The sequence below is a fragment of the Spirosoma daeguense genome (genome assembly GCF_054776875.1).
In genome coordinates, this window is sequence record NZ_BAAHBF010000004.1 from 576,715 (window position 1) to 692,057 (window position 115,343).

General features: G+C 46.8%; 76 protein-coding genes, 4 tRNA genes and 1 pseudogene (2 of these 81 only partly in view). 29 read left to right on the forward strand and 52 right to left on the reverse strand.

What is annotated here, in order from left to right; genetic code table 11:
• The 3 genes from ACYVD4_RS15245 to ACYVD4_RS15255 all read right to left on the reverse strand — a co-directional run.
• Window positions 1–367, reverse strand: the 5' portion of a protein-coding gene (locus ACYVD4_RS15245; protein WP_460947092.1) for a sugar phosphate isomerase/epimerase family protein. The gene continues 686 nt to the left of window position 1, outside the view; the window shows 367 of its 1,053 coding nt (coding positions 1–367); its start codon is at window positions 365–367; its stop codon lies beyond the left edge, outside the window.
• 57 nt (window positions 368–424) lie between these two features.
• Window positions 425–1,570: a Gfo/Idh/MocA family protein gene (locus ACYVD4_RS15250; RefSeq protein ID WP_460947094.1), complete on the reverse strand. Its 1,146-nt coding sequence runs from the start codon at window positions 1,568–1,570 to the stop codon at window positions 425–427.
• A gap of 124 nt (window positions 1,571–1,694) precedes the next feature.
• Window positions 1,695–2,828, reverse strand: coding sequence for a Gfo/Idh/MocA family protein (locus ACYVD4_RS15255; RefSeq protein ID WP_460947564.1), 1,134 nt, complete (start codon window positions 2,826–2,828; stop codon window positions 1,695–1,697).
• 310 nt (window positions 2,829–3,138) lie between these two features.
• Here ACYVD4_RS15255 and ACYVD4_RS15260 point away from each other — a divergent pair, with 310 nt between their 5' ends.
• Complete coding sequence (locus tag ACYVD4_RS15260; RefSeq protein WP_460947096.1) at window positions 3,139–4,389, forward strand: MFS transporter; 1,251 nt, start codon at window positions 3,139–3,141, stop codon at window positions 4,387–4,389.
• 131 nt (window positions 4,390–4,520) lie between these two features.
• Here ACYVD4_RS15260 and ACYVD4_RS15265 read toward each other — a convergent pair whose 3' ends face one another.
• From ACYVD4_RS15265 to ACYVD4_RS15275, 3 genes are all read right to left on the reverse strand, one after another.
• Window positions 4,521–5,336, reverse strand: coding sequence for a sugar isomerase domain-containing protein (locus ACYVD4_RS15265; protein ID WP_460947098.1), 816 nt, complete (start codon window positions 5,334–5,336; stop codon window positions 4,521–4,523).
• Between the two features lie 138 nt (window positions 5,337–5,474).
• A complete protein-coding gene (locus ACYVD4_RS15270) occupies window positions 5,475–6,362 on the reverse strand; it encodes an ROK family protein (RefSeq protein ID WP_460947101.1) in 888 nt (295 codons plus the stop codon).
• A 182-nt stretch (window positions 6,363–6,544) separates the two neighbouring features.
• Window positions 6,545–7,297 carry an SDR family NAD(P)-dependent oxidoreductase gene (locus ACYVD4_RS15275; protein WP_460947103.1) on the reverse strand — a complete coding sequence of 251 codons (753 nt, stop codon included), beginning with the start codon at window positions 7,295–7,297 and terminating at the stop codon, window positions 6,545–6,547.
• A 227-nt stretch (window positions 7,298–7,524) separates the two neighbouring features.
• On the opposite strand from ACYVD4_RS15275, the gene ACYVD4_RS15280 reads away from it, so the two are divergent.
• The 13 genes from ACYVD4_RS15280 to ACYVD4_RS15340 all read left to right on the forward strand — a co-directional run bounded on the left by ACYVD4_RS15280 (window position 7,525) and on the right by ACYVD4_RS15340 (window position 27,643).
• Window positions 7,525–8,514, forward strand: a complete 990-nt coding sequence (locus ACYVD4_RS15280; protein WP_460947106.1) for a glycosyltransferase family 2 protein — start codon at window positions 7,525–7,527, stop codon at window positions 8,512–8,514.
• A gap of 138 nt (window positions 8,515–8,652) precedes the next feature.
• Window positions 8,653–9,822, forward strand: coding sequence for a 3-dehydroquinate synthase (locus tag ACYVD4_RS15285; protein ID WP_460947108.1), 1,170 nt, complete (start codon window positions 8,653–8,655; stop codon window positions 9,820–9,822).
• Between the two features lie 20 nt (window positions 9,823–9,842).
• Window positions 9,843–11,075 carry a metabolite traffic protein EboE gene (eboE, locus tag ACYVD4_RS15290; RefSeq protein ID WP_460947110.1) on the forward strand — a complete coding sequence of 411 codons (1,233 nt, stop codon included), beginning with the start codon at window positions 9,843–9,845 and terminating at the stop codon, window positions 11,073–11,075.
• Between the two features lie 68 nt (window positions 11,076–11,143).
• On the forward strand, window positions 11,144–12,532 hold the full coding sequence (locus tag ACYVD4_RS15295; protein WP_460947112.1) for an alkaline phosphatase family protein: 1,389 nt from the start codon (window positions 11,144–11,146) through the stop codon (window positions 12,530–12,532).
• Window positions 12,533–12,704: 172 nt separating this feature from the next.
• Window positions 12,705–13,262 (forward strand): hypothetical protein, encoded by a 558-nt coding sequence (locus ACYVD4_RS15300; protein WP_460947114.1) that lies wholly within the window; start codon window positions 12,705–12,707, stop codon window positions 13,260–13,262.
• A 62-nt stretch (window positions 13,263–13,324) separates the two neighbouring features.
• Window positions 13,325–13,873, forward strand: coding sequence for a hypothetical protein (locus ACYVD4_RS15305; protein ID WP_460947116.1), 549 nt, complete (start codon window positions 13,325–13,327; stop codon window positions 13,871–13,873).
• Between the two features lie 161 nt (window positions 13,874–14,034).
• A complete protein-coding gene (locus ACYVD4_RS15310) occupies window positions 14,035–18,114 on the forward strand; it encodes a hybrid sensor histidine kinase/response regulator (RefSeq protein WP_460947118.1) in 4,080 nt (1,359 codons plus the stop codon).
• A 171-nt stretch (window positions 18,115–18,285) separates the two neighbouring features.
• On the forward strand, window positions 18,286–20,952 hold the full coding sequence (locus ACYVD4_RS15315) for a T9SS type A sorting domain-containing protein (RefSeq protein ID WP_460947120.1): 2,667 nt from the start codon (window positions 18,286–18,288) through the stop codon (window positions 20,950–20,952).
• Between the two features lie 140 nt (window positions 20,953–21,092).
• Window positions 21,093–21,563, forward strand: coding sequence for a hypothetical protein (locus tag ACYVD4_RS15320; RefSeq protein WP_460947122.1), 471 nt, complete (start codon window positions 21,093–21,095; stop codon window positions 21,561–21,563).
• Window positions 21,564–21,653: 90 nt separating this feature from the next.
• Entirely contained in the window at window positions 21,654–24,017 is a 2,364-nt protein-coding gene (locus ACYVD4_RS15325; RefSeq protein ID WP_460947124.1) for a penicillin acylase family protein, read from the forward strand.
• A gap of 89 nt (window positions 24,018–24,106) precedes the next feature.
• Window positions 24,107–25,891 carry an arginine--tRNA ligase gene (argS, locus tag ACYVD4_RS15330; protein ID WP_460947126.1) on the forward strand — a complete coding sequence of 595 codons (1,785 nt, stop codon included), beginning with the start codon at window positions 24,107–24,109 and terminating at the stop codon, window positions 25,889–25,891.
• 138 nt (window positions 25,892–26,029) lie between these two features.
• Window positions 26,030–26,647, forward strand: coding sequence for a glutathione peroxidase (locus ACYVD4_RS15335; protein ID WP_460947128.1), 618 nt, complete (start codon window positions 26,030–26,032; stop codon window positions 26,645–26,647).
• A 102-nt stretch (window positions 26,648–26,749) separates the two neighbouring features.
• Window positions 26,750–27,643: a 1,4-dihydroxy-2-naphthoate polyprenyltransferase gene (locus ACYVD4_RS15340; RefSeq protein ID WP_460947130.1), complete on the forward strand. Its 894-nt coding sequence runs from the start codon at window positions 26,750–26,752 to the stop codon at window positions 27,641–27,643.
• A gap of 20 nt (window positions 27,644–27,663) precedes the next feature.
• On the opposite strand, the gene ACYVD4_RS15345 is transcribed toward ACYVD4_RS15340, so the two are convergent.
• The 5 genes from ACYVD4_RS15345 to ileS form a co-directional block, all read right to left on the reverse strand.
• Window positions 27,664–28,443: a DJ-1/PfpI family protein gene (locus tag ACYVD4_RS15345; RefSeq protein WP_460947132.1), complete on the reverse strand. Its 780-nt coding sequence runs from the start codon at window positions 28,441–28,443 to the stop codon at window positions 27,664–27,666.
• 190 nt (window positions 28,444–28,633) lie between these two features.
• On the reverse strand, window positions 28,634–29,284 hold the full coding sequence (locus ACYVD4_RS15350) for an START domain-containing protein (RefSeq protein WP_460947134.1): 651 nt from the start codon (window positions 29,282–29,284) through the stop codon (window positions 28,634–28,636).
• Window positions 29,285–29,331: 47 nt separating this feature from the next.
• Entirely contained in the window at window positions 29,332–32,196 is a 2,865-nt protein-coding gene (locus ACYVD4_RS15355; protein WP_460947136.1) for a metallophosphoesterase, read from the reverse strand.
• 67 nt (window positions 32,197–32,263) lie between these two features.
• Window positions 32,264–32,668 (reverse strand): hypothetical protein, encoded by a 405-nt coding sequence (locus ACYVD4_RS15360; RefSeq protein WP_460947138.1) that lies wholly within the window; start codon window positions 32,666–32,668, stop codon window positions 32,264–32,266.
• Between the two features lie 278 nt (window positions 32,669–32,946).
• Complete coding sequence (gene ileS, locus ACYVD4_RS15365; RefSeq protein ID WP_460947140.1) at window positions 32,947–36,387, reverse strand: isoleucine--tRNA ligase; 3,441 nt, start codon at window positions 36,385–36,387, stop codon at window positions 32,947–32,949.
• A 308-nt stretch (window positions 36,388–36,695) separates the two neighbouring features.
• On the opposite strand from ileS, the gene ACYVD4_RS15370 reads away from it, so the two are divergent.
• Window positions 36,696–37,808, forward strand: coding sequence for a DUF2911 domain-containing protein (locus tag ACYVD4_RS15370; RefSeq protein WP_460947142.1), 1,113 nt, complete (start codon window positions 36,696–36,698; stop codon window positions 37,806–37,808).
• Window positions 37,809–37,879: 71 nt separating this feature from the next.
• On the opposite strand, the gene ACYVD4_RS15375 is transcribed toward ACYVD4_RS15370, so the two are convergent.
• Window positions 37,880–39,127, reverse strand: a complete 1,248-nt coding sequence (locus ACYVD4_RS15375; RefSeq protein ID WP_460947144.1) for a vanadium-dependent haloperoxidase — start codon at window positions 39,125–39,127, stop codon at window positions 37,880–37,882.
• 482 nt (window positions 39,128–39,609) lie between these two features.
• Here ACYVD4_RS15375 and ACYVD4_RS15380 point away from each other — a divergent pair, with 482 nt between their 5' ends.
• The gene (locus tag ACYVD4_RS15380) at window positions 39,610–41,352 is read left to right on the forward strand and encodes a CAP domain-containing protein (RefSeq protein WP_460947146.1); all 1,743 of its coding nucleotides are present in this window, start codon (window positions 39,610–39,612) and stop codon (window positions 41,350–41,352) included.
• Window positions 41,353–41,437: 85 nt separating this feature from the next.
• On the opposite strand, the gene ACYVD4_RS15385 is transcribed toward ACYVD4_RS15380, so the two are convergent.
• Both ACYVD4_RS15385 and ACYVD4_RS15390 read right to left on the reverse strand, forming a co-directional pair.
• Complete coding sequence (locus ACYVD4_RS15385; RefSeq protein WP_460947148.1) at window positions 41,438–42,769, reverse strand: OmpA family protein; 1,332 nt, start codon at window positions 42,767–42,769, stop codon at window positions 41,438–41,440.
• A gap of 220 nt (window positions 42,770–42,989) precedes the next feature.
• Window positions 42,990–45,485, reverse strand: a complete 2,496-nt coding sequence (locus ACYVD4_RS15390; RefSeq protein WP_460947150.1) for a ribonucleoside-diphosphate reductase subunit alpha — start codon at window positions 45,483–45,485, stop codon at window positions 42,990–42,992.
• Between the two features lie 587 nt (window positions 45,486–46,072).
• On the opposite strand from ACYVD4_RS15390, the gene ACYVD4_RS15395 reads away from it, so the two are divergent.
• The 8 genes from ACYVD4_RS15395 (at window position 46,073) to ACYVD4_RS15430 (ending at window position 57,609) form a co-directional block, all read left to right on the forward strand.
• Complete coding sequence (locus ACYVD4_RS15395) at window positions 46,073–46,315, forward strand: type B 50S ribosomal protein L31 (RefSeq protein ID WP_460947152.1); 243 nt, start codon at window positions 46,073–46,075, stop codon at window positions 46,313–46,315.
• Between the two features lie 136 nt (window positions 46,316–46,451).
• Window positions 46,452–47,141: a response regulator transcription factor gene (locus ACYVD4_RS15400; protein ID WP_460947566.1), complete on the forward strand. Its 690-nt coding sequence runs from the start codon at window positions 46,452–46,454 to the stop codon at window positions 47,139–47,141.
• 76 nt (window positions 47,142–47,217) lie between these two features.
• Window positions 47,218–48,585, forward strand: coding sequence for a sensor histidine kinase (locus ACYVD4_RS15405; RefSeq protein ID WP_460947154.1), 1,368 nt, complete (start codon window positions 47,218–47,220; stop codon window positions 48,583–48,585).
• Window positions 48,586–48,768: 183 nt separating this feature from the next.
• Window positions 48,769–50,037: a TolC family protein gene (locus tag ACYVD4_RS15410; protein WP_460947156.1), complete on the forward strand. Its 1,269-nt coding sequence runs from the start codon at window positions 48,769–48,771 to the stop codon at window positions 50,035–50,037.
• Between the two features lie 90 nt (window positions 50,038–50,127).
• Complete coding sequence (locus ACYVD4_RS15415) at window positions 50,128–51,207, forward strand: efflux RND transporter periplasmic adaptor subunit (protein ID WP_460947158.1); 1,080 nt, start codon at window positions 50,128–50,130, stop codon at window positions 51,205–51,207.
• A 95-nt stretch (window positions 51,208–51,302) separates the two neighbouring features.
• A complete protein-coding gene (locus ACYVD4_RS15420; protein ID WP_460947160.1) occupies window positions 51,303–54,449 on the forward strand; it encodes an efflux RND transporter permease subunit in 3,147 nt (1,048 codons plus the stop codon).
• A gap of 1,546 nt (window positions 54,450–55,995) precedes the next feature.
• On the forward strand, window positions 55,996–56,748 hold the full coding sequence (locus ACYVD4_RS15425) for an acyl-[acyl-carrier-protein] thioesterase (RefSeq protein ID WP_460947161.1): 753 nt from the start codon (window positions 55,996–55,998) through the stop codon (window positions 56,746–56,748).
• A gap of 60 nt (window positions 56,749–56,808) precedes the next feature.
• Window positions 56,809–57,609 carry a GntR family transcriptional regulator gene (locus ACYVD4_RS15430; RefSeq protein WP_460947163.1) on the forward strand — a complete coding sequence of 267 codons (801 nt, stop codon included), beginning with the start codon at window positions 56,809–56,811 and terminating at the stop codon, window positions 57,607–57,609.
• Between the two features lie 583 nt (window positions 57,610–58,192).
• Here ACYVD4_RS15430 and ACYVD4_RS15435 read toward each other — a convergent pair.
• From ACYVD4_RS15435 to ACYVD4_RS15450, 4 genes and pseudogenes are all read right to left on the reverse strand, one after another.
• Entirely contained in the window at window positions 58,193–61,573 is a 3,381-nt protein-coding gene (locus ACYVD4_RS15435; protein WP_460947165.1) for a TonB-dependent receptor, read from the reverse strand.
• Window positions 61,574–62,088: 515 nt separating this feature from the next.
• A pseudogene (locus ACYVD4_RS15440) lies at window positions 62,089–62,642 on the reverse strand (NADAR family protein).
• Window positions 62,643–62,661: 19 nt separating this feature from the next.
• Window positions 62,662–64,305: an apiosidase-like domain-containing protein gene (locus tag ACYVD4_RS15445; protein WP_460947167.1), complete on the reverse strand. Its 1,644-nt coding sequence runs from the start codon at window positions 64,303–64,305 to the stop codon at window positions 62,662–62,664.
• Window positions 64,306–64,344: 39 nt separating this feature from the next.
• Window positions 64,345–65,046, reverse strand: a complete 702-nt coding sequence (locus ACYVD4_RS15450) for an SGNH/GDSL hydrolase family protein (protein WP_460947169.1) — start codon at window positions 65,044–65,046, stop codon at window positions 64,345–64,347.
• 63 nt (window positions 65,047–65,109) lie between these two features.
• Here ACYVD4_RS15450 and ACYVD4_RS15455 point away from each other — a divergent pair, with 63 nt between their 5' ends.
• The gene (locus ACYVD4_RS15455) at window positions 65,110–65,511 is read left to right on the forward strand and encodes a GxxExxY protein (RefSeq protein ID WP_460947171.1); all 402 of its coding nucleotides are present in this window, start codon (window positions 65,110–65,112) and stop codon (window positions 65,509–65,511) included.
• Between the two features lie 10 nt (window positions 65,512–65,521).
• Here ACYVD4_RS15455 and ACYVD4_RS15460 read toward each other — a convergent pair whose 3' ends face one another.
• The 9 genes from ACYVD4_RS15460 to ACYVD4_RS15500 all read right to left on the reverse strand — a co-directional run bounded on the left by ACYVD4_RS15460 (window position 65,522) and on the right by ACYVD4_RS15500 (window position 86,169).
• Window positions 65,522–68,332: a glycosyl hydrolase gene (locus tag ACYVD4_RS15460; RefSeq protein ID WP_460947173.1), complete on the reverse strand. Its 2,811-nt coding sequence runs from the start codon at window positions 68,330–68,332 to the stop codon at window positions 65,522–65,524.
• Window positions 68,333–68,346: 14 nt separating this feature from the next.
• A complete protein-coding gene (locus tag ACYVD4_RS15465; RefSeq protein ID WP_460947175.1) occupies window positions 68,347–71,091 on the reverse strand; it encodes a glycosyl hydrolase in 2,745 nt (914 codons plus the stop codon).
• A 22-nt stretch (window positions 71,092–71,113) separates the two neighbouring features.
• A complete protein-coding gene (locus ACYVD4_RS15470; RefSeq protein WP_460947177.1) occupies window positions 71,114–73,654 on the reverse strand; it encodes a hypothetical protein in 2,541 nt (846 codons plus the stop codon).
• Between the two features lie 215 nt (window positions 73,655–73,869).
• The gene (locus tag ACYVD4_RS15475) at window positions 73,870–77,355 is read right to left on the reverse strand and encodes a PVC-type heme-binding CxxCH protein (RefSeq protein ID WP_460947179.1); all 3,486 of its coding nucleotides are present in this window, start codon (window positions 77,353–77,355) and stop codon (window positions 73,870–73,872) included.
• A 9-nt stretch (window positions 77,356–77,364) separates the two neighbouring features.
• The gene (locus ACYVD4_RS15480; protein WP_460947181.1) at window positions 77,365–78,585 is read right to left on the reverse strand and encodes a GDSL-type esterase/lipase family protein; all 1,221 of its coding nucleotides are present in this window, start codon (window positions 78,583–78,585) and stop codon (window positions 77,365–77,367) included.
• Between the two features lie 26 nt (window positions 78,586–78,611).
• Window positions 78,612–80,048, reverse strand: a complete 1,437-nt coding sequence (locus tag ACYVD4_RS15485; RefSeq protein WP_460947183.1) for a RagB/SusD family nutrient uptake outer membrane protein — start codon at window positions 80,046–80,048, stop codon at window positions 78,612–78,614.
• A 27-nt stretch (window positions 80,049–80,075) separates the two neighbouring features.
• Entirely contained in the window at window positions 80,076–83,264 is a 3,189-nt protein-coding gene (locus tag ACYVD4_RS15490; RefSeq protein ID WP_460947185.1) for a SusC/RagA family TonB-linked outer membrane protein, read from the reverse strand.
• A gap of 31 nt (window positions 83,265–83,295) precedes the next feature.
• Window positions 83,296–84,789: an L-fucose/L-arabinose isomerase family protein gene (locus ACYVD4_RS15495; RefSeq protein WP_460947187.1), complete on the reverse strand. Its 1,494-nt coding sequence runs from the start codon at window positions 84,787–84,789 to the stop codon at window positions 83,296–83,298.
• 117 nt (window positions 84,790–84,906) lie between these two features.
• On the reverse strand, window positions 84,907–86,169 hold the full coding sequence (locus tag ACYVD4_RS15500) for an MFS transporter (protein WP_460947189.1): 1,263 nt from the start codon (window positions 86,167–86,169) through the stop codon (window positions 84,907–84,909).
• A gap of 257 nt (window positions 86,170–86,426) precedes the next feature.
• On the opposite strand from ACYVD4_RS15500, the gene ACYVD4_RS15505 reads away from it, so the two are divergent.
• Together ACYVD4_RS15505 and ACYVD4_RS15510 are read left to right on the forward strand one after the other, a co-directional pair.
• Complete coding sequence (locus tag ACYVD4_RS15505; RefSeq protein ID WP_460947191.1) at window positions 86,427–87,344, forward strand: 2-oxoadipate dioxygenase/decarboxylase family protein; 918 nt, start codon at window positions 86,427–86,429, stop codon at window positions 87,342–87,344.
• 88 nt (window positions 87,345–87,432) lie between these two features.
• Window positions 87,433–88,266, forward strand: a complete 834-nt coding sequence (locus ACYVD4_RS15510; protein WP_460947193.1) for a sugar phosphate isomerase/epimerase family protein — start codon at window positions 87,433–87,435, stop codon at window positions 88,264–88,266.
• Window positions 88,267–88,330: 64 nt separating this feature from the next.
• Here the strand turns inward: ACYVD4_RS15510 and ACYVD4_RS15515 are convergent, their stop codons facing one another.
• From ACYVD4_RS15515 to ACYVD4_RS15540, 6 genes are all read right to left on the reverse strand, one after another.
• Complete coding sequence (locus tag ACYVD4_RS15515; RefSeq protein WP_460947195.1) at window positions 88,331–88,801, reverse strand: hypothetical protein; 471 nt, start codon at window positions 88,799–88,801, stop codon at window positions 88,331–88,333.
• 155 nt (window positions 88,802–88,956) lie between these two features.
• Window positions 88,957–90,048: an aminotransferase class I/II-fold pyridoxal phosphate-dependent enzyme gene (locus ACYVD4_RS15520; protein WP_460947197.1), complete on the reverse strand. Its 1,092-nt coding sequence runs from the start codon at window positions 90,046–90,048 to the stop codon at window positions 88,957–88,959.
• A gap of 19 nt (window positions 90,049–90,067) precedes the next feature.
• Window positions 90,068–91,090, reverse strand: coding sequence for a dipeptide epimerase (locus ACYVD4_RS15525; RefSeq protein WP_460947199.1), 1,023 nt, complete (start codon window positions 91,088–91,090; stop codon window positions 90,068–90,070).
• 39 nt (window positions 91,091–91,129) lie between these two features.
• Window positions 91,130–91,777 carry a response regulator gene (locus tag ACYVD4_RS15530; RefSeq protein WP_460947201.1) on the reverse strand — a complete coding sequence of 216 codons (648 nt, stop codon included), beginning with the start codon at window positions 91,775–91,777 and terminating at the stop codon, window positions 91,130–91,132.
• A 66-nt stretch (window positions 91,778–91,843) separates the two neighbouring features.
• Window positions 91,844–92,662: a sensor histidine kinase gene (locus ACYVD4_RS15535; RefSeq protein WP_460947203.1), complete on the reverse strand. Its 819-nt coding sequence runs from the start codon at window positions 92,660–92,662 to the stop codon at window positions 91,844–91,846.
• 655 nt (window positions 92,663–93,317) lie between these two features.
• Entirely contained in the window at window positions 93,318–93,701 is a 384-nt protein-coding gene (locus ACYVD4_RS15540) for a hypothetical protein (RefSeq protein WP_460947205.1), read from the reverse strand.
• A gap of 563 nt (window positions 93,702–94,264) precedes the next feature.
• Here ACYVD4_RS15540 and ACYVD4_RS15545 point away from each other — a divergent pair.
• Window positions 94,265–95,833, forward strand: a complete 1,569-nt coding sequence (locus ACYVD4_RS15545) for a hypothetical protein (RefSeq protein ID WP_460947207.1) — start codon at window positions 94,265–94,267, stop codon at window positions 95,831–95,833.
• A 76-nt stretch (window positions 95,834–95,909) separates the two neighbouring features.
• On the opposite strand, the gene ACYVD4_RS15550 is transcribed toward ACYVD4_RS15545, so the two are convergent.
• The 4 genes from ACYVD4_RS15550 to ACYVD4_RS15565 form a co-directional block, all read right to left on the reverse strand.
• Window positions 95,910–96,794 carry an aldose 1-epimerase family protein gene (locus ACYVD4_RS15550; RefSeq protein ID WP_460947209.1) on the reverse strand — a complete coding sequence of 295 codons (885 nt, stop codon included), beginning with the start codon at window positions 96,792–96,794 and terminating at the stop codon, window positions 95,910–95,912.
• A 90-nt stretch (window positions 96,795–96,884) separates the two neighbouring features.
• A complete protein-coding gene (rpsG, locus tag ACYVD4_RS15555; RefSeq protein ID WP_460947211.1) occupies window positions 96,885–97,352 on the reverse strand; it encodes a 30S ribosomal protein S7 in 468 nt (155 codons plus the stop codon).
• 130 nt (window positions 97,353–97,482) lie between these two features.
• Window positions 97,483–97,905, reverse strand: coding sequence for a 30S ribosomal protein S12 (rpsL, locus tag ACYVD4_RS15560; protein ID WP_460947213.1), 423 nt, complete (start codon window positions 97,903–97,905; stop codon window positions 97,483–97,485).
• Between the two features lie 166 nt (window positions 97,906–98,071).
• The gene (locus ACYVD4_RS15565) at window positions 98,072–98,392 is read right to left on the reverse strand and encodes a DUF3467 domain-containing protein (protein WP_460947215.1); all 321 of its coding nucleotides are present in this window, start codon (window positions 98,390–98,392) and stop codon (window positions 98,072–98,074) included.
• A gap of 166 nt (window positions 98,393–98,558) precedes the next feature.
• Here ACYVD4_RS15565 and ACYVD4_RS15570 point away from each other — a divergent pair, with 166 nt between their 5' ends.
• Complete coding sequence (locus tag ACYVD4_RS15570; protein WP_460947217.1) at window positions 98,559–99,509, forward strand: aldo/keto reductase; 951 nt, start codon at window positions 98,559–98,561, stop codon at window positions 99,507–99,509.
• A gap of 87 nt (window positions 99,510–99,596) precedes the next feature.
• Here ACYVD4_RS15570 and rpoC read toward each other — a convergent pair whose 3' ends face one another.
• The 15 genes from rpoC to ACYVD4_RS15645 all read right to left on the reverse strand — a co-directional run.
• Window positions 99,597–103,946, reverse strand: a complete 4,350-nt coding sequence (rpoC, locus tag ACYVD4_RS15575) for a DNA-directed RNA polymerase subunit beta' (RefSeq protein ID WP_460947219.1) — start codon at window positions 103,944–103,946, stop codon at window positions 99,597–99,599.
• A 103-nt stretch (window positions 103,947–104,049) separates the two neighbouring features.
• Window positions 104,050–107,919, reverse strand: a complete 3,870-nt coding sequence (gene rpoB, locus ACYVD4_RS15580) for a DNA-directed RNA polymerase subunit beta (protein WP_460947221.1) — start codon at window positions 107,917–107,919, stop codon at window positions 104,050–104,052.
• Window positions 107,920–108,231: 312 nt separating this feature from the next.
• Window positions 108,232–108,618, reverse strand: coding sequence for a 50S ribosomal protein L7/L12 (rplL, locus tag ACYVD4_RS15585; protein WP_460947223.1), 387 nt, complete (start codon window positions 108,616–108,618; stop codon window positions 108,232–108,234).
• 120 nt (window positions 108,619–108,738) lie between these two features.
• Window positions 108,739–109,272, reverse strand: a complete 534-nt coding sequence (rplJ, locus tag ACYVD4_RS15590; RefSeq protein WP_460947225.1) for a 50S ribosomal protein L10 — start codon at window positions 109,270–109,272, stop codon at window positions 108,739–108,741.
• Window positions 109,273–109,275: 3 nt separating this feature from the next.
• Complete coding sequence (rplA, locus tag ACYVD4_RS15595; protein ID WP_460947227.1) at window positions 109,276–109,974, reverse strand: 50S ribosomal protein L1; 699 nt, start codon at window positions 109,972–109,974, stop codon at window positions 109,276–109,278.
• 26 nt (window positions 109,975–110,000) lie between these two features.
• Window positions 110,001–110,444 (reverse strand): 50S ribosomal protein L11, encoded by a 444-nt coding sequence (gene rplK / locus ACYVD4_RS15600; RefSeq protein WP_460947229.1) that lies wholly within the window; start codon window positions 110,442–110,444, stop codon window positions 110,001–110,003.
• Window positions 110,445–110,613: 169 nt separating this feature from the next.
• Window positions 110,614–111,174, reverse strand: coding sequence for a transcription termination/antitermination protein NusG (gene nusG / locus ACYVD4_RS15605; protein WP_460947231.1), 561 nt, complete (start codon window positions 111,172–111,174; stop codon window positions 110,614–110,616).
• Between the two features lie 92 nt (window positions 111,175–111,266).
• Entirely contained in the window at window positions 111,267–111,458 is a 192-nt protein-coding gene (gene secE / locus ACYVD4_RS15610) for a preprotein translocase subunit SecE (protein WP_460947233.1), read from the reverse strand.
• 14 nt (window positions 111,459–111,472) lie between these two features.
• Window positions 111,473–111,546 (reverse strand) — tRNA-Trp (locus ACYVD4_RS15615).
• 135 nt (window positions 111,547–111,681) lie between these two features.
• Window positions 111,682–112,869, reverse strand: coding sequence for an elongation factor Tu (gene tuf, locus ACYVD4_RS15620; RefSeq protein WP_460947235.1), 1,188 nt, complete (start codon window positions 112,867–112,869; stop codon window positions 111,682–111,684).
• 156 nt (window positions 112,870–113,025) lie between these two features.
• Window positions 113,026–113,097, reverse strand: a tRNA-Thr gene (locus ACYVD4_RS15625).
• Window positions 113,098–113,187: 90 nt separating this feature from the next.
• Window positions 113,188–113,260: transfer RNA gene (locus ACYVD4_RS15630), tRNA-Gly, on the reverse strand.
• A gap of 103 nt (window positions 113,261–113,363) precedes the next feature.
• Window positions 113,364–113,446, reverse strand: a tRNA-Tyr gene (locus tag ACYVD4_RS15635).
• Between the two features lie 116 nt (window positions 113,447–113,562).
• The gene (locus ACYVD4_RS15640) at window positions 113,563–114,111 is read right to left on the reverse strand and encodes a hypothetical protein (protein WP_460947236.1); all 549 of its coding nucleotides are present in this window, start codon (window positions 114,109–114,111) and stop codon (window positions 113,563–113,565) included.
• Window positions 114,112–114,185: 74 nt separating this feature from the next.
• On the reverse strand, window positions 114,186–115,343 hold the 3' portion of the coding sequence (locus ACYVD4_RS15645; RefSeq protein ID WP_460947238.1) for a M13 family metallopeptidase. It continues 867 nt past the right edge of the window; the window shows 1,158 of its 2,025 coding nt (coding positions 868–2,025); the start codon falls outside the window, past its right edge — the gene reads right to left on this strand; the stop codon is at window positions 114,186–114,188.

Consider the following 115,343-nt stretch of genomic DNA (forward strand, 5'->3'; position numbering starts at 1 on the left):
CTAGTTTAAGCTGATCGACCGCCCAGGCCTGTTGCTCTTTTGGTTTACCTGCCAGTTCAGCCGGACCGAAGCCATCGAACATAGCGCCGTAAGCTGGGTGAACGGCAACCAACTGCCCTTGTAAGTGAGTAGACAGTTCGGTAATTTCTACACCAATATCTGTCAGCTTCCCTTTGAACTCATCGCAATACGTCTGACTTTCGGCAGCCTGCTTCAAGTCGATCATACGAGGGTCCCATGTTGGAATCTGGATACCTTTATAACCTAAATCGGCCATGTATTTGGCTATAGAATCAAGCGAATTAAACGGGGCTTCATCGCCCAAAAACTGGGCAAGAAATATGCCCGGACCTTTCATTGTTTTCATGTAATATTGAGTGAATTAGCGATTAAGTGGTAAAACACTACGTTCGCTCATTGAATATTAAATCTCTACCCACGCCTGTTTGCGGTTCGATTCTAGAATCTTTTCGCAGATGAGCAATTCACGATAACCGTCAGCAAAAGTTGGGAACGTTGGATTTTCGGGTTGTTTTCCGGCAGCAATAGCGTCGTAAACTTCTTTGAACAGTTGCTTCGACGTATCGGGGAACCCTTCATTGTGACCACCGGGGAACGAAATAACCGAACGCGCTTCGGGGTGCGCCAGCGAAGGATCACGCATGAACGATTGGTTGGCTCCATCGCGGTTACCGATCCACATTTCGTTCGGTGCTTCTGAGTTCCAGGCATAGGTTTTTTTCGAACCAGCAATTTCCAGTTTCATCTGGTTTTTACGTCCGGCCGATACCTGCGATACCGTAATTACACCCCGATTACCATTATCGAACTTCAGCAGTACGTTGGCATGGTCTTCGGTATTGATGGCCACATCGGCGTAATCTTCTGGCTGAAGCATCTTGCCTGAATACGTTTCAACAGGCTTGAGTGGCTTCTTACGGAATTTATGAACCGTGTTGAAGTCGGCCATAACAGCAACGGTTTTCAGTCCAGTGATGTATTCAAGGCTATCCATCAGGTGCGAACCAATATCGGCTATCGCCCGTGAATCGCCCGATTTGTCGGGTTCGAGCCGCCAGTTGTAATCGGTATCGTAGAACAGCCAGTCTTGCAGGTACGAGCCGATAATCGAATAAATTTCGCCCAGATCGTTTTGCTCGCGCATCACTTTCATCTGACGAACCAGTGGATAATACCGTAGGTTAAAGTGTACGGCGTTAACCAGACCTGTCTTCTTCGCCAACTCTACCAGCTCTTCTGCTTCGTGCAAATCTTTAGCCAGTGGTTTTTCACATACAACGTGCTTACCCGCTTCTAAAGCCGCTTTCGACTGCGCATAGTGCAGGAAGTTAGGCGTACAGATATGGACAACCTTAATATCATCCATCTTCAGCAGCTCATCGAACGTACAGGCGCGTTCGATACCGAGTTGATCGGCTTTTTGGCGCGCTAGTTCAGTCGTTACTTCGCAGAGTGCCAGAACATTTGTATTCGGTAAGCGACGCAGGGCTTCGATGTGCGCAGGCCCGATGAATCCGGTGCCAACGACACCTACATTGATTTTTTGCATTGATTTAGGGGTAAAAGTTTAGGCCACAGAGATGCACCAAGATGCGCGGAGATACACTGAGAAAAACTTTGTGTATCTCCGCGCATCTTGGTGCATCTCTGTGGCTCAATCCGTGGTTTAGCATTTATTCAACAAACTTCGTCCACTTTTCTGAAGACTGATTCGAAGCGATAACGGTGTCGATGAAAGCGAGGCCGCGCACGCCGTCAGCAACGCTAGGGAAGTCATAAATCGGATCGGCGGGTTTACCATCCATATGTGCTTTCACGGCATAGGCGAAGTTACGGTAGAGGTTGGCAAACGCTTCGAAGAAACCTTCGGGGTGACCGGCTGGCATCCGCCAGTGCGCTTTGGCCGACGCCGATAGATCGCCTACGTTGGGGCGAATGATACGTTGGCCTTCCTGCGTTTTATATTTGAGCGTATTCGGCTCCATCTGATGCCATTCCAAACCGCCCAGTTCGCCATAAACGAAGATTTTCAAGGAGTTTTCTTCGCCATTGGCAATCTGACTGGCATGCAGAACACCCTTCGCTCCGCCTTCGAAATGAAGCAATACGTTACCGTCATCGTCGAGCATACGGCCCGGTACAAACGCGGTAAGGTCGGCGCAGAGTTCGCTGATTTTTAGGCCCGTTACGTATTCAGCCAGATTTTCGGCGTGTGTTCCAATATCGCCCATGCAACCAGCAGCACCTGACTTGGCAGGGTCGGTACGCCAGATCGCCTGTTTATAATCAGTATCTTCTTCTTTCTTCGACAGCCAGCCTTGCGGGTACTCCACAACCACTTTCCGAATTGGTCCCAGTTTGCCGTTACGTACCATGTCGCGGGCTTCTTTCACCATCGGATAGCCCGTATAGTTATGCGTCAGCCCAAACACCAGCCCAGACTTTTCGACAATCTGCGCCAGTTCTTTGGCTTCGGCCAGATTCAGCGTCATTGGCTTATCACAGATCACATGAAACCCGTTTTCAAGCGCCATTTTGGCGGGCGGAAAGTGCATGTGGTTTGGCGTTACTATGGAAACAAAATCCATACGTTCACCTTCCGGCAATTTCTTTTCCTGCTCAATCATCTCCTCGTAAGAAGAATAAACCCGGTTTTCGGGCAGATAGAGCGCATGGCCGGTTGCTTTCGATTTGTCGGGCGATGCGCTGAAGACACCACATACTAGCTCGATTTCGTTGTCGAAACCAGCGGCCCGGCGGTGAACAGCCCCAATGAAGGCATCGAGTCCTCCGCCCACCATACCCATTCGCAATTTTCTGTGCATCGGTAATGAAGTTGATTAGAAACAGACTGGAAAGAGGACAACCGGGCTGGGTTTACTGTTATTCATGCTTTGTTTTGAAGATAAATCCTTATCTATCAAGCCTGAAGCATAGAACCTGAAATGTAGAACGTGTTCCCGGCTACACTCTCTTTATTTTTGAGGGCGGAAATTAGCTGTTTTCTCTTATTTTTCGGAAATTTTGCACAAAAACGACAGTATAACGGGGAGTTTATTGTTCGTTCTGTCTTTGTTTACAATTAAACCTCTAACTTACTAAATCCCTTCTACAGAAATGAATCAAGCTGTTAACCCATCGCGGCTATTCCTGGCTAGCTGCTTTGCCCTTATTACAACGGCCTTCTCGTTTAGTATCCGGGCGGGTATTCTGCCGCAACTGGGCACCGAACTCGGCCTAAGCGCCGAGCAACTCGGCTTTATCAATTCTATGTGGTTCTTTGGTTTCCCGATTGCCATGATTGTTGGTGGTCTGGTTTACTACTCAGTAGGTCCCAAGATCATCATGAATGTGGCTTTTGTTTGCCATACATTAGGTATTTTGTTGACAATTTTTGCGGGAAGTTATTCTACCCTTCTGATTTCTACGCTATTGATCGGTATCGGTAATGGCTGTACGGAAGCAGCTTGTAACCCTTTGATTGCCGACATGTATACGGGTACGCAGATGAATAAAATGCTGAACCGTTTTCACATGTGGTTCCCCGGCGGCATTGTTGTGGGTAGCCTGATTTCTAAATTCATGACCGACGCTGGTGCATCGTGGCAGACGCAGGTTTGGGTCATCATGATTCCAACGCTGATTTACGTATTCCTGTTCTTCGGTCAGGCATTCCCAACATCAAAAGCAGTAAATGCTACGTCGTTAAGCAGCAATTTTCAGGCAATGCTTACCCCACTTTTCCTGTTTATCTTCGTTTGCATGGCTTTCACAGCTATTTCTGAATTCGGCCCTCAGCAATGGGTAGGTCTTATCATGGGTAAAAGTGGTGCTACACCTATGTATATTCTCGCTCTGACAACGGGCTTGATGGCTATCGGCCGTTATTTTGGTGGACCAATCATCCATCGCCTTAACCAAACGGGCGTTCTGCTGGGTGGTGCCGTATTCGCAACAATCGGTATTTACTTATTCAGCACACAAACGGGTTCTATGGCCTACGTAGCAGCTATTTTCTTCGCGATTGGCGTGTGTTATTTCTGGCCAACCATGATTGGTTTTGTTGCCGAGAATATTCCAGCTAGTGGCGCATTGGGCATGTCAATTATCGGTGGTGTGGGTATGTTCTCGACCTCGATCTGGCAACCAATCATTGGCGGCTGGATTGATCAGGCACGGGTTGAAAAAGCAGCTACCGGCATAACCGGTGATGCACTTGAACTGGCCGCCGGTCAGGCAACGCTGGCTAAAATGACCATGTTCCCTATCTTCCTGATTGTAGCTTTTGTTGTTCTGTGGTTCTGGATGCGCAACCGCAAGCCCGGCCATGTAGATGAGAAAATCGTTGCTCAGCAACCTCAGTTGTAAGCTTATAAATTGCAATAAAAAAGGGCTGGTTCACTACGTTGAGCCAGCCCTTTTTTATTGATTGGCACCGACAGCCGGACCCTGTCAGGGCCAAATATTTTCGGCTTATTCGCTACGTGTCCTACTGATTGCTACGTTGGTGTATTCGATTTTTCACTAACATAAGACGGAATGCCAACCCGCTGATAGAGTTTTGCCAATCGATGTGCGTGTTCATCGTAAGCGCCTTCAAACAACGTAACAGCCCGTTCGGCCCCTACTACGTTGGCCGCTGAGAGAACTTTAGGCGGTTGCCCAGCTTCGGTCAGTAATCGAGCTACTTCGGCTTTGATACAATTCACTAGTAACGCTCCACCCACTGTTGAGCCGGGCGCAACGGGCGTATCAAGTCCCGGAACGGTTATCATGGCATCACCAACGGGCGCACCTGTGTCCAGCACTAAATCGGCAAAATCGCTGAGTTTTTTACCGTCTTTTCGCTTACTGGTACTTTTTTCAGCATGTTGTTTTGTAACGAGCGCCACCACTTTTACGCCCCGTTGCTGAAACAGTTCAGCCATTTCAATAGGCACTACGTTACAGCCGCTCGACGAAATTACCAGTGCTGAATCTTGTTCCGACAGATCATAATTACGTAGTATTCGGTCGGCTAGACCCGGTACGTTCTCCAGAAACATTGCCTGCCGCTGTCCGTTAGCACCAACAACCAGATTATGAAATGAAAGCGATAGTTCGACAATGGGGTTGAAACCCGCAAAGGAACCGTAACGAGGCCACATTTCTTCGACCATAATTCGACTATGACCACTGCCGAATAGATGTACCATTCGACCAGCCAGAATTGTCTCGCTAAACCATTTAGCAGCTTGTTCAATAGCCAAAGTCTGTGCTTCAACCGTTGTCAGAATGTCTTGAGTACGTTCCAGATATTGTTTTATAATACTCATAGAGGTATTTACAGATTTGTTTTGGTGAGGTCAGGTTCTCAAACATGACTCATATCGATTTCCCGGAACCCTCCTAGTTAGGTTTTGAGAAACCTTTCTAAGTCAGGTTTGAGAACCTGACTTCACATTAGTAGTTGTTCAGCAGGAAGCGGCTCCGATAGCTCCAGCCCATTCATCGAAATGTGCTTTACAAATGATTGTCTTTTTTCCTGAAGGACGCCACTCAAATACATCCATGAACGTAGCGAGTGGCTCAAATAAGGCATCTCCTGCCTGCGTAATACCTCCGCCAATAATGATCAATTCCGGCGAACACAGATTGGCAACCGAAGCCAGCGCAACCGCCAGTCGACGTAGCGATGTGAGCCAGACCAACGTAGCAAGTGGCTCGCCTTGTCGATACGCGTCGACTAGTTCATACGTAGTTTGGTAACGACCATACGAGCGTCGTCCTACTGTTACGTTGCCAATGGCATCTTCCAGACTGCCGGGTGTGCCTGTTACGTCCAATTGCTCATCATCGGCATCGACTGTGATGTGCCCCACATGACCCGCCATCTGAAAAAAGCCCTGATATAACTGGCCATTGACCAGCATACCACCGCCTACGCCAGTCCCAAGCGTAATCATAACGGCATTCTGAACATCGCGAGCGGCTCCAAAACGGGCCTCGGCCATCAGGGCGGCATGGGCATCATTCAGCACCCGAACGGGTTGTCCCAGCCAATCGGCCCAATTAAAACCTTCTAAGCCCTGCAACCGGCCGGGCATACAGGCAATAGCGGTATTATCGATGGTAGGTAAACCCGGTGCTGCCAGACCAATATGGGTAATTGGGTCGGACGTGTAGGCTTTCAGATCGGCGACAGCCTGAGCAACAGCGATTTTCCAGCCTCCGTGCTCGTTATCGTTCGTGGGAGTCAGTTGTTTATGCAGGACTTCACCAGTAGATGTATCGAGTAAAACGCCCTTAATGCGGGTTCCGCCAAGGTCAATGCCAATTGTTTTCAATGCAATTCCTGACAAAGTTTATGTCCTACAAAGAAGAACAGGGGCATGCTTTACTATTTGGAATTATAAGGAGGGGCTTGAGTTTGATTTTACCACCCCCAACCCCCTCCTAAAACAGGCGGGGGTTGGGGGTGGTAAAATCATAAAGATTATAGCTCGCTCAAAATGGCTATAAACTTCCTAAGCCTCACCAAAGATCATTTCCGATGAATGGTCATCGCAGCAGCCTGCGCACCCGCCAGAATCGTCATGTCGGCAATGGTAACGTGAGCAGGAGCTGTAACAGCATAGACAATAGTATCGGCAATATCTTCGGCAGAGAGAGGAGTGAAACCTTCGTATATTTTTGAGGCTCGCTCTGTATTTCCTTTAAAACGTACTACCGAAAATTCGGTTTCAACCGCGCCCGGAGCAATATTGGTTACTTTAATACCGTGCTGGGTTAAATCGAGACGCATGCCTGCGCTAAGGGCTTCAACGGCAGCTTTGCTGGCACAATACACAGCACCATTGGCATACGTTTCTTTGCCGGCAATTGAGCTAATATTCACAATATGGCCCCGTTTCCGTTCGACCATACCGGGCATAATAGCTTTCGATACGTAAAGTAATCCCTGAACATTGCCATCAATCATCTGATCCCAGTCTGCTACGTCGCCGTCCTGAATGGCCGACATGCCGTGCGCATTTCCAGCGCAATTCACCAGAATATCAACACTTTGCCATTCTTCGGGCAATGTATTGATCGATTCATACACTTCAACCCAGTTCCGCACATCGAAATTGAGTGTCGTTACGGTTGTTTGCTGGCTCAACTGTTCTTCCAGTTCTTCGAGCCGGTCTTGCCGACGGCCACAAAGAATTAAACGGTATTCAAGGTCGGCGAAGGCTTCGGCAGTAGCACGGCCAATGCCCGACGTAGCGCCAGTAATGAGAGCAATACGAGACATATATACAGAAATCGATTAATGGAGCAGTAAAGATACAGGGGTAAGCTGCTCAGCTTTACAACTAAGCTTAAATTCTCAGAATTTTAAACATCAACGTAGTGTTTGGTCAGGTTTTTGTAGTACGCCAGTCATAGAATAAGCAACCTTAATCAATGCAGTAACGTATTGGCTAAGACTACAAAGGTTTAATCCGGTGCGCACTCAACTCAATCACTAGTACCTACTCCATGACACCTGAATTTTCGGTTGTAATTCCGACGTATCAACAACCTGCTTTGTTACTTAAATGCCTTGATGCACTGGGACGGCAACGGCTTCCACGTCATCAGTTTGAAATCATTGTAGTAGACGAAGGCAATTCTCCTGAAACGGAAACGGCGGTCCAGCTTTTCACAAAACAGATCGCGCGCGATGGAGGTCCTATTGAAGTACGTTACCTGAGTCAGCCCGAACGGCGCGGTGTGGCAGCGGCAAGAAATCGTGGGTGGCAGGCGGCTCGTGGTCATATTATAGCGTTTACAGACGAAGACTGCCTTCCCGAACCGAACTGGCTTTCGTCGGCACTGGCCTGTTTCCAGCGGGGAGCGCAGGTGGTCAGTGGTCAGTTACGTGTGCTTCTGCCCGAACAACCAACTCCCCTCGACCGAACGGCTACGCTGCTGAAACGAACCGAATTTATTGCAGCCAATTGCTTCTGCCGGAAATCTATTTTACAGCAGGTCGGTGGTTTCGAAGAAGCTTTCGATACGTCGTGGCGGGAAGATAGCGACCTGATGTTCAAATTTTTACGGGCTGGCGTACTGATCAGCAAGTGCCCCGAAGCACTGGTGGTTTATCACATTCGTCCCTGTCCGTGGTATGGTTTGTTGCAGGATGAACGTAACAACAGCTATGATGCACTGCTCTACAAACGCCATCCCGACTTATTCAAAAAACGCATTCCTGCGTATCGTCGGCAGACAAGGCAGTATTATTCAGCCGTTCTCAGTGCTGCGTTCAGTTTGATTTGCTTGTTAACGGGTCAGATAGCGTTTGCACTAATCGGCTTAAGCATCTGGACCGTTTTTACCGCCGATTTGGTGATACGTCACCTTCCCCGCAACCCATTAAGTTTTACGGATATCAAACACGCTATAGTGACCGCTGTGGCAACGCCCTTTCTATCGATTTACTGGCGACTATACGGAGCCGTTAAATACAAAGTTTTATACTGGTAATTCGTTGAGAGAGCCGATGAAAAACTGATTAATGTCACTCCTTATGGCTATAAATAGAGCCTGTATAAGGAACCATTAACGATTTGATTGTATTTTTGAAGGATAAAGGCTTTCTCGCTAAAGCTGCCTTTATCCACTATGGATCACTTGCAACAGACATTTGCCGTTCGGTTTAGCTATACAGTTTTTTTTACCGAGCATCTTTTCGATACCAGCAATACCCTTTTTGCCGATTACTTCAAACAGCAATCTGCCGATCAGCTTAAAAAGCCAATTCTGTTCGTACTGGATGCTGGCGTTATGGAAACACACCCGGCCTTATCTGCTGACATTAAAACGTATCTGGCTAAATACACGGCTTTTGTTCCGGAAATTTTAACCCTACCGGGTGGCGAAGCGGCTAAAAATGACCCGGCGCTGGTCGAAAAAATAGTTGATGCAGTTGATCGTTACGGTATCGACCGTCATGCCTACGTAGTGGCCATTGGCGGAGGTTCTATTCTCGATTTAGTGGGTTACGCAGCCGCCATTTCACACCGGGGAATTCGGCACATTCGGATTCCAACCACCGTTTTATCGCAAAATGATTCGGGCGTTGGTGTCAAAAACGGCGTCAATTATCGCCATAAGAAAAACTTTCTGGGTACGTTCGCGCCACCTGTAGCGGTTTTTAACGATGGTACGTTCCTGACAACCCTCGATGACCGCGACTGGCGTTCAGGTATTTCTGAAGCCGTAAAAGTGGCGCTTATCAAAGATGCTACGTTCTTCGAGTGGCTCGAAACCAATGCACAGGCACTCGCCAATCGCGACCGTTCGGCAATGGATTATCTGGTCCACCGTTGTGCCCAAATGCACCTTCAGCATATTGCCGGTGGCGATCCTTTCGAAATGGGCTCGTCGCGACCGCTGGATTTTGGCCACTGGAGTGCTCATAAACTCGAACAGCTTACCAATTTCGAAATTCGTCACGGCGAAGCAGTAGCCATTGGCATTGCGCTCGATACGCTCTATTCACACCAGCTTGGCTGGCTCAGCGAAACGGATACCAATCGAGTGCTTACCACACTTCAGACGTTAGGTTTTAGCCTGTATCATCCGATGCTTACAGCCAATGAAAGCGCGGGCTTATTGAAAGGGCTTTCTGAGTTCCGCGAACACCTCGGCGGTCAACTGACAATTATGTTATTGAAAGCAATCGGTCATGGGGTCGAAGTACACGACATGGATAATGAAGGCATTCGTCAGGCCATTGCTACGTTGAAAGAATCGAACGACCAGACCTATAACGTACTGGAAACGCTCTAGCTTCCTGATTTACTTTACTTATGAAAACCTCGCTTGGGCACCTCGGTTACTGTACAAATATTCATGCGGGTGAATCCTGGGATGCGCACTTTGCGGCCATTCAACAGGCTGTTCCAGAACTGAAACAACGTTTATCGCCCGATGCGCCGTTTGGTATCGGTCTACGTCTGTCTAATGAAGCTAGTGAAGCGCTGGAACAACCCGAAAATCTGATTGCGTTTCAGCACTGGCTGGCCGAAAATGATTGCTACGTATATACCATGAATGGTTTCCCGTTTGGCGGGTTTCACAATACCACGGTTAAAGATCATGTGCATACGCCCGACTGGACAACCGAAGCCCGAGTTGAATACACCAAACGATTATTCCGCATTCTGTCGGTCTTGTTGCCAGTCGATGAACTAGGCAATGCTATACAGGGTGGTGTTTCGACTTCGCCCCTCTCCTACCGATACTGGTTCGAGTGGGAACAGCCAGCCGCTCGCGATTATATTTTCTCGCAAACAACGCAGAACGTACTGGAGGTTGTGTCGGAACTGGTGCGACTCCATCGGCAAACCGACCGGCTCATGCACCTCGATCTGGAACCTGAACCCGACGGTGTTATCGAAACAGGCGACGAGTTCATTAGCTGGTTCACAGATTATCTGTTGCCAATGGGTATTGAGCAGTTGAGCGAAGAATTTGGTTTTTCAGATGCCGAAGCCGAAGCTACCATTTGCGAACACATCCGACTCTGCTACGACGTTTGCCATTTTGCGGTCGGCTACGAACGCCCAGACGAAGTGCTCGACAAACTAAAAAAATACGGGCTACGTGTCGGAAAAATACAAATCAGTGCAGCTTTAAAAGCCCAGTTTCCCACCGATTCAAATACGGACCGCGAAACGGTTCGGCAGGCATTTGCCCAATTCAATGAGCCAACGTATCTGCATCAGGTTGTGGCACGTACTAATAGCGATGAGTTGCTACGTTACCGGGATCTACCCGATGCATTGGCCGCTTTCAACACAGACCATACCGAATGGCGTTCGCATTTTCACGTACCGCTATTCGTAGCCGATTATGGTGTTCTTCAATCGACACAGGACGATATTCGGGAGGTGCTACGTTTGCAGCGTGAGCGACGGTTTACCAGCCAGCTCGAAGTAGAAACCTACACCTGGGGCGTTTTACCGGAAGATCTAAAAAAAGACATTGTCGATTCGATTGAACGCGAATTAAACTGGGTTTTACATATAACTAAAGAGTGAAAGAGCGAATGAGTGAGTTTTCGCTACATAGTCACTCATTCGCTCGTTCACTCTTTGTCTCTTCCTCTATGAAAAAGACCGTAGTGCTCGACGTAGTGGGCCTGTCGTATTCGCTGATTGGCGAAAACACGCCTTTTTTGAAACAATGGTTTGCCAGTAAGCATCAGGCAAACATTGAACCCATGTTGCCCGCCCTTACTACGTCGGCGCAATCGACCTACGTAACAGGCAAATGGCCCAGCGAAACCGGCATTGTTGGAAATGGCTGGTATGACCGCACCGACTCGGAGGTGAAGTTCTGGAAACAGTCGAATAAACTGGTGGCTGGGGAAAAGATTTGGGAGCGCGCGAAAAAAATCGACCCGAATTTCACCGTATCGAAGATGTTCTGGTGGTATAATATGTATTCTACTGCCGATTACTCCGCTACGCCCCGTCCGCAGTACCCGTCAGACGGTATGAAAATTCCGGATTGCTATACCCACCCCGGAGACCTGCGCGACAAGCTTCAGAAAGAACTCGGTACGTTCCCACTATTCCAGTTCTGGGGACCTGCTACGACCATAAAAAGCAGCCGTTGGATTGCCGATGCATCGATGCTCGTCGATAAATGGCACAATCCTACGCTTACGCTGATTTATCTGCCGCATCTGGATTATTGCGTTCAGAAATTTGGGCAGGATTTGGTAAAAATTGGAAACGATCTTCGCGAAATCGATGACGTTTGCCGCGACTTGATTCAGTTCTACGAAAAGCAGAATGCCGAAGTAATTGTATTATCAGAATACGGCATCACAAACGTAAACCGACCAATTCACATTAATCGCATCCTTCGCGAAGCGGGTATGATTCGGTATCGGGAAGAGCGCGGTCTGGAAGTATTCGATGCGGGAGCTTCGCCTGCGTTTGCTACGCCCGATCACCAGATTGCTCACGTTTACATCAACGATAAGTCAGTTTATAATAAGGTTCGGTCGTTGCTCGAAAATACGCCCGGCATTGAACTGGTACTCGATAAGGAAGCGCAGAAAAAATACCATATCGATCACGAACGCTCCGGCGATTTTGTAGTCATGGCCGATGCCGATAGCTGGTTTACGTATTACTACTGGCTCGATGATGCTCGTGCGCCGGATTATGCCCGATTGGTGGCGATTCACCAGAAACCCGGCTACGATCCTGTCGAGATGTTCATGGATCAGACAAACCCGCTCATCAAACTCAAAGCAGGTTATAAATTAGGGCGAAAACTGCTCGGATTCCGGTACCTGATGAACGTTATTTCGCTGGATGCTACGTTGGTAAAAGGTTCTCACGGTCGGGTTGGTGTACCAACTGAATATCAGCCAGTTTTTGTAAGCAGCCGGGCTGTTGGCAAAAGTTTATCAGCCACCGATGTGTACGACCAGATTTGGGAAACGATGGCGGTTGAAAGCCCAAACAAACAGAAGGTTTGAGAAGTTGTAAATTTATAAGGCTATATAGTTGTAATGTTATATGGTTGTAGGGTTAGTTGACATCTCCAGTCCGTCGTTAGCCAACTTTACAACTTATAACTCTATAACATTACAACTCTATAACCTTGCAACTCAACTTGTTTATTCGGAGGAAAGGTTTTAATTTAAAACCATGAAAGCCCTCATCGCTATTCTTCTGCTTGCTTCAGCCTGCGCATCGAATCGACCGCCGAGCATTAACGCACCGGCCGATGGAGCAGAGTATTATCAGAATAGTCAGCCGCTCGCTTCATTTCAGCAGCGACTCTATCCTGATCCGCAGGGTGGGCTAGGGCATTCCGAAGACCCGGATATTCGGGTAACAGACATTCGACTAACAGCCAGCTATACCGTGATCTACCTGACGTATGGCAAGAGTCCTAACGATCGCAACAACAATTATTATGGCAGCAGTAGTATTTCGTTTAATCCAAAAGCGTTAATAGCTTCGGCAGATGGAAAGCGAACATTTAAACTACTGAAGACAGAAGGCATTCCGATGACGCCTGATGCGCGAGACATCAAAAACAGCGAAATTGTGCCATTTATCCTTTATTTCGAGCGGTTAGAGCAAGGTATCGAGTCGTTTGATTTATTCGAATGTAAGAGTGATAATTATAATTCCTGCTTCAACGTATCGGGTATGAACGTGCATAATCCTGCCCAACAGACCAGCCAAAATCCCCGCTAATCGTATTTATTTCCCTTCATATATATACCGAATTCAGGTATAAGGCGTTAAAAAGGTAGAGTATGCTTACCTACTTACGCCTGATTATGTCTTTTTTTGCCTCTTTTAAGCGACTACCTCGCCCTGTCTTTATATCGATTTTTGTTGCTCTTAGTCTGTTTATAAGTGTCATTACGTTCGCCCAAATCAATCTAACGTACCGACTTCTGAAAGGTTATATCCTCAACAGCGATGCAACTATAAACAAAGGAAAAACCACCTTATTCATCGCCGAACAAGCCGATACATTCGAGAAGAATTTTAAATTGGATGACGCTACGTCCTTACAGAAGAAACGGACAGATGGGCCAAATTTCAGTAAAGAAACGGCCATCGCCATCGTCCTTCCACCAACTAACAAACCGCCTAAAATTGCCGTTAGCCGGGTGTTTGTACAGGATTCAACGTTGACGATACGGTATGTACGAATGACCGATACCAGTCTTACAAAGAATCCACTTCCAGCAGCCATCCGTCCTACACTTTTGTTCGCTATTCCAAAACAAACCGTGCTGAAAACCCGGCTTATCGAAAACGGAAAGGTTGTGCAGGTTGTAAAAAAAATAGAATGAGAAAAAAGCCGTAAATCGGCCTACTTGTTACGTATTGGTTAGTAAGACAATCTAATTGACAGTCAGTATGTTCAGGTATACCTGCTGGTTAGTTTGCCCGATAATGAGAAATCAGAGAAATCTCTCTTTTTCGTTTTGGCGAGCTAAATCCGTTGCCAGCTATGGTACGTCTTTCTTTGCTTTTGCTTCTGATGATTCCCCAATTGACGGGATTCTCACAGCCCGATCGGGCTGACAAAGCGAACGTAGCTACGCCAGCCAGCAAGCCGATTGTTACCCAGTTTGAGCATCTGTCTGTAAAGGATGGCCTCTCCAATAATTCGGTAAACTGCATTCTTCAGGACCAGGAAGGATTCATGTGGTTTGGCACCAACGACGGGCTGAACAAATACGATGGCTACACATTTACTGTCATCAAATCGAACCCAAACGATCTACAACATAGTTTTCAGAACGATTTACTATCGGGCTTGTGCGAAGACCATGCCAATCGACTATGGGCAGTTACACAGGGCGGCCTGCATGAAATAAATAAGCAGACAGGACAGGTTACCCCGCATCCGATACGCGCCCGTAATGCCGATTTGTGGAACTACCAGCACTCGGTTTTCGAAGATAGTCGGCATGTACTATGGATCAGTTCATTAGGAGGACTGGCTCGTTATGAACCTGATCGGCATCGTTTTACGCTTTTTCCAGTTCCCCAGCCTGAAGCAACGATAAAAAGCGTATTCGAAGATGCGCAGCACCGATTCTGGGTAGGTACTTATCGGGGCTTGTATTTGTTTAACCAAGCAACCGGACAGTATACGCTGGTACCCGCTTCAGTGTCTGCTGGTGAGCTTCAGCCAACGTTTATTGCCTTTCATCTCGACGCCCAGCAGGTTCTCTGGATAAGTACCGCTACAGCGGGCTACGGCTTGTTTCGACTCGATCTTCGCCATCAGCCCTGGCAATTGGAGCCTTACAATCCGAACGGTCAAATCAATCCGTTCACGTTTTTAAATTCGCTACGTAGCGATGCTGACGGTATTTTCTGGATGGCTACCACCACGGGTCTACAACGTATCGATCCAGTACGTCATCAGGTTTTTACGTACCGTCCAGATTCAAACGAGCCTAAAGGAATTAGCAGCAGTACCGCTCAAACGGTCTATATAGACCGTTTGGGCACACTTTGGGTAGGTACTGATAACGGTATTGACCGACAGGCTATGAGTGATAGACCATTCGTTACGTATCAGGTACATCCGAACAAAGGCACGGCCAATTTACCTGAGAACAAAGTGGTTGCGTTGCTACCTGATAAGAACGGTGGCTTCTGGACCAGCAACGGCTACACGGTGTATAAGCCACGTAACAGCCACACATCCGAACCTGTTTCTCCTGCCCTACTGGGCTCTGTTGGTAGGTATAAAAACTACACGCAGGCATTCTTATCTGACGGAGAAAAGGGCATTTGGATTGGCACCTGGTCGGGTTTGTATCATTTCGACGCTGCAACGAATCGCTTCAGTGGTTACCCGGCGGAAGTTCCGGCCGAATACATGAGTAGGGGGCCAACCGGCGATTTATGGATAGGTGGCTATGTCTCCCCCAAGTCGGGAATTGCCTCCTTCAATCCGCAAACGCATCGTTATCGCTACTATAAATTTGACTCGAAAAACCCGAATGGACTACCCGATCAATACGTTCATGGCCTGCTCGCCAGCCGGAATGGCGATGTCTGGATACCTTTTCGGAAACAGGGAATTGCCCGACTGAATCCAAAAACCGGGCGTTTTGTACACTATCTAGCCAACTCGTCGAATGGTTTAACCGACAACGCCATTCTTAGTATTCATGAAGATAGGAATGGCACGATCTGGCTGGGTACTCAGCAGGGCGGTATAAACCGATTTACTACTCAAACGGGCCGTTTCTCAGCCTTTACCATTCGCGATGGTTTACCCAGCAACCGCATTGTTGGCCTTACAAGTGACCAGAACGGAAATCTGTGGGTAAGTACTGACAAAGGACTTTGCCGGTTCAACCCTCGAACCAAACAAGCTCGTAATTACCAGACAACGAATGGGTTACCCAGTAATGATTTTTCACGAAATGCAGTAGTCAATCAAGATAATCGGCTCTATTTCGGGACGTTGAATGGCGTGGTTCATTTCAACCCCGACAGTATCCGCGACGATACCCGAACACTGCCTATACACATTACCGAACTGAAAGTCCATGACCAGTTTCGACCAATCACAGGCCATACTGTTACGTTACAACACGATGAAAATTTTCTGTCGTTCAGTTTTGCTGCTTTAACGTTCACACAGACCGAGCAAAATCAATATGCGTATCAGCTCGTTGGCGTCGATGAAAATTGGGTTCAGAACGGAACCCGTCATTTTGCTAACTACACCAATCTATCGCCCGGCGCTTATACGTTCCGGGTGAAAGCCGCGAATAGCGATGGTACCTGGGCCACAAACGAAGCTACTATTCAGCTCGTTATTCGGCCTCCGTGGTGGGCAACCTGGTGGGCTTATTGTTTGTACGCACTATTGCTAGGTGGCATTGTTTGGGGAGTGATTCGTTTCTACCTGAATCGGCTCAAGCAACAGCAGGAACTGGAACTGAACCGTCGACAAGCCGAACAACTGAAAACGGTGGACGAGCTGAAAACGCGTTTTTTTTCGAACATAACCCACGAATTCCGGACACCGCTTTCCCTTATTATTTCACCAGTTGAGAAACTACTACTTGACAATCGCTTCGATACGTCTACCCAGCAGTTACTGGGCCTGATGAAACGTAATGCCGACCAGTTGCTTCGGCTTATTAACCAACTCCTCGACCTGTCGAAACTGGAGGCCGGGCGCATGGAGATATCACTTATGCGTGGCGAAGTAATTGGCTTTGTCGAATACGTAGTAGAATCGTTCCAGCAAACGGCTGAACAGAAGAACGTAACGTTACTATTCACCACTGAACGTAGCACTCTTGACTGCCTGTTCGATGCCGATAAATGGGAGAAAATTCTGACCAATCTTTTGGCGAATGCCTTGAAGTTTACGGGCAACGGCGGCAACGTAGCACTTTCTTTATCAGCAGTTTCCAGAACTTCAGATACTGAAACCACTGACATTATTATAACCATCAAAGACTCAGGCATCGGCATTTTGCCCGAGAATCTTCCGCATATTTTTGACCGGTTCTACCAAGCCGATACGTCCCGTACACGTGCTTACGAAGGTACGGGCATTGGGCTGGCACTGGTGAAAGAGCTGGTTGAGTTAATTGGTGGTTCGATACACGTAGCAAGTCAGCCCGACAGTGGTACTACGTTCACACTCACCCTACCTGTTAAATCGGTACTCGTTGATCAAGACGTTCCGGTTGTCGTGTTACCTACTCGCGAATCAGATAAAGCTACCCAACTGCCGACTTCACCCCTACTAAATACGTCGAAACCAGCATCTACTGAGAAAACTTCATTGGTGTTAATTGTGGAAGACAATGAGGAACTACGTGAATTTCTGGCTGAAGAACTGGCTGCAACTTACCGCATCCTGCGGGCAGCCGATGGTGAATCGGGCTGGCAACTGACTCAAACCGAACTACCCGACATCGTTATTTCCGACATAATGATGCCTCGAATGGACGGTTATGCATTAACGCACAACATCAAGCATCACCCCGACACGAACCATATTGCCGTGGTGCTGCTCACAGCGAAAGCAGCACACCAAAGTCGGCTCGAAGGATTACAAGAAGGAGCCGATGATTATCTGGCAAAGCCGTTTCATCTGGACGAACTACAATTACGATTGCGAAACCTGCTCTCGCATCGCGAAAAACTACAGCATCAATACCGTCAGCAACTGGCCTTGCCCGATACGTTGCAACCGACTATTACTGTACAGGATGTTTTTCTGGGCCGGGTTTATGCGTTACTCGACAAACACCTGACCGATACGTCTCTGAATGTTGACTGGTTGGCCGATGAGCTGGCTATGAGCCGGAAAACACTTTATCGAAAAATCCACAACCTGATTCAGTTATCACCCAACGAATTGATACGTCAGTATCGGCTTCGTAAAGCCGTTGACCTACTGCAACAGGGATATTCCGTTGCCGAAACAGCCTATCAGGTTGGCTTCCGAACACCCTCTTACTTCTCCATCGTTTTCAAGGAATTTTACCAGAAAACGCCCACCGAATTTATCGCAGCCAGCCCTACCAAAGCGAAATAAATTCGGCGTCTCTTCTCACTCACGTATAACTCTGGGACTATTCCGCTCAATTTGGGGACTCTCATCAATGCTCTCATAAAAAAATGTTTACCAGCGACTTACCTTCGACAAGCCAGCCCGATTAACGGTTGGACTGTTGAGTACACAGCCATTCTTAAATTCTCTAAAACCATGAAAAAAAACTATTTATCAGTAGCAAAAGGCGTCTGGCTGGCCCTACTTGGTTTGGGTCTGCTGGTTGGACAACGAGCGGGAGCACAGGCTATTCCAGATGCCCAGTGGAGCCGAATTGGTAATTCAGTAGCTGTAACATCGGATGGTAATATTGTTGTATCGGACGAAATGGCGCATGTGGTAAAGTACGATTTGCAGGGAAATCAAATCTGGCGTACAGGGCCGCTACCCGGCGCATCCTACATTGCCGGTAAAATCCCTACCAATTGCCCCTGTGTAGGTGGATACGCCGTTGTAACGAATATTGACCTGTTGGCTCCATTACCGAATGGATCAGTTGTGTTGGCGGGGCAAGAATGGGGCGGGGCCGGTATACACAATACCATAAATGCGTCGGGTACAGCTCCCGGAACTTCGCAATACGGGGAAGCTAAGGACGATATGATAAACACGCCCGACGGTGGAACAGTGTATCTGAACACGCTGTCTCCGTCAAGTACCAAAACAATGGTTTCTATCCAGAAAACAGGTGCAACTAGCTGGAGTTGGGCAATTGCCTACCCAACAGCTAACCCTGATCAGAGTGTTACCAAAGGCGAAGCTGTGCTAAACACACCCGACGGCGGGTATCTGGTTGTGGGCTATCATAACACAACTGGCGCACTTACTGATCTGAACAACAGTACGTCATTAGATAATACCGGCTGGATAGCCAAGCTCGACGGGCAGGGAAATGTGATCTGGCAAAAGCTATTGAGCGCGCTCCCGGTTACCAATACCAGTAGCGGCCCGGTTGGGGGTTCTGTCGTTCGAATGCTCACGATCAATGATGTGATTCCGGCCGCCGACGGAAACGGATATGCACTGGTAGGAACGGCCCTTACGCCTAGTTCTCATCAACCTGCAACCGCCGTAACCGCTTTGGTTGAGGTCGACGGAAACGGTGATTTCAAACGTGCCAGAAGCGTCAATCCGCAACCAACCAAAGCATTCATTACGTCCTATACCGATCCAAATGGTCTGAATTACTACGTAGTGGGCAATACGTCCCGCACTAATGGCGCCGATCCACAGGTTACGAAAGTCAGTACGGCCAATGTCGGCACGAGCGATCCGGGATTATTTGCTGTGATTGCGCAACGTACGTTCGATGGCCCATCGGATGGTTTTTTGAAAGGAATTACACGAGCTGGCGATGGTAGTCTGGTCTTGATTAGCAGTAATCTTCAGGTAATCAAACTTCGGGTTGAAACACCGCCGACACTCTATCCACTCCAGATGATTGCGCCATCGTATAACTGCCCAACAGGACAAATTACGTTCAATGTGTCGGGCGGAGACGGTTCGGCTGTTACGTTTATTTCGCCCGGTATCCAGCGAAATTCTCCAACTGATCGATTCGGCACAGTAGAAGCTGGACTACGTAACGACCCTAAAGTGATTACGATTACGGCCATACAAAACGGTGTAAGCGTAAGCGTTGATTTCGATTTGAAAGCCGCCTGTTCTACTACGGGCCTGTTGTCTCCTCGTGCGAGTACTATTCCCGATGCGTCTTTTAAGGTTTGGGAATCGGTTTATATTCCGGTGGGTACGTATTTCTCCGATCCGAACTTCGGCAGTAACCCCAATTATCGGTCTAACTGGAATATTTCTGCCAGCGGATTGCCACCGGGAATGGGACTCTCTGCCAAGATTTCTGAACTTCCGTTCACGCCAGCCGTCGTCCTTGTCGGAACGGCCAGCACCGTAGGAGTCTATAACGTCACCATCTCAGCCTCAACAAGTGGAGGCTCAGTCAGTACTACGTTCAAAATCACAGTTTCAACTACAAACCCGCCACCCCCACCTAGTGGTTCATTTGCGCTGACTCAGCCTACCTACAACTGCCAGACCGGGGCCATTACGTTCAATACCAGTGGTAGCGACGGCTCACCGACCACGTACAGCGCCCCCGGTATCGCCCGCGCTTCAGTCACCGACAACTTTGGGGTGGTAGAGTCAGGATTACGTAATGATCCTAAACCCATTACCATTACGGCCATGCAAAGTGGCAAAACTGCTACGTATACGTTCGACTTTGGCGCGTACTGCACCGGAACACCCCCTCCTCCACCGCCACCACCAACCGGAAGTGCACTGAGCTTACTGGCTCCCACGTATGATTGCGCTACGGGTGCTTTCCGCTTCAACACCAGCGGGGGCGATGGTACGTCAATCGAGTATTTCGCCCCCGGCATTACCGGATGGACCACAAACCCGAACCAGTTCGTGGACAAAGACAGCCGGACAGCCAGCGACGTAGCACCTTTTACGTTAATGGCTCGTCAAAGTGGCGTAACGGTGAACTACGTCTGGAATTTAAAAACTGCCTGCAACCGAGCGCGAGAAGGTGTACAGGAAATCGGCACAAAATTACAGGTACGTGTGCTAGGTAATCCTATAACCGGTTCGGCAGCCGAAGTAGAGATTAATGGCGTATCCGGTCAGGCGGTACGGTTGGCACTGGTAAATCAGCAGGGAAGCATACTGCACCAGCAACTCATCGGTCAGGCGGGAGCACAAGAGCAAGTACAGGTGCCACTTACAGGCAGTAACGGCGTGTTTCTGATACGTGTACAAACAGCTCGTGAGCAGCAAACGGTTCGAGTGATAAAGCCTTAAAAAAATGTAGGGGTGTTGTAATTGTAGAGACAAGGCATGCCTTGTCTCTACAGACAAATCGCAACCAAAAAATACAAAATAATATTTTTATATTTCAATAACACTCGTTAACTTGATTATACAATCAACATACTAAGGCCATGAAAACGACTGTTTTAGTAATTGTCCTATTGTTGAGTGCTATAACGGGCAGTGTTGCCCAGTCAGAAAACGAGGCCATTAAACAAGTGCTGTTTAATGAGACTGAAGGTTTTTTTACCCGCGATAAAGCTAGATGGGCCAACGCCTGGGCTCATACACCCTACGTCAACTTTGCCGCCAATCTCTACGGCGGAGATTTCAGATTGATCAGAGGCTGGACTGAGCTTGAAAAACTATTTGCAAGTCAGTTTAAGAGCAAAAAGCTAACCGACAAGGTTTCGGTGCATAATTCGAACTATACCATTCACCAGAATGGCAACATGGCGTTTGTTACGTATGATCAAACGCTGCTCGATAGCCACGGAAAAACAACGTCCAAGGAATCGCGTGTGGTCGAGAAAATTAACGGCGACTGGAAAATCATCAACGTAACAGCGCTAACGAATCTACAGAATTTCGCGAAGAAATAACGTAGCGTTTATTAACATGAAGGCCTATTGCGATTCGTAACAATAGGCCTTTTTTATTTAACTATCTTACCTGCAAATCGTTTCAACGGTATGCATCGTCTTCTTTTCTTCGTTACGTTCTTCATTCCTTTTTGCTGTACGTCGCAATCGAATCAGACGCTACGTGTGTCAGGGCTTAAGCAACCCGTCGAAATCATCCGCGACAAGTGGGGAGTCAATCATATTTACGCCAAAAACGAGCGCGATTTATTTTTTGCGCAAGGTTATTCAGCCGCCAAAGACCGCCTTTTTCAACTCGAAATCTGGCGTCGGCAAGCTACTGGCACGGTGGCCGAATTGCTGGGGCCGCAGGAGATTAAACGCGATATTGGCACAAGGCTGTTTAAGTTTCGGGGCAATCGAACGCAGGAATTAACCCATTACCATCCGCATGGCCCGCAGATTATTCAGGCGTTTGTCGATGGTATTAATGCCTACATCTCCGAAATTCTGAAAACCCCCGAAAAGCTTCCGTTTGAGTTTGGGGTGCTTCAGACAAAACCGCAACATTGGACAACCGACGTAGTAATCAGTCGCCATCAGGGTCTGATTTACAACGTGCGCGACGAACTGAACTATGGGCGACTGGTCAAACTAATCGGTGCCGATAAACTACGCGAACTAGAATGGTTTCATCCAACCACGAAACCCAGCGAACCCGATCTGACGCTACGTGTAAACGGCGATGAGTTATTTCAGCCTATTCTGGAATTGTATGAAGCATTTCGGCTTCCGTTAAAATTTGGCGGCCAATCGAGCAAAGCCGATGAAGACGCCAGTAATCAGGTAAAACCTTCGACAGATGAATGGTTCAATACCGAAAAACAGTACGTCGGTTCAAACAACTGGGTGATTTCTGGAGCAAAGTCGGCGAGTGGTTATCCGATGATGGCTAACGATCCGCACCGTTCACAAGCAACACCATCACTACGTTATTGGGTACACCTCAATGCGCCGGGCTGGAACGTAGTGGGTGCTGGCGAGCCAACCTTACCGGGCATTTCGATTGGCCATAACGAGTACGGCGCGTGGGGCCTGACTATTTTCGAAACCGACAACGAAGATTTGTACGTCTACCAGACAAATCCGGCAAATCCGAACCAGTACCGCTACAAAGGTGGATGGCTGACAATGAAAACTATAACCGAACGTATCGCGGTGAAGGGTGGACAACCTGTTACGGCTACGTTGAAATACACACATCACGGCCCGGTTGTGTTCGAAGATAAAGAGAACCATAAAGCATACGCCATCCGGGCGGGTTCGCTCGAACGAGGTTGTGCGCCTTATCTGGCTAGTTTACGCATGAATCAGGCTAAAAACTGGACCGAATTTCGACAAGCCTGCACGTTTAGCCGGATACCGGGCGAGAATATGATCTGGGCCGACAAAACCGGAACTATCGGCTGGCAAACGGTTGGCCTCTCACCCATCCGAAAAAATTATAGCGGACTGGTGCCCGTTCCCGGCGATGGTCGGTTCGAGTGGGCGGGTTATCTGCCCATTCCGCAATTGCCCAATAGCTTAAATCCGGCTAATGGCTTTATTGTAACGGCTAATAACAACCTCACTCCGCCTAATTTCCCCTACCGAAATGCTATTGGCTGGACGTGGTCGTCACCTGCCCGAGCGCATCGCATCGAAGAAGTATTGCAGGATGGCAAGCGCAAAAATTTAGGCGATTTCATGGCATTGCAGGCCGATTACCTGTCGATTCCGGCCCGTACGCTTGTGCCTCTGTTACAGAATCTAGCTTCGACCGATAATCAAACCGAACAGGCATTGAGCTATTTGCGCCGGTGGGATTATAAATTGGACCCTACTTCGGTAGCGGCTGCTATCTACGTAGCGTGGGAAGGTCAGTTGAAACGTGCTGTTTATGAGCAAAATGTACCCAAAGTTGCGCGTCCTTATCTCACGTCACTTTCATCGAAGCGCGTTATCGACGCGTTGCTTACGCCTACATCCGGTCGTGATACGTTGTTACTCAACAGTCTTGACAAGGCGGTTGCCGAACTCACCGAACGTCTGGGCGCAGACATGAACGACTGGAATTATGGGCAGCGAAAAAATAAGCACATCATCGTTACGCATCCGCTCAGTGGCATGGTCGATGAAGCGATGCGTCAGAAAATAAACCTTGGCCCGGCCATACGTGGCGGTTACGGCGAAACCGTCAATGCTACGTCGTTTTCCCTAAATCAGACGCACGGTGCCTCCTTTCGAATACTGGTCGATACCGAAAACTGGGATAAAACGCTGGGAATTAATATGCCCGGCCAGTCGGGAGAACCCGATAGCCCGCACTACGCCGATTTGTTTCCACTGTGGGTAGAGAATGGCTATTTCCCGGTATTTTTCTCGAAGGAAAAAATCAAAATCGTTACCGAATCGACTATCCAACTGCAACCTTAACGTAACGACAGCGGTTTAGCCGCGTTGTATCCTGCTATATTTCGTACTTTTGCCCCACCAAACTGCTCATCACGTAGTGTGGTCATCGGATGAATATTCAGGAAGAGTTAAAAGTCGCTATTAAACAGGCCATTACCGATTTATATCAGCAGGAAATCGGCGAGGTTACATTACAGCCTACAAAAAAAGAATTTGACGGGCTATATACATTCGTTACGTTCCCATTGACCAAAATTCTCCGTCAGAATCCCGCGCAAATCGGGCAAGCGATTGGTGCATGGCTGGTTGAGAAAAGTCCCGTTGTTAGTCAGTTCAACGTAGTGCAGGGGTTTCTGAACCTGAGCATTGCCGATGCCGCCTGGGTTACGGTGCTGAACGATATGGCGACCGACAAAAATTTCGGTACGTTGCCTACTAAAAATCAGTCGGTAATGGTCGAGTTTTCGTCGCCAAATACCAACAAACCGCTACATTTAGGCCACCTACGAAACAATTTTCTAGGCGATTCAGTCAGTCGAATTCTGGCCGCCAACGGCTACGACGTAGTGAAAGCCTGTATTGTCAATGACCGGGGCGTTCATATCTGCAAATCGATGCTGGCCTACCAAATGTTCGGTAATGGCGAAACACCCGATTCGGCAGGCATGAAAGGCGATCACCTGATTGGTAAATACTACGTTCTGTTCGATAAGGCTTATAAAGCGCAAATCGAAGAGATGGTAGCGCAGGGAACGCCCAAAGAGGAAGCCGAAAAACAGGCTCCCCTGATGAAAGAAGTTCAGCAGATGCTACGTCTTTGGGAACAGGGAGATGCTGAAACGGTGGCTCTCTGGCGCAAACTGAACGAGTGGGTGTATGAAGGTTTCGACGCTACGTATCAGAAGATAGGCGTCAGTTTCGACAAGACGTATTACGAATCGAATACGTATCTGCTTGGTAAGGAGATCGTTGAAGAAGGCATTCAGAAGGGGGTTTTCTATCAAAAACCTGACAGTTCCGTCTGGATTGACCTCACCGAAGAAGGTCTCGACCAGAAGCTGGTGCTACGTTCCGATGGTACGTCGGTATACATGACGCAGGATTTGGGTACCACCGACCTGAAATATCAGGATTTTCAGAACGACCGTCAGATTTGGGTAGTTGGTAACGAGCAGGATTATCATTTCAACGTATTGTTTGCCATACTACGTCGGTTGGGCCGTCCGTATGCAAATAACCTGTATCACCTTTCCTACGGCATGGTCGATTTGCCAACGGGCAAGATGAAATCGCGCGAGGGAACTGTTGTGGATGCCGACGATCTGATCAAGGAAACAACCGAAGCCGCTTCTACCGCTGCTGACGAAGCAGCCAAGGGAAAACTCGATGAATTTAGCGAGATCGAAAAATCGGCGTTGTTTACTACGTTGGGTTTAGGTGCTCTGAAGTATTATCTGCTCAAAGTTGACCCACAAAAGCGGATGCAGTTTAACCCAGCCGAATCCGTTGATTTACATGGCAATACAGGCCCGTATATCCAATACGTTTTCGCTCGTATTCAATCGGTTTTGCGTAAGGCGACTGAATCAGGACTCCTGTCTGAAAAGTCTGTTGAAGCCATTGAACTCGACGAAATAGAACAGCAACTTGTCTTTTTATTGAGCCAGTATCCACAACGGGTTGAAGAAGCGGGTCAGGATTATGCACCTTCATATCTGGCGCAGTATGCCTACGAATTGGCAAAAACGTTCAACCAGTTTTACGATAAGCTGTCGATACTTAAAGAAACTGATCCGGTAAAGCTGCACACACGTTTAATTCTGGCCAAAGTGATTGGTGAAACTATTCAGAAAGCGATGGGTTTATTGGGAATAGATGTTCCCGAAAAAATGTAGTTAATTTGTTCTGTTCCAGCGGTTAAAAAGCGAGAATTGTCGCTTTATTTCTCATGGAAAATACGAGCTTGCCTGTAAATCTAGTATAGGTCGAATAACGTATCTACTTTTCACAATTAACTTTTGACCAAACCAACCATGAAAAAGAACATTGCGCTTACGCTTACCGGCCTTGCGGTGGCTTTTACATTATCCAGCTTTGTGTTTCCGCTGTCATTGCTCAAAGGCCTTTTATTTACGAAAGCTGCGATTTCGGCCCCTGCTGATGCCAAAGCTCCCACTAAAAGTCTATATGATTTCACTGTGAAATCAATCGACGGAAAGCCAGTTTCACTGAGCGGTTTTAAGGGTAAAAAAGTTGTCATTCTTAACGTAGCGTCGAAATGCGGCTATACTCCTCAGTATGCCGACTGGGAGAAGTTTTACAAAGAGCATGGCAGCAAAATAGTTGTACTGGGTTTCCCGGCGAACAATTTCAAGAGTCAGGAACCCGGTTCGAATGATGAGATTGCTACGTTCTGTCAGAAAAACTACGGTGTTACGTTCCCGATGTTCGAGAAGGTTTCCGTGATGGGCGACGATCAGGCTCCGCTTTACAAATGGCTGACAACGAAAGAATTGAACGGTTGGAACGAACAGGCTCCAAGCTGGAATTTCTGCAAATACGTTGTTAACGAAGAAGGCAAACTGACTAATTTCTTCAATTCAAAAGTGAAGCCTGAAGACGAAGAATTTAAGAAAGCTGTTGGACTTTAATTAGTGAAAGAATGAAAGAGTGAAAGAGCGAATAACCTACCGGGCAATTTTTCACCGGATGGCTTTCGCTCTTTCACTCTTTCATTCTTTCACTCTTTTACTATGAAAAGTTGGATTGCCGCTGCCCGACCACGTACGCTGCCACTCTCGTTGGCCAGCATTATTCTGGGTAGCTTTCTGGCTTCGGCCAGCGGACATTTTAGTTGGCCGATTGCGCTACTGGCCATATTGACCACTATTTTTTTACAGATTCTCTCCAACTTCGCTAACGACTATGGCGATGCCGTTTCGGGGAAAGACACCGAACTTCGCGTTGGCCCCCGCCGGGCCGTAGCTACGGGCGATATCACCAAAGAGGCTATGTTTCGGGGAATCATTGTTACCAGTATTCTCTCGCTTCTTAGCGGTATCGGCTTGTTGTATGTTGCCTTCCAGAATGCTGGTCCTCAACTTTTCTGGTTTTTTCTGATTATCGGTTTGCTCAGTATTGCTGCTGCTATAGGTTATACCAACGGCAAACGTCCGTATGGATACGCAGGTTTTGGCGACATTGCCGTTCTGATTTTCTTTGGCTGGGTCGGCGTAATCGGTACGTATTTCCTGCATACACTGTCGTTCGAACCACTCTTGTTACTTCCAGCCAGTAGCGTCGGGCTGTTTGCTACAGGTGTGCTTAACGTCAACAATATTCGTGATATTGAAACTGATACAATGACAGGCAAAAAATCGATTCCTGCCCGAATCGGTTTGCCGCTGGCGATTCGTTACCATTGGGGCTTACTCATCACGGGCATGTTTTGCGCATTGGCTTATTCGTTCCTGACCTATGCCGCCTGGTTCAGCTATTTATATCTGCTTGCTTTCCCGTTGTTTGTCCTGAACGGGCGTGCTGTTGCCACCCACAAACGCCCGGCCGAGCTAAACGCCCGATTGGGTCAGCTTGCTCTCTCTACCTTATTGTTTGTTATTCTATTTGGCGTTGGGCAACTGTTTTAAGGTGTGCCTCAGTCTACAATCTACTTCTGCTTAATAAGGTTAATCATTTTCTTGGCAACCCATGAGGCATTTTCGGCATATGAGCCAGAGACAATCTGATTGGTGTTGTCAATCAACTCTACACCGTCTCTCTTTTCTTCTGTGGTAAAGGGTAATACTACCGTAGCCCCCCGCTTACGCAATTCGGCTTCCCAATCAATGGGTAGCCATCTGGCTGAAATCGCCTTGGGAAAACAGGTAATCTTTTTATTTTTCACTAAAAAACTAGCATCGCTTAGCCGAATATTGATCAACGATACGGCCCCATGACCTGCCGCACCTACTACCCCACCGTTTTCAAAGATAGTAGCCGCAATTTGTGCTATATGGTCAGTATGAACCACATCATAAAACTGTCCACCTCCTCCGGGATAAAATATACCCACATAACTCAATGCCTGTACTTGATAAGGAGCAAGTGTATGGGACGTTTTCTGGATAAATAGTTCACTCCGTTGTATACCGGCCAGGCTATCTGACAGCGCCCCTCGGTGATAAATAGCGGCTTTACCACCTTTGGGTGTTACCACATCTACATCAAATCCAAGTTTATTGAAAACGGCTAGTGGGTAAGCTATTTCCATCAAAAAAGTCCCATTCGAATCGTTCTGAAGTGAGTCCACATTCGTAGAGACGATTAGTATTTTCTTACGTTGTGCGGAAGCGATGCCAGGTAAACAAGCGATCAATGCTACCACCGCTAAGAGTCTGAATACAGGTTTTAATCTGTTCAGGCATAAAAAGGCAAACACTTTAGTCATCTTTACAAAACGATTTTAGCCATATTAATATCCCAATGACATCTTCTGACTTAGGATTTCAAACTAGAATCGAATGTAAAAGGTGGCTAAGTAAGCAGACGAATTTGTTTACCTGAATAAGGGCAAACTACGGCTAAACCCGGTTAAAACAGCTTCCAACCGAAACGGCGTTTATAAAGTAAATGGACTGTTACTCCATAAGAAATTTAAATTTACGCCCTTGATATTGAGAATTTCGAATCGTTTTTCTCAGTAATTTAAACGACTCATAAGGACCAGTAGTGGCCGTTAGATTAACAAGCCAGACAGGGAGGCTCCCTCCGGGATTGACCCGACAATGATAATCGATTTGTAATTGCTGGTTTGGCTGTGGCTGCACCTCCCAAACGGCCAACCAATCAGCAACTCGAACAATGTGAGGCTGGGGCGGTACTTCATCGGCCGTTTTGTTGATTTGAACGCGCAACGCACGTGTATCCGGGTCTTGCGTGAACAGTAAATGAACATTCATATCCCGATTCTCGACCGGCCAGGGAAGCTCCGTTTCAATATAGTAGTACATTTCCGTCTCACTAATGCGCCGTAATAGCCGGGAGGTTTTGGTCTTATACATTAGCTTCGGATAGTTCTCAACATCCGAAAGCATGGCCACCAAAGCAGACAGTGTGCCCTGAAACGTACATTGCACCCGTAGCTCTTTCAGGCGATTACCCGTTAAATTACGAGAGTAAACGCGAATTCCATCCTTCTCTTTTTCAAGATTCCAATCGTCCGAAACCTGCGAAAAGCCAATTCTGCTCATTCCCAATAAAGCAATCACCAGCAATACCATCCAACGCATTCGTTCTCGTTTTTAGTGTGGCTATTTATACGTAGCAGTTTATCACTCTACTGCTTCACGATTTTACGAGTCAGCATTTCTTGCCCCACCTGTATTGTGAGTAGATAGGTTCCATTCGTATCTGGCATCCGTATCGATTCGGTCAATGACGTAACAGCACCAAATGGTTTCTGAAAAACGGAGCGTCCTTGTAAGTCATGCAGATGTAGTGTTACGTCTTTTTTCTGCGTAATGGTTAGCTCAACACGTACTACGTCGTGGGTAGGATTCGGGTAAATCCATAACTGACCACCGGCAAATTTTTCTGCTTCGGTAGGAATCAAAACCGTGATAACAGCCTGTCCAGTAGCACTTCCCCTACCGCAACCGTTCTCTACCGAAGCAACCGAATATGTTGTTGTCAAGTTTGGGCGTACACGCAGGTCAGTTGGTGTTACGCTGCTCATAAACGTAGTGCCATCTGATAGATTTCCCTGCCAGGGAGCATCGCCCGTAAATGACAGCGAAAGCGAGGCCGGCTGCCCCTGAAGAACCGACGTAGAACCACTTAACGTAGCAGTAGGGAGTGGTTTTACCGAAAACACATCGCTAGACACCAATTGCGTATTCGGAATGCCGCGCGGACGAACCCGTAACCGATACGTAGCACCAGCTGGTATATTGGCAGGGATTGTTGCATTAAGCGCATTGCTGGTCCCTGCGCCAACAATATTATCGCTGGAGAAATTACCCGACGCATCCGAAAGAAGTACGTCATACTGCCAGTTTTCGGGCTGATACGCATTTTCAGCAACAGCGGCAACGGAGAAACTACGTCCTGCACAAACTGAAACCGCCACTTTCGCCGTCACTTTTGGCAACAGATAATTGATAGAAACCTGCCCGGAACCTGTTCCCTTACCACACGAATTTTCTACGCTTGCAATCGAATAGGATACGTTGCCCGTAACCTGAATCGGAATAACGGCCGGACTGCTCACCGCCGAAAATGCTGATCCGTTCGACAACGTTCCGCTCCAGGGGCCATCTCCAGTGAGAGTAACGGTAAGCGAAGCAGGCTGCCCTTGCAAGACCGTTGCAGGACCAGCTAACGTAGCAGACGGGCCAGTCTTGATGGCAAATCCATCACTGGGCACCAACTCGGCATACATAACGCCCTTTGGCCGAACACGCAAGCGATAACCGGACCCAGCCACTACGTTGGTTGGAATGGTAGCTTTTAACGTAGCAAGTGATCCTGAACCCACTATCCGCTCCGTTGCAAAATTTCCCGACGCATCCGAAAGAAGTATGTCGTATTGCCAGCCAGCCGCTTTGGTTGTGTTTTCGGGTGTTGCGGTAACTGTAATCACGTTTCCTGGACAAACCGACGTATTACCAGATGTTTTGGTTGTTAAGCGTGGTTGCGGTAGTACCGTTACGTTAAATTGATCGGTTAAACATTGACGTCCGTCGGAAACTGCAAGCGGAAAAGCACCTGCTTTATCAGCAACGTAGCGGAACGAACGATCTTTTTGCCCGCCCGGCCATTGGTAATCGCCCAGCCAGGAGGCTGTCAACTGAAGCGTATCGCCATATTCGGCGGTCAGTGCTCTCGTTTTTTGTACATCTTTCATGATGGTGAACCGATCCCGAATAGCGCCATCGCTGGTCAGAAATTGCGCATCCAGCCGATTTTCGACCACATCGATTAGCATGGAACCACCAATTACATTGTTATAATATAACATGGCAGGATGTGGATAATCGGCGGCCTGCCCACCAAGCTGCCCACCCGAGCCATTCACTACGTAGACAGTTCCCTCTCCTTTGGTCAGAATTGGGCATGAATTCGGCGAACCATCGTAACGGGCGGTTGTATTTTCTACTACGTAGGCGTTTTTATTATACGTGTTGGCCAACCCACGATGCCCTTTCATGCGATACGTTCGCTCATAACCATGACTATGCCCGCTCAGAACCAGGTCAACACCGTAGCGTTCCAGAATTGGCGTCAGATTTTCCCGGATGAGCCGCATAGCCTCTTCGGTATCTGAGTTACGACCACCTTTGCTATACGGCGGATGGTGAAAAATGACAATTGTCCACGGAAGTTTATTCGCAGCCAGATCCCGTTTGAGCCATTGCACCTGCGTAGTAGTAGTATCGTAGAGCCGAAACTGCCCTTCTTGCCGCCCCTGTGAATCGAGCGAAATCAGATGAACGGAACCATAATCAGCAGAAAAATAAGACTTCGATCCAGATGGAACACCACCCGCTTCGCCTTTCTGCGGAAATGAAAACAGATTATAATACGGTAAATTAAAGTTCACCTCGCCATCGGCATAGTCATGATTACCGGGCGTCATGAAAACAGGTAGATTGGGCAGGGTGGCTGGGTAAGCCGAAAATACGTACTTATTGTACTCTTCTTCTGTACCGCAGCAATAGGCATTATCGCCCAGCCAAACCCACAAATCGGCGGGTTTGTTGACGGTGGCATCCAGATATGCCTTATAAACTGCCTTTTGATTGTCGTTACCAGCGCCAAAATCGCCCAGTGCCCAGAAACGAATCGGTCGTTTATCGCCGGGAACAGGGGCCGTTTTAACGTAGTAATCAGGGCCAGCTCCGAGCTGTTTATCACCGTACCCAACCGCGTATACGTAGCGAGTTGACGGCTGTAATCCGGTAAGGGTTAAATTATGTTCAGTGCTGGGCTGGGTTTCAGCGAGGTTACTCGTAAGTTGATTCGCCTGTAATCCATACCAAATTCGACCCGTAGTAGGCTGGTCGGTTTGCCAGCGAACCACAACCGAGGTTGGTGTAAGTACCTGCAAGTAGGGCCCTCTTGTGATTTTAGGTTCCTGCGCAAAGGCAATTCGACACAGTAAGATTAGCCATACAAGAATGGGAAAGCGGGTGAATTTCATACGATGTTATGGAGTTATCGTAAAAATACACCCGCCAACGCGAACATCCTATACAAGCTCTATAGTCTTATCGGCTCATTGTCAGCAACGAACGATGCATCCTAAGCAGATATCGGACTGGCCAGTCGTTTTTATTATACGTTTCTACCTGATTTGTTTTCAGCAAAAGCAAACGCTCAATACGTCGCCGTTCTTCGGCCGGCAGGTTTTTCATCCGAGAAGGCATACCATCCAGAACCTGACTTAGCTGAATACTTGCGGTGGCAGGCATGGCAAAAAGAGCGGCCAGCCGTTCAACGTCTGATAGTTTCCACAGGTCGGGCTTGGCGCGCCGATTCCGAATCGCGTTCCCGCTCAGGCCAATAGAAATACCTAATTGCTCATCGTTGAGCTGGCACTCACGCAACCGCCACATTATGGCCTGATAATTATTGACAAATGAGTGCAAAGAAGTGCGTAAATAGTCAATCAAAGTTGTACAAGATTAAAGTGAACGTAGCAGTTGTCCCCACCCAATACCATAAACCCTTGCGTGCTTTTGTGCGACGCAGCTATACACGCAGGGTAATCAGGGATAATCTCTACAGGAATTAATCAGATATGTGCAACATTCATGCCGTTGCACAACTTATCAAAATGATTTAACTAAACCGCTGACAGTAAAAGGATTATATAGCAACAAAAAAGGCGTCCTCAGATAGCTGAAGACGCCTTACTACGTGCTAAAAAAAGAACGTAACGTATGTTAAGTTATACTCGTTCGACCTTGATACGTAACTGAAATTCATCCATTTCAATCTCGGCATGGCTCGGCGATTCGGCAGAGCCGTTCAACGTTGGTACAAGCTCAAGAGAAACCGCCTGAACTTCCTGACTGATGTAATCGCGGTTGGCTTCGATGGCCGTTGCCAGTACGTCGTCGTTACGTTCGAGCTGAATGTTGATCTTGTCAGTTACAGCAAAATTGCGGTCTTTACGCAGGTTCTGAACCCGGTTCACAAAATCGCGGGCGATACCTTCACTACGTAGCTCGTCGGTTACCGTTACGTCGAGCGCTACGGTCAGGCCGCCTTCGCTCGCAACCAGCCAGCCGGGAATGTCTTCAGTTTGGATTTCAACATCGGCCAGACGCAATTCGTAGTCACCAAGCTTAAGATAATCATTGGCTTCCAGTTCGCGAAGTTGCTGATCGTTCATCGACGTAATGGCGGCTGCTACGTCTTTCATCTGCTTGCCGAATTTCGGGCCGAGTGCTTTAAAGTTTGGTTTAACCCGCTTTTTCAGAATACCGCTGGCATCATCGACAAACTCAACTGCTTTTACGTTTACTTCCGACATAATAATCGGTGCTACGTGCGCCAGTTGCCGACGTGTATCGGCGTTCAGAACCGGAATCAATACTCGGCTCAACGGCTGACGTACTTTGAGTTTATGCCCTTTCCGCAACGAGTGAACCAGCGACGAAACTCCTTGTGCACCATCCATCGACTGCTCCAGTTCGGTATTGATCAGCATCTGGTCAGCTACCGGGAAATCTGTCAAATGAACCGACGTAGCACCTTCTGTCAGATTCCGATAGAGCCAATCGGCGTAGAACGGCGCAATTGGCGATATAAGTTGTGCTACCGTAGTCAGACACTCGTGCAGAGTTTCATAAGCCGCCTGTTTATCAACAGTCATCTCGCCGTCGGACGCGACCCCGGTCCAGAAACGCCGACGCGATAGCCGGACGTACCAGTTCGAGAGGTGATCGTTCACGAAATCCTGAACAGCACGTCCAGCCTTGGTCGGATTATAGCTATCGAACTGGCTTTGTACTTCCAGAATCAGCGATTGCAGTTTCGAGATAATCCAACGATCAAGTTCCGACCGTTCAGATACCGGAACGCTACGTCCGGCAAACGAGAACGCGTCCAGATTGGCGTAGAGCGCGAAGAAATTATAGGTGTTCGACAACGTACCGAACAGTCTCCGTTGCACCTCGCCAATACCATCGATGTTGAATTTCAGGTTATCCCAGGGTTCCGCGTTCGTGATCATGTACCAGCGCGTAGCATCGGGGCCATACTTTGCCAACGTAGCAAATGGATCAACGGCGTTGCCCAACCGCTTCGACATTTTATTGCCGTTTTTATCAAGCACCAGCCCCGTCGACACTACGTTCTTAAACGCAACCGAATCGAAGAGCATACCCGCAATGGCGTGGAGTGTAAAGAACCAGCCGCGCGTCTGGTCGACGCCTTCCGAAATAAAATCAGCCGGAAATGATTTCTGGAAAACGTCTTTATTCTCGAACGGATAATGCCACTGCGCATACGGCATTGCGCCCGAATCGAACCAAACGTCGATTAGATCCGATTCGCGCTGCATCACTTTACCACTGTCCGAAACGAAATAAACCTCATCGACATACGGCCGGTGCAGATCGAATGTTGATTGATTGAATGATTGAATGAATGAATTGTTTTTGTCGATGTATGGCTGATATTCGGTTTTACCCTGAGCCACCCATTCACTCATTCGCTCTTTCGCTCTTTCGCTCCTTGATAGAAGCTCCTCTACCGAACCAATACAAACTTCCTCGCCCGATTCACTACGCCATATTGGTAGCGGAGTTCCCCAGAAACGGCTACGGCTCAGGTTCCAGTCGACCAGATTTTCGAGCCAGTTGCCGAAACGACCGGTTCCGGTGCTTTCGGGTTGCCAGTTGATGGTCTTGTTCAGTTCAACCAGCCGATCTTTAGCCGCTGTTGTGCGGATAAACCAGCTATCGAGCGGATAGTACAAAATCGGTTTATCGGTACGCCAGCAGTGTGGGTACGGGTGTTCATATTTCTCGACCCGAAACGCTTTATTTTCTTCCTTCAATTTGATGGCGATCAGCACATCAGTCGGTTTAAAATCAGGCGCGTCGCGTTCTTCGTCCGAATAATATTCTTCTTTAACGTAGCGTCCGGCAAAATCCGTGATTTCGGCGACAAACTGACCGTGCTTATCCACAATCGGTACGTCTTTTCCAGTTTCATCTTTCACCATGATAGGTGGAATACCAGCAGCCTGCGCTACGCGGAAGTCGTCAGCACCGAACGTTGGTGACGTGTGTACTACGCCCGTACCATCTTCGGTTGTTACGAAATCGCCAAGAATAACCCGGAAAGCTGGCTGTTCTGGTGTTACGTAGGGCATTAGTTGCTCATACTCGATTCCTTCGAGGTGTGCTCCCTTAAATTCGGAAACAACCGCCCACGGAATCACTTTATCGTTAGGCAGATACGCATCGAACGAAGGGCTTTTCACATCAGTCTGATGGCCTTTTTCATTGAACCACCGGCTAACTAATGCCTTTGCCAGTACTACATGAATTGCCTCAAACGTGTACGGGTTGAAAGTTTTAACCAGTACGTAGTCAATGTCTTTTCCAACCGTAAGCGCCGAGTTAGCAGGTAACGTCCAGGGCGTAGTTGTCCAGGCCAGAACATATACATCCGCATCGGCCGAATCAAAAAACAGGAATCCTGATTTGCCGGTTGGCTTCACTTTAAACTGTGCCACGATTGTGGTATCGCGCACGTCTTTATACGTACCGGGCATGTTCAGCTCATGCGAACTCAGACCCGTTCCCGCTTTCGGTGAATACGGCTGAATTGTGTAGCCTTTGTAGAGTAAATTCTTGTCGTAGAGTTGCTTAAGCAGCCACCATACCGATTCAATAAACTCGTTTTTATAGGTAATATACGGGTTATCGAGATCGACCCAGTAGCCCATTTTCTGGGTCAGGTCGTTCCATTGGTCGGTAAACCGCATTACCGTTTCGCGGCATTTGCGGTTGTATTCTTCCACACTGATGCCGCCTTTCGACTCAGGCTTACCGATGTCGTCTTTGGTGATGCCGAGTTCTTTCTCAACCTGCAATTCAATGGGAAGGCCGTGTGTATCCCATCCGCCTTTCCGTTCTACCTGAAAGCCACGTAGCGTTTTATACCGGCAAAAAATATCCTTTATTGTTCGGGCCATTACGTGGTGAATACCCGGCGCTCCGTTGGCCGATGGCGGCCCTTCGTAGAACGTAAAACTGGGGCGTCCTTCGCGGATGGCGACGGATTGCTCAAATACCTGATTCTGATTCCAGTAGGTCAACACCTCGGTCGCGATCTTCGCGTAATCGAGGGATTCATATTGCTGATACTTCACGCCTGAGAGGATCAAACGGCCCTAAAAGCTCTGTTTTACAATCAGCAGCGGTCTGGCCGGTAAAAAATAAGTGCAAAGATACGGAATTGACTGTTGTCGGAAGTAAGAAGGTATCTATCAATCCCTGATTTTAAGCAGTAACCGAATTGTCGGTCAAATTCCGGCTAGTTTCTCAACACCAGCGAAGTCCGTTCTCTCTGTCAACAAAAAAGACCGTATATACAGTTCGCCTTGTCTGCTCAGGCTGTAAGTCAGTACTTTGGGAGCTATTCAAAAATTCTCCTACCAATCTTTACAGACAAACTATCATGAAAAAAATTAACCTACTGCTTGGCGCTACGTGCCTGTTTCTGACTTCATTTTCGGCTGTTGCTCAACTTACGTTCCCGGCCGATGGCGGCAACAAAAAAGCATCGGTATCTGAACGGATCGGTATCACCGACGTAACGATTCATTACGACCGCCCTGCCGTGAAAGGGCGAGATGGCAAAGTCTGGGGCGAACTGGTGCATTATGGTTTCAAAGATTTAGGCTTTGGCTCCAGTAAAGAATCGCCCTGGCGGGCCGGTGCCAATGAGAACACGACCATTACGTTTAGCACTGATGTCAACGTTGAGGGGAAACCATTGGCGGCTGGTACGTATGGGTTGATGATGGGGGTTCAGGAAAATGACGTAACGGTAATTTTTTCAAAAAACGCTACGTCGTGGGGAAGCTATTTCTATGATCCTAAGGAAGATGCGCTACGTGTTTTGGTAAAGCCGGTCAAAAATCAGCCGTCGGTCGAGCGACTCAAATACGAATTTATAAACGAAACCGACAGTTCGTCTGTCATTGCGCTATCGTGGGAAAAATGGACCATCCCCTTTACTGTTTCGGTTAATCTGGTGCAGACACAACTTGCTTCGTTACGTAATGAACTACGTAGTGAAAAAGGATTTCGTTGGGATGCGTATCAACAGGCCGCTACGTATGCGGCCGACCATAAAACAAATCTGGAAGAAGGGTTACGTTGGGCCGACTATGCCATTAACGGTCAGTTTGTAGGCGAAAAGAATTTCAGTACGTTACAAACCAAAGCGCGGTTGTTGACTTTGCTGAACCGTGGTTCTGAAGCCGATGCGCTCATGAAAGAAGCCTTACCAATGGCAACTATGCAGCAGGGTTATTTATACGGCCGTCAACTGATTACGCAGAAAAAAGGTAAAGAAGCACTGGCATTTTTTCAGGATTATGCGAAAAAGTATCCTAACGTTTTTATGACCAATATGGGCCTGATGCGCGCCTATTCGGCCATTGGCGATTATAAAACAGCTACCGATTGGGGAAAGAAAGCACTGGCTTCAGCACCTGACGCCAATAATAAAGCTAACGTAGAGCGATTACTTGGGCAATTAGGTCAGGGGAAGGACGTGAATTGATCTATTTTATTCGTACAAATCGTCATTTTTGATATGTATGATATACGTATCAAAAATGACGATTTGAAAAGCTATTTCCAACGTAGTGTGTTGATGTTATACCCTACTTTAGCTCCTTCCGCCAAACCAACGTCGTTATCATGTCGGGTATGGATGCCACCCATCAGTCGTGATTCTGCACATTCTTTTGCCGCTTCCCAGAATGATGTATAATGGCGAGGCTTATAGTCTACTTTATAATAATGATGATCATAGGCATACCCGCCCTGACGGCCTTTATGTGTATCGTCGATAAACGAGAATTTGTTGCCATATAGATCCGTGAGTACGGTAGCCGTGGCAGCCGATTGTGTGGCATGTCCAGAATAAAATGCAGGGAAAGGCGGCTCTAGAAATACGGATATCCATAAATTATAAGGATTGTTACGTGCCGTATCCAGCCGCGACATAACGTAGCTGGAAGGACGTTCTACATTATGAGCGAATTTGGCTCTCCAGCACAGCACAAATGCATCGGCAACAGCCATACCGATACGACAATAGGTTTGTGCAGCTAAGGTCAGATTCGCTTTATTTTTTTTGATTGCAATTGTACCTAGGTTATAGGAGTGACCGGGAGGAGAGCATGTTTCGGAAGGATCGTCGCCCCACCAGAATACAATATTTCGATCGGCCAGACTTATGCCTTTCTGGTAATCATATACTTCTTTATAGCCTTTGTAATAAGCGCTGGATGAATCAACCGAATAAGACATAGGTTCGGGGAGAGGCAATTGCCCATTCCGCTGCACAAATGTTCGGTTGGCACCCCACATAGGGTGAAGCGGTATTCTACTTGCCGATTGCCCCATAGCTGGGGGTACCCATAAACCTTTTCCTTTCGGGTAACTATAATATTCGGGGAAATTGCGTTTATACCCTTCATGTCCGCCATCACTTTTCGACCAGTTGTAAATCGCTTTGGCGATCTCTTCTCCAAATGTCTCCGACCGCGCCACTACGTCCTTCGGAATTTTAGCCGCATATTGTTCATGAATGGCATTGGCCAATGAGTCTACTCCTTTTGCTCTGTTGGTATAACCATATAGCTGTTTTATCAAGTATGCCTGACTCGAATTTAAGGCAAGCTCCCAACAATACGTTTGCTTATTATCTGGTTGTGGCAAGCAAAGTGTATCACATAAGGTTGTTGCAATTGAACGGTATTTAGTATTTCCCCAAACAACACTTTCATACATGGTGAGCCCTAAATAACCTAGTGCTCTTGAGCCATAGGTTGGCGTATTCTTGGGTGCAGCAGTCATAACCTGAATAGTCATATCTGCCCACGCTGTAGCTACGTGCGAGGTTTGCCTTCCAACCAATTGAGCATGGACTTTGCCAGAAACAGTTAGATTTATATACAGGTAAACATAAACTATCTTTTTAAGAATATTCATGGTCAACTAATTAACAAGAGGCTAAGTAAAATACCTGTATCAAATAGCTTGCCAATTCTTTACTTTATGTTAGTGGAGATATGGCCACTGTATATTTTCTGACCAAGTAATAAACTGATTCATAACGTAGTATGAAAGCTCTTACGTCAGTTAGAGAAACACTTTGGCAGTCATATCCAGGCTAATCTTAAGCAGACGACCCAATAGTTAAGCTTGATTCAGCTTTATAAATTATCCAATCAGATTGTACTCTATTACGCTCGTATCGGAAGCAATTATAGCAACTCATTACCAAAAAAAGTTACTATTTATAAAATATTAAATAAAACAGTAACTTTAACATAAAGTATAAATCTCAACTTATGTATAAATCTTTTACTGTTCACCTCATTCGATGGTGCATTTTTACTAGCCTGCTTATACCGCTACAAGCTATTGCTCAACAAGCCCCGCTTGATACGCTAAATGAAGCTCCACAATATTCCAAAATCAGCAAAGATTCTTCAGTATATCAATCAGTTGGGCCTGCTACGTTACTGATAGATCCCTGGAACCGTGCCGATGTTATTGCCGATTATTACCAGAATTTTCTTGGTTCTACAGTTAGCGATTTGCAGCTAAACTGGACTGGCTCTCTGGCGACTTGTTTGCCGGGTAGTATTTCGCAATTGGCTCAGGATCGCACCATTCAGCGGATTAATTACTATCGCCGGATGGTTGGTTTGCCCGATAACATGACATTCGACCCGAGTCGGAATACAGAGACACAGGCGGCAGCTCTGATCATGGGAGCAAACAATAATTTAAGCCACTACCCTCCTTCTAACTGGCTCTGCTACACTCCTCAGGGCTATACTGGAGCTGCAAATTCCAATATAGCCCTGGGTAGTCATTCCAGTCAGTCTGTCAAACAGTTTATTGATGATGATGGCAGTAATAATACGGACGTTGGACATCGGCGGTGGATTCTGTATTCACGTGCAGCTAGTTTTGGACACGGAAGCGCCCGAGCGGCTAACCCTCTTTATGGATTTAGTGACATTCTTTGGGTTTTCAACACATTCGTGACTCCCGCTTATGTACCTCAATACGTTGCCTTTCCTCCGGCTGGTTATGTTCCCCGAACCCTGATTCCACCACGCTGGTCGTTTAGTATTCCGGCGGCCGATTTCTCATCGGCTTCGGTAACAGTTCAGGATCAATCAGGAACTTCACTTGCTCTCACGACCCACCCTGCTACAAGTGGTGCTGGCGACAATACGCTCGTTTGGGATCTTGATAATCCCGATGTAAATCTGGCCTGGAACGGTTCTGCTGATAAATGGTTTCGAGTAACAGTATCAGACGTAGTTCGAAATGGCGTAACACAGTCGCCCTATTCCTATACGGTCGTAGCTATTGACCCTACTAGTGCTGGTTGTCCTGGAGCGAGTCCTGTTGCCTCCTGCTCTGTGTCGGTAACGGGCGGGCAAAATGTTTATTACGGTATTGAAAACTTTCGCTTCAATACGATTGATAATCAGTCATCTACATCCAGCAACGATGGGTATAACTACATTGATCTATCATGCGTTAGTCAAACAACCGTTACGGCAGGGAGCAGCTATACAATGTCTCTGAAAGGCTCGGCTGACAACAGTCACCGACTACGAGTCTGGATTGATTATAACGGTAATGGGCAATTTACCGATTCTGGAGAACAGGTATTAACGAGTTCAGCAAACAGAGCAACGGCGGTAATAACCATTCCTCAATCTGCCACAGCTAACAGGCTACTACGAATTCGGGTAATGGCCGATAGTCCCGGCTCATCGAACAATTCATGCGCCATTATGGGCAGCGAACAATTTGGGGCTGGGCAAGTAGAAGATTACGCCTTGTGGATACAATCCCCACCTTGTACGGTTATGACAACTGTTCAGAATGGCAACTGGAATAGTCCCAGCACCTGGTCATGTAACCGCGTTCCTATAGCCACCGATCAGGTACGGATAGGACATTGGATCACTGTGCCAACGGGAATCACGGTTCGGGCAACGAAACTCACCTATCTGAACGGTGGCCGACTTTCTCTACTAACCGGCGCTCGGCTGAATTTACCCTAAAAAAAGTACTTGCATTCTCAAAAGTCAGGTAGGGCAACTTTTGAGAATGCAAGTGGATTCATGCCATAGATCGTATTTTTTTCGATCAAATTTTCAATATAACAAATTCAACCCGGCGATTTACTTTACGGTCTTCGTCAGTGCCTTTAGTCAGAATGGGGCGGGTGTCGCCATAACCAATGGTTTGAATTCGGTCTATATCGATTCCTTTCTGAACCAGATACCGCTGACAGGCCACTACTCGATCTTTAGAAAGTTGAAGATTTTTGTCATGATCGCCAATAATATCGGTATGCCCCTCGAGCCGAATCACCATATCAGGATTATCTGTCATCATGGTTTCTAATTTGTCTAGTTCGGCATAAGAAGCTGATAACAAATCGGATTTCGACATTTCAAAATATATATTTTTCAGAGTCACCTTATCACCCACAGCCAAAGGAGTCAATGGAATATCGCGACTAATTTTCTGCCCTCCTGCTACCTTACTCAAATCAAGTACCCCACTGACCGACTGATAGCCCCGCGCCGATGCTATATAGGTGTACACCTGTCCTTTCTGCAAACTCATTTTATAAGCGCCGTTAGAAGCAAAACTTTGTACAGAATCGACCGCTTGTTTGCTGGCTGAAAACTGGTATTGAATCGTAGCGGTAATTGGACGTTTGTTTTTGGCATCGCTCACAATACCTGATACATTAATAAGCGTGGGTAATGGTGCTGGCTTAGGTTTAGGTGTTTCCATTTCCCCACCAGAATTGCCCGATGGAGCAGGCGGCAGATTAGGATTCTTTTTTGGCAAATTAGGCACAGGGGTTGGTGCTGGAGATGTAGGAGGACTGTATATAACTGCATCTGCCGGATTACTAACGTGCATATTGTAAATGTTCCAGCAGATGTACTGATCGCTGGTGCATTCAAATAGATCAAAGTCTTCGAGTCCCTTGTCTAATCGTTCAAAGTACAGACTAAACGTTAGCTGGTCACCAGCAAACGTGTTTCTGCCAACAAGCACCTTTTGTCGGGTATTTGGATCAATACGCTCTCGCTTCTCCGGAATACCTTCCACCCGTAAAAATTTAAATATCCTTGCTCCGTTGGCCGCCACCAGATAACCATTTGGGTCGAAACCAACGGTACCTGTCGGTACAGATCTGCCATTCTTGTCATAACTAGGCTGATTAGTATCTGTGTAAGTCAGTTTCAGAATTGTGTAATCCTGAGTTAGTTGAATACTATTTACTGTTATACCGTTATCCGCAGACCGACTACTGCCAGTCTGTCCGCTGGAACCTGGATACGTATTGCCGGGAGTCTGTTGCCCTCCCGATGGGTAGCCAGATGGATATGAACCATACATACATGACGAGGCAAACCCGGCCAAAAGAAGAAGAAGTAATACGCTGTGCAATCGCATAAATGCTACGTGATTTAACTATATGCTTTAAGATTATCAGGAGCTAGTTGTGCCCCAGATACTAAGACGTTTACAAACGCAACGGGTATCGTTTATTTATCCGAATAATCTAACCACAATATTACTGAAGACTAATTAGCCTACCTTGACAGAAAACAAAACTCCCGACCATGTTGCCACAGCCGGGAGTTTTGTTTTGTATTCTTAATAAGAAACTAGCTTATGAACCGCACATCTCGCATCCTTCCGGATCATCGAGCGAGCAGGTCATTGCTGCATATTGCTGTTCGAGATCAGTTACCATTGGTACAGGCGCTGGCGCTACGTTCGTTGCGTGCTCTTTCGCGTATTGTGCGTAATCGAGCGGCTTTTCGATCGGTGCTGTTTCGGCCATGGCTGGTTCCAGTTGCGGCTCGGCCTGTGGCTGAACTACGGTGAACTTCACAGCATCGGTAGCAGCTTTTGTACGCAGGTAATACATACCTGTTTTCAGGCCCGCTTTCCAAGCATAGAAGTGCATTGAGGTCAGTTTACCAAAGTTCGAATCCTGAATGTGAATATTCAGCGATTGCGACTGACAAATGTAGGCTCCCCGGTCAGCAGCCATATCGATGATATGCTTCTGCTTGATCTCCCAAACCGTTTTATAGAGGTCTTTGATATTTTGCGGAATATTCGGAATCTGTTGAACCGAACCGTTCGCCAGAATCAGATTGTTCTTCATCGCATCGTTCCACAGACCCAATTTCACAAGATCTTTGAGCAAGTGTTTGTTCACCACTACAAATTCGCCCGACAGTACGCGACGTGTGTAGATGTTGCTCGTGTATGGCTCGAAACATTCGTTGTTACCCAGAATCTGCGAGGTCGATGCCGTTGGCATTGGCGCTAGCAACAGCGAATTCCGAACGCCATGTTCTACTACGTCCTTACGTAGCGATTCCCAATCCCAGCGATTCGATTTCGGCGTAACCGGTACGCCGTCGCGGCCCCACATATCGAACTGGAAAACACCTTCTGAAATTGGTGAGCCTTTCCAGGTTTCGTAAGGACCTTCCTGTTTCGCCAATTCCATCGACGCCGTCATCGAACCGAAGTAGATCGTCTCAAAAATATCTTCGTTCAGGCGACGTGCTTCGTCCGATTCAAACGGCATACGTAGCATGATGAACGCATCCGCCAAACCTTGCACACCCAATCCAATTGGCCGGTGGCGCATGTTTGAGCGACGAGCTTCTTCTACCGGATAATAGTTGAGGTCAATGATTTTATTCAGGTTACGGGTAGCGACCTTCGTAATCTCAAACAATTTCTGGTGATCGAAACGCATGATACCGTCCGGATCGCGTTTGATAAACTTCGGCAATGCAATCGACGCCAGATTACAAACTGCTACCTCGTCAGGAGCCGTATACTCGATGATTTCGGTACACAGGTTCGACGACTTAATCGTACCCAGATTTTTCTGGTTCGACTTTTTATTAGCAGCGTCTTTATACAGCATATATGGCGTACCTGTTTCGGTTTGTGATTCCAGAATCTTGAACCACAACTCCTGCGCTTTCACCGTCCGACGGGCTCTGCCTTCACGCTCGTAACGCTCATATAATGCTTCAAACTCTTCGCCATAACAATCGGCCAGACCGGGACACTCGTGTGGGCAGAATAGCGACCAGACATCATCCGCTTCAACCCGTTTCATGAACAGGTCAGGAGTCCAGAGAGCGAAAAACAGGTCACGGGCCCGTACTTCTTCTTTGCCTGAGTTCTTTTTCAGATCAAGGAATTCGAAAACATCGGCGTGCCAGGGCTCCAGATAAATCGCGAACGAACCTTTCCGCTTTCCACCGCCCTGATCAACGTAGCGAGCCGTATCATTGAAGACACGTAGCATCGGCACAATTCCGTTCGAGGTTCCGTTCGTTCCTTTAATATAGGTACCCGTTGCCCGAACATTGTGAATGCTCAACCCAATACCACCAGCCGACTGAGAAATTTTAGCCGTTTGCTTCAACGTATCATAAATACCGTCGATTGAGTCATCCTGCATCGTCAACAGGAAACAACTCGACATCTGAGGTTTAGGCGTACCCGCGTTGAACAACGTAGGAGTTGCATGTGTAAACCACTTCTCCGACAGCAGGTTATATGTTTCAATAGCCGAATCAATATCGTCGAGGTGAATACCAACAGCTACACGCATCAGCATGTGTTGTGGGCGTTCGGCGATACGTCCGTCCAATTTCAGCAGGTACGATTTTTCGAGGGTTTTGTACCCAAAATAATCATAACCGTAATCCCGATCGTAGATGATGGTAGAATCGAGCAGAGCAGCATGATGACGAACTACTTCATACACTTCCCGTGAAATCAGCGATGCATTTTCGCCCGTTTTTGGGTCTTCGTACTGGTAGAGTTTTTTGATCGTGCCAGAGAACGACTTGTTCGTTTCTTTGTGCAGGTTCGAAATGGCAATCCGGGCGGCCAGAATGGCGTAATCCGGGTGCTTGGTGGTCATCGATGCGGCTGTTTCGGCAGCAAGGTTGTCGAGCTCAGTTGTTTTAACGCCATCGTAAAGACCGCTAACAACCTTCACAGCCACTTCTACAGGCTGAACGTAAGCAGGGTCGAGACCATAGCACAATTTCTCGATGCGGGCGGTGATTTTGTCGAATTTGACTGACTCCCGACGGCCATCACGTTTGATTACGAACATGATAAGTTTGGGCTAGTTATGTATGGAAAAATGATGAATATCGTAAAAAATAGTATACCCAAAATGAACTTTTATTAAGTACATGTATTATACCCGGACCAGATCGATCCCATTAATCAACCTAAAGTTAGCTAACGGAAATTTGTGCAGGAGCAGAACACAGGTGTTAAAGTTCTATTGATTTAGACGGAAAAGCAACCCGGAAGGTTCAGCTATTTTCGACAATTCTCAAAACATGCAATTCTAAAGGATAGGTTAAAAAATTGTTAAGCCATCATCCTGAATGACTTACTAATTTCCTCCTCTAGAAATAGTCTAAGAAATTTTTTTTGAGCTAACCAGTGAATCATAACCGGGGCAATCTCTTTTATCAGGGAGCATAAAATGCGTTTCGAAAATAGCAAGAAACCAGACTGAAAGCAAGTCAGTATTAAGCCAATATTAGCTAACGGTGACTATTTACTGAGTTCATAATCAGCCACAAAAAGAAGTAACAAAAAGTCTTGCCAATCCCTCGAAAACGCCGTACCTTTGCAGTCCTTTTCGGTCGGAAACCGAGAAGATGACAAGAAACAGCGCATTAGATTATGAAAAAGGGCATTCACCCGGATTACCGCGATGTGGTATTCCACGATTTGTCGAGCGATTATAAATTTCTGACACGCTCAACAATTCAGACAAAAGACACTATCGAGTTCGAAGGTAGCACCTACCCACTCGTTAAAATTGAAGTTAGCTCGCAGTCGCACCCTTTCTATACCGGTAAGAACGTACTGCTCGATACTGCTGGCCGTGTGGACAAGTTCCGCAAGCGTTACGGTACGAAGTAAGCCTTACTTTGATGGCTATTATCAGGCTCCCCTGTTACGTAACGTAGCAGGGGAGTTTTTTATGACAGCAAATCGCTACGTTGGCCATAAACTACTACTTCCTATCGTTCTAATCTACCGACGTATCACGTTCTCTATGAAAAAAATTCTGATTATTGAAGACGATAGACGTATTGCCCAGAATATAAGCCGGGGGCTCCAGGAAGAAGGCTATGCTACCGAGGTCGTATATGAAGGATTAAATGGTAGACAGATGGCGCTGCAACCAGGTGTTGATCTGTTGATACTGGATATTAACCTCCCCGGTCTGAGTGGCTTTGAAGTATGTCGAAGCGTTCGGGCGGAGAAACCGACGTTGCCTATTATTATGCTCACCGCGCTTGGCGAAATCGAAGATAAAGTTGAAGGGCTCTCGCTCGGTGCCGATGATTATCTGGTAAAGCCATTCGATTTTCGTGAACTGGTAGCGCGAGTGGCTACCTGCTTCCGGCGTACATCACGGGTTCAGGATTCCAGCGATGAAGAAATCTGGCAGGTAGCTAATCTATCCATCAACATTACAACCAAGGAGGTCAAGCGAAACAACACTCCGATTGATCTAACAGCCCGAGAATTTGCCCTGCTCGAATACCTGATCCGGAATAAAGGGCGGGTACTTTCTAAGGCTGATATTGCGGAAACCGTCTGGAATCTGAATTTTGATCCCGGTACGAACGTAGTAGAAGTCTACATAAACTACCTCCGCAAAAAAGTAGATCGCGATTTTGAGCCAAAACTCATCCATACCCGCCCCGGCCTCGGATATGTACTGAAAGAAGAAGCATAGAGCGTGGGCATAGGGTTTTCTTCGCATTTACCTCCTGCCTTTCTCCCTCTACCTTCTACCCCAAGCCCTTTGCCTTATGACCATTCGTAATCGTATTGCGCTTCAATTTTCGCTTATTGTGGCTTCCATTCTGGTGGTTTTCTCGGTGCTGATTTATATTGTTTCGGCTACGTATCGCCGGGAAGAGTTTTACGATAGGCTCAAGAATAAAGCGCTTACTACGGTGCGTTTTCTGATTGAAGTGAAAGAAGTAGATCAGAAACTGCTTAAAATCATTGACCGCAATACGCTCACCGCGCTAATTGATGAAAAAGTACTCGTTTTTGATGATAAGAATCGGCTGATTTATTCCAGTGTCGACGATCAGGTTATTCATTATCAGGCTACACTCCTCGATGAAGTACGTAAACGGGAAGATGTTGAAGCATTTAGCGGCCATAACGAACTCGTTGGCATATTGTATAAAAATAACGGCCGCGATTTGGTTGTGCTGGCATCGGCCTACGACCGATTCGGAAAAAGTAAGCTCGATAATCTTCGATTAACTCTAGGCTGGGGGTTGGTGGCTGGTTTGAGTATCACAATCGGACTCGGAATTTTCTTTGCCGGACAATCGCTACGTCCTATCAGCCAAATCAACCAGCAGGTATCGACCATTACCGCTCAAAATCTCCAGAAACGCCTTGATGAAGGTAATCGTCAGGACGAAATTGCCCGGCTGGCTATCAATTTCAATACGGTATTGCAACGGTTGGGACAGGCTTTCGACCAGCAGCGCAGCTTTGTTTCTCATGCATCGCACGAACTACGTACACCACTGGCAGCTATGAAGTCGGAGATTCAGCTTGGTTTACGAAAGCCCCTCACCGTGCCAGAACATGAAGAAGTTTTAAAAAACCTGATGTCAGATACTGACCGACTTATCGACCTCACCAATAGCCTATTGTTTCTGGCCCGTACAATGGAGACGAGCAATCACGTACCGTTTCGCCCGGTACGTATCGATGATGTTGTTTTTACGGCGAAAGATGAATTGGTGGCTGCCAAACCAACGTATCGGATTGACGTCAATTACCAGAACATGCCCGAAACCGACACCGAAACAGTAATCAATGGCAACGAAGAATTACTTAAACAGGTATTACTGAATCTATTCGATAATGCCTGTAAATACTCGCCCGATCATACGGCCCGCGTTCAGATTGCCACCGATACCCGGCAGTGTCATCTCCATATTCAGGACCACGGAATTGGGATGACAGAGGAAGATGCCCGGCGTATTTTTGAACCCTTTTACCGGGCTCAGAATGCGATTGGTTTCGACGGTTTTGGTATCGGCTTATCTATATCGGCCAAACTGATTGAACTCCACAAAGGCACGTTGTCTGTTGCCAGTAAACTAGGGACAGGTAGTACGTTCACGATTTCGCTGCCACACGTTTAATCAAGATTTCATAGGCAGCAAAAATGTTAAACAAATTGATTTTCAGATAATTAACTATATATAAACCCTATTTTGGTCACCGTTTCTAAGGTATTTTTAATATTTTTCTAAAGTTCCTTTAAGTCATCTTTAATGCCCCTGTAAGTTGTACATCAGAACTTTGCACCGTATACTCCATAATCCATGCGGTCGCTTATTTTTTTCGTTTTTTTAGTTCTGAGTACTCGTTTTGCTTCTGGGCAAAATGCTAATCAACAGGATTCGCTACGTTTAACGCTAAAGCAGGCCGACAGCCTGTTTTTGAAAAACAACCTGCTTCTGATTGCCGAACGGTTTCGACTCGAAGCCAGTCAGGCGCAGGAATTGCAGGCTAGTCTGTACGATAATCCTACACTTAATCTCGAAGTGAGTGCGTACAACGCCGAAGCGCGCCGTGTGCTCGATGTTGGCAGGCAGGGACAGAAAATTGTTGGTATAGAGCAACTACTATACACAGCGGGCAAACGTAACAAACGTATCGCACTGGCTTCAGAAGCCACCCGGCTTACGCAATTCGAAGTGCTTGATTTGTTACGTGGACTTCGCTTCGATCTTCGGAGCCGGTTTTATTCCATTTATTTTCAGCAAAAAACGCTGGCCCGATTCGATCAGCAACTTACTACGCTTCAAAGCACCGTATCGGCTTATGAAATACAGTATAACCGAAACAACGTATCATTACGTGAACTCCTGCGACTCAAGGCGTTACTGTTTCAGATCAGCAATGATCGCACGACTATCGTGTTTCAATTAGCCGATGATCAGCGTGCACTACGAACACTTCTGAACGTTGACCAGCCAGTAGTACCATTGGTTCGCGACGAAACGCTGGCGCAGTATCGGTTGCCGGTTCAGTCAGAAGATACGCTTCAGCAAATGGCTATTCGAAATCGGCCCGACCTGAAAGCAGCGGCATCGCTCACTAAACAGGCAGAACTGAATTACAACCTTCAGCGTGCGTTGGCGAAACCCGATTTACGCGTTGGTGGCACCTACGATCAGGCGGGTAGCTACATTCAGAATTACGTTGGTTTGACGGTATCTGCCGACTTGCCAGTTTTCAACCGGAATCAGGGCGCTATTCGGGCATCTCGCAGCCAGATTGGTTACCAGAATCAGTTGCAGCAACAGAAAGTCAATCAGGTCAATAACGAAGTGGCTACGTCGCTCCAAAAAGTACGGGAAGTTCAGCGTCGGGTTCAGTCTGTTGAGCAGCAGTTTACCGAACAGTTCGATCAATTGAACCGGGGCGTAGTCACCAACTTTCAGAAAGGTAATATTACGTTGCTCGAGTTCGTCGATCTGATTGAAGCCTACAACGACAGTGTCAGCCAACTCAACCGTCTGAAAGCCGACCGCGTCAGTGCTTACGAGGAATTGAACTACCTCCTCGGCGAAGATTTATTCCGATAACTGACCCGTGCTGGCACTACGTCCGGCTCAGAGATATTACGTTCTAATCAATCGAAATTTATAAAGCCGGACACCTTAGCCGGTACGACAATGAAAACCAATTTCTTATTCTTCATGGGTTGCGTAGCGCTCATGAGTTCATGTGGGAAAAAGCCAGTTGCTGAAGAGCAACAAGCTTTTATGCTGTCGGATACGATGATGCATCGTATCAAAATCGACAGCGTAACGACGCAACCCGTACGTAGCGAACTTACACTCGTCGGGAAAGTGATGGCCGACGAAAACCGCGTAATCAAAGTGTTTCCGCTGGTTGGTGGTAACGTAGAAGACGTAAAGGTGGAGCTGGGCGATTACGTTCGAAAGGGGCAAACGCTGGCGTCACTACGTTCGGGCGAAGTGGCTGATATTGAACGCCAAAGCATTCAGGCGCGGTCTGATTTATTACTGGCCGAGAAAAATCTGCGCGTGGCTCAAGACCTGTTCGAAACAAAACTGACGTCGCAGCGGGAAGTGGTAGCGGCTCAGAAAGAAGTTGAGAAAGCACAGGCCGAGGCTAATCGCGTGGCCGAGGTGTCCCGAATTTATGGCATCGGAAAAACATCGATGTATACCGTCAGAGCACCTATCGACGGCTACGTTATCGAGAAAAATGTGAACCGGGGTATGCAGCTACGTTCCGACAACGCCGACAATTTGTTTACCATCGGGCAAATAAGCGAAGTCTGGGTATTGGCTAACGTAAATGAAAGCGATATTGCCCGGGTACGTATCGGTATGGACGCTTCGATTCAGACGCTGAGTTATCCCGACGAACTATTTGCCGGAAAAGTCGACAAGATTTATACGGTTCTCGATCCCAATACTAAAGCTATGACGGTACGTATCCGACTCAACAACCGGGGCATGAAACTACGTCCTGAAATGCACGCTACGGTTACGCTACGTTACGAAGACGGCGGCAAAATGGCTACTGTGCCGTCGGGTTCAGTCATTTTTGATAGGTCGAAACACTACGTTATGGTGTTTAAAAATCGCTCCGATATCGAAACCCGCGAAGTTGATGTGCTCAAATCATTGGGTAGCATAGCTTATGTACGGCAGGGAGTTAAACCCGGCGAAAAAGTCATTTCCAAAAACCAGTTGCTAGTCTACAACGCACTGAATAATTAAGCATAGGGCGGAGGGTAAAGGGTGTGGGGTAAGAGCAGAAGAGTCTTTCTGTATGTCGCCCCAACCCTCTCCCCCATGCCCTTACCCTTTTTCCCATGAACAAACTCATTCGAAATATTGTCGGCTTTTCGCTCAAGAATCGCTTCTTCGTCTTTTTCATGACGGGTGCTCTTGTGCTTGCCGGTATTTACAGCTATTTGAATACGCCACTGGAGGCTTTCCCGGACGTAACGAATACGCAGATTATTGTGGTAACGCAATGGAACGGACGTTCGGCCGAAGAGGTGGAACGGTTCGTTACGGTGCCGATTGAAGTAGCGATGAATTCGGTACAACGCAAGAGTAACGTCCGTTCCACAACCATGTTCGGCCTGTCGGTGATGAAGATCATTTTTGATGATGACGTCGATGATTTCTTTGCCCGACAACAGGTCAATAACCTCCTTCGAAACGTATCACTGCCCGATGGTGTCGAACCGGAAATTCAGCCGCCTTATGGCCCAACCGGTGAAATTTTTCGCTATACGCTCGAAAGCGCCCAACGCGACAGCCGCGAACTGCTCACGCTTCAGAATTGGGTCATTGACAGACAACTACGTGCCGTGCCGGGCGTGGCCGACATCGTAGCCTTTGGCGGACGCGATAAGATTTACGAGCTACGGGTTAATCCAACCCAACTGACCAAATACGACATTACCCCGCTGGAAGTGTATCAGGCCGTTACACGTAGCAATATCAACGTAGGTGGCGATGTGATTGAACGGAACGGACAAGCTTACGTAGTACGTGGCCTTGGCTTACTCACGTCGATTCAGGATATCGAAAACATCCTGATCGAGGAAGCGGGTGGCAATCCGGTGCTGGTAAAGAACGTAGCGGAAGTGGCTGAATCGAACCTGCCGCGCGTGGGCCAGGTTGGTCTCGATAAAAACGACGACGTAGTAGAAGGCATCATTGTGATGCGGAAAGGTGAAAATCCGAGCGAAATTCTGGCGAGGGTAAAAGACAAAATCGAGGAATTAAACACCCGTGTACTGCCGTCGGACGTGAAGATGGTTACGTTCTACGACCGCGACAACCTGATTGAGTTCTGTACCAAAACCGTATTGCACAACCTTACCGAAGGTATCGTGCTGGTAACGGTGATCGTGTTTCTGTTCATGGCCGACTGGCGTACTACGGTCATTGTCTCGATTATTATTCCGTTGGCCCTGCTCTTTGCGTTCATGTGTCTCAAACTTCGGGGCATGTCGGCTAACCTACTGTCGATGGGCGCGGTCGATTTCGGGATTATCATCGATGGCGCGGTCGTCATGGTCGAGGGGATATTTGTTACGTTAGATCATCTGGCCCACAAAAACGGCATGGCGAAATTCAACCGCATGTCGAAACTAGGCCTGATTCGCAAAACGGGTGGCGATCTGGGGAAAGCCGTTTTCTTCTCCAAACTCATCATTATCACGGCATTACTCCCTATTTTCTCGTTCCAGAAAGTAGAAGGTAAAATGTTCTCGCCCTTAGCCTGGACCCTCGGTTTTGCGCTGCTGGGCGCGCTGTTGTTCACGCTGACGCTGGTGCCGGTTCTTTGCTCTATACTGCTAAAGAAAAACGTACGGGAGAAAAATAACCCACTCGTCAATTTCTTCGACCGAATTGTAATGGCTGGCTTTGGCTGGTGCTTTCGGCATCGGCGAATCAGTCTGGTTGCGTCGATCTGCTTCATGGGTGCTACGTTCTTTTCTGCCAGTTTGCTGGGAACAGAGTTTTTGCCCCAATTGAACGAAGGCGCTCTGTGGGTTACGGCTGAACTGCCAATGAGTATGTCGCTGCCTGAAAGTGTCGATATGGCCAAAACGATTCGGGAAGATTTAAAGAAGTTTCCCGAAGTGAAGCAGGTGCTTTCGCAGGTTGGCCGCTCGAACGATGGTACCGACCCTAACGGTTTCTATTTCTGTCAGTTTCAGGTCGATTTAAAGCCTAAAGACGAATGGTCCGAACGTCGGCCCGGACGCAAGATGAGCGTTGAAGAATTGACCGACGAAATGGACGCCAAACTGAAAAACTACGCGGGGGTTCTCTACAACTATTCGCAACCCATTATCGACAACGTAGCAGAAGCCGTAGCCGGATACAAAGCCAGCAATGGTATCAAGATTTTTGGGCCGGACGTGTATGAGCTGGAAAAATACGCCCGTCAGGCAATGGAAGCCGTCAAGAACGTAGAAGGCATCAAAGACTTAGGCATCATACGTAACGTAGGACAACCCGAAGTAAGCGTACTTTTTCACGACCACAAAATGGCGCTCTACGGCGTATCGACTGCTGATGCACAGGCCGTAATCGAAATGGCGATTGGTGGTAAAACCGCGTCGATTCTGTACGAAGGCGAACGTAAATTCGACATTCGGGTACGTTTTCAGCCAGAGTATCGCAAGAGCGAAGAAGATATTATGCGGCTGATGGTGCCAACGATGAGTGGCGGCAAAATTCCACTGAAAGAAATTGCGACCATCAAGCAGGTAACTGGCCCAGCGTTCATTTATCGTGATCTGAACAAACGTTTTATCGGCGTAAAATTCTCGGTACGCGGTCGCGATTTGGGAAGCACCATTGCCGAAGCGCAACGGCGTGTTCGCGAAAAACTCACACCCGAAAAGAGCTATTCGGTTGAATGGGTTGGTGAATTCGAGAATCAGGTTCGTGCCACTGAGCGGCTTGGGCAAGTTGTTCCGATTAGTATTGCGGCCATTTTCGTGATTCTGTTCATTACGTTCGGTAACGCGAAAGATGCGGGACTGGTACTATTGAACGTACCGTTTGCCCTCATTGGCGGGATTCTCGCACTCCACGTAACGGGTATGAATTTCGGTATTTCGGCAGGGGTTGGCTTTATCGCTCTGTTTGGTATATGTGTGCAGAATGGGGTTATCCTCATCACCGTATTCAATAGTAATCGACAGCAAAAAATGCCGCTCGATGAAGCCATTCGTGATGGGGTTAAATCACGGATTCGTCCGGTAGTCATGACGGCATTAATGGCAGCTATCGGTCTGCTTCCAGCCGCTGTATCGACCGGTATTGGCTCCGAAACTCAGAAACCACTGGCCATTGTTGTAATCGGTGGCTTAATCACCGCAACAATTCTGACCTTGCTGGTTTTCCCAATTATTTACCGAATGTTTTATCGCCGGGACACAACCCACAAACCAAAGCTGGTAACGGTTCCCATCGAAGCTCATTAATAAAAGCACCCTACTTCTTTATGTTGTAGGGTGCTTGAAAATATTCTGTTAATCGTTTCCAATCGATTGCTTTCGTTACAAAAAGTCATGCACAAGTCCCCAAGCTAGGAAGATGATTATAGAGCCCCAGAATCGTTTCGTAAAATAGCCTGTAAGAACCAAAGGGTATAAGATAACCCACATCAAACACAAACTAATAGACAATCTGTAATTGTTCACTTCTGGCGATACAATACGCCCCAAACATGCAAATACCTCATTATTGAATGCACCAATGAACAGAATCAGTCCAAAGCATACAATAGCACTGATAAGTTTTGGGGCTGCATTCATAGCTTTAAATATCCTTCAAAAATTGATAATATAACTCCTGATTTTCAACGCTTTTTTGGGTCAGACATAATTTTAGGCAAGCATAGATAAGTGGCTGTTTCATCGCATAAAAAAGTAAAGGGCGACCACTTACCCAGCACCAAGAAAAAGTTTGTATTCACATCATAAAGGGTATATTATTAGTTAAGGAAATACTAGAATGCGGAGAGGTTTGACACAGTTTAGCGAGCCCCTATGAAAGCTACTTCAGGCATTGCGATGTTGGTTGGTTAGGCTTTGACAACGAATCGACTTTTAACATACTATCGGATGATTTATAAGCCTGCTCTAAAACTGTCCTAGTCACCTTCTCCCAAGTACAATCTGGGCCGCTATTTATATCGACCTCTATCATTAATTTTTCTTCACTCTCACTGTACCAGATAGCGTTTTCACGATGCTCTGTCGGCAATGCCTTTTCATTTGCGTATTTTAATTTATAATAACCACTGGGCAGCGAACCGTAATTTTTAAGTATATCACCTATCGCATATTTCTGTGTTTTAGCCCGACTGTTAAAGGTACCTAGATCATGCCTTACAACCAAAAACAACTCCTAATAATAGGACACAAATACTTCTGTAGGTCTTCATACGCTTCAGGGTAAAGTAAGCTATCAGTACTATAGCACCGATAGCTTACAGATTTGTTATTTGATTCTAATTAACATCCACCAGGAATTGGTCTTATATAATAAAGGGCATCGCCCATACTACCTGTTGCTGCACCATATAAGGACTCCCAACCAAAATTGACGGAAGATACACTTGTGCATTACAAATATTATAGTTACGATTCGGGTATGGTAGTTTTCAATGCTTTTACAGTCAGACAAAGTTTTTCTGCAATCTCAAGATTTGTCAAATCGGTAGCTATGCATAGCAAGATTTTCCACTCACAGCGAGTCAATTCAGAAAGTTTCTGATTCAGACAAAGTATATCAGAGGTTACACCAGTTAGACTTGAAGACCGATGAGTTAGTTGCATAGTTGGTTTTACTATGTAACCCTTTTAGAATATTAGACACCACATCACAATTGCCCATATAAACAATAATAGTATACTTAATTGTTTGAAAATAGTAGAAACCTGAATAGAATTACCAAACAGGCTACTCTTACACAATCTTTTTAGTTGATTTACAGTGATTCAAGCTTCGTCTTACCTTTGCAGCATGGCTTTTATCCAGACCGATACATTTACACTACGTGGCTACGAATGCGATGCTTTTGGGCGAATGAGTGTTATAGCCCTGATGAACCTGATGCAGGAATCAGCCAACCGCAATGCCATCGATTACGGCATTGGTATTAACGATCTGGCACAACAAGGATTTGGCTGGATGTTGATGCGATTTCGCCTTCGGATGCACCAGTATCCGCGATACGGCCAAACCATTAGGCTCACTACCTATCCGACCACGGTTGAGAAATATTTTATCTATCGCGATTTTCAGGTACTGGCCGAAGATGGTACGTTGCTGGCCGATGCTACCAGTACGTGGCTCGTCTTTGGTCTGGAAAAACGGGCTATGGTTCTGCTTCCCGATTTCATCCGCCGGCTCTCGCCACCAACGGGTCTGGAACCACTGCCGCGACTTGCGTTAAAACCTGATTTTCAGTCAACACCCTTTTTACCAGACGACGAGAAACTGGTGGAAGTCGGCTGGCTGAGTATTGACCAGAACCAACATGTAAACAACGTAGCGTATGTTGGCTGGTTGCTCGAATCGGTGAGTGATACGTTGCTACAAATGTGGGAATTAGCTGAAATTGATTTAGTTTACCGTACCGAATGCCACTGGCACGATCAGCTCAGTATTCAAACGGCAGCCGAAACGCAGGAAACGAGGCTGCATCGAATTGTGCAGCGAGAGTCGGGCAAAGAAGTATTGCTGGCACAAAGCCGGTGGCGAACAGGTGAGTAAATTATTTGTTTCAGTTTTCATCATAGAACGTGAAATCTGAACATGAGCAGGCTTAACGGCATGGAAAAAAACGAAATATCCACAGGAGTCAGGACCGACAAGGCAAAGTTTATTGCTTTGAGCGAGTTTATTATCGATAAGATCAAAAGGGGAGAACTACAACCCGGTGATCAGATTCCATCGGAAAACGAACTGATCAAAACCTACTCAATCAGCAACACTACTGCCCGAAAAACGCTCCTCGAAATTGAATCGAAAGGGTGGGCGCGACGGATTAAAGGCAAAGGCACTTACGTACTGAATCGTACGGAAGACCATCACCTGTTACGTACGCTCGGCTCTATTTACGCCACCCGACGCGGGTTTCACGACAGTCTGATTGCTGAAGGCTTCACGCCCAAAAATATCGTACTTGAAAAAACCGTTTTGCCCGATGGTATTTCGTCGGAGATTAACGGCCGCCATTTTATTATTGCTGGGCCTGTACTCAAACTGCATCAGCTACGTTATGCCGACGAGCTTTTGATTAAAGATGAAGTCAAATACATCTCGTTGACGCTTTGCCCAAAGATTAACCGAGTCCCTACCGAGATTTCGTATTTCAAGGTGTATGAAGATACGTACCAGTTGAAAATTACGGAAGTGCAACAAACGCTGGGGGTAAAAATTCTAGAGCCAAACACTACCAATTTTGAGCTAAGCAAGCCAACACCCGTTTTTGTGCTTGATAGTGCCGTAGTCTGTACCGGCGACAACGTAGTAGAAATCGAGCAATCGTACTATCACGGCGACAAGTACAAATTCGCTGTCATCGCCAATCCTGAACACGCCCCTAAATTGTCAAACTCACTAAAATCATAGAATTTACAACGTATTTATTACAACGTATTTATTTCGTATAAAATTGGGCTGAAAATTATATTTTTTTAGTAAGAGAAAATTGATTAAACACTGTAAAAAAAGAGTATACAGAGCGATATTATATTTTTAAATACTGACAGAAAAAATTCATCTATTATACAGGAAATTTCATACTATTTTTATAGTTTATAATGCATTAAACAGGTTGAAAAAGAATAACAATCTCAAAAAATATACACAATAAAAAACTGGTTCTTTTCAACTGAGAAGAACCAGTACCTAGCTCACCTTAAGGAAGACAAGCTAACCAAATCGGTTGCAAATTAAGAATTTAATCCCATTTTAATAAATTTTCAATTGATAATATCTTAAATAAATAGTATCAATATTTTATTTAAATCATTGATACATTATTGAGCTACTTATTTCGCGTATTCAACAGATAATCAACAGAATACAGTAAGTGCATTTTCCAGAAATAGCATTCTCACCCACTTATTAGTTTACATTTTCTAATCAATAAAAAAGTAGGCTTCTATAATTAAAGTAGCCTACTTTTTTATTGATTAGAAAAGCGTTTGTTCTAGAACAAATATCTTACACCTACTAACATACTCCACGTAGTAGAAGTAGTAGTAATATCGCGGAACATATTTCCAGTTGGCAGTACGGTTTCACCGCCAATTTGTACTGGAGTCATATTGAACGTCGGAACACCGGTTGAGCTAACACTCGTACGACGTAGTGGCAGGTTAGAACTAGCGATTAATTCCTTACGGATACCCCAGTTTGAATTCAGAAGATTTCCTGCATTGATTACATCAATACTCAATTGCAGTGTGTTTCTGCTGGAACCAATGTTCGTGAATATATCCTGAATAAATTTGAAGTCGAAACGGTTCAACCAAGGCATCAGGCCACCATTACGCGGAACGTACTGACCTCTTTGGCCATTCAGGTATTCATTGTTAGTGATGTAACGTTCAAATGCCTGAGTCTGCTGTTCAGCGGAGAACGTTTTTCCACCACTCGTAAACGATGCAAAATTCAATTCAGAAGCACTACGTGGTACGTACAACATGTCTGCACCGATTGCATCACCATTCAGGTCACCATTGTACGTATACGAGAAGCGCGATTGGCTAGCACCATTATAGAACAGACTGAACGTAGAAGCCAGGTGATTGGCATACTCAACGCGATAAGACAGCGTGCCTACCAGACGGCTAGGCAGGGCACCTTCAGAACTGTATAGTTGCAGATCGTTCGGGTTGTTGATATTTGGCGTAGCACCCCAGGCCGAGCTTGCATTAGAACCCAGATTGTCGGTCGTTGTTTTTGCCGTCGTGTGTGAGTAGAACAACGAACCATAGAATCCGCGACGTGCCTGCATGGTCAACCCGATGGTTGCGTTCAGCGAGTAACCTTTGGTTGTGTTCGTCAATACAGACACCGAGTTAGCACCCACACGATTGTTATATTGGTACGATGCCGTGTTGGGGTAGAATTCACGATTATCACCGCTGTAATTCATGCGTTGAGTCGCCTGCTTTCTGTTGGCACCGAATTGGTAAACTGCTTGAATATCTTTCGTATACAGGAAGTCTCCACTTAATGCAAATGGCGTTCCCGGAATCTTATAATCTACACCGAAACTTGTACGCCATATCTGAGGCATTTTGAAGTTTTCATCGACCAGCGCAAGCGTGCTCGGAACACCGGCACGGGCATTCTTGATAAATACATTCTGTGCACTAGTAGGCGTGTTGTTTAGCCAGTGGTATTTGTCAGGATTAAAACGGATGTCGCCAATCCATGGAGCAGAAGCCGCGTAACTTCCTGGTTCCACTACATTCTGAATTACACCAAGGTTAGACGGCATATTGGTCAGCCATACAAAGGGAACACGACCCGCAAAAATTCCCGTTCCCCCACGTACGATCAGCGACTTGTCGCCTTTTACATCCCATCTAAAGCCGACACGTGGTGAAAGCATCACACGCGTTTTTGGCCATGAGCCAGAGTCATACGTACGTGGCTGACCATTTACACCCAGTAATCTCAACGTATCAACAACCGAGTTACGAGTCAGATCACTCAGGAACATCGGCATTTCCGCACGGATACCGGCTGTCACCGTCAATCGGTCGTTAACATCAAATTTGTCCTGAATATAGATCGACGGTAAAGCATAGCGGATCGGAGCATAGGGGTCCTGCCCTTCGTATGGATACGTTAATGCGAACTGGAGCGGTGCTCGTTCGGCTGGCGTACCTGTTGCCAGAAAGGCTTCAACAGATGCGTAGCGGTAGTAAGACGTACCGTTACGTAGGTAGCGGTTTCCGAATTTCTGGGTTTCAAAGCTGACACCGCCCGTAAACGTGTGCTTGCCCGTAATGTAAGTCAGGTTATTGGTAAAAACGTAGTTGTCGTTTAATACGTCGTTTCCGTACGTAAATAATTCATAACCAGCACTAATGTAGTTCTGATACGTAGTGGTGCCCGGTTTGGCAAGGCTATCTCCAGCAAATCCAATATCGATCATCGGGAACTCCGAGCTGGGAGAGCTACGTGTTGCCTGAATGCGGCTGTACGTAGCAAGAAGCTGGTTCGACAGTTTTGGCGTGATCTCGCTGTTTAATTCGGCGGTGATCGAGCGAACTATATTTTTGGTATTGTACATCGTGTTCGCGAACGACATCGAAAGCGCGCTCACACGTCCTGTCTGAACCGGTGTACGTGGATAAGCGCCTGAGTTTGCATTTACCAACGAAGGCGAAGAACTTTCCACCTGATTATACCGTACGGCCAGCTTGTGTTTAGAACTGATGTTCCAGTCGATTCGGGCGAGTATAGACGTCGTTTTTTCGCTGTTATCATTTGCATAATTCTCATAAGCGCCCGGATCGTATCCCCATCTGTTGATCAGGTGGTTTTGAACGGCCTCAAGATCCGACCGCCGAACCCGCGTAATGTTTTGCCCTGGATTCGCAACGCCATCTGTAGAAGCCCTCCAAAGGTTAACCGCACCCACGCCTGAACCTGTTTTCTTGATCTGTTCAGCATTCACAAAGAAGAACAGCTTATTTTTCACCAAAGGCCCTCCAAGGCGCAAACCCAGCGTCTGATTCGTAGAAGCTGGATTCTCAATTCGTTCGCCGTTCACTTTCGAACCCTGTAAATTCTGGTTGCTGAAAAATCCATAGGCAGAGCCGGTAAATTTATTTGTACCTGAGCGTGTTACGGCATTAATCCCAGCACCCGAAAATCCACTTTGTCTTACGTCGAAAGGTGCTACGTTTACCTGAATTTCTTCGATAGCATCGAGCGAAAGACCGCCACCACCTGGCAATGGATTATCATTTAAACCGAAACCATTATTGAAGTTTGCACCATCAACCTGAAAGTTGTTATAACGACCATCCCGACCTGCAAAACTAGTTCCGTTTGCCTGAGGGGTCATCCGGGTGAAGTCGGTGATACTACGTGTAACCGTGGGCAATGTACGTAGCATTTCGCTGTTTACAGACGTAGCGGCTCCCGTTTTCTGTCCGTTGAATACCTGACCAGCTCCTGACGTAACGACAACCTCTTCTAGCTGGTTGGCACCGTCGCTCATCACAAGATTTACATTCGTTGGAACGCCTAATTGTGCAAATACATTGGACGTGCTCTTGTCAGAAAACCCGACAAACGTAACGGTCACTTTATAAGGGCCGCCCACACGTACTGAAGGAAAGCTATACCGTCCGGCCTCTGTGGTTACCGTTCCGTATTTCGTTCCTGAAGGTTCATGGATGGCTACCACCGTTGCACCCGGAAGCACTTCTCCTTTCGTGTCTGTGATGACACCATTAATTGCTGATGTTGTTACTTGAGCGTAGGCTTGTTTCCCCATAAAGGAAATCGAAAAGCCCACTAGCAGTGTAACTAGTGTTCTGAAAAGTAAACTTTTCCGATTCATAATTTTGGCAATTAGGTCAATAATACTTGATGAACACCGCATCACGATGTCTGTAATTAACCGCAAATTAATCTCTTTTTAATGAGAGAGTCAAAATGTAATTTCTACAAAAAACAATATTTAACCTGCACAAACAGACTATATATATTAAAAAAATCCATATCTATAAAAACAACAAACTATCTAAGATTAAAAAATCATAAAAATATAAGGCTGGTTTTGAATGTACTTATGGCCGTTTTATCCTTTATTTTCAATCGATTGCAAGTGATATATTCGTAGACTTTAGAATGTAAAATCCTATATATGTTAATAAATTGTTAATTTTTGAGATTTATAAAAAATCGTGGTCAATTTCCACAATTACGCTGTACATCATGAAGTTAAAGAGGGCAACGATAAGCTATCCTGAACAGGAAGTCAAATAGGAAGAATTTATTGCTAACGACAGTTAGAGCAGTAGAAGTAAGTGCGTCTAATTCGCTGAAGTTGTAACATTGCCTGTATTTAATCGATCAAGCTTTTAACCTGTCTCGAACTTCCATCAATGCAAAACCGAGCAGGTTCAACCCGTTCCAAAGCTTAGGATTTTCGGCTCTATCATTATCGGCCGCCAGACCGATTCCCCAGATTCTGTCTACGGGACTAGCTTCAACCAAGATCCGATCTTTTGTGTTGAGCATAAACTCTTGTAAATCGTTATGCTGACTAAATTTCTGTAGACTTCCTTCAACTACGATCTCATATCGTTTTTCTTCCAGAGCGCTTCATCAAAATTAGCAACCTGACGCCCGAGTGCTTTAGCTTCGGCGGGGGATTTAGTGACAATTATTTTGTTGTACGTTTCCTGATCACCAAACAACAACGCTTTTTGCGCCATCATCCAATGCTCGGCGGTATTATATGTTACGTTATCAACTATAAAGGCTGATGGCCACCACTGGCTAAAACAAGCCCCTGTTAGCTCTCCGCCCTTGCTTTTCTGATGCCCCCAGAAGAAAAGATATTTTACCTTTTTACCCTTTTCAAATCGTTCTATTAGCCAGTCTAAATCGTATTGTATCTGCATTATGTTTATGTCCGGTTTCTCAACGAGAAACACTACTCACCTTCAAAACTAGCACCTTATCGCCAGCACTGGTCGATTTTGCGACGATACGTCCTCCCTTTTTATCAAGCGTGGCCGTCGTTGTCTGGTTGGTAACCGGATCGTACCATTGACCGGTGTAGTCGCGCTGAAACGGATTGTTGATCGAAATGGAAGTCTGATCGGGTACATAGGCCAAGATACTACGCTGATCGTCAGACTGAACCACCGATACGTAGCGTTCGGGCGATGTTTGTCCCGGTTGCTCGGCCAATAACTTGGGAGCCGGTTTCAACTGCCACCAGTTATGCTGCGCCATAAAATTCGACAAGTAGCCAACTTGCTTGCTACCGTCCAGTTTCAGGCATTCATCCCAGGTTGGCAGGCCGTCTGATTTCCCGTGATTCAATACGTTTTCGCCCGAGCGCAGCCACGGCCAGATTCCACCTGCGCCATACGTAATGCCCGAAACCGGCGTTGAAAACAAACTCCAGTAACTCGCCTGCCGAACGTCTTTGTCTTTCAGATTTTGATTGATACGTTCGTAAACAGGTTCCATATTGATCAGTACTTTAGGCGGCAACTTTTGCCATTCCTTTGCCACGGGTCCGTCCGTCATCCAGCGAATCGTTGACTCCGAACTATTGTGCCCGGTTTGGTAACCCACAATATCGAGCCAGTCTTCCTGTGCGTACTCTTTTCCAATCCACGAACGTCCCTGCGAATGCAGCGAAACTACGCCCGGATGCTCTTTTCCGAACACCGCCCGACCAATGTTTTTCCAGCGCTGTTCGTACTCCTGAACGTACTTGCCATCGCCCCCCAGAATCCAGATTACGTGATTGCCGCCGTATCGGGCGACCATATAGTTCGCCAGTAAAATCGCTTCGTTATCAGGCAGGTAATAGCCGGGACTCAACTCACGCCCCTCCGCTACCGGAAGTGCCCACAACAAAACCGGAGCCGCCACCAAACCCTGCTGATTGATCGCATCAATTTTTTTGTCGAGATGCTGAAAGTATTTCGGGTTGATACTAATATGTCCCGATCCTTCGAACGCAACCTGGCCTTCGCTGTTTTTATCGCAACCGCGCCATTGCGTAGCGGCAAACTGAATCACGGAATAATGATTTTTTTCGCGATCCTGAAGGTAGGCGCTCCACTCGGCATCGGTCGATTTAAGCGTACCGTTCCAGGCCGTACAGGCGGCAAAGAAAAAAGGCGTGCCGTCGCTGTGGGTCAGATGATACGTTCCTTTTGGGTGAATAATGCTTCCTTTGGAATAAATCGCCAGCTTCGATTTTTTATCTACACATTCAAACTGCCCTGCTACGTTGTGCAAACCCGTATTCAACGTATCAGAACAACGCGAACGATACGTCCACGCACCAACTTCATCAGGGGCAAATCGAACTTTCCACAACGTACCACCATCCCAGAAACCGCTAACCGTTTTCTTTCGCCCCGATGGCGACACGAACTGTACGTCAAATTTCGCTACGTTGTAAATCGGATTTGCATAGGTTTTGGTGCTTTCAAAGGCTTTTTCGTACTTCATCCACAAGCCCGTTTGTGCAAATCCGGCGAAGCTAATAAGTACGGTAAATGAAGTCAGTAACGTAGCAAGAGGTAAAATTCGAGGCATCTTCATTCTTTTTTTACCTAACCGCTTAAGCACCAAAATCTACTTGTTCGCCAGCCACTTTATTAGCTCATTGACGATAACCTCATGCCCGATTTTGTTGGGGTGATTCACGTGCGACATATAGTTTTTCAGCTCCCCCCGTTTGGCAATAGCCTTAAACTGCACATAAGGATCAGCCAGCCCTGTATGGTATTTTTCGGCCAGTTGATGAATCATCTGTACGTAGGGTTCCAGCGGATTTTTCGCATCCAGAATATCCAGTCGCTGATCGGGCGAAGGCGTTAGCAGAATCGTTTTTATTCCCTTAGCCTGCGCCGATTGAATCATTTTCTCCCAGGCTTCCCGGACTTTATTAATGTCTAAAAAACGGTCGTTCAAAGCATAATCAATGAACAATACGTCGGGTTTATGAACCAATACGTCCGACTCAAAACGCGTCTGCCCTTTTATCGAATTTTCACCACCTATGGCCGTAACTATGGCGTTGACAACCGCATATGGATAGTGTGTTTTCACCTTGGCTAAAGTCAGTATTGGGTAGGATTCCATTGTATGCACTTCGTGGTCGTGCCAGAAACCCGCCGGAACGGAATGCCCATGAAACACCAGATTGATCGTCCGGTTTTTAGGCCATACTACGGTCAGTTCTTTCCTAACATCAGCCAGATACGTAGCAGAATCGGCGATTTGGGCGTTGCTGATGAATGGTAAAAGACAAAAGATCAGGATAATTTTAGCCATAGCTGATAGAACACGGATTATTATGATTTTTTACGGTTAAATATGTAGTCTAAAACAATTAATATGACTACTAATTTTCAGGATTCTGAACTTACGCAATTGATTTTGAAAGCTTTCTATAAAGTTTATAATACTTTAGGTTATGGCTTCCTTGAAAAGGTTTATGAAAATGCTATGCGTATTGAGCTACAAAAAATGGGCTTATACTGTGTTGCTCAAAAGCCTATTGCTGTTTTTTATGAGCATCAAAAAATTGGCATTTATTACGCCGATTTACTAATTAATGATTGTGTTATCGTTGAGCTAAAGGCAGCAGATGGTATAGCGCCTGAACACGAAGCCCAATTAACAAATTACCTAAAAGCCACTGACATTGAGGTAGGCTTGTTACTCAACTTTGGCCGGGTTCCCCAATTAAAACGTAAAGTCTTTACGAACGATCGAAAAAATCATAATCAATCATAAAAATCCGTGTTCATTTAGTTTTTATAACCCCAACTTTCACCGGCCCCAGCAAACCCGATTCAATCAGCGGCACTTGCTTCCAGGGCGTTCCTTTATAGCCGATAGCAATGTTGCTGTTCGTAAATTTTTCGCCTGTAATGGCATCGCCCGTCAATCGGTTCGACCACGTATTGGACACCTCTACTTTCAGTTGATTATCACCTTTTCGCACTACGTCCGTAATATCAAACCGATACGGTTCAGCCCACGTAATACCGAGATGTTTTCCGTTCAACCACACATCAGCAATTTCCGACAGTTTGCCAAGATCCAGATAAACCCGGTCATTCCGATTGTTGACCAACGTAGTGAACGAGAACGTTTTCTGATACGTACCAGTCCCCGAAAAATACTTGATACCCAATTGTTCCGACTCAGTCCATGAAATCAGTTTCGGCAACATAACAGACGCTGGCGCTCCCCAATTTGCCGGAAATTTTAGTTGCCACGAACCCGTTACGAGCTGCTCTACAATGTCGGTTTTTATGCGTTCCGGCGATTTGGTCTTACCCACCAATTCAACGGTACCTGCTTTAAGAAGCCGTACACCATCGGCGGTATAGTCGAACAAAGGCGGTTCTTCCGTCCGCATGGCTGTGAAATGGGGCTTGCCGGTTCCTTTTCGGAAAACGACAAAATACGAACCGTAGGGAGGCAACGTAATCGGCAATCGCAGTTGCTGGCCTTTCTGCTCATACACCGAAATAGGCGTAATAGCACCTGTTATCGGATTCCACAATTCCGGCAGTTTACCCGTTTGTCTGAACGAACTATATGTCGATATCCATTGATCGGTCGTGTTACGTATCAGATAAAAATCCATGTCCTGCTGGCGATAATGTACGTAATCCAGCATCAACTGTGTAGCGCCCGAAAAGCTAAAATCCGGCCCTACTGATTGCTGTTGAAGAAGTGCCAGCGGAGACGATTCGGAGAACGTAGCACCGCTAATGACACCGCCTTGTTTTGCCAGTTGACGAAGTTTTGCAAGCACTACGTCCGGCAGTTTATCCGTTTTACTAAGCGCCAATACCTTGAACCTGGCCCCATTCGACAGCGCCCATTGCCCGTCTTTTACCGTCAGGTCATTCAGCAGAATATCGGTATTGATGATCTCGTAATCATAGCCCGGCCCCACCGTGAAGCGCGTGTTTTTGGGCGCGACAAAATTCGGAACCTGATCGCCATAATAATACACCACATCGGCCACAAAATCCGTGTTTTGCAATACGTGCGATACGCGGCCCAGATAATCCGTAAACGGTTTTACTTTCGGCCACCACGTTTGCTTATCGTTGAAATGCGTACCGGCGGTGTAGACGATTCCCGGAAAACCCGTACCCATTGGATTATGACTAAATCCGTGAATAACCACCCGATTCATTCCCTCGCAAAACGCTCGGTCGGCAATGGGCTTCAGATCGAACGGGCCTTCCTGCCAGTGGTGAAAACTCGTAAACGATTCTTCCTCAACCATCCGGCGTTTGTAGATATGGGCCGCAGCAGCAATTTCCTTCACGAGCCACATAATGTCCACGCTATCGGGAGCCATGTACTGATAACGACTCCAGAATTCGCCACGTGGTACATCAAGCGCGCCTAATGCTTTCAGCGTTTCAACCGGAACGTTGTGGAGCGGAGGCCCCGGACCGCCCGCTTCCGATGCAATCTGTAAGCCATTCTCGTGACATATTTCGCCCGCCTTTCGGTAATGGTTCTGAATCATCAAATCAGACAATGTCCGGTTGAAATCCTGCTGAAAATCAGCCGACAGATTTGATTTCAACAACGTTTTATCGAACAAAGCCGGAAGAAATTTATCGATGGAATAACCATGGATTTTCTGAAACATGGCGGGTAAGGTTGGTGTCCAGACAAACCCGGTTGCTTCATAACTCGCCAGATACAACGTTTTTAGCGTTGTTTTCGAGAAATCACCAAAGCGCGGCTTCAGCTTATTAATGAAATACTGGAAATGCGCCCGCGTAGCCGACGAATCGAAGTGATCTATGATGGGCCCTTTCGAATTCTCGCTGGGTAATTTTAGTTGCTCGCCGGAGTTGGAGCAGACGTAGCGATAGACCTCCCATTTGCCAGCCGGTACGTTCCAGTTCAGCGTTTCGTTGCCCGTATCGAACTGCCGCGACAGTGAAATGATTTGAGCCGTATCGAGCGTTGTCGTTTTATCACGAACAGGTAAAGCGACAACGGCGATCTCCTGATGATAAACCGGTCGACCGTCGGTACCGATTTCAATAACACGGGGTTTGCCACGTTCGTCGAGTTTCGAAATTTCTGGAAAGGCCAATTTAATAGCTTGCTGACTTCCGCCATCGACCACCGTTTTGGAGAAATAAATCGACTTGGCTGCATGTTGTGGCTTAATCCAGCTTCCACCCGCATTCCAGCTACTGGCCAGATTCAGCCCCACTTCCAGATTCAAGCGTGTTGCTTCCCGAATGGCGATTTCGATGGCGTTCAGCGATTCATCGCTCATAAACGGCGGACCGGCTTTCACCATTCCCTTCGGATTATTGGCCCCCGGTACACCAATTTCGAAAATATCGACACCACCAATTCCGGCGGTTTTCATGGCGTTCAGCTCCTCCTTCAGCCGCACCGTATCAACATTGCCGTTGAGCCACCACCAATACGTCTTGGGCCGCGCCTGCTGCGGAGGATTTTTGAATCCCTGCTGGAGTTGCTGATACGTAACGTTCTGTGCCGTTCCCGACAAAGCCAGTACGTTCAAAAAGGCAAAAAAAGCGATTATCGTCTTCATGTGCTTTATCCGGATTAACGCGCTACGGTTACAGTTTGAATAGTCACTGGCCCCAATAATCCTGATTCGATTAAAGGTAGTTTCCCCCACGGAACCAGATTTTTGTTGGCTTTGGTAATGTTGGTTTTAGTGAATTTCTCACCCGTGATAGCATCCCCCGTCAGCCGATTCGACCACGTATTCGCTACGTCCACTTTCAGTACGTTGCTCCCTGATTTCACGACGTCCGTAATATCTACTCGATACGGGGGCGTCCAGACAATGCCCAGCGACTTGCCGTTCAGCCATACTTCGCCAAGCTTCGACACCCGACCTAAATCCAGATATAGACGACCATTTTTAGCCGATGTGGGCTTGTAATCGAACGTCTTCTGATACGTAGCAATACCTGAGAAATACTTGATTCCCAGCTGCTCCGATTCAGTCCACGACATCAGTTCGGGTAACGTAGCGGCTTCGGGAGCACCCCACCCTTTGGGAAAACGAAGCTGCCAAGAACCAGCCAACGTTTGTATTGTTTTGCTTTGGTCCGCACTCGCCAATCCGTCACTACCGATGGGTTGAGAAGGCGTGCCTGTTTCTTTACCGAACACCACAAAATAAGCCCCATTGGGCGGCAACGTAACGGGCAAACTGGTACGTCCATTCGCCAACGACGACGTTGCAACCGACACGACGTTACCCGAAACCGGATTCCAGATTTCAGGTTTCTTGCCAGACTGCCGGAAGGTGCAAACTTTCGTAATCCACTGATTGGTTGTGTTACGGACCAGGTAAAAATCCAGGCCATCGCGTTGATAATGAATATAATCGATGGGCGTATGGCGCTGGTCGGCTTTCTGATCCTGGTAGCTGAAATCCGGCACTACGTTCATGGCTTTCAACGCATCAACAGGTTTGGCGGATGATTCTACCAAACGAGCACCTTTCCTGGCTAACTGATCCAGTTTGCTACGTACTTCAGCCGGAATTCGACCTTCGGTGCCGATGTTGAGCACGCTATATGTACCAACGCCCGGCAACACCCATTTACCATTCTCGACCGTCAGATCACGTAGCAAGACTTCAGTGTTCACCACCTCATAATCATAGCCCGGACCGACGGCGAAGCGCGTATTTTTTGGGGGAACCAAGTTCGGTACGTTGTCGCCGTAGTAATGCAATACGTCGGCCACAAACTGAGTCTTTTGCAGGATGAAGGAGATGCGGCCGAGGTAGTCGTTGAAGGGTTTGCTTTTGGGCCACCAGCCGTTGCGGTCGTTGTAGTGAGTCCCGGCGAAATACGCAATTCCCGGATGGCCCATACCAGAGGGATTGTGGGTAAATCCGTGAATCACCAGCCGGTTCATCCCTTCGCAGAACGATCTGTCGGCCAGTGATTTGAGATCCCCCGGCCCTTCCTGCCAATCCCAGTAACTGGTAAACGATTCTTCCTCCACAATGCCGCGTTTATAAATGTGCGAGGCAGCCGCAATCTCCTTCACCAGATAAATCATATCGACCAGACTGTCTTTATCGTTTTCCATGAAAAACGTCCGGTTGTACCAGAATTCGCCACGCGGTACGTCGATGGCCCCCAGCGCTTTCAGACTCTCGACCGGAATATGGTGCAAGTGCCCCGGCCCGCCCGATTCCGAAATAATTTGCAGCCCATGCTGATTACAAATCTCCTTCGACTTGCGGTAGTGGTTGTTAATCATCAGCTCAGAAAACGTTTTATCGAAGTCGAACTGAAAGCGTTTGACCAGTTCCGGCTGATACCAGTTTTTATTAAAAACGGCGGGCAGAAACTTGTACAGATCGTAACCGTGTAGCTTTTTGAACGTAGCGGGTAAGGTTGGCGTCCACGTAAACTCTTTGGCTTCGTAGCTGGCCAGATACAGATTTTTTAACGGACTTTTCTTAAAATCGCCAAGGAGCGGCTTCAGCTTGTCGATGAAATACATGACGTGCATCCGTGTGGCCGACGAATCAAAATGGTCGATGATCGGGCCGACTGAATGTGGCGTTGGCCGTATCAACTGCTCCCCCGAATTTGAACAGATGTAGCGGTAAACATCCCAGTCACCCGCCGGAGCTTTCCAGTTCAGTTGCTCGGTTTTCGGGTCGAAAAACTTCGATACGTTAATGATTTTGGCGGTGTCTAACTGCGTTTGCTGGCCAGCCGGAAGCGCGATAACGGCAATCTCTTCGTGATAGGCTGGTTTTCCATCCGGGCCGTAGGTAATCGGGCGTTTGTTGCCTTGTTTGTCGGGCGTAATGGTCGGGAAGGCTAGTTTTACCGGCTGTGCACCAGCGCCCTGAATCGTTGTTTTCGAAAAATAAATGGTTTTGGCGGCATGTTTGGGCGTCACCCACGTACCGCCCGCGTTCCAGCTACTCGCCAGATTCAGGCCCACTTCCAACCCTAGTTTACCAGCTTCTTTAATGGCCATGTGAATCGTTTTGACCGACGCATCACTCATGAATGCTGGCCCAGCCGGAATTACCTGATTAAGGTCGCTGGCGGGTGGTAACCCGATCTCGAAAATATCGACGCCACCCAAGCCTGCTTTCTTGATGGCCTGCAATTCTTCCTTCAGCCGAAGCGTGTCGACGTAGCCGTTTAGCCACCACCAGTACACCTTTGGCCGGGCGTGCGTCGGCGGATTTTTGAAGCCTTGTTTTAACGTAGCGTAATTGACCGGATCGGCTGGCGGAACGGATGAAACCATAGCAATCACCAGTCCCAGCCCTAATAGCGAGGAAATGAGTTTCATAGTAGAGAAAGGTTTTATAGGTTTACCAGAACACTACCAGATCGCCCGTTGCGTTTTCGACAACGTAGTGATTACCGAACTTTTTATCGCCGGATTTAAACGCAACCTGCGGCTTTTTACCCCACGGATAGCCCGTGTTCGCATATACATTCAGCCCTTTTTCGGTAATGCCTTCATCGGGATAAATACGTACCGTCGCGTTTTTCAGGCCCGTCAGTTTTACACACCGGTTCATGTGCTGTACACCCGAGGTCATTTCCTGACACGAGATCATTCCCTCCTTCTGATCGACGAAGAATCGGCTTTCCCGGTGCCATGCTTTGGGTAGGTTATAGACCGAATATCCATCGGCCAGCTCGGTTTCGTAACCCGTCAGGATGGGAGCGCCCTGCGGCATTTTGAAGCGATGCGTAATGGTTGTATTTGGGCAATATCCGGAGAAGAAAAAGCCGTTACTACCCCGTGAAATGGTCAGTACAGGATTTTTCACCGACGGATTACGTTTGTCGATTCGATAATCCAACCCGAACTCTTTCAATACGTAGCGCATCAGCAATGGCCCGGTAAACAGTTCGTCGGGATTATCGGGCGTGAGGAGTTTACCGCCTGTAAATTTGCTTGAATTAGTACCGCGCACATAGGCCACTTTACCGCCTTTCCACTCCGGTTTGCTACGTGTCCATACTACGTCGCGGCTGTTGCTTCCCTGCGCCATCGTTGCCAGTACGTTGGTCGATTTGTCGGCTTTATCTTTTACCGACGTAGCAACGCCACCACCCGAAAACAAGGCCCGATGCGTGATTTTGTCGGGATAGGCTTTCGTCAATTTATCGACCGTAATCCTTGAATTTACCTGAAAGTCACCTTCGATGGATTGCCCGTTCTGGAGATTGAGCAGATTTAGAAACGCGGGGCCTGCGTGATCGGCAGGACCGTAAACAAGTAGTTTACCGCCATTCTGCACAAAATCAATCAGTGATTTTTCGAGCGAAGAACCCGCATCAGGTACAATACTCACAAGCGTCGATTCATTGAAAAACGCTGGTTTCGACGTAACAACTTTCTGAAACGAGTTGGTCGAAATAATCGTGTTAAGGGGGAAACCGTTGTTGATGGCCTGCCGAATGAGCCAGTCACCGTAGTAGATTTCGGGCAGACGTTTTCCATCTTTGTAAGCCCATGTATGATACTCTTCGAACGGATACACCCAAACCAGCGGACCCGGCGCCGTCGGCGAATCGTAGCGGGCTTTCAAAATGTGGGGTGTCACCTCGTCGGGAACCTGCGCGGGCATTTCGCCATACGTATTGTCGGCGGTCAGGAAATTCAGGTGCGTCGGCAATTTGATTTCGCCTTTGGCGTTGATACGTGCCACGGCCATTGGCAGGTAAATATCGTGCGGCTCCTGCCCGTAACGGTCTAGCCAGGGGCTGTTTACCCACCACGGATCATGCGTGTAATACCGGAACAGATACCGCTCGTCGGGCAATTCAGCCATCCGCGACATATAACCCACCATTTCCAACCCAAAATCACCATCGAGCGCGGCCCAGGGGGAGTTTGGCGGGGGCAGCATGTTGTATTTACCGCCGTAAATCTGCTTTAAATCAACGCCATCACGGGCTAAATCGGCTCCGGTCGATAGGTTTGTACCGCGTGTCTGAATCTGAAAATCAGGACATTCTTTCCGAAACAGATTCCAGAAACCGGCGATCAGTTCACGCGTATTCGCCAGTTTTTCGGCGGCAAACTCTTTCCCGTTAAAAATCGCTCCGGTCGACGACCAGCCTTCTACCCCAAAACCAAATCCGTTGCTGAGCCAGATAAAATCGTAGCCCATGTCGGTCAGAAAATGCTGGCTCTGCCGCCCCAGAAACGTACCGAAGGGCGTGTTGGCCGGAATACCTTTCGGAAATCCGGCATAGGGTTGACTATCAGCGTTCAACGTAGCGTAACAACTCACCATCGACTTGTGCCCCATTGCGTTACCGCCCAGAATTTCGGTGTGCTTTTTGTATTTAAAATCCGACTTGGCAAACTCCGGCCCCGGATCGAACGTAGCACCGATACGTACCGGTTTTCCGGTTATGCGTTGCCCGGCTTCTTTCAGCGATTGAACAATAAATTTCAGATCGCCATACGTGTACGAAGGCGGATTATCCATGTACACCAGCGCGCGTTGGTGCAGCGACAGATCGTCCGGGCCTGAGCCCACTTCGTGGTTGGTGTTCGGGTTGCCCATGTACTTCGCCCATTCGAGCGGCTGGTTCATCTTACCTGTATAATCCAGAATCTCCGAACCGTCCGACGTCCACATCATGACCGACACCGTATCGCTATGACGTAGCATCGACGCCCATTGCGTGAACAATTCCGTGGCTACCTGCTGAATGTAGGCTTTGTCGTTCTTCTTGAACGGCTTGAGCGAAAGTTCGAGCGTTACGTTGTTAAAGTTTTTACCACGTAACGTCGAGTTGTCGAGGTTGGGCGTATCGATACTGGTCGTAAAGCCGAAGATGGCAATACTCAGAGCACTTACAAAACCGATGAGTTGTGTACGCATAGCTGTTGTTTAGTTTAAACACCATAGCCAGCTTTCTCGTGATGTGATGTCGGGTTCTCAAACCCGACACATTTTGGAGGATGCTACGTGTCGGGTTTGAGAACCCGACATCACATCACGAGAAAGTTCAGACAAAAAGCGTCCCAGCCTGCCGAAAACCGGAGCTTTCGGCAGGTAACATTTAAGATCAAAATTCTAGTTAAGATGAGCGGTTCTTAGCGTCCCATAGTGAGTCGAATTTGGGCGGGCGACTGCTGTGCATCCTGAAGCTGAATAGCCAGTTGCCCGTCTTTGAACTGCGTTCTGTCGATAGCCAGCGTGATAGTCTGCATACCCTGTGGCAGGTCGGCTATTACGCCTTTCTCGGTTATTTTCAGCGGTTTCTGTCCCGCCCAGGCCATTACGCCAGCGGTTGAATTAAAACCTAGATCGACGTTTCCTTTGCTAACTACTTCCATGTCGAACCGAACAAAGCTGTAGCGTTTTCCCGGACTTACTTCCACAATCGGAAGCTCATCGACGGGCAATCCACCCGACACGTTGCTGTAAATCGGCATGGCTGGTAGTTTGCCATTGTCTTTCGCTACGTAGCCCGCATCCTGCGCCACTTTTTTGGCCAGTTCCTTACTATCTGAAATCGTGTTCCAACGCCGGACAAACCGGGTTGTCGGTATACGAAACTTTCCTGATTCACCAATTTTCGACAGGAAGCCGATCAGATTGACAAACTCCTGCCGATCAAGACCAGCCGTGAGACCGGGAGGCATGAGCGAACCGGGCGTTTTTTCGACGGTTGTAATCTGGCTTTTCGGAATGGCGATTTCCGCGCCCGATACGTCGCGTACTACCAATTCCGACGTACCATTACTGACCAGATACGCCATCATTTCGGTGCCGTCTTTCTTCACGATACGTTGCAATTCGTAGCCTTCCTTGATCGAAACGGTTGGGTAAAGCACCGACCGAATAATGGTTTCGATGGGCGAACTGGTGCCCAGACTGCTCAAATCCGGCCCGATACGTCCACCCGCTCCGCCCAACGCATGGCAGGTCTGGCAAATCAATTCCTGCTTCCGAAATACCTTTTCGCCCAGCATCGGATCGGCTGATTGCCGAACCTGTGTAGCCAGCGACGTAATTTCGTTATCGTTCAGTTGCTGCGGCATTCGCTCCATTGGCAACGTACCGCCTGAGTTTTCGAGTGCTTTTTGCAACGCCATCGTCTCATCCGTTTTCTGCCGATTCCAAGGCATTCCCCGCACCATCAGTTGTCGACCGGTTTTGGCAAACGACTCTGAAATCTTTTTGGCGGCTATCGCATCGGCAAGTGCCTGTGTACCATTTTTCGACGCAAAAAACGCCTGAAATAGCTCAGTAGCATCGGTTTCGGCAGGCAGGGTACGTAGCAAATCCGAGCCGATACGTGCCGCTTCCGAAGCGTCCGTCGATACCAGTTGGGCCGTAGCCAGCATCCGTAAGTCGGCTGGGTTTTTCGGGCCACTCATATCAGCAAGAAGCTTGCGGGTTTTGTCGGTACCAATGGTTGCCAGTGCACCTAACGCTGCTTTTTTGACGGGCTTTTCACCTTGACGAATCAACGTAACAAGTCGGTCGCTCAGCTCTTCCATCCGCCACAAACCCACTAACCGAATGGCGTTGGTTGCCACTTCCTGATCGCTGCTACTCAGAAAATTAGCAATCCGGGCTAAGTCATTCGATGGTTTCAGTTTACGTTGACGGGCAGCATCAGCCAACGCACTCAACCGGGCGGCCGTTTGCTTATCCTGCGCGTTTTGAACGGTCATGTCAAATACCGTATTCAGATCTGTCACTTTTCCCCATTTCGCAATCGACGCCAATACGTCTTTCTGGTATTCTTCGGGCACCTGACCTTTCTGATAAAGCTGCGTTAGCTGGGCAATGGCTTCGGCACTGCTCACCGATTTCAGCGCGAAAACGGTCTTTTTACCATCACCCAAAAAGTTCGGTTCGCTTTTCAGCTTGCTGGCCCATTTCGGCTCCAGTTCACGAACGGTTTCCCAGAGCGCAAAGTCCAGAAATTCATCCATCGGCTGATCGAGGGCGGTCAAAGCTGCACGAGCCGCTTCTGGCGAATTAATTTTGCGTAACGCTACTACTGCTTCGAGCCGAACCCGTGGGTGCGGGTCCTGCACCGCTTTCGAAATCAACGTCGATTCGTCTTTGAGTTTGCCATGCCATAATTGAAAAGCACGTAACGCAGCAGCCCGCGCATTGTGATCTTTAGCGTTGAGCAGCGAACGTAGCACCGACTCATTGACGGCGTTAAGCGTTTGATACGTCCAAAGCCCTTCGAGCAATAAGTGTTCATAATCGGCCGCGTTTTTATCCAGATCGCTCACCCATTTATCCAGCGCCGGAATAACCTCCTGCCAGGGCCGACGTTTCAGCGTTTGTTTGGCCTGCAAGCGCGTCCAGTCTTCGGGCTGACGTAGTGCGTCGAGCAGTTCGGTAACGGATGCGTTGGCGAGGTTTGGCTTCTTCACCAGCGGGCGATTTTTCGCCACAATCCGCCAGATACGTCCGTGCTGCTGGTCGCGACGCGGGTCGTGGAAATCGACTTCGCCGTGCTGAATAATGGGGTTGTACCAGTCTGCTACGTAGATAGCCCCATCGGGACCCATCGAAATATCGACCGGGCGAAACGCTACGTGGTTCGTCCAGAGCAGATCGTCCTGCTGTTTCGAGACAAAGCCACTCCCCTGTTCTTCGAGTTTGAAACTGTTGATCCGGTTGGCCCGGAAATCGTTGGTAATCAGGCGTTCCTGCCACGCATCCGGCATGTGTTTTCCGGTGATAATATCCAGTCCGCTGTGTTTTGGCTGACCGGGATTCAGACCGCGAAGAATTCGCTCAGCATTGGGTGCCGTTACGAACGTAGCACCGGGAAAAGCGTAGTTAATACCCTCACCACCAGCACCATCGGTCAGGAATGAGCTTCCCCAGCGCGAAAACTGCAACCCCCACGGATTGATCAGCCCTTTGGCATACACATCGAGTTCAAGATCGTTAGGACGCAACTGCCAGACACCACCGCCTTCGAGCCGCTTGATCCCCGACGGCGTTTCGACGTGGCTATAAATGTAGATCGACTGATTGAAATACAGGCTTCCTTCTGGCCCCCACCGGAACGTGTGAATCAGGTGGTGTGTGTCGGCTGTACCGAAACCGCTCAGAATTCGGCGTTTTTTATCGGCTTTTCCGTCACCATCCGTATCGGCAAAGTGTAGAATTTCGGTCGAGTTTGCTACGTATACACCGCCATCGCCGGGCAGAATTCCCGTGGGCGTGAGCAGGCCTTCGGCAAAAATGGTCGACTTATCTGCCTTGCCATCGCCGTCGGTATCTTCCAGTACGAAAATCTTGTCGTTTGCCTGCTCGCCCGTTTTGAGGTGCGGATACGCCGTACTGCTCACCACCCACAAACGTCCTTCGGCATCCCAGTTCATTTGAATGGGTTTCGCAACCAACGGTTCGGCGGCAAACAACGTGACTTCAAAACCGTCGGCAACCTTAAACGATTCGAGTTCTTTCTGAACATCCGGGTCGGGTACGTCGGCATTTTTATCCTGATTCACCAGCGCCGTTGTAAGTACTAAGGCCGGAATAATCAGACTTTTACGTAGGATTGATAAGGGTCGTATGAAACGGGTACGTAGCATGATGGCGGGTTACTTTAGCTGAGTAAGGTGATACGTTGCGGCTTTGGGTTGGTTGGTGGCGGCAATTTGCCCTTCGAGCCAGGTAATGATGTAGCTTTGCTCTTCCAGTCCTTTTTTGTGGCGTCCCTGTTCGTAGGAACGGAAACCAATAATATAGGTCTGATTCAGCGGGCGATACTGGAAGAAATGCACTTCATTCTTCTTCTGAATAAGTGTCTGCACTTCTGCCGAGCGCGTAAACGATGGCCCTTGCCGGAGCACAACGCCTTCGGCCCATTGTTTGGCCGACGCCGTTATAACTTCATCATTATCAATACGTAGCGTATAAAATCCTTTCTTCAGACCCGTTACGGTCAATTTCCGTGCGTTATCAACCTCAATGGCTTTTCCATCCTGTTCCGGCGCGGGCAGCGGCAGGTACGACTCATCGACAACAAAACTTACGTTCGCCACCGATTTGTCGACGTTCAGCAGTTTCGTCGGTGTCGCCGATTCAACCGCATTCTTCGCTACGTCGACCGTGATGCCTCCGTTACGTGGTGCTAAGCCCAATCCTTTCTCCAGCGACGTAGCAAGGTAATAATACCCCGTTCCGTTGAGGTGAATTCCATCGTCGGTAATGACCGCCTGTTTGCTCGCTTCCTGAATCGGTTTGAACATATCGACGTAGCGTTTTTTTCGTTCTGTTGCTATCTGCGAGATGGCTGATGCGTAGGTTCCGAGAGCTGCGTTACGTTGATTTACGTTGTCTGATATGGGCATTAACACCGGAATCGGCGAGACCAGCACGGTTTTAGCACCCAGCGAATCAATCTTATCCAGCAACCGATTCAGACCCTGTTTAAACCGACCCAATCCGGCTTCGCCATCCTGCGCTTCAACCCCGCCATAGGCCAGAAACACAACCGTTGGTTTGGCATTGGCGATTTGCTGAATGAGCAGTTCATACGGCGAAGGCGGTGTTGTTACGTAGCTGCGCGCTTCGCCAAATACGTTATCGCCCGACCAACCAATGTTCCGAAACGTTACGTCACGATTCGGGAAACGGGTGGTCAACGCCATTTCCAGATACCCAAACTGTACGTCATCTTCCATCAGCGAATTTCCCAGAAAGACCACCCGGTCGCCCGATTTCAAGTCAAATGTTTCGGCAGTCTGGCCCAGTGCCATTCTGCTTAAAACACTCATCAGCAAAAAGAAAAGTAAGCCTAATGTGGTCGGTTTTTGCATGGGAAATTCGCTTGTGTTCGGTCTGTTTAATAACCCGGATTCTGCTTCACAACGGTTGGGTTCAGATCAACTTCGTTTTGTGGAATCGGGAAAATAAGTTCAAAATCATCCAGTTTGAACGAGAGCCGCAGACTCGCATAATGCGCGTTCATGACGGTTTGAGCCCGGCCAGTTCTGACAAGATCGAACCAGCGATGCCCTTCGTACAAAAACTCAACCTGCCGCTCTTTTTCAAGTGCCAATCGAACATCGGCCTGACTAGAGCTGGTCAGATTGGCGAGTTTTGCCCGCGTTCTTACCTGATTGATATAAGGCAAAGCATCGGCAGTTTTACCCTGTTCATTCAGCACTTCGGCATACATTAGTAACACATCGGCATACCGTAAGGGCGTAAACGTAACACTTCCATCCGACAGGTCGATGGCTCTGAAATCGACGAACTTCAATCCATAGCGACTATACGATTTCCGACCGCCGATCAACGTAACCGAATCGTTGACCGAAACGGCTTTGCGGGCATCGCTGGTTTCGTAGGCTCTGAATATATCGAGTGTTGGCGTGATACGTCCTGAACCTTGCAGGTTGTTCGTAAAAATGGCCATACTCGTAATGGCAGGCGTAAAAATGGCCGAGAAATTATTGCCGATGCTACGTCCGGATGCGTACTGAATCTCGAAAATCGACTCGGCCAGATTGTTGTTGCCATTCGTAAACAAAGTCTGATAATTAGGCATCAGCGAGTATGATCTGCTATCGATCACTTCTTTCAGTTTTGCGGCAGCCTGATCGTAATTCTTTTGGGTCAGATACACTTTACCCAACAGTGCTTTAACCGTCAGGCGCGACGCGCGGGTTTTGTCGGTGTTTAACGTAGCAGGGAGCAGGGTTTCGGCTTCGGCCAGATCACTCAGAATCAGCGCATAAACCGCCGTACTGGGCTTGAGCGACAGATCGGACGCAGCTACCTGAGCGGGACTACTGAACGTTTCGTTTATAATCGGTACGTTGCCAAACAGACGTACCAGATAAAAATACGAATAGGCTCGCAGAAACTTTGCTTCGCCCTTCATCTGGTTTTTGGTAGCCTGATCAAAATTAACAGCATCGATCCGGTTCAGAATGGCGTTGCTGCGCGAAATCGTATACAGACAGGTATTCCAGACGCCCTGCACAAACGCATTGGTCGACGTAACGGCGTTCTGATCCATCTGCATTTCGTCGGTCGACGGCGACGACCACTGGATTTCGGTGTTGTCGGTCGTCAGTTCCGTCATGTACAGAACACTGCTGCTAAACATTCCCCGGAACGTACCGTACACACCCGTTAGAGCCGTTGCGAAGTCGTTTTGTGTTCGATAAAAATTTTGTTCGCTGATCTGATACTCAGGCGTCAGGGACAGAAAATCCTTACAGGAGAAGGACGTAATGGCCAGTATCAGGAATAAAGCTATGTTCTTTTTCATGACAATAATCGGTTAATCGTCAGAAGATTAAAGGTTAACGCGTAGCCCAAGCGTGTAGGTGCGTGGGTTGGGATAGGCAAAGAAATCGATACCTGTGCGAGCCACATTATCGCCGGTGGTCGTACCTTCTGGGTCATAGCCCGGATACTTCGTGAATGTGAACAGGTTAGTGGCATCAGCATAAACCGACAGACCCTGAAGTTTCCATTTGTTCACCAGTGCAGCCGGGAACGTATACGCCAGATTCACGTTACGTATCCGTACAAACGAACCATCGAACAGATACTTAGTCGTTGCGGCACTGAAGCCAAACGCGTAATCGTTCCGAATAGCTCTTGAATACAGTCCCGCTCCCGGACTCTCGACCGAACGCCAGCGGTCGTTCATCGATGCCAACTGATTTTGTACGCCAGCGCCATTGAGCGACACTTCGCCCCCCTGAAAATAAATCTCGTTCCCCTGCGATCCGTTGATACTTACGTTCAGGCTCAGGTTACGGTACGTGAAGCGGTTGCCCAATCCCCACGTAAAATCAGGCCAGGGATTTCCAACGATAGTCCGGTCGGCAGCCGTAATGGTGCCATCGCCGTTTACATCCTGATAGCGGTAGTCGCCGGGTTGTACACGCGGGTGCTGTTTGGGGCTACTGTTCACCTCTTCCTGCGTCTGGAAAACGCCTAAAATGTTGAGCAGTCGGAAGCTGGAAATTGGTGAACCAACCTGCGCTACCTGATAATCGGAGGTTTGAATCCGCGATGATTCGGAGTTCAGTGCCAGCACTTTATTACGGTTCCAGCTAATATTAAAATCGGTGCTCCACTGGAAAGGCCCCTTTGCTACGTTCTGCGAATTGATGGTCAGCTCAAGCCCTTTGTTCTCAATTTCGCCGATGTTCTGTACCGAGCTGCCAAAACCCGACGCGGCTGGCAAAATGACGTTCAGCAACAGATTCTTTTTGTAGGTACGATAGGCATCGAACACAAACGACAACCGATTCTGGAACAACGACAGATCGAGGCCCAGATTGGTTTGCACCGATTGTTCCCAGGTCAGCAGGTCATTCGCCAGACTGGCCGGAGCCACACCTGATACAACCAAGCCACTCTGTACATTACGTATGATACCCAGCAGACCCTGACTGGCGTAGTTCGGAATGAGGTTATTCCCCGACAGACCGTAGCTGGCCCGAATTTTCATATCGCTGATGAAACTAGCCGATTTCATAAAGTTCTCGTCCGAAAGGCGATAGGCCAGCGAAAACGACGGGAACGTGCCCCAACGATTCCGGGCACCAAAGCGGGAACTGCCGTCAGAACGTACCGTTGCCGTTAACAGATATTTACCAGCATACGTATAATTAACCCGCGCCAGCCACGACATCATCGACCACTCGCTCAGATAGTTTGTGCCAGCAGTAACGGCACCCGCAGCCATAAACGGTACGTCGTCGGTAGGAAAATCGGTCGCGCCAGCCTGTAAAATCTCATCTGTATTTTTCTGGATCGTAAAACCGCCCAACGCGTCTAGATCGTGTTTATCACCAAATTTATGGCGATAGTTCAGCGTATTTTCGTTGAGCCAGTTCAGGCTTTTAATCTCCGTAACGCCCGCTGTAGCCGCCCCTGTCCGGCTCGTTGCCAATCCTACTTTCGACGATTTCCAAAGCCGTGTTACGTTGTTTGAGTAGTTTACGCCGATAGATGTTTTAAACACCAGACCGGGTGCAAACTCATACTGTAAATAATTGTTAGTGAATACGTTTGTATTGTTTCGCTTATCCGAAAATTCGGCGGCAATAACCAACGGATGCTCGACCGGAATGCCGGTTGGGCTCGAAAATTCAGAATAAGGCGTACCATCGGGGTTAAAAATCGGAATCGTCGGATCGCTGGCGAGCGCGGCCGAAAGCAGTCCACGGAATTGCAGGTGACCTTCGGCACGAGCAAAATCGCCGTAGGAATGAGCCCCAGAAAACGACGCGCCCAGTTTCAACCGTTCGGAGAGTTGTGCGTCGATATTGGTACGTAGCGTGAATTTCTTAAAGTTCGACCCAATGATAATTCCTTTCTGATCGAAGAAACCGCCCGATACGTAGTAACCCACATCTTTGCTGGTTCCGGCCGCCGACAACTGGTAATTCTGTACTAAACCTTGCCGAAAAATAACATCCTGCCAATCGGTTCCCTGATTGGCAAACTGGGCTGGATTCCGAAATTCTGGTTTCACCTGGGTAGCCGTACTCCGAACATTATTGGGATCAGTTGCTTTACCACCCGAAAATACCCAGGCATTATCGCGACCTTCAGCTACGTATTCGGCATATTGTTGGGGCGAAAGCAGTTTAATTTTTTTAGCCAGTTCCTGAATGCCCGTCGAGTGTTCGAAACTAATGGTCGGCCTGCCCAATTTGCCCCGTTTGGTGGTTATGATCACGACACCATTGGCTCCACGAGATCCGTAAATAGCCGTTGCCGACGCATCTTTCAACACTTGAATCGACTCAATATCAGCAGGATTGATGGTCGTTAAGGGGTTAATTTTGCTCGTACCACTACTCGATGCGATGTTGTTAGCCGAATAGGAGCTTGACGCAAAGTTACTCAGATCGGAACCTCCCCCACCCGTACCAATGGCATAACCGTCTACAACGTATAACGGTGAATTACCGCCCGTTATGGAGCTAATACCGCGAATCACTACGTTGACGTTTCCACCGGGTGCGCCAGACGTTTGCGCAATTTGTACACCTGCCACTTTGCCCTGCATCATCTGATCGACGCTCGTGGCCGACGGTACCGGCACCAGATCTTTACTGGTTAAGTTCACGATAGAACCCGTCAGATCTTTCTTCCGCTGTGTACCGTAACCCACCACCACTACGTCCTGCAATTGCTGCTGGTCGGTTTTGAGTGTCAAATTTATCGTTGTGCGATTACCAACCTGGATTTCCTGCGACGCATAACCAATAAAGCTAACAACCAACGTAGCATTGCCCGATACGTTCAGTTTAAATTTACCATCGGCATCAGTGGTCGTTCCATTGGTGGTGCCTTTTTCGGAAACGGTGGCACCAACCAATGCTCCTCCATCATCGGCGGCTGTGATTTTACCAGTGACCGGAGCCGATTGGGCCAAAGCTACCTGAACCGAAATTAGCAGGGCGAACAGGCTGCCAATCAGCCCAAATCGCAGGCGATGCATTAAAAGATGATTCATACATAGTGGGGTTTTAGGAATTACAAAACTGTTATCCGCGTACGATCACGGATTCGACTTTGAGGTACTCAGCAATCTGCTGAATCGTTTCGGCATGGTGCCCCACACCAAGTGCAAAATGGTGCGTTGGTCCTTCGCTGATCCAGCGTTTGAGGAATGTCCGCACGTCGGGTTTGAAAAAGCCACGTGTGTTGGTATTGCCCGTTGGTGGAATTGGCCCAGCAATCGACTCACCTTCGGTAATCACGAATTTCATCTTACCATCGTAAGTCGAGCTGATGCTTAACATGGTAATCGGACCCTCTTTAATTTTGAATTCGACGCCTGCACCAAAACCGGGTTTGCCGTGGTATTTTTTCAGACTACGTAGCACAGGCTGCCCTTCGGCAATGGCGATGTTATGCGGGCCATCGTGTCCTACCAGCACAAAACCTTCCTTGAAATCAACCGGGTGAAACTCCGCGAAACTGCCGCCAATGCCCAGCCGTTCCATGATGAGCATGGCAATGCAGGTTTTCAGGTCTGATTCGCCACACATCGGAAAGCCCGCGCCCTGCAACAACGAGTTACCGACAATCAGATTCGACATCACCACGCGTGTATCGCTGTTGTCGGGGCCATCGTAGTAATACGCGAGTCCGTCCAGTTTTTTCGCCTTAATGAAGCGTTCCAGCGCTACAGCTGCCTGGGCCGCAATATGCAGATCGGAATCACGCAGTTTTTCCGAGATTGGGTCAGAAACCGGGTCGGGCGTATCAAAATAGGCCAGAATACGCTCTTTAACCGCATTGATTTCCTCGTCGGTTGCCTGCTGATACTGCGTTACAATTTCATGCGCTTCGCACTGAACAATATGCGCGCCGAAATGCGATGTGAGCATAGTCGAATCGGAGTGCATGTCGAGCATGGCTTCAATCGGGTGACCAATGTGCCCTATCCGCGACGTTTTCAGATCGTGCAGCACAGCCGCAATCCGACAGAATTTCTCGATTTCAGCATCAGCCGCCGGGTCGTCGTGCAACGTACCAATAATGGTCTGTGGTACTTTTTTTCCCATTCGTACCGCCACACCAGCAAATTCGGGCAGCGAACAAATGTCATCGTTGTACAACTGCATGTATGTCGATGCCCTGCTGTAATCCATGGCCTTATCGGGCTGAAGTGCCACCAATACAATCGGTACGTCGATGCTTTTGATAATAATCCCAAACGTACTCGACGTAGCGTAGGTAAGCATATCGCAGAAAATCAGGTCGAGGTTGGCCGCGTTAAGTTTGGGCACCATCTCATAGGCTTTCGTTACGTCGTCGACCAGACCGAAATCAACGATTTCAGCCGAATCCAGTGCTTCAATTTTCTGGATAAGAACCGCCTGTTTTTGCAACATATCGTCCAGCAACCCGTCGAACTGTCCCCAATACTTAAAATACCCTACGCCAAATACACCAATTCGGGGTCTTGTTTTCTTTCGTTTTACGGGATTTACCTGCTGTTCGGCTATGCCATTCAGGGATTGATTTTCCATATAGCTTATAATTTATTTCTTGTCAAATTTCGGTTAGTGCACTAAGTTAATTTGGCACAAAAAATAGAACACGTATCATTATGATCGCTTATGACCCATCCTACACATCAAATACGATCATAACAATCCGTGTTCTATTTTATCAGCAAGCGGCTTCGATGCGCCTTCTAAACTCAGAGCCTTGATCTTGGGAATCAGCAAAATAAGAATTACAAATGCGAGCGGATATAGTAGTCCTGATGCTATCCAGAGTGGTCGATACGAGTAATTTTGAATTACTACGCCCATCAAGGGATTGAGTAGCAAACCCGAAACAGCGCCCGCCGTTCCCGACAATCCGACTACAGTTGATGTTGCTTTCTGGCCAAACATATCGGAGATCGACGTAATGTAATTGGTAATCCAGAATCCATGTGCGAACATAAAAACTGCCATCAAAGCCACCGCTACGTTCACCGATGATACCCATTCAATAGCCGGAGCCGCCAGCGTCAGCGCAGCCGCAATACCCATTACCGTTTTCCGGGCTTTGTCAACGCTGAAATTTCGGGCAATAAGCTGACCTGAAAACCAGCCGCCTACTACGTTGGCAATACCCAACGCCAGAAATGGAATCCAGAATAGATTTCCGATCTGCTCAAACGATACGTTACGTACCGAACTGAGGTATTTCGGAATCCAGAACATCATAAAATAGAATACCGGATCGAGCAGAAAGCGTATAACGATAAACACCCAAGTAGCACGTTCTTTCAGCAGTGTTAGAAACGGAATCGTTTCCTTCTTCCCTGATTCGGCCAACGTATCAACTGCCAGATTTTCTTTTTTCCAGGGAACAAATAACCAGGCAATCACCCATGCGATACCAATCAAGCCCGGAATCAGAAAGCCACCGCGCCAGCCATAATTGGCCGATAACCAAATCGTTAATGGCGGTGCAACTACGGCACCAATGGCCGATCCGCCAATGGCAATCCCGTTGGCAAGAGCTCGTTCTTCTTTATTGAACCAACGATAAACGGTCCATGCCGCACCGGGAAAACAGCCACCTTCACCAATTCCCAGAAAAAAGCGGAAGGTGACCAGTTGAGTAAAATTCGTGATGATAGCGTGTAGACTATTCGCTACTGACCAGACTCCAACCGAAAGAGCTAATCCTAACTTCCCCCCTATCCGATCAATTAGCCAGCCTCCCAGGGTAAACATCAGGGCATAACTGATCAGAAAGCTGGTATTTACCATACCATATTGCACGTCAGTAATACTAAATTCCTCCTGAATCTTTATAATAGCAATCGACAATACCTGCCGATCCAGAAAGCTCAGACCAGTGGCAATGAAAAGCAGAAAAACAATGAACCAGCGTAAGGGAGTTTGCATAGTACTTAACGCACTAAGTTAGGATACGCAAAGATATAAGTACAGAAATCAGAAAAGCAATAGATATGGTATTTTTTTTCTGTTAAATAGTACGAATTTCACAATTCACAATAATAGTTACTTCCCAATCAGCAGCGTCTATTTTAGCAGAAAGCCTTCTCACAAACTAGTAAACTGTGCTACGTATTGCGATATTTGCTCACAGCCTGTTACGTATATTTTTTCTATACTAAAGGCTGATACGTATATTGAGCCCTATGAGCACTACATCTGAACAAACTAACTACCAGACCCTTGATGCGGTATTAAGTGGACTGATGCGACGCTATAGTGAGCGCGTTCCTGACGTAAAAAACGTAATTGATGCCATGTTGGAAAGTAGCGTAGTTCAATCGGCAGATGAGATTGAAAATGATCACATTGCTTTCCGGACTATGGGCGTTCCAAATCTCGGTATTGCCTCGTTCGAGAAAATATTTCTTCATTATGGCTACGAAAAACGAGATGAATATAACTTCACAGAGAAGAAGTTGACAGCGTATTGGTATAGTCCACCCGAACCACATTATCCTCGAATTTTTGCGAGTGAGTTGCGCGTAAATGAATTGTCCGAAGACGCACAACGTATCATCCATCGGTATACCGACACCGTTACGAGTGATCCTGTCGATGCGCTGAATCTGGATGATGCTAATGCCGTTGATCAGTTCCTGCATCAACCGCTCTGGAAGACGCCGAGTTTATATGATTATCAGACACTTCTGAAAGAAAGTGAATATGCAGCCTGGGTTATTTACAATCGATACTATCTGAATCACTTCACGATCAGCGTTCATAATCTGAAACCCGGCTATAACACAATCGATGAGTTTGTTGCATTTCTGCAACAGCATGGTTTACGACTCAATTCAGCGGGAGGTACAATTAAAGTTAGTCCCGATGGTGATTTGCGACAGGCGTCAACGGTAGCGCAACTCATTGACGCCGAGTTTGCTGATGGTGATACGTTCCGGATTGCTGGCTCCTACGTCGAATTTGCTGAACGGCGCGTTTTGCCTAACTTCAAAGACATACCCGCCGATAAGATTGGTCATGAGCACCGGCGCGAAGGTTTCGAAACGGGCAATGCTGATAAGATTTTTGAAAGTACGTTCACCACGCAGATTAATAAATGAATAATGTAGAATGAAAAATGTTAATGAGCAACAAATCTTACATTTTTCATTCTACATTATTCATTATCAACACATAACCCTAAGCGCCATGAAACCTTTTTTACTACTTGCCGGATTGCTTTTATCAGGGCTGAACGTATTGGCACAGAAAACAGCACCAGTAGGTTTAGGTCTGTATAGTTTTCGAAACCAGTTCACGAAAGATCTTCCCGGCACTATGGCGAAAGTCAAGCAAATGGGCTTTCGAGAAGTAGAAGTTGCTGGTACGTATGGGCTTAGCACTACCGAATTTCGGAAAGTACTGAACCAGTATGGCCTTAAAGCGATCAGCGTAGGTGCCAGTTTCGAAGATCTGGATAATAACGTACCAAAAGTGTTGGCCGAAGCGAAAGCATTGGGAGCCAAGTATGTAGCCTGCTTCTGGATTCCTCATGAAGGCGATATTTTCACCATAAACCACGCTGAACGCGCTATCGATGTATTCAATACAGCAGGAAAACTGCTGGCCGACAATGGCATTACATTGTGCTACCATACCCACGGCTACGAATTTCAGACGTATAAGGATGGGACGTTCTTCGATTACTTAGCCGCAAACCTCGATCCTAAATCCGTCCACTTCGAAATGGACGTTTTCTGGATAAAAGCACCGGGTTATGATCCGGTTGCCATTTTACAGAAGTTTCCAAAACGGTTCCTACTCCTGCACCTGAAAGACCGCAAACCCGGCACGCCCGATAGTCAGAATGGTCATTCAGATGTTGAATCGAACGTAACGCTTGGCCAGGGCGATGTAGGTATTGCTGCGATTATGAAGCAAGCCAAAAAATTAGGGGTAAAACACTTTTTTATTGAAGACGAATCGTCGCGCTCACTAGAACAAGTGCCGCAAAGTTTAACCTTTTTAGAAGGTTTAAAATAGTCATATATCCTACAAAACAGGGCGGACTTTTTCAGAAGTCCGCCCTGTTTTGTATACGTAGCAGTTATTTTTTTCCTTTGAAAACTACGCGTTGAGCTTTGGTGGTTCCGCTCGCTGGCGACGTAATGTCAATAGAAATTGTTGAACCATCTGTCGTTCCGACTTTAGCGCCATTATTTAGCATGTCATAGCTACTACCACTTTTCTGAAGAGTCACGGGCATAGAAACGGCTGGCGGAGCGGGGAAAATAATCAGATTTGTACTGCCGTTCTGCGTGATGGATAGCTTGGCCGAGATTTCCACATTGCTGGCATCCTTACGAACGGCTGAAACCGTACCCGAACCTGTAACTGGCCCTGTAGTAACGGGTAGTGTAGCTTCGCTATAGCCGGCACCTGCTCCATTGTCGAGCCCAAATAAAGTTAGCTGATACGTTCCGGCAACTGTTGCACCCGCTTCTGGCGCGGCCTCTTCTTCTTTTTTACAAGCCACAACAGCCAGTAAAAGCAGGCATACTACTGTAAAATTTTTCATGGTTAATCCTATTAGTGATGAGCGTTTTGTAAGAATTATCATCAATATCTGACTAACCTTTCAGATTAGTACCAGAAATTTACTAACAGGTAAACTCCTGAAAAACAAGAATATATGCTCTTATTTAGATTAGTATACTACGTATCAAGCAGGTATTATAGATTACAATACGTATTGATACAGTCGGCCAGTTGCCGAATATCTTCTGGTGTATGAAAAGCGCTTATAACGATACGTGTATTTGCCCGGTCGGCGGCTGTTGGGTAGGCAAAAGAGTAAATTAGAATCTGATGAGCAAGCAGTTTTTGATATAAATCATCGCGTTCGGTGAAGAAAACCGGATAGCCGGGCGCATGTTGGAATAGTCCTGTTGGGAGCAGTAGTTTTTCGGCCAGTAAAATGTTTTGGTTCAATTGTTCGCGGCCTTCTTCGTATAAAGCGTCTGCCCGTCGATACGCATCCAGATAAGCAGGGGGCATGGGCGAACAAGCCCCAAAGAAAGCGGTATGGCGCAACGTAGCAATTGTCGTTGCATCGCCCAAAACTACACCTCCCGGCAAACCCATTGCTTTAGCCAATGAAGCCGTTACAAGCAAACGTATCGAACTATTGATACTAGTCAATTTCTGGCTTATTTCCGGCCATATACCTCGTCCTTCGTTCAGAATACCCAATCCATGCGAATCATCAACAACAAGCATAATTGGTCGGTCGTTGGGCAGCGAACGTACCCAGTCAAAATCATAATATAACGACGCAACAGCTTCAATTGAGTTAACCAGAATAGCCGTAGGCCCAGGTGCGTTGTCTCGTAATTGATCGGGGAGCTGGGTTGTCCACTCCGAAAACGGCAATGAGGGTAACGATATGTTGGGATCATGCCAGAGCGCCGGGTGCGTTTTGGGCGAATAGAGGAACGTAACGCCCTCGCTACGTAACCAATTTACAACAACCTGCCCCGCCATCATACCCGACGACAAGGTCAACGACGTAGCACCGGGAGCATTTCCCATAACCCACTTCGCCAGTTTATCTTCGGCAGATTCGTAAATACTTAATCGCAAGTTTCCATTACGTGAGCTACCGAAAACGGTACCATACTGACTCATGGCTTCCTGAACCAATTGCTGAAAACGAGGGTGTTGTGGCAATCCCAGATAAGCCGTTCCGCTAAAAAAAAGGTATTCCTGACCGCCGTGAATAACGGTTCGGTTTGGCAAATGATTTATCTCAAAAAAATCGCCCATTGCTCGTCTTATTACGTGTTTATCTGCTACGTATCAGACGAGCCCCTGTACCATTTTCATCGGCATACATCACTTTCCCATTCTCGAACGTAACACCAGAAGCCGGATCGTTCGCAATAAGCATGGCGCCATCTAAATCGGCATAATCGAGCAGTGGCAGCAGTTGAGCAATGGCCGAAATACCTACACTCGACTCGGTCATACAGCCCACCATTACATGTAAACCAAGCTCACGAGCGCGGGCAATCATCCGACGCGCTGGGGTTATCCCTCCGCATTTGGTCAGTTTAATGTTGACACCGTGGAAATATCCAGCGCACTTATCCACATCTGCTTCCACAATACAGCTTTCATCGGCTATAATTGGCAGTACACTTTGCTCATACACCGTTTTTGCTCCTTCCCAATCGTCGGCAGGTAGAGGCTGTTCAATAAACTCTACGTTCAGCGTCTTCAGAATTTTTGATTTTGCAATGGCTTCGTCGGCTTTCCAGCCGCAGTTAGCATCTACCCGAAACAAAGCGTTGGTATGCTGACGTAACGCCTTCACCAAGGCAATATCTTCGTCGGGCCGACCCAGTTTTATTTTATACAGGGGCCAGGGGCGTTCCTGCATTTTTTCTACCATCCGCTGGGGCGTATCGAGACCTATTGTATAATCGGTTAAAGGTCCTGTTCCCGGATTTAGATTCCAGATTTTGTAGAGCGGCTGGCCCTGACGTTTTGCCCACAAATCCCAGGCTGCCTGATCGAGTGCACAAAGTGCAAATGGATTCTGTGCCAGACAAGGCTGTAAGTCGGCCCAGAATTGCTCCGGATACTCGAGTTTATGCGATTCGATACGTTCACGAATGGCTTCGAGTGCATCCATCATTCCATCAATTGTGATACCATAATAACGGGTGGCAGTGGCTTCGCCAAAACCACTGTATGTTCCATCATGAAGTTCAACAATCAATGTAGGTTGTACATCGCGGCTATCATGCGCAATTGTGAATGTGTGATTCAGGTGTAAATCGACCGGGTGAAAACGTAGTAGCATCTGCTAATTTTTTGCCTAAGATAATAGCCATTAGCACGATCAAAGTTCAATTATTTTTAAACGTAGTGCTTCAATGACCATTCCCGTGCGGCTTTTGACGTTCATTTTCTGAAAAATAGTCTCCCGATACCCGTCCACCGTTCGAGGGGCTACGCACATAATCTCAGCAATCTCGGCATAGGTCCTGTCACTACTTGCTAACTGCAGAAATTTAATTTCGCGTTCACTAAGAGACGGAACTTCTGGCTGTTTAACTGGCTCTCCCGGCACCAGATTGCGGATCAGCTTGTTTGTTAAAAATTCCGAGTAATGGTAGCCTTTTTTTCGAACATCGTCTAAAGCTAACCGAAGTTCTGAAGGCCGAGATCCTTTTCGCAAATACCCTCTCACACCCAGCCGGACCATTCGAGCCACTCTCTCCTCTTCGTCAAACATGGAAAGTGCAATCACCTTTATATCAGGATGGTGCTGTTGCAGGTATGCTGCCGTTTCAAAGCCATCCATTTCGGGCATGTTCAGGTCTAATAGAATAATATCGGGAATTTGCCTGCGCTTCAAGTAGGTAAGTAGGTCGCGGCCATTTTCGGCAACGAACGCTACGTCGTATCCATCAATTTTTTTAATGAATTCAGCAAGTGCCTGAGCCATCAGATGGTGATCATCGACAACAGCGATAGTAGTGGGCATCCAAAGAGGAGGTAAGGTAATATTACAGCCTGAATTTAGCCTACCAGTTACCTTTTTGCAATATTTCTAGTGGGGTATTTTATCGATATTTTTTTTGGGAAGAAGTGTCACTTCAATACGAGTGCCTGAGCCGGGTTTTGTATCGATCACACAGGTTCCACCTAGTAGTTTGGTTCGCTGATACAAATTCTTTACGCCCGATCCGGATGTTTTTACCTGCCGTGTAGTTGCTTCGTTTAAGTCGAACCCCCGTCCATCGTCGTGGATTAATAACATAAATGCTTCAGGCCGGTAATCGGTTGTTACCGTTAACGTTTTCGCACGCGCATGCTTAATCGCGTTGTTGAGTGCTTCCTGCGCCATTCGAAACAGAATAATTTCTGTTTCATCGCCAAGATCATAGGGCTCTCCTAATACGTGCAAATTCGTCTGGAATCGCTTTGCGTGGCCAATCCGTTCCAGTTCATTTGTAAGGCTATCCCGCAAACCAAACCGCCGAACCGTATCGGTATCTAATGCTTTGGTAAGTTGGCGAACCTCCTGAATTGTTTGCTCAATTACCTGTAATGTCTTAACAGTCAGTTCCTGATGGGGAGAATTGGTTAACTCTTCGTCCAGCCAGTTTATGTGCAACATCGCTACAGATAACATTTGTCCTACATTATCGTGTAGTTCCCGCCCAATGTATTCAAGTGTCTGATTTTGAGTTTCGATCTGGGCCTGTAAAAGTTCGCGCTGGTAGGCAATTTTTATTTGAGCAGTTTCCTGTATAAATCGAATTCTTCTACGCTGGTATAAGCCTATAATTAAAAAAATGGCGCTAACTAGTAATAAAAATAAAACTGTACTGGCGATAATGGTAACTATTACTTCATTTGTTGTCATTTTAAATATAAATTTTCGCCATTTATCTTAAAAATTCGATAGCTAAAAAACGAAAATGCAAATAAACCATACATTATAAAAGCGACAACGGTTGTGATGTTATATAATATTCTTGCCCAGTATATATTATTAGCTATAAGATAATTTATGGTTCCCATTATAACGAAATTAGTTACGGCATAAAATATGATAGCGATACTAATCCAGAAAAGAGGTTCGCGTTCAACCAGAATAAGTACGTCGTCGGTCAGCAATTGCCACAAATAAAGAGAAGCCCAGATTGTCAGTAAAATATAAGCCAATAGCTGTGTATACGTATTATATACTGTTATCGGCTGAACGGTAAGTGCAAATATGATAGCTACTACGAACACAGCTCCTATTGATACCAAAATTCCGTTACGTATAACCCGTTCACGCATGATTTGTGAATAAGGAAACACCAGTAGCGCATATTGTATAGGAGCAAGAAAATGAAACAGAAATAGATTATTTCGAGACTGCCTTAGTAACAAATAGGCTATCGTTTCAATGAGTAACGTAGCAACTATCATTAATGCAATGTAGCTTAACCTGGCTGGCAATTGTTTTCGATTCAAATACCAGCCAAGCAAGCCACAACTCTGAAAAAATATATTCGCTATTAACCACCCCATTATTTATGCAAGAAAGGATCTTCTATAAATTTTGCGTCATCACACGGTGGACAGCCACAACATTCTTCCACCATTGTACTCATAAATACATTACCTTTTTCATCCGTAGCAGCTACGATCATTACCGGATCTTTGCTTTCATCTTTATCAGTAGCCAGATAAACTCTCAAGAACGCAGCCTTAGGAGCCGATTCAAGCATTTCTCGTATATCTTCTAATCTGAAGTTACTGGCATGCTTCTTTTTTAAACCGGCAAAGCCATTGGTATGGTCAATATACTTCTGAACCCGATCACGAACTCCGTCAACCGGAATTAACTCTTTACTTACTTCACAATCAGGGCTAGCCTTGATCAATAAAATCTTGTTTTGATTCTCTTCCATGTTTCTTATCAATTTATATGGCAGGTAATAAGATTTTTTAGCAAGCTATTTTTTATTTCTTTCAATTAACTATATACACCTATTACGCCTACTCAAGCATATTGTAAACCGTTGATATTAAGAGTATTGATAAGTATAAAAAAGGGGAAATACGGGAAATTTCCCGTATTTGTTACGGTGTTTTTCCCCATCTAAATTAGGGGCATTACCCGTATTTAATCCTACATAGAATATAGATTTTTGTGGAGCTGCGAGAAGTAGGTTTCGTTTAGCCCTTCCATCCACATTATTTTGTCCAATCTTCAATCAGCCAATACGTATGTGTTGGCTGATTTTTTTATGCCCTTTACTCCCCTAGCCTTCTTTTTATATTCCATTTGCATCATAGCTGCATTCTCAGACTAAAAATGTGTTTATTACTTTTTCTTTGAAAAATATAATTATCACGCACAAATCCAGCTTTTTTGCTAAGAATAATAGCATTATTAACTGATAAAACGGCTTAGACGAAATCTTCGGCGTATTTTTACGTTTTTTACAACAAACCACCTTTCCGTGTTATTATGAACCGAACTGCCGGTATAACAGCTTGGTTGTTAGTGCTGTTTACAGTAGCTAGCGTCCATGCGCAGGATTCTAGACTACAGCTTATACTACCTACTCAAACAAACTGGAACGTAGTGCCGGAAGGCAGCACCATTCGGTTTGACCTGAAGGCCATTGCCCCTGCCAATGACACGTTATATTATTCGTTTGGTTCCGATACTCCTGAATCAATGCAACTCGATTCGTTGGGCCATTTTTCATGGACGCCCGATTTCGACGTAGCAGACCGTATTCAGACGACCAAAATCTTTCCTGTTGCGTTTGAAGTTCGCGACCAGTATGGACACATGGCCACCAAAATAGTCGATTTAAAAGTATTACACGTAAATCGCCCACCTGTTGTTGGCGAGCTTCGGCCTTTCTACGTTAGCTACCGAACTCAAAATGTGTATAAACTGGATGGGCAAATGGTACGAGACGAAGATGGTGACCCAATCGTATTTATTCCAATCTCCGATCAGATGCCTGAGGGCAGTAAGCTTTCATCGCAAGGAGAACTAACTTGGAACTTGTCGCTTAATCAGTTTAATCGACTCAAGCAATCTCCTCAATACATTGAGTTCTGGGTAGAAGACCAACCTGCCAAAACACGTACCAAAGGACGTTTAAAGGTAGAGGTTACACAGATGGATCTTCCCCCCGATATTACTGTTGTGCCGAAAGCAATGCATTATAAATTACGCGAAAATGCAACGGTCAATTTAAAGTTTTATTTATGGGACCCAAATGGAGAAGATGACGTAGCAACGTTCAATTTTCTGGCCGATAATCAGCAAATTCCCAAATCGGCACTGATTAAAAATACAGATAATCAGTATGAGTTCATCTGGCAGCCTGGCTATGATTTCGTGAAAGATCCGTATGACTCGCTGAATGTTCAGGTAACGTTTTATGTCCTCGATAAAGCACAAAATCGGGAAGAACGCCGAATTACGTTTACGGTTTTAAATACGGTAAATGAAGCCGAAAAAGACCGCTATTATTACGCGCAATACCGACAGGCACTTGTACAGGCCTGGGGTTTGGTTGAACAACTTGGCGACAAGGAGGAGCAACTCAAACATGATTACAAGCGGGCAAAAGGCGGTAAGCGAAATCGGTCAGTAGCCAATGCGTCCTTAGGCGCTGTTACCGGAGTTTCACCAGCTATAACGGCTGGTAACCAAAGTTCGCAACGTATCATTTCCGCCGTTGGTGGTACAGCCGTACTCACGATGGGAACACTGGAGGCTACCGAGGTTATTGGGAAGTCTATGAAAGACTTACTCGACCGATACAATTACGTACTGGGAAAGAAAAGTGAACTTCAGAATAAGGGCGACATTTTCTCGCGGGAATTTGCCCTCAAAGCAACCCGACGTAGCAACGAATTTATCAAGAAACTCGACGATTTTCGGAACGTAATGAGCCTGAGCGGTTTGGTAGCTCTGGAGTTAGATGCGAACTGGCAAAGCAAGAAAGAAGCCACTGATAAAGCTATAAAACGGACGTTTAAAGACTTTACGCCATTAGACGAAACTCAATAGACGTAGCCAAGCTCTTATAACTAAAAAGCCGCTGGATTCAATCCAGCGGCTTTTTAGTTATAAGAGCTATTTATTGTTACGTTATAGCAATCGAAAAATAAGCTTCGAATACATTCCCAGCGTCTAGTTGCTGAATGGCTTCTTTTTCTTCAAATGGCGTAGTTTTTCCTTCGCTGTCGGCGCAACCAAGCCAAGGCTCGATACAGACAAAAGAGGCACCCGGTTTGGCCCACACACCCAGATACAGGAAATCCGAGAAATTGACCGTAACAGCATGTTCATTTTTATCACTACGTAGCACGATGCTACGTGAGGTCAGATTTTTAAACACCAGCGCATCCTGATCGAACAAGTGTTTGGTTAGTCGTAATTGGCTCCTGGATGTATCATTATTTTCGGTCTGAACAGCCTTTGTTTCGCCCGTAAAAAAGCCGCCAGACGACAACCTGTGCGTTTCTAAATGCTCTTTGGCTTCGAACTGAAGATAATAGTTTTCGTAAGTTTCATCAGCAACAAACGGAACCGTAAAAGCGGGATGCGCGCCTACTGAGAAGAAAATCGTTTTCTCATCCTGATTTACGACTCGATATGTAATCGACAAACGCTCTGCTTCAAGTTCGTATATAATCTGAAATTCAAATTCGTATGGAAAATGTGTTCGGGTAGCTTCGCTGGAACGTAGCGAAAAAATAGCATGCAAAGCCGTTGATTCGGTCACCTCAAAGACAGACTGCCGGGCAAAGCCATGCCGTTCCATAGGATACGTTTTGCCATCTATGTGTACTTCGTTGTTCAAACACCCGCCTACAACCGGGAAAAGATTGGGCGCGTGCCAACCCCAAACCGTTGGATCGGCCTGCCACAAATGCTCAATGCCGCTGGGTTTATGAAAAAGAGAAGTTAGTTCGGCTCCTTTAGAGCGAATCGAGACGCGGAGAAAATCGTTTTCTAACGTAATCATATGCAAAGAAACAACAAAAGCCGCTCAATGTTAGAGCGGCTTTTATCTGTTTTTAACGACCACCGGGAAGATTGGCCGGTTAAACTGGTATTAGAACCGGAAGTGCGAGAACGCCTTGTTGGCTTCAGCCATGCGGTGCGTATCGTCTTTCTTTTTCACAGCTGCACCTTCACCTTTCGATGCGGCAACTATTTCAGCTGCTAAACGGTCTACCATAGTTTTTTCACCACGCGAACGAGCATACTTAATAAGCCATTTCATGCCTACTGCGACTTTTCGGTCTGCCCGTACTTCGGTTGGTACTTGGAAAGTAGCTCCACCGACGCGACGGCTTTTAACTTCTACTGATGGCATTACGTTATTTAATGCCTTTTTCCACGTATCCAGACCGTTCTCGTTCGTGCGTTTAGCCACTACTTCAAGTGCGTCGTAGAAGATGGAGTACGACAGGCTCTTTTTACCTTCGTACATCAGATTGTTTACAAATTTGGTTACCAGGACCTCTTTATATTTAGGGTCGGGTAACACGTAACGCTTGGGCGGTTTCGCCTTTCTCATGTTTTCTTCAGATTTTTGGTCTTACTCTGAACGCAGCCTTTCCAACGTCCAGTCATTTTTTTTATATATGAGACAGAATCTATGATATATCTTTTTAATACATCATATACCTTACATCATACATGACTAATTACTTTTTCTTTCCTTTTTGAGGAGCACCTTTGCCGGCTGGTGCCTGACCTGGTTTCGGACGTTTAGCACCATATTTCGAGCGGCTCTGCAGACGACCGCTTACGCCAGCCGTATCGAGTGCACCCCGAACGATGTGATAACGAACACCTGGCAAATCTTTAACCCGGCCACCACGAATCAGTACGATTGAGTGCTCTTGTAGGTTATGACCTTCGCCTGGAATGTAGGCGTTTACTTCTTTGTTGTTACTCAAGCGAACCCGAGCCACTTTACGAAGTGCCGAGTTAGGCTTTTTAGGTGTCGTGGTGTATACACGAGTACACACACCCCGACGTTGTGGGCAAGAATCTAAAGCAGGTGATTTTGATTTGTCGACCAGCTTTTCACGACCCTTGCGTACTAATTGTTGTATAGTAGGCATTTTGAGTTTGTTTACAAAAAAACAGTCTTCCCGAATTTTGAGGTGCAAAGATAGGGAAAAACTTATTAAGTTGTAGAGTTATAAGACTATAAAGTTGTATGGTTACAAAGTGCCATTGGTTGCTCGCACTTCACAACTATACAACCTTACAACTCTATAACGTAAACTAGGCCTGTCCGCCTGGGCCACCGTAACCACCTGGGAATCTGAAATTTTGGTTGGGTTCATTGATGCTACCGTTCGCTTCTTCGTAGCGGCTGATATTTTCGCGAAGGGCATCAAGCAGACGCTTGGCGTGTTCGGGTGTAAGAATGATGCGTGCTTTTACCTTTGCTTTCGGCACGCCCGGCATTAGCCGGATAAAATCGAGAATGAATTCGCTGTTTGAGTGAGCTATCATCGCCAGATTGGCATAAACTCCCTCAGCAATTTCTTCGCTGAGTTCTACATCTATAGCCCCTTCCGAATTCTGTTGTTGCTGATTCATGAAATCTATCTTTTTGCAAAAATAAACGATCCGATCATTTCAACCACATCTATCTATTTATAGAACAAACCTAATATGATTTATCATCAGCTGAAGGTCAATTTTACTAATGGAAACAATTTAAGCTCACCAGACGTAATAAAATAGAATACAATTCATATGCTAAATGATGACAGATAACGTAAGGATTGGAAATACCGATTTAGAAATCGCCCGCATCAACTTAGGCGGTAATGTATTTGGCTGGACACTGAACGAAGCTCAATCATTTGAGATTTTAGATGGTTTTGTGTCGGCAGGCTTTAATTTTATCGATACTGCCGACACCTACTCATGGTGGATTAATGGTAGAGGTGGTCAGTCAGAAACAATTATTGGAAACTGGCTCAAATCGAGAGGAAACCGAGATAAATTGGTCATTGCCACTAAAGTCGGCTCGCAAACAAAAGAGCATCCAAACGACATCAGTAAGAAACATATTCTGAAGTCGGTAGACGAATCACTGCAACGGCTTCGAATAGACTACATCGACTTGTATTACACCCATTTCGATGATGATAAAACTCCTGTAGAAGAAACATTATCGGCTTATGATGAGGCTATTAAAGCTGGGAAAGTACGATATATTGCCGCATCTAACCTATCACCGGAACGCCTAACCGAATCGTTCGACGTAGCAGAAAAGAGCAGTTTACCCCGATACGTAGCCTTACAGCCACACTACAATTTAGTGGAACGTAGCAAGTACGAAACTGATTATGCACCATTGGCTGAGAAATATGGTTTAACCGTATTTCCATATTGGGCTCTGGCAGCCGGATTTTTAACCGGAAAATATCGCTCAACACCCGATCTGGATAAGAGCGTGCGTGGCGAAGGAGCTAAAAAATACCTGAACGAGCAGGGTCTGGCTGTTTTGGAAGCTCTCGATAAGGTCTCAGCTAAGCATAATACTAACCCGGCTACAGTTTCGCTGGCCTGGTTGTTGGCTCAGCCACATATTGGTGCTCCTATTGCCAGTGCTACGAGTCAGTCTCAGCTAGCAACTTTGTTCGCGGCCACCATATTAGAGCTTGACGCTGAAGATTTAGAGCTACTTGACTTCGCAAGTCGATAAGCATGAATCGATTAGTTGTCAAAATTTTAAAACAAAAATCCCCGGTCATTCCTAACCGGGGATTTTCATATCAGTTACATTCGAGATTTAAACCGTAGCCCGTTTTTTGCTACGTGCAAACGACTCGCGTGATTCTGTTAACGTATCGAGTTCTTCTTTCGAACCGACAATCGCATTCTGATAACGGCGGATACCTGTACCAGCCGGGATCAAATGACCTACGATTACGTTCTCTTTCAAGCCTTCGAGCATATCGCGCTTACCACGGATAGATGCTTCACTTAAGACCTTCGTAGTTTCCTGGAAGGAAGCTGCCGAGATGAAACTATCTGTACCTAACGAAGCCTGTGTAATACCCATCAGCGTTGGTTGCGAAACGGCAGCCATTGCATCACGAACGGTCACAAGAGCCATATCACGACGTTTCAGGCTCGAGTTTTCGTCACGAAGCTGACGGCTCGTTACGATCATACCAGGTTTGAAGTTCTGCGAATCACCAGCGTCCATTACTACCTTAGCATCAAGGACTTTGTCGTTTTCCTCACGGAACAACCACTTATCCACAACCTGACCTTCAAGGAAGTTCGTGTCGCCAGAGTCAATGATTTCAACTTTCTGCATCATCTGACGCACAATGGCCTCGATGTGCTTATCGTTGATTTTCACTCCTTGCAAACGGTAAACCTCCTGAATTTCATTTACCAGATATTCCTGAACAGCCGTTGGGCCTTTGATCGCCAGAATATCGCTTGGCGTAATTGCACCATCTGATAACGGAGCGCCTGCCCGCACGAAGTCATTGTCCTGTACAAGGATAAACTTCGACAGCGGCACAAGGTATTTCTTCTTCGTACCGTCTTTCGACTCGATGAAGATTTCGCGGTTACCCCGCTTGATAGTTCCATACGTAACAACACCGTCGATTTCGCTTACAACAGCTGGGTTCGATGGGTTCCGAGCTTCGAATAATTCCGTTACCCGTGGCAGACCACCCGTAATATCGCGGGTTTTACCAACGTTACGTGGAATTTTAGCCAGCGGCTGACCTGCTTTAATGTTCTGACCCGCTTTTACAACCAGACGAGATCCAACTGGTAAGTTGTAGCTCTTCTGTAATGGGCCACCATCGTTATCTGGCAAGTGTAATGTCAGGGTTGTTGTTCCTTGTACAACAATGGCTGGATTTTTCGCTTTGTCACGGGTTTCGATGATCACCATCTCCTGGAAGCCCGTCTGCTCATCGAACTCTTCACGATACGTGATACCATCTTCAATAGCATCGAACGTCAACGAACCAGTAAGTTCAGACAGGATAACGGCGTTATAAGGATCCCAGGCGCATATATCATCGCCTTTCTTCACTATATCACCTTCTTTAACCCGCAGGAATGCACCGTATGGTACGTTATTGCTGATTAATACCTGGCTACGATCTTCAGGATTCACGATCCGAACTTCACCCGAACGGCCCATTACAACCGTCTGAGGATTTCCTTCGGCATCTTCTGATTCAACCGTCCGCATTTCCTCGAACTCGATCAGACCATCGAATTTCGCTTTGATCGATGCATCGACAGCGATGTTCGATGCCGTACCACCTACGTGGAAGGTACGTAGTGTTAACTGTGTACCTGGCTCACCGATAGACTGCGAAGCAATAACGCCTACAGCTTCACCAATATCGACCATCCGGCCCGATGCCAGATTACGACCATAGCATTTTGCACAAACGCCTTGTTTCGATTCGCAGGTCAATACCGAACGAATTTCAACAGTTTCGATACTCGTTTCATCGATATGAGCTGCTACGTCTTCCGTAACTAACTCACCAGAGGCAACGATCAGTTCTTTCGAAAGCGGATCATAAATATCATGAACCGTAGTACGTCCCAGAATCCGCTCAGAAAGTGGCTCAACGATATCTTCGTTATCTTTCAGAGCAGATACCTGCAGACCACGTAGCGTTCCGCAATCATCTTCGCTGATGATTACGTCCTGTGCTACGTCGTGCAGACGACGAGTCAGGTAACCAGCATCAGCCGTTTTCAGAGCTGTATCGGCCAGACCTTTCCGGGCACCGTGTGTCGAGATAAAGTACTCCAGTACGTCGAGACCTTCTTTAAAGTTCGACAGAATTGGGTTTTCAATAATCTCACCCACTGAGCCTTGCAGGTTCTTCTGCGGTTTCGCCATAAGGCCCCGCATTCCACCCAACTGACGAATCTGTTCACGAGAGCCACGAGCTCCCGAGTGCATCATCATGTAAATTGAGTTGAACCCACCCTGATCAGCTTCAAGCTGCTTCATCAGCGTTTCGGTCAGACGAGAGTTTACGCGCGTCCAGATATCGATAACCTGGTTGTAGCGTTCGTTCTCAGTAATCAGACCCATCATGTAGTTATCCCATACGCCCTGAACTTCGGCTTTGGCTTCTTCAACCAATCCTTGTTTAGCTTCTGGAATCATGACGTCGCTCAGACCGATCGACAAACCGCCCCGGAAGGCCATCTGGAAACCAAGCTCCTTAATTTCGTCAAGGAATTGAGCGGTCCGCGCACCTCCCGAAATTTTGAAGATAAACGCAATAATCTGTTGCAGTTTTTTCTTCGTCAAAAGTTCGTTGATATACCCAACTTCTTCTGGAACAGCCTGATTAAATAATAATCGGCCAGCAACTGTATCGATTACTTTATAAACTAACTCGCCACTTTCATCCCGGACTTTCACCCGGCATTTAATGTTGGCGTGCTTAGAAATTTTTCCTTCGTTGATACCGATAATAACTTCTTCGGCACCATAGAACGTCATACCTTCACCCAAAACTGGATATTCGGGTGTACTCTTACGTCCTTTCGTTACGTAGTAGAGACCCAACACCATGTCTTGCGATGGTACTGTGATTGGCGCACCGTTGGCAGGGTTCAGGATGTTGTGAGAAGCCAGCATCAGCAGCGACGCTTCGAGCACAGCTTCCTGTCCTAGTGGTACGTGAACAGCCATCTGGTCACCGTCAAAGTCAGCATTGAACGCTGTACAGACAAGTGGGTGCAACTGAATCGCTTTACCTTCGATCAGCTTCGGCTGGAATGCCTGAATACCCAAACGGTGCAGCGTTGGAGCCCGGTTCAGCAGAACAGGGTGACCTTTCAGTACGTTTTCCAGAATATCCCAGATAACCGGATCTTTGCGGTCAACGATTTTCTTCGCTGATTTCACCGTTTTCACGATGCCCCGCTCAATCAGTTTCCGAATAACGAACGGCTTGAACAACTCAGCCGCCATGTCTTTCGGCAGACCGCATTCATGCAGTTTCAGTTCAGGACCAACCACGATAACCGAACGACCAGAATAATCGACACGCTTACCGAGCAGGTTCTGACGGAAACGACCTTGTTTACCCTTCAGCATGTCAGACAGCGACTTCAGGGCACGGTTACCTTCTGAGCGAACAGCGTTAACTTTCCGCGAGTTATCGAACAATGAATCGACAGCCTCCTGCAACATCCGCTTTTCGTTACGTAGAATAACTTCAGGCGCTTTGATCTCGATCAGGCGCTTCAGACGGTTGTTCCGGATAATAACCCGACGATACAGGTCGTTCAAGTCAGACGTAGCGAAACGACCACCATCCAGAGGGACAAGCGGACGAAGCTCGGGCGGAATTACCGGCACCATCTTGATTACCATCCACTCTGGGCGGTTCTCAATACGTCCGTTTGCTTCACGGAATGCCTCAACAACTTTCAAACGTTTCAGCGCTTCCGCTTTACGTTGCTGCGACGTATCAGTAGCCGCTGCGTGACGTAGTTGGTAAGAGAGTTCATCTAATTCCAGACGAGACAGCAGCATTTCCAACGCTTCGGCCCCCATCTTAGCGATGAATTTATTCGGATCTTTATCGTCGAGGTGCTGATTTGTGCTCGGCAATTTGTCAATGATATCCAGATACTCATCTTCCGTCAGAAAGTCGAGCTGATTGATACCATCTTCGGCTTTTACACCAGGCTGAACAACTACGTAGCGTTCGTAGTAAATAACCTGATCCAGTTTTTTTGTAGAAAGACCAAGCAGGTATCCTATTTTGTTTGGCAGACTACGGAAATACCAGATATGCGCAACGGGAACCACCAGTTCGATGTGTCCCATGCGTTCCCGGCGAACTTTTTTCTCCGTAACTTCAACACCACAGCGGTCACAGATAATGCCTTTGTAGCGAATCCGTTTGTATTTACCGCAATGACACTCCCAGTCTTTCACAGGCCCAAAAATGCGCTCACAGAATAAGCCGCCCATCTCGGGTTTGTAAGTCCGGTAATTAATAGTCTCCGGCTGTGTCACTTCGCCGTAGGAACTCTCCAAAATAGACTCCGGCGATGCCAGGCTGATGGTCACGCTCTGGAAGTCGCTATTGAGTTTTTTGTTCTTTTTGAACGACATTGGTTGGAGATTATAGGTTTGAAAGAGAAACAGGGGGCTCGGAGCACAGCACAAGGATTGTCTTCGTAGACTCCTTTCACCATGCTCCTTGCACCATGTCTCGTTATTCTAATGTAATTTCAAGGGCAAGACCACGTAATTCGTGCACAAGTACGTTGAACGATTCTGGAATATTTGGCTTCGGCAGGTTTTCACCTTTAACGATTGCCTCATACGCCTTCGCCCGACCTACTACGTCATCCGATTTCACAGTCAGAATCTCTTGCAGGATATTCGAAGCACCGAACGCTTCGAGCGCCCATACTTCCATTTCCCCGAAACGCTGACCACCGAACTGCGCTTTACCACCCAGGGGTTGCTGTGTAATGAGCGAGTAAGGCCCAATCGAACGTGCGTGCATCTTGTCGTCGACCAAGTGACCGAGTTTGAGCATGTAAATAATACCCACCGTTACTTTCTGATCGAAACGCTCGCCCGTTAAACCGTTGTAAAGGTATGTCCGACCAAACGATGGCAGTCCAGCGGCATCAAGTTCATCAGCAACTTGCTGTTCGGTAGCTCCGTCGAAAATAGGTGTTGCATATTTGCGATCTAACTTCTGACCAGCCCAAGCCAATACGGTTTCGTAAATCTGCCCCAGGTTCATCCGAGAAGGTACGCCCAACGGATTTAGTACGATATCGACTTTCGTTCCGTCTTCAAGGAATGGCATGTCTTCGTCACGAACAATCCGGGCAACAACCCCTTTGTTACCGTGGCGACCAGCCATTTTATCCCCTACTTTCAGTTTCCGTTTTTTAGCGATATAAACTTTCGCCAGTTTCACGATACCCGCAGGCAGTTCGTCACCAACTTCAAGTGTAAACCGTTCACGCTTAAACCGACCTGTAATTTCGCTCCGACGGTTATTGTAGTTTTTCACCAATGAAACAGCCATTTCATTTAGCTTTTCATCATCTGTCCACTCGTTCAGATTCAGATCAGCTAGCAGGTTAGCTTCTTCTGGTACGGCATAACCACTCTCGTCACGATACGCGTTTTTATCTGGAAAGAGGTTATCGGTAATATTTTTCCGGTTAAACTTCACGCCTTTACTCACAACTTCGTCGCCGAATTTATGCTTAACACCTGCGCTGGTTTTACCTTCAAGCAGAGCCACTGTTTTTTCAATCATACGAGCGCGGAAGTCTGTCAACTCACGGCTGTATTTTTTCATCAGAGCTTTTACTTCATCCTTGTGCTTACCACGCTCTTCCTTGGCCGGACGGGCAAACAGCTTGGTATCGATAACTACACCTTTCAACGACGGTGGTGCTTTTTTCGAAGCATCTTTCACGTCGCCCGCTTTATCACCAAAGATGGCACGTAGCAGTTTTTCTTCCGGCGTTGGGTCGCTTTCGCCTTTTGGCGTAATCTTACCAATCAATATATCGCCTTCTTTTACTTCCGTACCGACGCGAACAATACCGTTTTCATCAAGGTTACGAACTGTTTCTTCCGATACGTTCGGGATTTCTGAGGTCAATTCCTCTTCACCACGTTTAGTATCACGAACTTCTAGTTCAAACTCTTCGATGTGGATAGATGTAAAGATATCTTCACGTACTACACGCTCCGAAATTACGATAGCATCCTCGAAGTTATAACCCTGCCATGGCATAAACGCCACTTTCATGTTACGTCCCAGCGCCAGTTCACCTGCCTGCGTAGCATAACCTTCGCACAGTACATCTCCTTTCTTCACCTTCTGGCCTTTCAGCACCGTTGGTTTTAGGTTAATGCATGTGTCCTGGTTAGTACGGCGGAATTTAATGAGGTTATACGTTTTCGTATCATCATCAAACGTAACAGCCAGTTCGTCATCGCTCAATTCATATTTGACAACAATTTTAGTTGAGTCAACAAAATCGATAACGCCATCAGCCTCGGCAATAACAAGCGTCCGCGAATCGACAGCAACACGACCTTCCAGACCTGTACCTACAATTGGCGCTTCAGGACGTAGCAACGGTACAGCCTGACGTTGCATGTTCGAGCCCATTAGAGCCCGGTTAGCATCGTCATGCTCAAGGAACGGAATCATGGAAGCAGCAACCGATACGATCTGGTTCGGAGCAATATCCATAAATGTTACGTTTGAAGGCTCAGCCATCGGGAAGTCACCTTCAAAGCGAGCTTTCAAACGGTCTACGTGGAAGTTACCTTTATCATCAACGCCTGCATTTGCCTGAGCGATGTAATGCGTATCTTCTTCTTCGGCCGTTAGATATTGAACGGGTTTATCCATAGAAACCTTACCATTTTCAATGATACGGTAAGGAGTTTCGATGAAGCCCATGCTGTTAATTTTCGCGTAAACACACAGCGAAGAAATCAGACCGATATTCGGACCTTCCGGTGTTTCGATTGTGCACAAACGACCATAGTGCGTATAGTGTACGTCACGAACCTCAAAACCCGCTCGTTCGCGCGACAGACCACCCGGTCCCAGAGCTGACATACGACGCTTGTGCGTCACCTCTGCCAGTGGGTTAGTTTGGTCCATGAACTGCGATAGCTGGTTTGTACCGAAGAACGAATTGATAACCGACGATAATGTGCGGGCATTAATCAGGTCAACAGGTTTAAAATCTTCGTTGTCCCGAACGTTCATCCGTTCTTTAATAGTCCGAGCCATACGGGCCAGACCAACACCGAATTGTGCATACAACTGCTCCCCTACAGTCCGAACACGCCGGTTGCTAAGGTGGTCAATATCATCAACAACTGCTTTCGAATTAATCAATCCGATCAGGTATTTCACAATCGACACAATGTCTTCTGTGGTTAACACCTTCATTTCAGATGAAATATCTAGCTGCAGTTTTTTATTGATCCGATAACGGCCAACATCACCCAAATCATAACGCTTATCCGAGAAAAACAAACTCTGGATAATTTCCCGAGCGGTTTGCTCATCTGGCGCATCAGCGTTACGTAGTTGCCGATAGATTTGCTCTACAGCCTCTTTCTCAGAGTTAGAGCTATCTTTCTGCAACGTATTATAAATAATATTGTAGTCGGCCATGTTCATGTCTTCTTTATGAAGAATAACCGAACTCTGGCCTGAGTCAATGATCACATCAATATCATCGACCGTGATTAATGAGTCACGTTCTAACAATACTTCATTTCTGCTGATCGAAACTACTTCGCCTGTATCCTCATCCACAAAGTCTTCTGTCCATGTACGTAGTACACGAGCAGCCAACCGACGACCAATAGCCTTCTTGAGGTTAGCTGGCGTAGCTGGAATTTCTTCTGACAGACCAAATAAATCAAGAATATCCTTATCCGAACCGAATCCAATGGCACGTAGCAACGTCGTTACCGGGAATTTCTTTTTCCGGTCGATATAAGCATACATGACATTGTTCACATCCGTCGAAAACTCAATCCATGAGCCTTTGAACGGAATGATACGGGCCGAATATAGTTTGGTACCATTCGTGTGCTTACTCATCGAGAAAAACACCCCTGGTGACCGGTGTAATTGAGATACGATAACCCGTTCAGCTCCGTTGATAACAAAAGAGCCTTTTTCGGTCATGTATGGAATGTTACCTAAAAATACTTCCTGCTCAATCGTTTCAAAATCCTCATTATCGGGATCGTTGTTCGATAGACGCAGTTTAGCTTTCAGCGGTACTGAATACGTTAAACCACGGTCAATCGACTCATCAACCGAGTACTTTGGGGGATCGACAGAATAATCGATGAACTCCAGTTTGAAATTCTCACGGGAGTCAGAAATAGGGAAATTTTCCTGAAATACTTTGAATAGCCCCTCTTCCGAACGTTGGTTAGAAGGCGTATCAAGCTGGAAAAAATCTTTGAAGGATTTTACCTGAATATCCAGAAAATCTGGGTATCCAATCACTGGCTGAATCGTCGCAAAATTTTTGCGCGTACTGATTTTCGCGTTTGTCGCCAAGATTATGCTTCGTTTAGTGCGTAACCGATTCTATATGTGTGCGTTGCGAAGATTTGCTACGGCACATAATTGATTTACAAGCTTTATTTTACAGATAAGATTTGCGTTAATATGGCCAATCCATCTACATTTGCTCTCATAAATCGATACTCCCCAGGCGTCATCCAACCCAAGGGGCGTAAGTAAAGAACATAAGGCAATAAAAATAAGTTTGTCTTTTGCAAGCGCTCAGACAAAAAGTCTCCAAACAGGAAAAGACCAGACGTTGGTCTGGCCTCCCCTATCTGGAGCGATATACAAATGCGCCGTTGCTTATTTAACTTCTACTTCAGCACCAGCTTCTTCGAGTTGCTTACGAAGCGCTTCAGCTTCATCTTTAGCAACGCCTTCTTTTACTGGTTTCGGAGCACCATCAACTAATTCTTTGGCTTCTTTCAGGCCAAGACCGGTTAGGTCTTTAACCAGTTTCACCACTGCCAGTTTAGCAGCACCAGCCGATTTCAGAATTACGTCGAAAGACGTTTTCTCAGCAACAGCCGGAGCAGCATCACCACCACCTGCAGCACCACCAGCTACCATTACAGGAGCAGCAGCAGCTGGCTCAATACCATACTCATCTTTCAGGATAGCGGCTAATTCATTAACCTCTTTAACCGTCAGGCTTACAAGCTGCTCAGCGAACGCTTTTAAATCTGCCATTGTAGTATTTTCTTAATTTGATTGTGATACAATTTGTTTAGTAAAGCGGCCAGACTGATTTACCAGAAATTTGGCCTCATTTGTTGTCGGAAAATTACGGACATTATATCCGCATTACAGCTAAGCTGCTTCTTCGCGCTCCGACAGCGTTTTGAGAATACCGGCCAGTTTGTTGCCACCACCCTGCAACGCCGAAATAACGTTTTTGGCAGGAGATTGCAGCAGACCAATAATTTCGCCGATAAGCTCTTCTTTGCTCTTCAGTGCAATGAGCGTATCAAGTTGATCGGCACCAATGAACAGGCTGTAATCTATCGAAGCAGCCTTCAGTTGCAATTTGTCATTCGTTTTACGAAACTCTTTGATAAGTTTCGCTGGTGCTTTCCCATTTTCAGGGTGAAACATCACCGCCGACTGACCATGCAACACCGTTTCGTTGAAAGGTGTGTAATCGGTTTCAAGTGGTTCCAACGCTTTTTTAATGAAGCTGTTCTTTACCACTTTGTACTCGATACCCCGTTCAAAACACATCCGACGTAACGTATTGACTTCAGCAACCGTCATGCCATTGGCTTCCGTGATGTAGAAGAAGGGAATGGTCTGAAACTTTTCAGCCAATTCCTCAATAATTGCTCCTTTTTCTTCGCGTTTCATGGCTTAAACTCCGGCTACCGTATTTTTATCAATCGTTACTCCCGGGCTCATCGTGCTCGACAGGTTAATCGATTTTACGTAGGTCCCTTTAGCCGAAGAAGGCTTCAGTTTTAACAACGTACTGATGATTTCCTGTGCGTTCTCAGCCAGTTTATCTGGCGTAAACGATACTTTACCAATGCTCGTGTGAATGGCACCCTGTTTATCAACTTTAAAGTCAATTTTACCAGCCTTCACCTCACGAACAGCTTTACCAACTTCCGGCGTTACCGTCCCTGATTTAGGGTTCGGCATCAAACCGCGTGGTCCTAATACTTTACCCAGACGACCAACTTTAGCCATAACGTTCGGCATCGTGATAATCACGTCAACGTCCGTCCAGCCTTGTTCGATTTTCTGAATGTAATCGTCCAGTCCCACGAAATCGGCACCAGCTTCTTTCGCTTCGTTTTCCTTGTCCGGTGTGCAAAGCACCAGAACGCGAACCGTTTTACCCGTACCGTGTGGCAACGTAGCAACGCCACGTACCATCTGGTCGGCTTTACGCGGATCAACGCCTAACCGAACGTCAATATCCACAGAAGCATCAAATTTTGTGTACGAAATTTCTTTCAGAATTTCGACCGCTTGCTGGATCGAATATTCTTTCGAACTATCGTATTTCGATTGCGCTTCTTTTTGTTTTTTCGTTAACTTAGCCATGTCTTTGTTTGCTTCGGCAAGTCTAATTAATTCTCAAAAGGCGATGTACCCGTCACCGTAATGCCCATGCTGCGGGCTGTACCTGCTACCTGCTTCATCGCAGACTCAACCGTGAAGGCATTCAGGTCTGGCATCTTCGTTTCCGCGATTGTCCGAACCTGATCCCACGTTACCGAGCCAACTTTTTTGCGGTTTGGTTGAGCAGAGCCGCCTTTCAGCTTAGCTGCTTCCATTAGCAGAATCGGTGCCGGTGGCGTTTTAATCACGAACTCAAAGGATTTATCCTTATAGTACGTAATCAAAACAGGTAATACCATCCCCATTTTATCCTGCGTCCGTCCATTGAACTGCTTGCAGAATTCCATGATATTTAAACCCTTGGAACCTAAAGCCGGACCAATTGGAGGTGCGGGGTTGGCTTGCCCACCTTTGACTTGCAGCTTAACGTAGCCACCTACTTCTTTTGCCATTGTGGTAATTGAGTTACGACCGCACGAGCGGCCTCGTTACTACTTAGGTTTCTTAACTGGTTAGCCACATAACCAATCCGCACTCCTTTCGTAACAAATCAACTGGTTTTGGTTGATCATCCTCTGAGGGAAGCATAGGATGCCGAACCACGGAAAACGAATCTGATGACTAGCTTTCCTTTTCTACTTGTGCGTAACTGAGTTCTACCGGAGTATTCCGGCCAAATATTTTTACAACGACGTTCAATTTCTTCCGGTCGTCAAATACTTCTTCTACCGTACCAATGAAACCACCAAATGGTCCATCGACAACTTTAACATTTTCACCTTTCAGGTATGATGACGTAGGTGCTGCCACCTCCTGAGTTTCCTCATCCACTTTACCTAGAATCCGGTTTACTTCGGCCTGGCGCAATGGAACAGGAACTTTCGATGTTGTTCCTACCTGCGAATTACCTAGAAAACCCAAAACACCCGGCATGTTTAGTATCATATCGAGCGCCCGGTTATTTCCTAAATCAGCCGAAATAAGTATATATCCTGGAAAGAATGACTTTTCCCGAACGCGCTTTTTACCATTGCGCATTTCATATACCTTTTCCGCTGGAATTAATACCTGCGGAATCACTTCGTCTAATTTTTGCCGGATAATCTCGTTATCGAGGTAAGATTTAATTTTCTTTTCCTGCCCCGATACGGCCCGAATTACGTACCATTGTATACCGCTCATGTAGTGATTGACGATTTACGAAGCACGATTTACGATTTATTGGGCTGTTGTACGACCAGGAAATCGTACGAAATCGTAACTCGTAATTCTATTTAGAATGACTGATAGAACGTATTCAGTCCGTTCTCGAAAACTAAATCAATTAACCCGACCAGTAGCGCAAAAATCAGCGAAGCTACCAGTACTAGTGTTGAACTAGATTGAAGATCGCTGAATTTAGGCCAAGTCACGTTATGCTGAACTTCCTCCCAAGAGGCCTTCAGAAACGAGATAAACTTGTCCATTTGATAAAAAGAGATGGCACGGGTGGAGAGATTCGAACTCCCATCAACGGTTTTGGAGACCGCTATTCTACCCTTGAACTACACCCGTGTATTTTAATCGTAATCGTCAGTTAGTAAGTATATCTTAGCAACTGTTTCTGAATTGGACTGCAAAAGTACGAAATAATCTTAAAAAACAAGTGCATTCCTATAAAGAAATGCACTTGTTTTTATTCGCACTGTATTAGTCAAGAATCTCAGTTACCTGACCAGCTCCTACGGTACGGCCACCTTCGCGAATAGCGAAACGAAGACCTTTTTCCATAGCGATTTTGTTGATCAGTGTTACATCGATTGTGATGTTATCACCTGGCATTACCATCTCAACGTTTGCAGGCAGTGTAATTTCACCCGTTACATCCGTGGTACGGAAGTAAAACTGCGGACGGTACTTGTTGAAGAATGGAGTGTGACGACCACCTTCTTCTTTCGACAGTACGTAAACCTCAGCTTTAAACTTCGCGTGAGGCTTAACTGATCCTGGCTTACAAATAACCATACCACGACGGATATCGGTTTTTTCAATACCACGGAGCAGAAGACCTACGTTATCACCAGCTTCGCCACGGTCCAGAATTTTCCGGAACATTTCAACACCTGTAACAACTGATTTCAGGTTTTCAGCACCCATACCCAGGATTTCAACTGGCTCACCCGAGTTGATTACACCCCGTTCGATACGACCTGTAGCAACTGTACCACGACCTGTGATCGAGAATACGTCCTCTACAGGCATCAGGAACGGAAGATCCGTTTGACGAGGAGGCAGTGGGATGAAATCATCTACATTCTGCATCAGATCTTCGATGGTAGCAACCCATTTAGCATCGCCGTTCAGGCCACCAAGAGCCGAACCTTGAATAACTGGGATGTTGTCACCGTCGAAATTGTAGAAGCTTAATAGCTCACGGATTTCCATCTCAACAAGCTCAAGCAACTCAGGATCGTCAACCATGTCCACTTTGTTCATGAACACAACGAGCTGGGGTACACCTACCTGACGAGCAAGCAGGATGTGCTCACGAGTTTGTGGCATTGGTCCGTCTGTAGCCGCTACCACTAGGATAGCACCGTCCATCTGCGCAGCACCCGTTACCATGTTTTTTACATAGTCGGCGTGACCTGGGCAGTCAACGTGAGCATAGTGACGGTTCGCCGTTGCATATTCAACGTGCGATGTATTAATGGTAATACCCCGTTCTTTTTCTTCAGGGGCGTTGTCAATCGAGGAGAAGTCCCGAATCGCGGCCAGACCCTTTTCGGCCAGCACTTTCGTAATGGCAGCCGTCAGCGTCGTTTTACCGTGGTCAACGTGACCAATCGTACCGATGTTTACGTGCGGTTTCGAGCGGTCAAAATTCTCTTTTGCCATGTTTTTAAAACGCTATTGTGAACTGTTGTTTGTTATTGAATGAATTCGCTGAACTCTATTTAAACCCAGCGAAACCATCCCGTTTAAGGTCTGACGCCATTTGGGCTTAAAACCGCACGGGCGGCTCTATCAAAAAAGACTTCTTTCGAAGTCTTGAGCCGTTACGGGGACTTGAACCCCGGACCTCTTCCTTACCAAGGAAGTGCTCTACCGCTGAGCTATAACGGCAACTCTTAAAGTTATAAAGTTGTAGGGTTATACAGTTGCAAAGCCTATTCACCAACTCTATAACTATACAACTTTATAACTCAGCACTTGAGCGGAAGACGGGTCTCGAACCCGCAACCTATAGCTTGGAAGGCTATCGCTCTACCAATTGAGCTACTTCCGCAAAAAAGAAGTTATACAGTTGTATGGTGATAAGGTTGTAAAATTTCGTGCTACGCAAGCAAACTCTACAACTTTATGACACTATAACTTTATAACTTCTTTTGTGGGGAGTGGAGGATTCGAACCTCCGAAGGCGTACGCCAGCAGATTTACAGTCTGATCCATTTGGCCACTCTGGAAACTCCCCAAAAAACTATGTTAAAGAACCTTTACCCTCTCCGTTTCCGGTTTGGAGTTGCAAAATTACATGTTTTTATGGTGTTGTCAACACATGGCTTAAAAATTATTTAAGCTCATCTGCTTTTACCTCAATAATTGCGTCAGTTGCATGCCTTTAGAATAGTACATTTCGTTGATCCGCCAACGTCCGGCCACTTGCTGCATATCTACTTTAACTTCCTCTGGCTTACCGTTTTCCTCAAACGTTACATAAACAATTGCGCGGGTTCCACCTATGGCAGCAGGCTCAACCCACATCTTTTTTATAGAAGAATCAGGGGCGTTGAAAAGCAAATTTATTTTTGAGCGATTAACCTTCCCGTCCTTTTTTTGCGCATCGGCCCAAATAATATCAGAGGTAGATTTTGTAAAAAACTGCTCGATCAGACTACGATCTTTTGTTTCACGTAATGGATTTTCTTTTTTGTTATGCTCGAAGTAAAGAGCACGTACCAGACGATCGGCCGCCGAACGCGGAGCACCTTCAACCGGACGTTTGGCCAGCAAGGAAGCACTATCTTCTGGTGCTTTTACCGTTGTCGACGTAGTAGAGGATTCCTGTTTAGACTTATTCTGGCAGGACAAGCTCGAACTAATGACAAATAGCGCGATAAAAAAACGTAGATATAGCATAATCTAGAAAGTAAGGTTCCGTGTTTCAATATTCATTATCTAACCAGAAACACGGAACCTTACTTCTTTTACTATTACCAAACTTTAATTCGATCTTCAGGACGCTTATACATCTTATTGCCGGGCTGCACATTGAAAGCCTGATACCATGCATTAATATTCGACAGTGGCCCATTGCAACGATAAACTCCTGGTGCATGAGGGTCAACCATAATTAACTGCGCCTGTGTTTCCGGTAATACGTTAATACGCCACACTTGCGCCCATGACAAAAAGAACCGTTGATCGGGTGCGAAACCATCAATCATACTTTTCTTTCCTGTCTGTTTGCCCTGCGCTGTTTTCTTGAACGCATCATAGGCAATAGCCAAACCACCCAGATCGGCCAGATTTTCGCCGAGCGTAAGCTGCCCATTTACTTTTATGGAATCCAACACTTTAAAACCAAAAAACTGCTCCTTCACCTGATCGGCACGTTTCTTGAAATTATCGGCATCGGATTTTGTCCACCAATCACGTAACGTACCATCGGCATCATATTGGCGACCAGAATCATCGAATCCATGGGTCATTTCGTGGCCAATAACAGCTCCGATACCGCCATAATTGATAGCATCGTCAGCCTCCGGATCGAAGAATGGAAATTGTAGAATTGCAGCCGGGAAGGCAATCTCATTGTTAACCGGGTTGTAATACGCGTTAACCGTTGGCGGAGTCATACCCCATTCAGTACGGTCGACAGGTTTTCCTAGGCGATTAATCATGTGGTTGTATGACCACTTAGCTGTTGATTTCACATTTTCGTAGAAACCATGTCGGTCTATGGTTACGCCTTCATAGGCTTTCCATTTATCAGGATAACCGATTTTGCGTTTGAATGATACCAATTTCGTAAGGGCCCGCTTTTTGGTATCTTCACTCATCCAGTCAAGATTATTAATGTGCTCTTTGAACGATGCTTCCAGATTATCGACCAGTACCATCATGCGTTGTTTCGCTTCGGGCTTGAAGTATTTCTGCACATAGAGCTGACCCAGCAAATCGCCCATAGAACCGTCGATTTGTGAGCTGATACGTTGCCAGCGTGGCGTTTGCTCTTTCTGGCCCGTCAGAATTTTAGCGAACGCAAAATTTTGTTTAACAAACGCATCACTTAAGTAAGGAGCTGCATTTTTAAGAATATTCCAGCGCATATACGTACGCCATTCTTCAATTGGTGTAGCCGTAATCAA

Bases quoted from the DNA above. Each gene is read 5' to 3' on its own strand.
- ACYVD4_RS15250 (WP_460947094.1), bottom strand. From the start codon at position 1,570: ATGCAAAAAATCAATGTAGGTGTCGTTGGCACCGGATTCATCGGGCCT.
- ACYVD4_RS15255 (WP_460947564.1), bottom strand. From the start codon at position 2,828: ATGGGTATGGTGGGCGGAGGACTCGATGCCTTCATTGGGGCTGTTCAC.
- ACYVD4_RS15260 (WP_460947096.1), top strand. From the start codon at position 3,139: ATGAATCAAGCTGTTAACCCATCGCGGCTATTCCTGGCTAGCTGCTTT.
- ACYVD4_RS15265 (WP_460947098.1), bottom strand. From the start codon at position 5,336: ATGAGTATTATAAAACAATATCTGGAACGTACTCAAGACATTCTGACA.
- ACYVD4_RS15275 (WP_460947103.1), bottom strand. From the start codon at position 7,297: ATGTCTCGTATTGCTCTCATTACTGGCGCTACGTCGGGCATTGGCCGT.
- ACYVD4_RS15280 (WP_460947106.1), top strand. From the start codon at position 7,525: ATGACACCTGAATTTTCGGTTGTAATTCCGACGTATCAACAACCTGCT.
- ACYVD4_RS15285 (WP_460947108.1), top strand. From the start codon at position 8,653: ATGGATCACTTGCAACAGACATTTGCCGTTCGGTTTAGCTATACAGTT.
- eboE (WP_460947110.1), top strand. From the start codon at position 9,843: ATGAAAACCTCGCTTGGGCACCTCGGTTACTGTACAAATATTCATGCG.
- ACYVD4_RS15295 (WP_460947112.1), top strand. From the start codon at position 11,144: ATGAAAAAGACCGTAGTGCTCGACGTAGTGGGCCTGTCGTATTCGCTG.
- ACYVD4_RS15300 (WP_460947114.1), top strand. From the start codon at position 12,705: ATGAAAGCCCTCATCGCTATTCTTCTGCTTGCTTCAGCCTGCGCATCG.
- ACYVD4_RS15305 (WP_460947116.1), top strand. From the start codon at position 13,325: ATGCTTACCTACTTACGCCTGATTATGTCTTTTTTTGCCTCTTTTAAG.
- ACYVD4_RS15310 (WP_460947118.1), top strand. From the start codon at position 14,035: ATGGTACGTCTTTCTTTGCTTTTGCTTCTGATGATTCCCCAATTGACG.
- ACYVD4_RS15315 (WP_460947120.1), top strand. From the start codon at position 18,286: ATGAAAAAAAACTATTTATCAGTAGCAAAAGGCGTCTGGCTGGCCCTA.
- ACYVD4_RS15320 (WP_460947122.1), top strand. From the start codon at position 21,093: ATGAAAACGACTGTTTTAGTAATTGTCCTATTGTTGAGTGCTATAACG.
- ACYVD4_RS15325 (WP_460947124.1), top strand. From the start codon at position 21,654: ATGCATCGTCTTCTTTTCTTCGTTACGTTCTTCATTCCTTTTTGCTGT.
- argS (WP_460947126.1), top strand. From the start codon at position 24,107: ATGAATATTCAGGAAGAGTTAAAAGTCGCTATTAAACAGGCCATTACC.
- ACYVD4_RS15335 (WP_460947128.1), top strand. From the start codon at position 26,030: ATGAAAAAGAACATTGCGCTTACGCTTACCGGCCTTGCGGTGGCTTTT.
- ACYVD4_RS15340 (WP_460947130.1), top strand. From the start codon at position 26,750: ATGAAAAGTTGGATTGCCGCTGCCCGACCACGTACGCTGCCACTCTCG.
- ACYVD4_RS15345 (WP_460947132.1), bottom strand. From the start codon at position 28,443: ATGACTAAAGTGTTTGCCTTTTTATGCCTGAACAGATTAAAACCTGTA.
- ACYVD4_RS15350 (WP_460947134.1), bottom strand. From the start codon at position 29,284: ATGCGTTGGATGGTATTGCTGGTGATTGCTTTATTGGGAATGAGCAGA.
- ACYVD4_RS15355 (WP_460947136.1), bottom strand. From the start codon at position 32,196: ATGAAATTCACCCGCTTTCCCATTCTTGTATGGCTAATCTTACTGTGT.
- ACYVD4_RS15370 (WP_460947142.1), top strand. From the start codon at position 36,696: ATGAAAAAAATTAACCTACTGCTTGGCGCTACGTGCCTGTTTCTGACT.
- ACYVD4_RS15375 (WP_460947144.1), bottom strand. From the start codon at position 39,127: ATGACTATTCAGGTTATGACTGCTGCACCCAAGAATACGCCAACCTAT.
- ACYVD4_RS15380 (WP_460947146.1), top strand. From the start codon at position 39,610: ATGTATAAATCTTTTACTGTTCACCTCATTCGATGGTGCATTTTTACT.
- ACYVD4_RS15385 (WP_460947148.1), bottom strand. From the start codon at position 42,769: ATGCGATTGCACAGCGTATTACTTCTTCTTCTTTTGGCCGGGTTTGCC.
- ACYVD4_RS15390 (WP_460947150.1), bottom strand. From the start codon at position 45,485: ATGTTCGTAATCAAACGTGATGGCCGTCGGGAGTCAGTCAAATTCGAC.
- ACYVD4_RS15395 (WP_460947152.1), top strand. From the start codon at position 46,073: ATGAAAAAGGGCATTCACCCGGATTACCGCGATGTGGTATTCCACGAT.
- ACYVD4_RS15400 (WP_460947566.1), top strand. From the start codon at position 46,452: ATGAAAAAAATTCTGATTATTGAAGACGATAGACGTATTGCCCAGAAT.
- ACYVD4_RS15405 (WP_460947154.1), top strand. From the start codon at position 47,218: ATGACCATTCGTAATCGTATTGCGCTTCAATTTTCGCTTATTGTGGCT.
- ACYVD4_RS15410 (WP_460947156.1), top strand. From the start codon at position 48,769: ATGCGGTCGCTTATTTTTTTCGTTTTTTTAGTTCTGAGTACTCGTTTT.
- ACYVD4_RS15415 (WP_460947158.1), top strand. From the start codon at position 50,128: ATGAAAACCAATTTCTTATTCTTCATGGGTTGCGTAGCGCTCATGAGT.
- ACYVD4_RS15420 (WP_460947160.1), top strand. From the start codon at position 51,303: ATGAACAAACTCATTCGAAATATTGTCGGCTTTTCGCTCAAGAATCGC.
- ACYVD4_RS15425 (WP_460947161.1), top strand. From the start codon at position 55,996: ATGGCTTTTATCCAGACCGATACATTTACACTACGTGGCTACGAATGC.
- ACYVD4_RS15430 (WP_460947163.1), top strand. From the start codon at position 56,809: ATGGAAAAAAACGAAATATCCACAGGAGTCAGGACCGACAAGGCAAAG.
- ACYVD4_RS15435 (WP_460947165.1), bottom strand. From the start codon at position 61,573: ATGAATCGGAAAAGTTTACTTTTCAGAACACTAGTTACACTGCTAGTG.
- ACYVD4_RS15445 (WP_460947167.1), bottom strand. From the start codon at position 64,305: ATGCCTCGAATTTTACCTCTTGCTACGTTACTGACTTCATTTACCGTA.
- ACYVD4_RS15450 (WP_460947169.1), bottom strand. From the start codon at position 65,046: ATGGCTAAAATTATCCTGATCTTTTGTCTTTTACCATTCATCAGCAAC.
- ACYVD4_RS15455 (WP_460947171.1), top strand. From the start codon at position 65,110: ATGACTACTAATTTTCAGGATTCTGAACTTACGCAATTGATTTTGAAA.
- ACYVD4_RS15460 (WP_460947173.1), bottom strand. From the start codon at position 68,332: ATGAAGACGATAATCGCTTTTTTTGCCTTTTTGAACGTACTGGCTTTG.
- ACYVD4_RS15465 (WP_460947175.1), bottom strand. From the start codon at position 71,091: ATGAAACTCATTTCCTCGCTATTAGGGCTGGGACTGGTGATTGCTATG.
- ACYVD4_RS15470 (WP_460947177.1), bottom strand. From the start codon at position 73,654: ATGCGTACACAACTCATCGGTTTTGTAAGTGCTCTGAGTATTGCCATC.
- ACYVD4_RS15475 (WP_460947179.1), bottom strand. From the start codon at position 77,355: ATGCTACGTACCCGTTTCATACGACCCTTATCAATCCTACGTAAAAGT.
- ACYVD4_RS15480 (WP_460947181.1), bottom strand. From the start codon at position 78,585: ATGCAAAAACCGACCACATTAGGCTTACTTTTCTTTTTGCTGATGAGT.
- ACYVD4_RS15485 (WP_460947183.1), bottom strand. From the start codon at position 80,048: ATGAAAAAGAACATAGCTTTATTCCTGATACTGGCCATTACGTCCTTC.
- ACYVD4_RS15490 (WP_460947185.1), bottom strand. From the start codon at position 83,264: ATGAATCATCTTTTAATGCATCGCCTGCGATTTGGGCTGATTGGCAGC.
- ACYVD4_RS15495 (WP_460947187.1), bottom strand. From the start codon at position 84,789: ATGGAAAATCAATCCCTGAATGGCATAGCCGAACAGCAGGTAAATCCC.
- ACYVD4_RS15500 (WP_460947189.1), bottom strand. From the start codon at position 86,169: ATGCAAACTCCCTTACGCTGGTTCATTGTTTTTCTGCTTTTCATTGCC.
- ACYVD4_RS15505 (WP_460947191.1), top strand. From the start codon at position 86,427: ATGAGCACTACATCTGAACAAACTAACTACCAGACCCTTGATGCGGTA.
- ACYVD4_RS15510 (WP_460947193.1), top strand. From the start codon at position 87,433: ATGAAACCTTTTTTACTACTTGCCGGATTGCTTTTATCAGGGCTGAAC.
- ACYVD4_RS15515 (WP_460947195.1), bottom strand. From the start codon at position 88,801: ATGAAAAATTTTACAGTAGTATGCCTGCTTTTACTGGCTGTTGTGGCT.
- ACYVD4_RS15520 (WP_460947197.1), bottom strand. From the start codon at position 90,048: ATGGGCGATTTTTTTGAGATAAATCATTTGCCAAACCGAACCGTTATT.
- ACYVD4_RS15525 (WP_460947199.1), bottom strand. From the start codon at position 91,090: ATGCTACTACGTTTTCACCCGGTCGATTTACACCTGAATCACACATTC.
- ACYVD4_RS15530 (WP_460947201.1), bottom strand. From the start codon at position 91,777: ATGCCCACTACTATCGCTGTTGTCGATGATCACCATCTGATGGCTCAG.
- ACYVD4_RS15535 (WP_460947203.1), bottom strand. From the start codon at position 92,662: ATGACAACAAATGAAGTAATAGTTACCATTATCGCCAGTACAGTTTTA.
- ACYVD4_RS15540 (WP_460947205.1), bottom strand. From the start codon at position 93,701: ATGGAAGAGAATCAAAACAAGATTTTATTGATCAAGGCTAGCCCTGAT.
- ACYVD4_RS15545 (WP_460947207.1), top strand. From the start codon at position 94,265: ATGAACCGAACTGCCGGTATAACAGCTTGGTTGTTAGTGCTGTTTACA.
- ACYVD4_RS15550 (WP_460947209.1), bottom strand. From the start codon at position 96,794: ATGATTACGTTAGAAAACGATTTTCTCCGCGTCTCGATTCGCTCTAAA.
- rpsG (WP_460947211.1), bottom strand. From the start codon at position 97,352: ATGAGAAAGGCGAAACCGCCCAAGCGTTACGTGTTACCCGACCCTAAA.
- rpsL (WP_460947213.1), bottom strand. From the start codon at position 97,905: ATGCCTACTATACAACAATTAGTACGCAAGGGTCGTGAAAAGCTGGTC.
- ACYVD4_RS15565 (WP_460947215.1), bottom strand. From the start codon at position 98,392: ATGAATCAGCAACAACAGAATTCGGAAGGGGCTATAGATGTAGAACTC.
- ACYVD4_RS15570 (WP_460947217.1), top strand. From the start codon at position 98,559: ATGATGACAGATAACGTAAGGATTGGAAATACCGATTTAGAAATCGCC.
- rpoC (WP_460947219.1), bottom strand. From the start codon at position 103,946: ATGTCGTTCAAAAAGAACAAAAAACTCAATAGCGACTTCCAGAGCGTG.
- rplL (WP_460947223.1), bottom strand. From the start codon at position 108,618: ATGGCAGATTTAAAAGCGTTCGCTGAGCAGCTTGTAAGCCTGACGGTT.
- rplJ (WP_460947225.1), bottom strand. From the start codon at position 109,272: ATGAAACGCGAAGAAAAAGGAGCAATTATTGAGGAATTGGCTGAAAAG.
- rplA (WP_460947227.1), bottom strand. From the start codon at position 109,974: ATGGCTAAGTTAACGAAAAAACAAAAAGAAGCGCAATCGAAATACGAT.
- rplK (WP_460947229.1), bottom strand. From the start codon at position 110,444: ATGGCAAAAGAAGTAGGTGGCTACGTTAAGCTGCAAGTCAAAGGTGGG.
- nusG (WP_460947231.1), bottom strand. From the start codon at position 111,174: ATGAGCGGTATACAATGGTACGTAATTCGGGCCGTATCGGGGCAGGAA.
- secE (WP_460947233.1), bottom strand. From the start codon at position 111,458: ATGGACAAGTTTATCTCGTTTCTGAAGGCCTCTTGGGAGGAAGTTCAG.
- tuf (WP_460947235.1), bottom strand. From the start codon at position 112,869: ATGGCAAAAGAGAATTTTGACCGCTCGAAACCGCACGTAAACATCGGT.
- ACYVD4_RS15640 (WP_460947236.1), bottom strand. From the start codon at position 114,111: ATGCTATATCTACGTTTTTTTATCGCGCTATTTGTCATTAGTTCGAGC.